Origin of the sequence: Klebsiella sp. K-Nf6, assembly GCF_002806655.1 — a bacterium.
Lineage (GTDB): Bacteria > Pseudomonadota > Gammaproteobacteria > Enterobacterales > Enterobacteriaceae > Klebsiella > Klebsiella variicola.
Genome location: NZ_PIBN01000017.1, coordinates 1 through 113,083, shown reverse-complemented (window position 1 = coordinate 113,083; position 113,083 = coordinate 1). Strand labels below are relative to the sequence as shown.

At 57.4% G+C, this 113,083-nt stretch carries 111 protein-coding genes, 3 tRNA genes, 1 pseudogene and 1 other annotated feature; of the genes and pseudogenes, 67 read left to right on the top strand and 48 right to left on the bottom strand.

What is annotated here, in order from left to right:
- Positions 1–220: 220 nt before the first annotated feature.
- The 12 genes and pseudogenes from CWM61_RS23180 to CWM61_RS29465 form a co-directional block, all read right to left on the bottom strand.
- Positions 221–733, bottom strand: coding sequence for a 4-hydroxyphenylacetate 3-monooxygenase reductase subunit (locus CWM61_RS23180; RefSeq protein WP_012542962.1), 513 nt, complete (start codon positions 731–733; stop codon positions 221–223).
- A gap of 19 nt (positions 734–752) precedes the next feature.
- The gene (gene hpaB, locus CWM61_RS23175) at positions 753–2,315 is read right to left on the bottom strand and encodes a 4-hydroxyphenylacetate 3-monooxygenase, oxygenase component (protein WP_002887473.1); all 1,563 of its coding nucleotides are present in this window, start codon (positions 2,313–2,315) and stop codon (positions 753–755) included.
- Between the two features lie 225 nt (positions 2,316–2,540).
- Complete coding sequence (hpaA, locus tag CWM61_RS23170; RefSeq protein WP_061155881.1) at positions 2,541–3,431, bottom strand: 4-hydroxyphenylacetate catabolism regulatory protein HpaA; 891 nt, start codon at positions 3,429–3,431, stop codon at positions 2,541–2,543.
- A 9-nt stretch (positions 3,432–3,440) separates the two neighbouring features.
- Positions 3,441–4,817 (bottom strand): 4-hydroxyphenylacetate permease, encoded by a 1,377-nt coding sequence (gene hpaX / locus CWM61_RS23165; protein ID WP_061155880.1) that lies wholly within the window; start codon positions 4,815–4,817, stop codon positions 3,441–3,443.
- Positions 4,818–4,935: 118 nt separating this feature from the next.
- Entirely contained in the window at positions 4,936–5,727 is a 792-nt protein-coding gene (gene hpaI / locus CWM61_RS23160) for a 4-hydroxy-2-oxoheptanedioate aldolase (RefSeq protein WP_074387158.1), read from the bottom strand.
- 10 nt (positions 5,728–5,737) lie between these two features.
- Positions 5,738–6,541: a 2-oxo-hept-4-ene-1,7-dioate hydratase gene (gene hpaH / locus CWM61_RS23155; RefSeq protein WP_002887487.1), complete on the bottom strand. Its 804-nt coding sequence runs from the start codon at positions 6,539–6,541 to the stop codon at positions 5,738–5,740.
- Between the two features lie 163 nt (positions 6,542–6,704).
- Positions 6,705–7,085 (bottom strand): 5-carboxymethyl-2-hydroxymuconate Delta-isomerase, encoded by a 381-nt coding sequence (locus CWM61_RS23150; RefSeq protein WP_100631993.1) that lies wholly within the window; start codon positions 7,083–7,085, stop codon positions 6,705–6,707.
- A gap of 9 nt (positions 7,086–7,094) precedes the next feature.
- Positions 7,095–7,952, bottom strand: a complete 858-nt coding sequence (hpaD, locus tag CWM61_RS23145) for a 3,4-dihydroxyphenylacetate 2,3-dioxygenase (protein ID WP_061155878.1) — start codon at positions 7,950–7,952, stop codon at positions 7,095–7,097.
- A 1-nt stretch (position 7,953) separates the two neighbouring features.
- Positions 7,954–9,420 (bottom strand): 5-carboxymethyl-2-hydroxymuconate semialdehyde dehydrogenase, encoded by a 1,467-nt coding sequence (gene hpaE, locus CWM61_RS23140; RefSeq protein WP_100631992.1) that lies wholly within the window; start codon positions 9,418–9,420, stop codon positions 7,954–7,956.
- Positions 9,417–10,181 (bottom strand): fumarylacetoacetate hydrolase family protein, encoded by a 765-nt coding sequence (locus CWM61_RS23135; RefSeq protein ID WP_008807571.1) that lies wholly within the window; start codon positions 10,179–10,181, stop codon positions 9,417–9,419. The genes hpaE and CWM61_RS23135 overlap by 4 nt, the downstream gene beginning before the upstream one ends.
- A complete protein-coding gene (locus tag CWM61_RS23130) occupies positions 10,178–10,810 on the bottom strand; it encodes a fumarylacetoacetate hydrolase family protein (protein WP_012969003.1) in 633 nt (210 codons plus the stop codon). Before CWM61_RS23130 ends, CWM61_RS23135 begins: the two co-directional genes overlap by 4 nt.
- Positions 10,811–10,868: 58 nt before the next feature.
- Positions 10,869–11,033, bottom strand: a pseudogene (locus CWM61_RS29465) (hypothetical protein).
- A 64-nt stretch (positions 11,034–11,097) separates the two neighbouring features.
- Here CWM61_RS29465 and hpaR point away from each other — a divergent pair.
- Positions 11,098–11,538 (top strand): homoprotocatechuate degradation operon regulator HpaR, encoded by a 441-nt coding sequence (gene hpaR / locus CWM61_RS23125; protein WP_002887503.1) that lies wholly within the window; start codon positions 11,098–11,100, stop codon positions 11,536–11,538.
- Between the two features lie 3 nt (positions 11,539–11,541).
- Here the strand turns inward: hpaR and CWM61_RS23120 are convergent, their stop codons facing one another.
- The 4 genes from CWM61_RS23120 to CWM61_RS23105 are packed head-to-tail and all read right to left on the bottom strand — an operon-like array spanning position 11,542 to position 15,098.
- The gene (locus CWM61_RS23120; protein WP_100631991.1) at positions 11,542–12,804 is read right to left on the bottom strand and encodes an FAD-dependent oxidoreductase; all 1,263 of its coding nucleotides are present in this window, start codon (positions 12,802–12,804) and stop codon (positions 11,542–11,544) included.
- A complete protein-coding gene (locus tag CWM61_RS23115) occupies positions 12,785–13,048 on the bottom strand; it encodes a (2Fe-2S)-binding protein (RefSeq protein ID WP_023322030.1) in 264 nt (87 codons plus the stop codon). Before CWM61_RS23115 ends, CWM61_RS23120 begins: the two co-directional genes overlap by 20 nt.
- The gene (locus CWM61_RS23110) at positions 13,045–14,154 is read right to left on the bottom strand and encodes an NAD(P)/FAD-dependent oxidoreductase (RefSeq protein ID WP_100631990.1); all 1,110 of its coding nucleotides are present in this window, start codon (positions 14,152–14,154) and stop codon (positions 13,045–13,047) included. The genes CWM61_RS23115 and CWM61_RS23110 overlap by 4 nt, the downstream gene beginning before the upstream one ends.
- The gene (locus CWM61_RS23105; RefSeq protein WP_100631989.1) at positions 14,151–15,098 is read right to left on the bottom strand and encodes a 4-hydroxyproline epimerase; all 948 of its coding nucleotides are present in this window, start codon (positions 15,096–15,098) and stop codon (positions 14,151–14,153) included. Before CWM61_RS23105 ends, CWM61_RS23110 begins: the two co-directional genes overlap by 4 nt.
- Before the next feature lie 309 nt (positions 15,099–15,407).
- On the opposite strand from CWM61_RS23105, the gene CWM61_RS23100 reads away from it, so the two are divergent.
- From CWM61_RS23100 to CWM61_RS23080, 5 genes are all read left to right on the top strand, one after another.
- Positions 15,408–16,232 (top strand): AraC family transcriptional regulator, encoded by an 825-nt coding sequence (locus CWM61_RS23100; RefSeq protein WP_074387152.1) that lies wholly within the window; start codon positions 15,408–15,410, stop codon positions 16,230–16,232.
- A 151-nt stretch (positions 16,233–16,383) separates the two neighbouring features.
- Positions 16,384–17,304: a dihydrodipicolinate synthase family protein gene (locus CWM61_RS23095; protein WP_074387151.1), complete on the top strand. Its 921-nt coding sequence runs from the start codon at positions 16,384–16,386 to the stop codon at positions 17,302–17,304.
- Positions 17,305–17,318: 14 nt separating this feature from the next.
- A complete protein-coding gene (locus CWM61_RS23090; protein WP_100631988.1) occupies positions 17,319–18,923 on the top strand; it encodes an aldehyde dehydrogenase (NADP(+)) in 1,605 nt (534 codons plus the stop codon).
- A 15-nt stretch (positions 18,924–18,938) separates the two neighbouring features.
- Positions 18,939–20,540: an APC family permease gene (locus CWM61_RS23085; protein WP_100631987.1), complete on the top strand. Its 1,602-nt coding sequence runs from the start codon at positions 18,939–18,941 to the stop codon at positions 20,538–20,540.
- An 11-nt stretch (positions 20,541–20,551) separates the two neighbouring features.
- Entirely contained in the window at positions 20,552–21,562 is a 1,011-nt protein-coding gene (locus tag CWM61_RS23080; protein ID WP_100631986.1) for an Ldh family oxidoreductase, read from the top strand.
- A 28-nt stretch (positions 21,563–21,590) separates the two neighbouring features.
- On the opposite strand, the gene CWM61_RS23075 is transcribed toward CWM61_RS23080, so the two are convergent.
- Positions 21,591–22,124 (bottom strand): GNAT family N-acetyltransferase, encoded by a 534-nt coding sequence (locus CWM61_RS23075; RefSeq protein WP_074387147.1) that lies wholly within the window; start codon positions 22,122–22,124, stop codon positions 21,591–21,593.
- Positions 22,125–22,156: 32 nt separating this feature from the next.
- On the opposite strand from CWM61_RS23075, the gene CWM61_RS23070 reads away from it, so the two are divergent.
- Complete coding sequence (locus CWM61_RS23070; protein ID WP_074387146.1) at positions 22,157–22,993, top strand: GNAT family N-acetyltransferase; 837 nt, start codon at positions 22,157–22,159, stop codon at positions 22,991–22,993.
- Positions 22,994–22,996: 3 nt separating this feature from the next.
- On the opposite strand, the gene CWM61_RS23065 is transcribed toward CWM61_RS23070, so the two are convergent.
- Both CWM61_RS23065 and CWM61_RS23060 read right to left on the bottom strand, forming a co-directional pair.
- Entirely contained in the window at positions 22,997–24,358 is a 1,362-nt protein-coding gene (locus tag CWM61_RS23065) for an MFS transporter (RefSeq protein WP_061155863.1), read from the bottom strand.
- Positions 24,359–24,537: 179 nt separating this feature from the next.
- Positions 24,538–25,452, bottom strand: a complete 915-nt coding sequence (locus CWM61_RS23060; RefSeq protein ID WP_008807558.1) for a GntR family transcriptional regulator — start codon at positions 25,450–25,452, stop codon at positions 24,538–24,540.
- 136 nt (positions 25,453–25,588) lie between these two features.
- Between CWM61_RS23060 and CWM61_RS23055 the strand changes: the two genes are divergently transcribed.
- The 10 genes from CWM61_RS23055 (at position 25,589) to CWM61_RS23010 (ending at position 36,786) form a co-directional block, all read left to right on the top strand.
- Entirely contained in the window at positions 25,589–26,611 is a 1,023-nt protein-coding gene (locus CWM61_RS23055) for a zinc-binding alcohol dehydrogenase family protein (RefSeq protein WP_100631985.1), read from the top strand.
- Between the two features lie 11 nt (positions 26,612–26,622).
- Complete coding sequence (locus tag CWM61_RS23050) at positions 26,623–28,068, top strand: tagaturonate reductase (RefSeq protein WP_074387144.1); 1,446 nt, start codon at positions 26,623–26,625, stop codon at positions 28,066–28,068.
- Positions 28,069–28,202: 134 nt separating this feature from the next.
- The gene (locus CWM61_RS23045; RefSeq protein WP_100631984.1) at positions 28,203–30,968 is read left to right on the top strand and encodes a sigma 54-interacting transcriptional regulator; all 2,766 of its coding nucleotides are present in this window, start codon (positions 28,203–28,205) and stop codon (positions 30,966–30,968) included.
- Positions 30,969–31,067: 99 nt separating this feature from the next.
- Positions 31,068–31,490: a PTS sugar transporter subunit IIA gene (locus CWM61_RS23040; RefSeq protein WP_074387142.1), complete on the top strand. Its 423-nt coding sequence runs from the start codon at positions 31,068–31,070 to the stop codon at positions 31,488–31,490.
- 14 nt (positions 31,491–31,504) lie between these two features.
- A complete protein-coding gene (locus CWM61_RS23035; RefSeq protein WP_074387141.1) occupies positions 31,505–31,975 on the top strand; it encodes a PTS sugar transporter subunit IIB in 471 nt (156 codons plus the stop codon).
- Between the two features lie 16 nt (positions 31,976–31,991).
- A complete protein-coding gene (locus CWM61_RS23030; RefSeq protein ID WP_074387140.1) occupies positions 31,992–32,771 on the top strand; it encodes a PTS mannose/fructose/sorbose/N-acetylgalactosamine transporter subunit IIC in 780 nt (259 codons plus the stop codon).
- A complete protein-coding gene (locus tag CWM61_RS23025; protein ID WP_074387139.1) occupies positions 32,749–33,600 on the top strand; it encodes a PTS system mannose/fructose/sorbose family transporter subunit IID in 852 nt (283 codons plus the stop codon). The genes CWM61_RS23030 and CWM61_RS23025 overlap by 23 nt, the downstream gene beginning before the upstream one ends.
- A 12-nt stretch (positions 33,601–33,612) precedes the next feature.
- Positions 33,613–34,674 carry an SIS domain-containing protein gene (locus CWM61_RS23020; RefSeq protein WP_074387138.1) on the top strand — a complete coding sequence of 354 codons (1,062 nt, stop codon included), beginning with the start codon at positions 33,613–33,615 and terminating at the stop codon, positions 34,672–34,674.
- Between the two features lie 17 nt (positions 34,675–34,691).
- Complete coding sequence (locus CWM61_RS23015) at positions 34,692–35,702, top strand: SIS domain-containing protein (RefSeq protein WP_074387137.1); 1,011 nt, start codon at positions 34,692–34,694, stop codon at positions 35,700–35,702.
- 133 nt (positions 35,703–35,835) lie between these two features.
- Positions 35,836–36,786, top strand: a complete 951-nt coding sequence (locus tag CWM61_RS23010) for an Rpn family recombination-promoting nuclease/putative transposase (RefSeq protein WP_165785039.1) — start codon at positions 35,836–35,838, stop codon at positions 36,784–36,786.
- Between the two features lie 60 nt (positions 36,787–36,846).
- Here CWM61_RS23010 and opgB read toward each other — a convergent pair whose 3' ends face one another.
- From opgB to CWM61_RS22980, 6 genes are all read right to left on the bottom strand, one after another.
- Positions 36,847–39,138 carry a phosphatidylglycerol--membrane-oligosaccharide glycerophosphotransferase gene (opgB, locus tag CWM61_RS23005; protein WP_074387136.1) on the bottom strand — a complete coding sequence of 764 codons (2,292 nt, stop codon included), beginning with the start codon at positions 39,136–39,138 and terminating at the stop codon, positions 36,847–36,849.
- Positions 39,139–39,394: 256 nt separating this feature from the next.
- On the bottom strand, positions 39,395–39,889 hold the full coding sequence (locus tag CWM61_RS23000; protein ID WP_100631982.1) for a DUF2501 domain-containing protein: 495 nt from the start codon (positions 39,887–39,889) through the stop codon (positions 39,395–39,397).
- Between the two features lie 65 nt (positions 39,890–39,954).
- Positions 39,955–40,692, bottom strand: a complete 738-nt coding sequence (gene dnaC, locus CWM61_RS22995) for a DNA replication protein DnaC (protein WP_008807545.1) — start codon at positions 40,690–40,692, stop codon at positions 39,955–39,957.
- Positions 40,693–40,694: 2 nt separating this feature from the next.
- The gene (gene dnaT / locus CWM61_RS22990) at positions 40,695–41,234 is read right to left on the bottom strand and encodes a primosomal protein DnaT (RefSeq protein ID WP_074387134.1); all 540 of its coding nucleotides are present in this window, start codon (positions 41,232–41,234) and stop codon (positions 40,695–40,697) included.
- Positions 41,235–41,336: 102 nt separating this feature from the next.
- Positions 41,337–41,810 carry a threonine/serine exporter gene (locus tag CWM61_RS22985; RefSeq protein WP_074387133.1) on the bottom strand — a complete coding sequence of 158 codons (474 nt, stop codon included), beginning with the start codon at positions 41,808–41,810 and terminating at the stop codon, positions 41,337–41,339.
- Positions 41,801–42,577, bottom strand: a complete 777-nt coding sequence (locus tag CWM61_RS22980; RefSeq protein ID WP_100631981.1) for a threonine/serine ThrE exporter family protein — start codon at positions 42,575–42,577, stop codon at positions 41,801–41,803. The genes CWM61_RS22985 and CWM61_RS22980 overlap by 10 nt, the downstream gene beginning before the upstream one ends.
- A gap of 281 nt (positions 42,578–42,858) precedes the next feature.
- On the opposite strand from CWM61_RS22980, the gene pobA reads away from it, so the two are divergent.
- The 4 genes from pobA (at position 42,859) to bglJ (ending at position 46,563) form a co-directional block, all read left to right on the top strand.
- Positions 42,859–44,043: a 4-hydroxybenzoate 3-monooxygenase gene (pobA, locus tag CWM61_RS22975; RefSeq protein WP_074387132.1), complete on the top strand. Its 1,185-nt coding sequence runs from the start codon at positions 42,859–42,861 to the stop codon at positions 44,041–44,043.
- Positions 44,044–44,059: 16 nt separating this feature from the next.
- Entirely contained in the window at positions 44,060–44,941 is an 882-nt protein-coding gene (locus CWM61_RS22970) for a helix-turn-helix domain-containing protein (protein WP_061155855.1), read from the top strand.
- A 264-nt stretch (positions 44,942–45,205) separates the two neighbouring features.
- Positions 45,206–45,928: a helix-turn-helix transcriptional regulator gene (locus CWM61_RS22965; RefSeq protein ID WP_008807539.1), complete on the top strand. Its 723-nt coding sequence runs from the start codon at positions 45,206–45,208 to the stop codon at positions 45,926–45,928.
- Positions 45,889–46,563, top strand: coding sequence for a DNA-binding transcriptional activator BglJ (gene bglJ, locus CWM61_RS22960; protein ID WP_077268428.1), 675 nt, complete (start codon positions 45,889–45,891; stop codon positions 46,561–46,563). Before CWM61_RS22965 ends, bglJ begins: the two co-directional genes overlap by 40 nt.
- Positions 46,564–46,568: 5 nt before the next feature.
- Here the strand turns inward: bglJ and CWM61_RS22955 are convergent, their stop codons facing one another.
- Positions 46,569–47,027, bottom strand: a complete 459-nt coding sequence (locus tag CWM61_RS22955; protein ID WP_004151383.1) for a YbaK/EbsC family protein — start codon at positions 47,025–47,027, stop codon at positions 46,569–46,571.
- Between the two features lie 332 nt (positions 47,028–47,359).
- Between CWM61_RS22955 and CWM61_RS22950 the strand changes: the two genes are divergently transcribed.
- Entirely contained in the window at positions 47,360–48,703 is a 1,344-nt protein-coding gene (locus CWM61_RS22950; RefSeq protein ID WP_061155853.1) for a PTS sugar transporter subunit IIC, read from the top strand.
- Positions 48,704–48,750: 47 nt separating this feature from the next.
- Here the strand turns inward: CWM61_RS22950 and fhuF are convergent, their stop codons facing one another.
- The 3 genes from fhuF to CWM61_RS29460 form a co-directional block, all read right to left on the bottom strand.
- Positions 48,751–49,539: a siderophore-iron reductase FhuF gene (gene fhuF / locus CWM61_RS22945; protein WP_100631980.1), complete on the bottom strand. Its 789-nt coding sequence runs from the start codon at positions 49,537–49,539 to the stop codon at positions 48,751–48,753.
- Positions 49,540–49,650: 111 nt separating this feature from the next.
- Positions 49,651–50,697, bottom strand: a complete 1,047-nt coding sequence (locus CWM61_RS22940) for a GGDEF domain-containing protein (protein ID WP_061155851.1) — start codon at positions 50,695–50,697, stop codon at positions 49,651–49,653.
- A 23-nt stretch (positions 50,698–50,720) separates the two neighbouring features.
- Positions 50,721–50,858, bottom strand: coding sequence for a hypothetical protein (locus tag CWM61_RS29460; RefSeq protein ID WP_226682212.1), 138 nt, complete (start codon positions 50,856–50,858; stop codon positions 50,721–50,723).
- 102 nt (positions 50,859–50,960) lie between these two features.
- Here CWM61_RS29460 and CWM61_RS22930 point away from each other — a divergent pair, with 102 nt between their 5' ends.
- On the top strand, positions 50,961–51,200 hold the full coding sequence (locus tag CWM61_RS22930; RefSeq protein WP_100632003.1) for a DUF1435 domain-containing protein: 240 nt from the start codon (positions 50,961–50,963) through the stop codon (positions 51,198–51,200).
- A gap of 21 nt (positions 51,201–51,221) precedes the next feature.
- Here CWM61_RS22930 and CWM61_RS22925 read toward each other — a convergent pair.
- The 4 genes from CWM61_RS22925 to rsmC form a co-directional block, all read right to left on the bottom strand.
- Positions 51,222–51,308 (bottom strand) — tRNA-Leu (locus CWM61_RS22925).
- A 31-nt stretch (positions 51,309–51,339) separates the two neighbouring features.
- Positions 51,340–51,426 (bottom strand) — tRNA-Leu (locus CWM61_RS22920).
- Between the two features lie 31 nt (positions 51,427–51,457).
- Positions 51,458–51,544, bottom strand: a tRNA-Leu gene (locus tag CWM61_RS22915).
- 170 nt (positions 51,545–51,714) lie between these two features.
- Positions 51,715–52,743: a 16S rRNA (guanine(1207)-N(2))-methyltransferase RsmC gene (gene rsmC, locus CWM61_RS22910; RefSeq protein ID WP_074387122.1), complete on the bottom strand. Its 1,029-nt coding sequence runs from the start codon at positions 52,741–52,743 to the stop codon at positions 51,715–51,717.
- Between the two features lie 102 nt (positions 52,744–52,845).
- Between rsmC and CWM61_RS22905 the strand changes: the two genes are divergently transcribed.
- The 12 genes from CWM61_RS22905 to deoD all read left to right on the top strand — a co-directional run bounded on the left by CWM61_RS22905 (position 52,846) and on the right by deoD (position 63,915).
- Positions 52,846–53,259: a DNA polymerase III subunit psi gene (locus tag CWM61_RS22905; protein ID WP_100631979.1), complete on the top strand. Its 414-nt coding sequence runs from the start codon at positions 52,846–52,848 to the stop codon at positions 53,257–53,259.
- Complete coding sequence (rimI, locus tag CWM61_RS22900) at positions 53,228–53,674, top strand: ribosomal protein S18-alanine N-acetyltransferase (RefSeq protein ID WP_074387120.1); 447 nt, start codon at positions 53,228–53,230, stop codon at positions 53,672–53,674. The genes CWM61_RS22905 and rimI overlap by 32 nt, the downstream gene beginning before the upstream one ends.
- A gap of 14 nt (positions 53,675–53,688) precedes the next feature.
- Entirely contained in the window at positions 53,689–54,366 is a 678-nt protein-coding gene (yjjG, locus tag CWM61_RS22895; protein WP_061155848.1) for a pyrimidine 5'-nucleotidase, read from the top strand.
- Between the two features lie 90 nt (positions 54,367–54,456).
- On the top strand, positions 54,457–56,046 hold the full coding sequence (gene prfC / locus CWM61_RS22890) for a peptide chain release factor 3 (RefSeq protein WP_074387119.1): 1,590 nt from the start codon (positions 54,457–54,459) through the stop codon (positions 56,044–56,046).
- Between the two features lie 219 nt (positions 56,047–56,265).
- Positions 56,266–56,886: a molecular chaperone OsmY gene (gene osmY / locus CWM61_RS22885; RefSeq protein WP_048267429.1), complete on the top strand. Its 621-nt coding sequence runs from the start codon at positions 56,266–56,268 to the stop codon at positions 56,884–56,886.
- 129 nt (positions 56,887–57,015) lie between these two features.
- The gene (locus tag CWM61_RS22880; protein WP_002887716.1) at positions 57,016–57,177 is read left to right on the top strand and encodes a DUF1328 domain-containing protein; all 162 of its coding nucleotides are present in this window, start codon (positions 57,016–57,018) and stop codon (positions 57,175–57,177) included.
- 153 nt (positions 57,178–57,330) lie between these two features.
- Complete coding sequence (locus CWM61_RS22875) at positions 57,331–58,404, top strand: patatin family protein (protein WP_074387118.1); 1,074 nt, start codon at positions 57,331–57,333, stop codon at positions 58,402–58,404.
- Positions 58,401–59,186, top strand: coding sequence for a TatD family hydrolase (locus tag CWM61_RS22870; protein WP_074387117.1), 786 nt, complete (start codon positions 58,401–58,403; stop codon positions 59,184–59,186). Before CWM61_RS22875 ends, CWM61_RS22870 begins: the two co-directional genes overlap by 4 nt.
- A gap of 415 nt (positions 59,187–59,601) precedes the next feature.
- Positions 59,602–60,381 (top strand): deoxyribose-phosphate aldolase, encoded by a 780-nt coding sequence (gene deoC, locus CWM61_RS22865; protein ID WP_015368381.1) that lies wholly within the window; start codon positions 59,602–59,604, stop codon positions 60,379–60,381.
- Between the two features lie 113 nt (positions 60,382–60,494).
- The gene (gene deoA, locus CWM61_RS22860) at positions 60,495–61,817 is read left to right on the top strand and encodes a thymidine phosphorylase (protein ID WP_074387116.1); all 1,323 of its coding nucleotides are present in this window, start codon (positions 60,495–60,497) and stop codon (positions 61,815–61,817) included.
- A gap of 52 nt (positions 61,818–61,869) precedes the next feature.
- Positions 61,870–63,093: a phosphopentomutase gene (gene deoB / locus CWM61_RS22855; protein ID WP_012542922.1), complete on the top strand. Its 1,224-nt coding sequence runs from the start codon at positions 61,870–61,872 to the stop codon at positions 63,091–63,093.
- A gap of 102 nt (positions 63,094–63,195) precedes the next feature.
- Complete coding sequence (gene deoD / locus CWM61_RS22850) at positions 63,196–63,915, top strand: purine-nucleoside phosphorylase (protein ID WP_002887789.1); 720 nt, start codon at positions 63,196–63,198, stop codon at positions 63,913–63,915.
- 78 nt (positions 63,916–63,993) lie between these two features.
- Here deoD and lplA read toward each other — a convergent pair whose 3' ends face one another.
- Positions 63,994–65,010, bottom strand: coding sequence for a lipoate--protein ligase LplA (gene lplA, locus CWM61_RS22845; RefSeq protein ID WP_100631978.1), 1,017 nt, complete (start codon positions 65,008–65,010; stop codon positions 63,994–63,996).
- Positions 65,010–65,657, bottom strand: a complete 648-nt coding sequence (locus CWM61_RS22840; RefSeq protein ID WP_012542920.1) for a YtjB family periplasmic protein — start codon at positions 65,655–65,657, stop codon at positions 65,010–65,012. The genes lplA and CWM61_RS22840 overlap by 1 nt, the downstream gene beginning before the upstream one ends.
- A gap of 104 nt (positions 65,658–65,761) precedes the next feature.
- On the opposite strand from CWM61_RS22840, the gene serB reads away from it, so the two are divergent.
- The 3 genes from serB to nadR are packed head-to-tail and all read left to right on the top strand — an operon-like array spanning position 65,762 to position 69,379.
- Positions 65,762–66,733: a phosphoserine phosphatase gene (gene serB, locus CWM61_RS22830; protein WP_016160266.1), complete on the top strand. Its 972-nt coding sequence runs from the start codon at positions 65,762–65,764 to the stop codon at positions 66,731–66,733.
- A 9-nt stretch (positions 66,734–66,742) separates the two neighbouring features.
- Positions 66,743–68,125 (top strand): DNA repair protein RadA, encoded by a 1,383-nt coding sequence (radA, locus tag CWM61_RS22825; RefSeq protein ID WP_002887800.1) that lies wholly within the window; start codon positions 66,743–66,745, stop codon positions 68,123–68,125.
- Between the two features lie 21 nt (positions 68,126–68,146).
- Entirely contained in the window at positions 68,147–69,379 is a 1,233-nt protein-coding gene (nadR, locus tag CWM61_RS22820) for a multifunctional transcriptional regulator/nicotinamide-nucleotide adenylyltransferase/ribosylnicotinamide kinase NadR (protein WP_002887802.1), read from the top strand.
- Positions 69,380–69,472: 93 nt separating this feature from the next.
- On the opposite strand, the gene ettA is transcribed toward nadR, so the two are convergent.
- Entirely contained in the window at positions 69,473–71,140 is a 1,668-nt protein-coding gene (ettA, locus tag CWM61_RS22815) for an energy-dependent translational throttle protein EttA (protein ID WP_061155838.1), read from the bottom strand.
- A 228-nt stretch (positions 71,141–71,368) separates the two neighbouring features.
- On the opposite strand from ettA, the gene sltY reads away from it, so the two are divergent.
- Both sltY and trpR read left to right on the top strand, forming a co-directional pair.
- Positions 71,369–73,306: a murein transglycosylase gene (gene sltY / locus CWM61_RS22805; protein WP_100632002.1), complete on the top strand. Its 1,938-nt coding sequence runs from the start codon at positions 71,369–71,371 to the stop codon at positions 73,304–73,306.
- A gap of 88 nt (positions 73,307–73,394) precedes the next feature.
- Positions 73,395–73,724: a trp operon repressor gene (trpR, locus tag CWM61_RS22800; protein WP_074387113.1), complete on the top strand. Its 330-nt coding sequence runs from the start codon at positions 73,395–73,397 to the stop codon at positions 73,722–73,724.
- Here trpR and yjjX read toward each other — a convergent pair.
- The gene (yjjX, locus tag CWM61_RS22795) at positions 73,711–74,226 is read right to left on the bottom strand and encodes an inosine/xanthosine triphosphatase (RefSeq protein ID WP_100631977.1); all 516 of its coding nucleotides are present in this window, start codon (positions 74,224–74,226) and stop codon (positions 73,711–73,713) included. The two genes, trpR and yjjX, sit on opposite strands and share 14 nt — an antisense overlap.
- Before the next feature lie 113 nt (positions 74,227–74,339).
- On the opposite strand from yjjX, the gene gpmB reads away from it, so the two are divergent.
- Complete coding sequence (gene gpmB, locus CWM61_RS22790) at positions 74,340–74,987, top strand: 2,3-diphosphoglycerate-dependent phosphoglycerate mutase GpmB (protein WP_074387112.1); 648 nt, start codon at positions 74,340–74,342, stop codon at positions 74,985–74,987.
- Here the strand turns inward: gpmB and robA are convergent.
- Complete coding sequence (robA, locus tag CWM61_RS22785; protein WP_008807515.1) at positions 74,984–75,853, bottom strand: MDR efflux pump AcrAB transcriptional activator RobA; 870 nt, start codon at positions 75,851–75,853, stop codon at positions 74,984–74,986. The genes gpmB and robA overlap by 4 nt on opposite strands.
- Positions 75,854–76,062: 209 nt before the next feature.
- Here robA and creA point away from each other — a divergent pair, with 209 nt between their 5' ends.
- From creA to creD, 4 genes are all read left to right on the top strand, one after another.
- Positions 76,063–76,536, top strand: coding sequence for a protein CreA (gene creA / locus CWM61_RS22780; RefSeq protein ID WP_100631976.1), 474 nt, complete (start codon positions 76,063–76,065; stop codon positions 76,534–76,536).
- Between the two features lie 12 nt (positions 76,537–76,548).
- Positions 76,549–77,238, top strand: coding sequence for a two-component system response regulator CreB (creB, locus tag CWM61_RS22775; RefSeq protein WP_012542916.1), 690 nt, complete (start codon positions 76,549–76,551; stop codon positions 77,236–77,238).
- On the top strand, positions 77,238–78,662 hold the full coding sequence (creC, locus tag CWM61_RS22770; protein WP_074387111.1) for a two-component system sensor histidine kinase CreC: 1,425 nt from the start codon (positions 77,238–77,240) through the stop codon (positions 78,660–78,662). The genes creB and creC overlap by 1 nt, the downstream gene beginning before the upstream one ends.
- Before the next feature lie 63 nt (positions 78,663–78,725).
- Positions 78,726–80,084, top strand: coding sequence for a cell envelope integrity protein CreD (gene creD, locus CWM61_RS22765; protein ID WP_165785297.1), 1,359 nt, complete (start codon positions 78,726–78,728; stop codon positions 80,082–80,084).
- Between the two features lie 62 nt (positions 80,085–80,146).
- Here the strand turns inward: creD and arcA are convergent, their stop codons facing one another.
- Positions 80,147–80,863: a two-component system response regulator ArcA gene (arcA, locus tag CWM61_RS22760; RefSeq protein WP_002887843.1), complete on the bottom strand. Its 717-nt coding sequence runs from the start codon at positions 80,861–80,863 to the stop codon at positions 80,147–80,149.
- A gap of 95 nt (positions 80,864–80,958) precedes the next feature.
- Here arcA and yjjY point away from each other — a divergent pair, with 95 nt between their 5' ends.
- From yjjY to CWM61_RS22720, 7 genes are all read left to right on the top strand, one after another.
- Positions 80,959–81,099 carry a protein YjjY gene (gene yjjY, locus CWM61_RS22755; protein ID WP_001541509.1) on the top strand — a complete coding sequence of 47 codons (141 nt, stop codon included), beginning with the start codon at positions 80,959–80,961 and terminating at the stop codon, positions 81,097–81,099.
- Positions 81,100–81,495: 396 nt separating this feature from the next.
- Positions 81,496–82,182, top strand: coding sequence for a tRNA/rRNA methyltransferase (locus CWM61_RS22745; protein WP_061155833.1), 687 nt, complete (start codon positions 81,496–81,498; stop codon positions 82,180–82,182).
- A 211-nt stretch (positions 82,183–82,393) separates the two neighbouring features.
- The gene (gene thrL, locus CWM61_RS22740) at positions 82,394–82,462 is read left to right on the top strand and encodes a thr operon leader peptide (protein WP_004222578.1); all 69 of its coding nucleotides are present in this window, start codon (positions 82,394–82,396) and stop codon (positions 82,460–82,462) included.
- Positions 82,401–82,518 (top strand) — a sequence feature (Thr leader region). It overlaps the preceding gene by 62 nt.
- Positions 82,519–82,543: 25 nt before the next feature.
- Positions 82,544–85,006, top strand: coding sequence for a bifunctional aspartate kinase/homoserine dehydrogenase I (thrA, locus tag CWM61_RS22735; protein WP_061155832.1), 2,463 nt, complete (start codon positions 82,544–82,546; stop codon positions 85,004–85,006).
- A 1-nt stretch (position 85,007) separates the two neighbouring features.
- On the top strand, positions 85,008–85,937 hold the full coding sequence (thrB, locus tag CWM61_RS22730) for a homoserine kinase (RefSeq protein WP_008807508.1): 930 nt from the start codon (positions 85,008–85,010) through the stop codon (positions 85,935–85,937).
- Between the two features lie 3 nt (positions 85,938–85,940).
- Positions 85,941–87,221, top strand: a complete 1,281-nt coding sequence (gene thrC, locus CWM61_RS22725) for a threonine synthase (protein ID WP_074387108.1) — start codon at positions 85,941–85,943, stop codon at positions 87,219–87,221.
- A gap of 195 nt (positions 87,222–87,416) precedes the next feature.
- Complete coding sequence (locus CWM61_RS22720) at positions 87,417–87,716, top strand: DUF2502 domain-containing protein (RefSeq protein ID WP_074387107.1); 300 nt, start codon at positions 87,417–87,419, stop codon at positions 87,714–87,716.
- 39 nt (positions 87,717–87,755) lie between these two features.
- On the opposite strand, the gene yaaA is transcribed toward CWM61_RS22720, so the two are convergent.
- Both yaaA and CWM61_RS22710 read right to left on the bottom strand, forming a co-directional pair.
- The gene (yaaA, locus tag CWM61_RS22715; RefSeq protein ID WP_074387106.1) at positions 87,756–88,529 is read right to left on the bottom strand and encodes a peroxide stress protein YaaA; all 774 of its coding nucleotides are present in this window, start codon (positions 88,527–88,529) and stop codon (positions 87,756–87,758) included.
- A gap of 77 nt (positions 88,530–88,606) precedes the next feature.
- Positions 88,607–90,037 (bottom strand): alanine/glycine:cation symporter family protein, encoded by a 1,431-nt coding sequence (locus CWM61_RS22710; RefSeq protein ID WP_100631975.1) that lies wholly within the window; start codon positions 90,035–90,037, stop codon positions 88,607–88,609.
- 202 nt (positions 90,038–90,239) lie between these two features.
- On the opposite strand from CWM61_RS22710, the gene tal reads away from it, so the two are divergent.
- The 3 genes from tal to CWM61_RS22695 all read left to right on the top strand — a co-directional run bounded on the left by tal (position 90,240) and on the right by CWM61_RS22695 (position 93,304).
- Positions 90,240–91,193 (top strand): transaldolase, encoded by a 954-nt coding sequence (gene tal, locus CWM61_RS22705; RefSeq protein ID WP_061155827.1) that lies wholly within the window; start codon positions 90,240–90,242, stop codon positions 91,191–91,193.
- Positions 91,194–91,292: 99 nt separating this feature from the next.
- A complete protein-coding gene (gene mog / locus CWM61_RS22700) occupies positions 91,293–91,880 on the top strand; it encodes a molybdopterin adenylyltransferase (RefSeq protein ID WP_008807503.1) in 588 nt (195 codons plus the stop codon).
- A gap of 119 nt (positions 91,881–91,999) precedes the next feature.
- Complete coding sequence (locus CWM61_RS22695) at positions 92,000–93,304, top strand: MFS transporter (protein WP_061155826.1); 1,305 nt, start codon at positions 92,000–92,002, stop codon at positions 93,302–93,304.
- A 56-nt stretch (positions 93,305–93,360) separates the two neighbouring features.
- Here the strand turns inward: CWM61_RS22695 and satP are convergent, their stop codons facing one another.
- From satP to CWM61_RS22680, 3 genes are all read right to left on the bottom strand, one after another.
- Complete coding sequence (gene satP, locus CWM61_RS22690; RefSeq protein ID WP_012542907.1) at positions 93,361–93,927, bottom strand: acetate uptake transporter; 567 nt, start codon at positions 93,925–93,927, stop codon at positions 93,361–93,363.
- 88 nt (positions 93,928–94,015) lie between these two features.
- Positions 94,016–94,765: an acidic protein MsyB gene (msyB, locus tag CWM61_RS22685; protein WP_100631974.1), complete on the bottom strand. Its 750-nt coding sequence runs from the start codon at positions 94,763–94,765 to the stop codon at positions 94,016–94,018.
- A gap of 27 nt (positions 94,766–94,792) precedes the next feature.
- Complete coding sequence (locus tag CWM61_RS22680) at positions 94,793–95,197, bottom strand: DUF2541 family protein (protein ID WP_100631973.1); 405 nt, start codon at positions 95,195–95,197, stop codon at positions 94,793–94,795.
- A gap of 386 nt (positions 95,198–95,583) precedes the next feature.
- Here CWM61_RS22680 and dnaK point away from each other — a divergent pair, with 386 nt between their 5' ends.
- From dnaK to nhaR, 4 genes are all read left to right on the top strand, one after another.
- Positions 95,584–97,500, top strand: a complete 1,917-nt coding sequence (gene dnaK / locus CWM61_RS22675; RefSeq protein WP_100631972.1) for a molecular chaperone DnaK — start codon at positions 95,584–95,586, stop codon at positions 97,498–97,500.
- Positions 97,501–97,587: 87 nt separating this feature from the next.
- A complete protein-coding gene (gene dnaJ / locus CWM61_RS22670) occupies positions 97,588–98,721 on the top strand; it encodes a molecular chaperone DnaJ (RefSeq protein WP_008807497.1) in 1,134 nt (377 codons plus the stop codon).
- A 175-nt stretch (positions 98,722–98,896) separates the two neighbouring features.
- Positions 98,897–100,072, top strand: coding sequence for a Na+/H+ antiporter NhaA (gene nhaA, locus CWM61_RS22665; protein ID WP_100632000.1), 1,176 nt, complete (start codon positions 98,897–98,899; stop codon positions 100,070–100,072).
- 54 nt (positions 100,073–100,126) lie between these two features.
- Positions 100,127–101,023, top strand: coding sequence for a transcriptional activator NhaR (gene nhaR, locus CWM61_RS22660; protein WP_061155822.1), 897 nt, complete (start codon positions 100,127–100,129; stop codon positions 101,021–101,023).
- A 118-nt stretch (positions 101,024–101,141) separates the two neighbouring features.
- Here nhaR and rpsT read toward each other — a convergent pair whose 3' ends face one another.
- Positions 101,142–101,405, bottom strand: a complete 264-nt coding sequence (gene rpsT, locus CWM61_RS22655; protein ID WP_003018940.1) for a 30S ribosomal protein S20 — start codon at positions 101,403–101,405, stop codon at positions 101,142–101,144.
- A gap of 329 nt (positions 101,406–101,734) precedes the next feature.
- Between rpsT and ribF the strand changes: the two genes are divergently transcribed.
- The 7 genes from ribF (at position 101,735) to CWM61_RS22610 (ending at position 108,930) form a co-directional block, all read left to right on the top strand.
- Entirely contained in the window at positions 101,735–102,673 is a 939-nt protein-coding gene (gene ribF, locus CWM61_RS22640) for a bifunctional riboflavin kinase/FAD synthetase (RefSeq protein WP_061155821.1), read from the top strand.
- 43 nt (positions 102,674–102,716) lie between these two features.
- On the top strand, positions 102,717–105,533 hold the full coding sequence (ileS, locus tag CWM61_RS22635) for an isoleucine--tRNA ligase (RefSeq protein ID WP_100631999.1): 2,817 nt from the start codon (positions 102,717–102,719) through the stop codon (positions 105,531–105,533).
- Positions 105,533–106,033 (top strand): signal peptidase II, encoded by a 501-nt coding sequence (gene lspA, locus CWM61_RS22630; protein WP_061155820.1) that lies wholly within the window; start codon positions 105,533–105,535, stop codon positions 106,031–106,033. The genes ileS and lspA overlap by 1 nt, the downstream gene beginning before the upstream one ends.
- Positions 106,034–106,150: 117 nt before the next feature.
- Positions 106,151–106,600 carry an FKBP-type peptidyl-prolyl cis-trans isomerase gene (gene fkpB / locus CWM61_RS22625; protein ID WP_061155819.1) on the top strand — a complete coding sequence of 150 codons (450 nt, stop codon included), beginning with the start codon at positions 106,151–106,153 and terminating at the stop codon, positions 106,598–106,600.
- 1 nt (position 106,601) lies between these two features.
- Positions 106,602–107,552, top strand: coding sequence for a 4-hydroxy-3-methylbut-2-enyl diphosphate reductase (ispH, locus tag CWM61_RS22620; RefSeq protein ID WP_074387103.1), 951 nt, complete (start codon positions 106,602–106,604; stop codon positions 107,550–107,552).
- 67 nt (positions 107,553–107,619) lie between these two features.
- Positions 107,620–108,534 (top strand): ribonucleoside hydrolase RihC, encoded by a 915-nt coding sequence (rihC, locus tag CWM61_RS22615; RefSeq protein WP_002887981.1) that lies wholly within the window; start codon positions 107,620–107,622, stop codon positions 108,532–108,534.
- A gap of 30 nt (positions 108,535–108,564) precedes the next feature.
- Positions 108,565–108,930 carry a DUF805 domain-containing protein gene (locus CWM61_RS22610; RefSeq protein ID WP_100631971.1) on the top strand — a complete coding sequence of 122 codons (366 nt, stop codon included), beginning with the start codon at positions 108,565–108,567 and terminating at the stop codon, positions 108,928–108,930.
- Here CWM61_RS22610 and CWM61_RS22605 read toward each other — a convergent pair.
- Positions 108,878–109,807 carry a LysR family transcriptional regulator gene (locus CWM61_RS22605; RefSeq protein WP_074387102.1) on the bottom strand — a complete coding sequence of 310 codons (930 nt, stop codon included), beginning with the start codon at positions 109,805–109,807 and terminating at the stop codon, positions 108,878–108,880. The genes CWM61_RS22610 and CWM61_RS22605 overlap by 53 nt on opposite strands.
- Positions 109,808–109,899: 92 nt before the next feature.
- Here CWM61_RS22605 and CWM61_RS22600 point away from each other — a divergent pair, with 92 nt between their 5' ends.
- Complete coding sequence (locus CWM61_RS22600; protein WP_074387101.1) at positions 109,900–110,529, top strand: hypothetical protein; 630 nt, start codon at positions 109,900–109,902, stop codon at positions 110,527–110,529.
- 5 nt (positions 110,530–110,534) lie between these two features.
- On the opposite strand, the gene CWM61_RS22595 is transcribed toward CWM61_RS22600, so the two are convergent.
- The gene (locus tag CWM61_RS22595; protein WP_074387100.1) at positions 110,535–111,239 is read right to left on the bottom strand and encodes a response regulator; all 705 of its coding nucleotides are present in this window, start codon (positions 111,237–111,239) and stop codon (positions 110,535–110,537) included.
- Positions 111,232–112,860 (bottom strand): sensor histidine kinase, encoded by a 1,629-nt coding sequence (locus tag CWM61_RS22590; protein ID WP_100631998.1) that lies wholly within the window; start codon positions 112,858–112,860, stop codon positions 111,232–111,234. The genes CWM61_RS22595 and CWM61_RS22590 overlap by 8 nt, the downstream gene beginning before the upstream one ends.
- Positions 112,861–113,083 lie beyond the last annotated feature (223 nt).

Genomic DNA, 113,083 nt, shown 5'->3' with positions numbered 1-113,083 from the left:
TTATTACCAGGGCTACAAGAAAAATCGTAATAGGTAGCGGGAGGGAATCCCCATCCGAGCGAGGAGCAAATCAGCGCGCAGGTGAGCCGGACGGCGACGACGGACTACGATACGGGCGGAAAGTACCAGAAGGCGGCGCTGACACAGTTTGCCCAGCAGGAACGCTAACGCGAATCTATGTAGCCCCTCCCCGTTATCCGGGGAGAGGCAGGCGAGGCCATTACACCGCGACTTCCATTTCCATCATCACCGGGTGGAAACGGCGTTTAAAGTAAATCAGACCGTGCCCTTGCGGGCTCAAGGTAATATTCCTGATCTCCACCAGATACACCAGGTGGGTACCAATGGTTTGTACCTGGCTAATCTCGCCTTCGAGACTGGCCAGTGAACCTTTCAGCACCGGCTGCCCGAGCGCGCCCTGCTGCCAGCCGCTGAGGGCAAATCGCTCTTCCATCGTCACCCCGGTCATCCCGGCGAAATGACGGGCCATGATTTCCTGTTCGTGGTTCAGCACGTTGATGCACAACTTGCCGTTACCCTGAAACACCGGGTTCATCGCGCTGTTGGCGTTGATACAAACCATCACCGATGGCGGCGTATCCGTCACCGAGCACACCGCCGTGGCGGTAATGCCGCAGCGACCGGCTTCGCCTTCGGTGGTGACAACGTTAACCGCCGCCGACAGGCTGGCCATGGCATCGCGAAAACGCAGGCGTTGTTCATCTAATTGCATTATGACCTCCCGCTGTGAATTACTTCAGCAGCTTATCCAACATGTTGATATCAGCGTTATTGTGCAGATGCGGCACCGTCCAGCCGTTCTGGTCGTACTCGGACAGGCAGCGGTCGACCATCGCCATCATTTTGTCCATATTGCCGGAGCTCTGCGCCTGGCGCAGACACTGCAGGCGAATTTCATCCTGGCTACCGGAGTAGTTGATCTCATACAGTTCATGGCGACCGCCGAATTCGCTGCCGATGGCGTCCCACATCAGTTTGAGGATCTTGATACGTTCAACGTGATCCATACCGTTGGAGCCGCGCACGTACTTCGCCAGATACTGGTCGATCTGCGGGTTGTTCAGATCGCGGGCGCTGGACGGCAGATAAATCAGGCCGCTGGTGACGTTGCGCTCGATGATGTTCTTGATCTTGGCGTAGGCCATCGGGGCCATCACGCGATAGGTCTGCAGCGCGGCGTGATCCGGCAGCCATGCGCCGTTGACCCACGGCGTCGCTTCCGAGCACATGGAATCGCTAAGCGCCCAGAACATGTTGCGCCAAGCGACTACTTCGCCGAGGTCGGCCTGTACGCCGCGGAACTCGAGGGTGCCGGTACATTCCAGAGAGCGTTTCAGCAGGGCAGTGATAAAGTCCAGTTTTACCGCCAGGCGTACGCAGGCCTGCAGGGGATACATGCGGGCGAAACCGCCCTCCATGGTCCAGCGACGGCAGCGGTCAAAGTCGCGGTAAATCAGCACGTTCTCCCAGGGGATCAGCACTTTATCCATTACCAGAATCGCGTCGTTCTCGTCGAAACGGCTGGAAAGCGGATAGTCGTACGGGGAGCCGGTCGCACCGGCGACCATCTCATAGGAGGCGCGGGAGATAAGCTTGACGCCTTCGGCATCCATCGGCGCGACGAACATCAGCGCGAAGTCCGGGTTCTCGCCCATCACCTGTGCGGAGCCGAAGCCGATCATGTTGTAGTGGGTCAGCGCTGAGTTGGTGGCGACCACTTTCGCGCCGCTGACGATGATCCCGGCATCGGTCTCTTTTTCCAGCTTGATGTAGACATCCTTCACTTCATCGGCCGGCTTGTGGCGGTCGATCGGCGGGTTGACGATCGCGTGGTTAAAGTACAGGCCGGTTTCCTGAATGCGGGTGTACCAGTTACGGGCGTTCTGCTCGAACTGGCCGTAAAACGCCGGGTTGGCGCCCAGTGCACAGCCGAAGGCGGCTTTATAGTCCGGTGTGCGGCCCATCCAGCCGTAGCTTAAGCGCGACCACTCGGCGATGGCGTCGCGCTGCTGGCGCAGATCGTCGGCGCTTTTCGCCACGCGGAAGAATTTGTGGGTGTAGCCACCGCTGCCGGTATCGGTGCCCCAGCACAGGGAATCCTGCATCTCCGGTTTGTGCAGCGCATCGTACAGCTGCGCGACGGAAGCGGCGGCGTTACGGAAGGCCGGGTGGGTGGTGACATCCTTCACGCGCTCGCCGTAGATATAAATTTCGCGGCCATCCTGCAGGCTTTTTAAATACTCTTCACCGGTTAATGGGCGTTTCGCGTCGGCGCGGAAATCTTCAGGTTTCATAGGGGCCTCTTCAGTATTTATCGGAAAAATAATGTTAAATATATGTTTTGTTTTTGTTGTTTAATTGAAGCGGTTATTGCGCTTGCCGTGAAGGGACGTTTGCGACAACGGCGGGTACTTTTCAGGCGGGATTAAATTTTGTGATCTCGGCAGCTTTTGGCGGGTGGCGCTGTGCTGACCCGTCCTGTGGACCGTAGCCCAGGTAAGCGCAGCGCTACCGGGGAATTACGACACCGGTACTTTTTGCGCCCGGTAGCTGCTGGGTGAACAGCCGACCTGGCGGCTAAAAAAGCGCGCAAAATAGGCGGGGTCTTTAAACCCCAGCTGCCAGGCAATCTCATTCACCGCGCTATCGGAGAACAGCAGCAGCCGCTTTGCCTCGCGTAGCTGGCGGTCGAATATCAGCCGCTTGGGCGGGCGATTGGCGAAGCGGCGGCAGATATCGGTCAACCGTGATTCGGTCAGATGCAGCTCCCTGGCGTAATCCGGTACCGTCCAGTGCTGATGAAAGTGGCTGTCGATCATCTGGTTAAAGCGCTGGAATAATTTCAGTTCGCCGCGCATGCCGCTGGCGGCATGATCGTCGAGCCTGGCGTTGCGCAGCAGCAGGGTAAATACCGCCTGCGCCAGCAGCGCCAGGGTGTGTTCCCGCCCGGGCAACTGGGCGGTGGACTCGCGGCGGATCAGCTGCCAGTAGTGGGCCAGCGCCGCCAGCTCGTCGGGTTTATCTGCCAGCGACAGACAGATCCCCGGCAGGCCGAAGGTCTCCCGTGTACCGGGATAGAGTACCTCCAGCAGCGGCCAGATCAGCTCCTCATGGACCGTCAAAACATGGCCATCGCTATCGGACTCGGTAATAAACGCGTGCGGCACCGAGGGCGGCGTTAACACAAACAGCGGCGCCTGCACCGAATAGCGATGGTCATCAAGCTGCAGCTCAATCTGCCCGGTATCAAGGTAGTGCATCTGGAAATAACGGTCGTGACGATGCGCCTGCATGTCGCGGCCAAAAAAGGCCGCCATGCGGGAAAACGACTGGTAGTGCACCTCTTCGGTGCCCAGACTCTCGTCGTAATCTTTATTGATATCGATATTGGCGATTGGGCTTTGGCACATAGCGGCTCCTTACGGTGTCGCGCGAGGGCGCGAGCCCTTCATCGGAATAGCCCAGATGATCACCGCGCCAATCACCAGCAGCGCGGCGACGAACCACAGCCCGCTGCTGAAGCTGCCGGTAATATCCTTCAGCCAGCCGATCATAAAGGGACTGAGCGCCGATCCGATATTGCCGGTGGCGTTGATCACCGCGATGCCGATCGCGCGGGCACGCAGGCTGATGGACTGATCCGGCGTGGTCCAGAAAATGGCCATGGCGCTAAACGATCCGGTGGAGGCCATTACGATCCCGAGCAACTGGATCAGGTTGTGATCGGTGGCCGACGCCAGCAGCCAGCCCGCAGCGGCGAACAGGAACGGCAGGGCAGTGTGATGCTTCCGCTCCTGGTATTTATCGGAGTGGCGGCTCCAGTAGATCATCCCGAGAATGGTACAAATTTGCGGGATCGCCGCCAGCAGACCGATGGTGATATTGCTGCTGCTTTCGTTAAAGCTTTTGAGGATCTGCGGCGTCCAGATGCTGATCGCGCTGAGCGTATTGGTCAGGCAGAAGTAGGCGAGGGTGTACATCAGCACGATCGGGGTGAAGACTTCGCGCCACAGGCTGCGTTGCTGCATGGCATGATGGCTGATGGCCCCTTCTGGCTGCACCAGGGTCAGGCGATCGTTATCCATCATCTCCTGCAGACATTTTTTGTCCTCCGCCGTCAGCCACCTGGCCTTCGACGGAGAATCATCCAGCCAGAACCAGACCATAATGCCGAGCAGCACCGACGGGAAGCCTTCCAGCAGGAACAGCCACTGCCAGCCGTGCAGGTTCAGTAGACCGTCGAGGGACAAGATATAGCCGGAGACGATCGACCCCAGCGCGGTGGTCACCGGCATCGCAATCATAAACAACGCGTTGGCGCGGGCGCGGAAAAAAGCCGGGAACCAGTAGGTCAGGTACAGCAGGATACCCGGCAGGAAACCGGCCTCGGTGATCCCTACCAGCATGCGCAGGATATAAAGACTGTTTGGTCCGGTGGCGAACATGGTGGCGGTAGAGGCGATGCCCCACAGCACCATGATGGTGGCGATCCAGCGTCGCGCGCCGACGATGCTGAGCATCACGTTGCTGGGAATGCCAAAAATGACGTAAGTGGCGTAAAACAGGGTGGTGGCCAGGCCAAACATGGTGGCGTTGAGGCCCAGATCCTGCCCCATGGTTAATCCGGCAAAGCCAATGTTGATCCTGTCTAAAAACGAAAAGATAAACAGGACGAATAAAAACACGATCAGACGGCGGAAGAGCTTGTTGATAACCGACTGCTGCTGCGCCGTCAGCTGTTTGTGCTGATTCGCCGGATCGAACTTTTCCGGGATGGCAGGTGATGTATCGCTCATTATTATTTTCCTCTAATGGGAATTTTGTAGGGTACTGCGGGTTGCCCGGTAGTGCTGCGCTTACCGGGCCTGCGATTCGCTGCTGCTCCGGGCCGGATGAGCGTAGCGTCACCCGGTGTTAGTAGACGCCTGACGAACCCAGGGCGGTTTTTTCCGCGCCAAACCGCGCCGCCAGGGCTTCTGCGCCGCGAGCCAGCAGCGTGGTATCGACGCCGACGGCGACGAACAGCGCGCCAAGCTCCAGATAGCGTTTCGCCAGCTGTTCATTGGCCATCAGGATCCCCGGCGCTTTACCGGCCTGACGGATTTGCTGGATGGCATCTTCAATGGCGGCCTGTACTTCCGGGTGCTGTGGATTGCCGCCGTGACCCATATCGGCGCTGAGATCCGCCGGGCCGATGAACACGCCATCCACCCCGTCGACATCAAGGATCTGCGGCAGATTTTTCAGCGCTTCGCGGGTCTCAATCTGTACCAGCACGCACATGGCGTCATTGGCCTGGTGGATATAATCCGGGACGCGATTCCAGCGCGAGGCGCGGGCCAACGCGCTGCCGACGCCGCGGATGCCGGCTGGTGGGTAGCGGGTGGCGCTTACCGCCAGCCGCGCTTCTTCGGCATTCTGCACCATCGGCACCAGCAGGGTTTGCGCGCCGACATCCAGCAGCTGTTTAATTTGCACCGGATCGTTCCACGACGGACGCACCACCGGCTGGCTGGGGTAGGGCGCAATGGCCTGGAGCTGGGTCAGCACCGTTTGTACATTGTTGGGCGCGTGTTCGCCGTCGATCAGCAGCCAGTCGAAGCCCGCGCCGGCCAGCAGTTCGGCGCTGTAGCTGCTGCACAGCCCAAGCCACAGGCCGATTTGCGGATGCCCGGCCTTGATTGCCGCTTTAAAAGCGTTGTTCATCTTGCTCTCCTCAAACAAAGCGGCAGCTGATGGCGCCCATGTTGCCGTAGTCGACGTGGAAGGTATCGCCCTTGCGCGCCGGAACCGGGCGGGTGAAGGAGCCGCCGAGGATGATTTGCCCGGCTTCGAGCTGGACATCGTACGGCGCCAGTTTGTTGGCCAGCCAGGCCACGCCGTTGGCCGGATGATTGAGTACGCCCGCGGCGACGCCGGTCTCTTCAATCACGCCGTTGCGATACAGCAGGGCGGAGATCCAACGCAGGTCGAGCTCGTCCGGTTTAATCGGCCGGCCGCCGAGGATCACCCCGGCGTTGGCGGCGTTGTCGGAGATGGTGTCGAACACTTTGCGCGGACGCTGGGTTTCCGGGTCGATGTTGTGGCAGCGCGCGTCGATAAGCTCCAGCGCCGGGATAACGTAGTCGGTGGCGTTGTAGACATCAAACAGCGTACAGTTCGGGCCGCGCAGCGGTTTGGCCAGCACGAAGGCCAGCTCGACTTCGATACGCGGAACGATAAAGCGGTCGGTGGGAATATCGCTGCCGTCGTGGAAGAACATATCGTCGAGCAGCGCGCCGTAGTCCGGCTCGCTGATCTGCGAGCTGGCCTGCATCGCTTTAGAGGTCAGGCCGATCTTGTGGCCTTTGAGCACGCGGCCTTCGGCGATCTTCATTTCGACCCACTCGCGCTGGACGGCGTAGGCGTCCTCAATGGTGATCGACGGATAATCCAGCGAGATCGCACGGATCTGTTCACGCTGTTTTTCGGCCTGGTTCAGCCGCTGGGCGATCAGGGTTCGGGTCTGTTTATCGAGCATAGTGATTCCTGTGGCATTACCGGAAATGTGCACAATCGAGTAGCCCGGGCGAGGCGTTTACGCCGACCCCGGGGCGCCCCGGAGCAAACCCCGGCGTCGCGTTGCTCGGCCGGGCTACCTGCTGTAGGCCCGGTAAGCGCAGCGCCACCGGGCAATTTGCACGTTATTTAAATAACGCGTGCACGTTGTTCTGTTTGTAGTTCAGCGTCGGGTCGAGCTCTTCCATGGCGAACGACAGCGCCAGATAGCGGCTCTCCATCAGCGCGGCAAAATGGGCTTTGATCAGCGCGAACAGCATATCTCCCACGTCCTGACGGCTCTCCAGACTGCGCCCGGCGCCGATTTTCAGGGTCATATGCACGAAGGCGTAATCCTGCTTGCCGTCGGCCATCTGCCAGGTATTCAGCCAGTGGGCGCGGCTGCGGATCCCGCCGATCGGGAAGATACCGGTGGCGGCCAGCGCCTCGTTGACTTTGGCAAACAGCCCAGGCAGATCGGCCTGCTCGCGGATGTTGTCGGTACACTCGGCGATAAAATGCGGCATGGGGCCTCCTTACGCCTGCGCCGGCAGCGGGAACACGGCGTTAACCTGGCCGGTGCCGGAGCTGGCGAATAGCTCGGTGATAAACTCCACCTTGCCGTCGTATTTATCCCAGCCCAGCAGGCCAAGCAGCATCACCGTGTCGTGCATGTTGCCTTCGCCATAGCAGTAGTCGGCGTACTCCGGCAGCATGGTGCAGAACTCTTTGAATTTGCCCTCCCGCCACAGCTTCACCACCCGCTCATCCATTTGATGGTCAAACTCGCGGGTATAGCTGTTCATGCCTTCTTCGGCACGCTGGTCGTCGATAAAGCGGTGCGACAGCGAACCGCTGGCCAGCACCGCCACGGTGCCATCATATTTCTCGATAGCGGTGAGAATGGCTTCGCCCAGCCTGCGGCTGTCGGCAAAATCGTGGACGGTACAGAAGGCGGAGATCGACACCACCTTGAAGTGCTTATCGCTGTTCATGTAGCGCATCGGCACCAGGGTGCCGTACTCCAGCTTCAGGCTCGGAATATTGTGCGCTTTGGCGCGCACCCCGAGCTTCACCGCCTCGTCGGCGATAAGCTGGCCCAGCTCCGGATTGCCGTCGTAGTCGTAGGTCATGTCGCGAATAAAATGCGGCAGTTCGTTACTGGTATAGACGCCCTGAAAATGGTCAGCGCAGTTGATGTGATAGGCGCTGTTGACCAGCCAGTGGGTGTCGAACACGATAATGGTATCAACGCCCATTTCACGACAGCGCTTGCCAATTTCTTTATGCCCATCGATCGCGCCCTGACGGCAGCCGTGGTTTTTCCCCGGCAGCTCAGACAGATACATCGACGGCACGTGAGTGATTTTTGCTGCTAACGCTAACTTACCCATATCAGACTCCCCATTTCGGGATCGGATGGTCGCCCATCGAGATGCAGACGTTTTTCATTTCGGCGAACACTTCAAAGCTGTACTCGCCGCCTTCGCGGCCGGTGCCGGAGGCCTTCACGCCGCCGAACGGCTGACGCAGGTCGCGCACGTTCTGGGTGTTGACGAACACCATCCCGGCTTCAATACCGCGGGCCAGACGCAGCACTTTGCTGACGTCCTGGGTCCAGATATACGACGCCAGGCCGTATTCCACATCGTTGGCCAGACGCAATCCTTCCGCTTCGTCTTTGAACGGCAGCAGGCAGGCGACCGGGCCAAATATTTCTTCCTGAGCGACGCGCATGCGGTTATCGACATCCGCCAGCACCGTCGGGCGCAGGAAGTTGCCGGATTTCAGATGCGCCGGCAGGTCGGACGGTTTATCCGGGCCACCGGCCAGCAGGGTGGCGCCCTCTTCGATACCGAGGCGAATGTAGCCGGACACTTTCTCCCAGTGCTGCTTGCTAATCAGCGCGCCGACCTGGGTATTCGGGTCGGTCGGATCGCCCACGTGCAGGCGGTTGGCGCGCTCAGCGAAGCGCTTGACGAACTCCGGATAAATACTCTGCTGAATGAAAATACGCGAACCGGCGGTGCAGCGTTCGCCGTTGATCGAGAAAATGGTGAACAGCGCGGCGTCGAGGGCGCGCTCAATATCGGCGTCTTCAAAAATCAGCACCGGCGACTTTCCGCCAAGCTCCATGGAGTACTTTTTCAGGCCGGCGTTTTTCATGATGTTGCGTCCGGTGGCGGTGCCGCCGGTAAAGGAAACGGCGCGAATATCATGATGGCGCACCAGCGCATCGCCCGCGGTAGCACCATAGCCTTGCACCACGTTGAGCACACCTGCCGGGATCCCAGCTTCCAGCGCCAGCTCGCCCAGGCGATCGGCGGTCAGCGGCGACAGTTCGGACATTTTCAGCACCGCGGTATTCCCCAGTGCAAGACACGGCGCGACCTTCCAGGTGGCGGTCATAAACGGCACGTTCCACGGCGACACCAGCGCGCACACGCCGACCGGCTGCACGAGGGTGTAATTGAGCATCTTGTCATCGACCGGATAGGTCTTGCCGTTCATCTGCTGACACACTTCGGCGAAAAATTCGAAGTTATGCGACGCCCGCGGGATCAACACGTTTTTGGTCTGGTGGATCGGCAGGCCGGTATCGGCGGTTTCCATCGCCGCGATCTCCGGGACGTTCTGATCGATCAGATCGCCCAGGCGGCGCATCAGGCGCGCGCGCTCTTTCATCGGCAGGTTAGCCCACTTCGGAAAGGCCTCTTTTGCCGCCGCGACTGCCTGGTGGACCTCGGCTTCACCGCCGGAGGCAACTTCAGCCAGTACCTCGCCGGTGGCCGGGTTGGTGGTATGAAAATAGTCTGCGCCGGCAACGTTTTTACCGTTGATCCAATGGTTAATCTTTTTCATGACAGTGTCTCCTCATACGCTTGCTGGCTGATGATATGGTTGACCAGGCGGCCCACGCCCTCGACTTCAACGATCACCTCATCGCCCGGCACCACATCGGATAGCCCTTTCGGCGTGCCGGTGGCGATCATGTCGCCCGGTTGCAGGGTCATAAATTCGCTTAAATAAGCGATGAGGAACGGGATGCTGAAGATCAGATCGGCGGTGGTGCCCTGCTGGCGCAGTTCGCCGTTGACCCAGGTGCGCAGGGCCAGATTATGCGGATCCGGGATCGCCTCTTTGGCGACGATCCACGGGCCAATCGGCGTCAGGGTATCGCGGCTTTTGACCCGCAGGTTCGGGCGGTAGTAGTTTTCCAGGTAGTCGCGGATCGCGTAGTCGTTGCACACGGTATAGCCAGCGACATAGTCCATGGCCTCGGCTTCGCTGACGCGGCGCGCGGTTTTCCCGATCACCACCACCAGTTCGGCTTCGTAGTGCATGTATTCGACGTTATCCGGGCGTACCGACTGCTGCTGGTGGCCAATAAAGGTGTTCGGCGCTTTGATGAACACCAAAGGCTCGGTTGGCGGCTTAAATTCCAGCTCGCTGGCGTGGTCGGCGTAGTTCAGCCCCAGCGCGAACAGCGTGCCGTCGGCGGGCGGCAACCAGCGGAATTCGCCTTCTTTCAATACCGTGCCATCGTTCAGGCGCACCTGGTCGCGTTCATCGACCAGCACGTCGCGTACCTGTCCCTGCCATTCAATGCGTGCCTGTTTCATGCCAGCTCTCCTTCTGCGACAACCGGGTTTTCCAGCGCCGGGAATCCGTCGGCGAGAATACGTACGCGGTCGCCGGGGCGCAGCGTGACGCGAGAGTGGGGCGTGCCGATAAGGATCGCGTCGCCGGGATTGAGGGTGGCGAACTCGCTTAAGGCGCTCAGCAGCTGCGCGGCGTTACGCTGCAGATCGCCGGTATGCCAGCTATCCGCCTCGCGGCCGTTGATTTCGGTGATGATGGTCAGGTTATCGACGTTACGCACCGCCGACAGCGCGCCGACGGGGCAGAAGCCATCGCGGCATTTCGCCTTGATCGCCGGGCGATAAAAACTCTCTTCCGGCAGACTCACATCGTTAGCCAGCGCGTAGCCGGCGATATAGTTCGCTGCCTCTGCCGCCGCCACTTTACGCGCGGTTTTGCCGACAATCAGCGCCACCGTCGCGCCGCTTTGTACGGTCTCGCCCTGCGGATAGGGGATCGCCTCGCCGTCGCCAATCACGGTATTGCGCGGCTTGATAAACCAGACCGCGGTTTTCGGCGGCGTCTTGTAGGGGGCCTGTTGAAACGCTTCGCGCCAGGCGTCGAGCTGGCTGCGATGATTGAGCGCAACGGCGAAGATGGTACCTTTCATTCACCACTCCTCTGGTACTGATTTCGGATTTAAATGCATTTCATTAATATGTTAATGATCATCTTTTATGCTTTGCGGCCAGGTTTAGCAACTGGAAGTGAATGTTTTGTGATCTGATTAACACAATATTTACACATCAATAACTTATTGGTTTTTAATCAATGAGTTGACTGTTTTTCAGGAAGAGGCTGGTACTTTTCAGGTGCAGAAACCGGTTGTACATGGCAGGATTAAAGCTAATTATTAAGTTGTTAATAAGTTTTGGATGAGGCTGTAGAGGGGATACTATGCATGATTCATTAACCATTGCCTTGTTGCAGGCGCGTGAGGCGGCGATGGCCTACTTTCGGCCGATCGTCAAACGGCACAATCTCACCGAACAGCAGTGGCGGATCGTGCGAATTCTCGCCGAACGTCCGTCGATGGATTTTCACGATCTGGCCTTTCGCGCCTGCATCCTGCGTCCCAGCCTGACCGGGATTTTGACGCGCATGGAGCGGGATGGGCTGGTGCTGCGCTTAAAGCCGGTTAACGATCAGCGCAAGCTGTACGTCTCGCTGACGCCTGCCGGAACCGCGCTGTATGAAAGCGCTCAGGCCGAGGTGGAAGAAACCTATCGTCTGCTGGAGGCCCAGTTCACCACGGAAAAACTGCAGCAACTGACCTCGCTGCTGGAGGAGTTTATTGCGCTTGGCGTCCCTGCCGGGCGCGGTGATGAAGAAGAGTAGCGGTTACGGCTCGGCGCTCGGCCGGGCGAGGGCAATAAGCGTTTCCGCGCGGGCGGGGGCCAGCGGTTCTCTTGGCTGCGGCAGCGGCCAGCCGTACAACCAGCGGGCGCTGGCGGCGCAGGTACGCCCCTGACAGGCGCCCATTCCGCAGCGCTGGGTCAGTTTGGCCTGCGGCCAGCCTCCGGCGGCCGCCACATCGCCGCAGCGTACATCCTCGCAGCGGCACAGCAGGCTCTCCGGCGTTGCGGCGTCTTTCAAGGATTCCGTCAGCCGGAAGGTACGGTTGATTGCTTCGGCGAAACGCTGCCAGCGGGCGCGGCGGGTAAATAACGCCTGCGCTTGCTGGCTGGCCCCGGCGGCGGCATACCCGGCGATTTCGCCCTCCGCCAGCGCCAGCTCGCTACCGCCGAAACCGGTGCACTCGCCGGCGGCATAGATATCCGCGACGCTGGTCTGCTGCCAGCGGTTAACCTGGATCGCCTCCTGTGCCGTGGCACAGCCAAACAGCAGCCCCGTCTCGATATTGGGTATCAGCCCGTAGCCGATAGCCAGCCGATCGCAGGCGATAGTCCGCTCGACGCCGCGCTGGCGAAGCGTAACGGCTTCCAGCCGCGTTGCGCCGTGAGCGCGGATCGCCTGCGCGCCGCTCAGATAGCCTTTCGGGGCCAGCGTCGCTAACTGGCGCAGCTTCTGCGGCCAGCGCCACAGCCCGCCGGCGAAGCGCAGCAGCGCCGGGAGCGGCGCTTGTTCAATGATATTCGTCACGTCGCCTCCAGCCTTGTTCACCGTATCCGCCACCGCCAGCAGTAGCGGACCGCTGCCGGCAATCACCACCTTTTCTCCTTTCAGCGACAGGCCCTGTTTGATTTGCGCCTGCAGGCCGCCCGCGCCGGTCACGCCGGGTAAGGTCCAGCCGGGAAAGGGCAGCGACAGCTCGCGCGCGCCGCAGCAGAGGATCAGTTTCTGCCAGCAAACCACGCCGCCGCCGTCGGCGGTTTCAAACAGCACGCTGTGCGCGGAGGGGCGGGCAATCAGCCGCGCGCCGTTCACTACCCGGATGGCGGCAGACGCGGCGATGGCGTCGCGGTAGCGCCGGGCCAGGGCGGGCTGCGTCGCCTGCGGACCCGCGCGCCAGATTTGTCCGCCAGGGGCGGGGTTATCGTCGAGAATAATCACCTGTTTATCGCAGGCGGCGGCGGAGAGCGCGGCCGCCATGCCGGCGGGGCCGGCGCCGAGGATTAAAATGTCACAGCGCAGCGTGTTCATCGTGGCTCCTTTCTATTTGCATACCGGCCCGGCACAGGGTCTGGCAGGCCAGCACCCGAAGGCCATCGACGGTGACCCGGCACTCCTGGCAGACGCCCATGCCGCAAAACGGCGCGCGGAGCTCGCCGTTAACCGCCTGGCGGGTGGTGGGGTCGCCGGTCAACGCCAGCGCCGCCGCCACGCTAATGCCTTCCGGCACCGTCAGCGCTTCGCCATCAATGGTGATAGTGAGCGTGGCCTTCATGCAATCGCCTCCTGTTGACACAAACGGGCCGGGAGCCAGGCGTCGGGCGCCAATGGGCAGCGTTCATCGAGGATCTGCGCCGCCAGCAGTTCAGCTGTGGCCGGAGCGGTGGTGACGCCCAGCCCTTCATGGCCCAGCGCCAGCCATACGCCACGGCGCGTGGGATGCGGGCCGATCAGCGGGTTGCCATCCTGCGAGGCGGCGCGCAGGCCGCTCCAGCAGCGGATGATATTCAACGTCGCCAGCGCCGGCACGAAATGGCGGGCGCGATCGAGCATCTGCGCCAGCAAGGGCAGATCCAACTCGCGCTCACGGTTATCAAACTGACGCGAAGAGCCAATCAGCAGCTGGCCGGTTGGCCGCGGCTGAAGGTTAAACGCCACCGAGGTGCCGCCGCCATGGGCGCTGGCGCCGTAACCCAGCTCAACCAGCTGGTGATGCACCCGCGGCCGGTAGCGATCGGTAATCGCCAGTTGGCCTTTTTTCGGTCGCAGCCAGTTTTCCGCTAACAGCGCGTTGGCTTCAAGTCCGCAGGCCACCACGATGGCCCGCGCCTGTAGCCGTTTGCCGCTGGCGAGCAGCACCTGCGGTTCGGTAATCGCCTGCGCGCTGTCGTGCAGGCAGGTAAGATGGTCTCCGGCATCGGCCATCAGCCAGCGGGCGACGTTTGGCGCGTAAAGGATGCCATCGCCTGGCACCCACAGGCCGCCCGCCAGCCCGCCGCGCAGCAGCGGTTCGCGCCCGGCGATCTGCTGCGGGGTCTGGAGTTCGCTGGGTACCTGATGGCCGGCCAGCCGCCGCAGTTTTTCGCCCGCGACGGCCATCTCTTCTTCGCTTTCCGCCAGCCACAGCGTGCCGCAGCCGCGCCAGGCGCAATGGTCGGGCATCCGTGGCGTGATAGCGCGCCAGCGTTCCAGCGACCATGCCGATAATGCAAGCTCGGCGGGGTCGTCATCCATGCACACCAGATGGCCCATACCGGCCGCCGTGGCACCGGGCTGACCGTCGTCGATAAGCGTCACGCTCTGCCCCCGCTTCGCCAACTGCCACGCGCAGGCGGCGCCGATGATCCCGGCGCCGATCACGATGACATCGCACTGCTTCACGGCGCGATCCCCCAGCAGAAGGGATCGTCAGGGTTGAGGATCAACTGGTTATCGCCGCACACCCAGGCTTCGCCACGGATCGTTGGGATGATGCCTTCAGCGGTGCGCTGGTAGCTGGCGGTAAACTGGCTGCCGATGATGCTGGCCTGACGCCAGATTTCTCCTGGCTGCAGCTTGCCCTCCTGCGCCAGGCAAGCCAGCTTGGCGCTGGTGCCGGTACCGCACGGCGAGCGATCCCAGGCCTTTCCCGGACAGAGTACGAAGCTGCGGCTGTCGGCGGTATCGTCAGCGGCGAAGAGTTCGATATGGTCGATAACGCCGCCGTCATCGCCGCGGATCCCCGCGGCTTCCAGCCCCTCGCGCACCGCCCAGGCGTAGTCGGTGAGCTGTGGAATCTGTTCGGGGGTAATGGCGAACGGGTGGTCGTTAATCAGAAAAAACCAGTTACCGCCCCAGGCAATATCGCCGATGACGGGACCCAGCGCGGTCTCAACGCGGATCTGTTTTTTCCAGCGGCGGGCCGGGACGTTTTGCACCGATACGCTGCCATCGTCGTGCAACGTGGCGCTTACGTCGCCGACCGGCGTTTCAATCAGATGCACGCCGGGCTGGATACGCCCAAGCCAGGCCAGCGAGGCGATAAGCCCGATGGTGCCGTGACCGCACATATTCAGAAAACCGGCGTTGTTGAAGAAAATCACGCCAGCGGTAGCCGCTGCCGAGACAGGTTTGCACAGCAGCGCGCCGACCAGTACGTCATTACCGCGCGGTTCGAGAATGGCCGCCTGACGCCACAGGTCGAAGTCGCGGGCAAAGCGGTCGCGGCGCTCCGCCATGTTGCCGCCGCCGAGGTCGGGGAAGCCGTCAATGATCAGGCGGGTCGGTTCGCCGCCGGTATGTGAATCAATAGCTCTCAGCGTAACAGGGGGGCGTGGCGCGGTCATCAGACTCTCCGGAAGTTAACAACATGTTTCATCATGCTGGCGCAACCTTTCCCGGCCTGCTTGAGCGCTTTCGTCAGAGAAAATGACGAAATCTGCATAGTCATCAGCACGGTATATTTCTATTTCACATAGTTATTTCTTATTAATCATCTGCTTAATGCTGTGGTAAACCGAAAGTGACCATTGCGCCAGTGGATAAATCAGGGGAAGGCGTAAAGCGGATCCAGGATCGCAAAACCGAGGGATGCTGCTTGAGGTGTTAACGGAAAGTGAATAAATATCCTTCGGTCACTTACATGAGGAGGCCTTATGATCGGTGTTTCTGATGCGCCGCCGCCCCGGGCGGTTAACCAACCTGAGCTGGCCGTCGATGAGCTGAGCCAGATCTGCGAAGGGCTGGCGCGCCAGCGGCCGGAAAATATGCCCGCGCTGCTGAATGCCCTGGCGCTGATTGCGCCCCTGCTCAATGCCATTCCTAATGTGGTCTTTTTTATCAAAGATCGGCAGGCGCGTTATTTGTTGGCGAACCTGACGCTGGCCCGCCGCTGCGGTTTTAAAACCGTCTCCTCGCTGCTGGGCAAAACCTCCGCCGATGTCTTTCCTTCCGCGCTGGGTCAGGGTTATACCGAACAGGATCTTCGGGTACTACGGGAAGGCGTGACCCTGCGCGATCAGCTGGAAATGCATCTCTACAATGGCCGCGAGCGCGGCTGGTGTCTGACGCAGAAACTGGCGCTGCGCGATATCAGCGGCCAGGTGATCGGCATGGCCGGGATCTCGCACGATCTGCAGGAGGCCCACGCCCGCCATCCGGCGTGGCAGCGGCTGGCGATCGTCGACGATCATATCCGCCGGCACTATCACCGGCCGATCGCCATGGAAGAGTTAACCGCCTTAAGCGGGATGTCGATTGCGCAGATCGAACGCTACTGCAAGCGGATCTTTCATCTCACCCCGCGGCAAATGATCCACAAAGTTCGCCTGGAAAAAGCCACCGAACTGCTGGCTGGCGATACGCCGATTACCGATATCGCCCTGCAGTGCGGGTATACCGATCACAGCGCCTTCAGCCGCCAGTTCAAGGCCATGACCGGCTCGACGCCGCGCGATTTTCGCCTCACGCTGCTCGGATAAACGCGGGCTCACACTTTTGTCGACTGTGCTAATTTCGTCATCGTATTGAGGGAAAACCGACAAGCCGCCGGTTCCGCGACACGTCAATCTGTCAGTGAATATTCACCATTCATTCACTTCTACTTAACAAAATGACGACAAGGAACCGAGCATGAGCAAAAAAGCGATTCACTGGAGCGGCGTATTCCCGGCGGTCAGCACGCAGTTTCGTAGCGATTACTCCCTCGATTTAGACGCCACTCACGCGGTGATGAAAAACCTGGTCAAAGATGGCGTTTCCGGGCTGGTGGTGTGCGGCAGCGTAGGGGAAAACACCTCGCTGAGCACCGATGAAAAACTGCAGATTATCGAGGTGGCGAAGGATGCCGCCGGCGGCAAAATTCCGGTCATCGCCGGGGTGGCCGAGTTCACCACCGCCTTCGCCCGGAAAATGGCAAAAGAGGCGGAGCGCGTCGGCGTCGACGGGATCATGGTGATGCCGGCGCTGGTCTACTCCTCGAAACCGCATGAAACCGCGGCCCACTTCCGCAGCGTGGCGAGCGCTACCGACCTGCCGATTATGGTCTACAACAACCCGCCGATTTACAAAAACGACGTGACGCCGGACATTCTCGCCACCCTGACCGACTGCGACAACATCGTCTGTTTTAAAGACTCCTCCGGTGATACCCGCCGCTTTATCGACCTGCGTAACACCGTTGGCGACCGCTTCGTGCTGTTTGCCGGGCTGGATGACGTGGTGGTGGAAAGCATCGCCGTCGGCGCGGAAGGCTGGATCTCCGGGATGTCCAATGCCTTCCCGCGCGAAGGGGAAACGTTATTCCGTCTCGCCCGCCAGCAGCGTTACGAAGAGGCGATGGCGCTGTACCGCTGGTTCATGCCGCTGCTGCATCTCGATGCGCGTCCGGATCTGGTGCAGTGCATCAAGCTGTGTGAAGAGTTGCTGGGTCGCGGTAGCGCCATTACCCGTCCGCCGCGTCTGGCGCTGGAAGGCGAAACGCGCCAGCAGGTGGTGGCGATCGTTGAACAGGCGCTGGCGACTCGTCCGACGCTGCCGGACGTCGGCCTCTGATCACAGGAGTCAATATGAATACATCTCAGACCACGGCGGGACGGCAGTTTATCGCCGGACGCCGCATTGCCAGCGGTGAGGCGACGCTATTGAGCCTGCGGGCGGTGGACGGCGAAGCCACCGGTCACCGCTTTTATCCGGCTTCACGCGAGGAAGCCGCACAGGCCGCAGAAGCCGCGCAGCAGGCCTTTGCTGTTTATTCACAAACCACGCCGCAGCAGCGGGCGCGCTTTCTCTGCGCGATTGCCGATGAACTGGATGCGCTGGGCGAGGCGTTTTTTGCACTCGCCGGTCAGGAGACCGCGCTGCCGCTGGCGCGGCTGCAGGGTGAACGGGCGCGTACCAGCGGCCAGCTGCGGATGTTTGCTGGCGTGATCCAGCGCGGCGATACCTTCGCCGCCCGTATTGATACCGCCTTAGCCGACCGTCAGCCGCTGCCGCGCCCGGATCTGCGCCAGTATCAGCAGGCGTTAGGGCCGGTGGCGGTGTTTGGCGCCAGCAACTTTCCGTTGGCCTTTTCCACCGCCGGCGGCGATACCGCCTCGGCGCTGGCGGCTGGCTGCCCGGTGGTGGTGAAGGCCCATCCGGGCCATATGGCGACCGCCGAGCTGACCGCTGAAGCGATCGTCCGGGCGGTGGTGCGGTGCGGGTTACCCGGCGGCGTATTCAATATGATTTTCGGGACCGATATCGGCGCCGAATTGGTCCGCCATCCGGCGATTCAGGCCGTTGGCTTTACCGGTTCACTGGCCGGCGGTAAGGCACTGTATCAGCTGGCGCAGCAGCGCCCGCAGCCGATCCCGCTGTTTGCTGAAATGTCGGCGATTAACCCATTGATTATTCTGCCGCAGGCGCTGCAGACGCGGGCCGAGGCGCTGGCAAACGAGCTGGTGGCGTCATTCACCCTCGGCGGTGGCCAGTTCTGTACCCGTCCGGGGCTGATTCTGGCGCTGCGCGGCGCCGGGCTGGAACGCTTTAAGTCGGCGCTGTGCGCGGCGGTAGCGGGCTCCCCGCCGCAGGTGTTGCTCAATGCGCCGACCCTTCAGCACTACCGCCAGGGGGTGGCGGCACTGGCGGCGCACCCGCGTATCGAGAAGCTGGCGAGTGGCCTCGCCGCCGGCGCCGGGCAGGCGCAGACCCTGCTGTGGCAGGCTCAGGCCGAGGATCTGCTGGCGCAGGATACGCTGCTGCAGACTGAGGTTTTCGGCCCGCTATCGCTGCTGGTGGAGGTGGAAGACGCGACCCAGCTGCAGGCGGTGGTGAAAGCGCTGCAGGGGCAGCTCACCGCGACGCTACACGCCGAGGCGGATGATGGCCCGCTGGCGGCAAGCCTGTTGCCGCTGCTTTGCGAAAAGGCCGGACGGGTGCTGTTTAACGGGTATCCCACCGGCGTGGAAGTGTGCGATGCGATGGTCCATGGCGGCCCGTGGCCAGCGACCACCGACGCGCGCGGGACCTCGGTCGGCAGCCGGGCGATTGAGCGTTTTCTGCGCCCGGTCTGTCTGCAGAACGCGCCGGCTGCCCTGTTACCGCCGGCGCTGCAGGATGCGAACCCTTTGAACCTGCTGCGCCTGGTCAACGGCCAGTGGACCCGGGAAGCGATTTCCTCCTCTCATTGACGCAAGGGCATCACCATGACCATTCACACTACGCATAACAGTCAAACCCGCGTTGCTGAGTCGGGTAAGTTTAAAAAACAGCTGACCCTGACCGATCTCACCTTTATCGGCCTGGGGGCAATTTTCGGCTCCGGATGGTTATTCGCCGCCAGCCACGTGGCCTCCATCGCCGGTCCGGCCGGGATCGCCTCGTGGATAATCGGCGGCTTTGCGGTATTGCTGCTGGGTATTGTCTACTGCGAGCTGGGGGCGGCGCTGCCGCGCGCCGGCGGCATTATTCGCTATCCGGTCTTTTCCCACGGCGAGCTGATGGGCTATCTGCTGGGGTTCATCACCCTGATCGCTTTCTCCAGCCTGATCTCGATTGAAATTGTCGCCGCCCGGCAATATGCCGCCGCCTGGTTTCCGGCGCTGACCCAACCGGGCTCCAGTTCGCCGACGCTGCTGGGGTGGGTGGTGCAGTTCTTGCTACTCTGTTTCTTCTTTGCGCTTAACTACTACAGCGTTAAGACCTTCGCCCGATCGAACAACTTCATCAGCGTGCTCAAGTTTCTGGTGCCGCTGCTGGTGGTGGTGACGCTGTTTGCCTTCTTTAAACCGGAGAATCTGCACGCTCAGGGGATTGCGCCGTTTGGCATGTCCGGGGTGGAAGCGGCGATCAGCGCGGGGGGAATTATCTTCGCTTATCTGGGATTGACGCCGATTATCTCGGTAGCCAGCGAAGTGCAAAAGCCGCAGCGGACTATCCCGATTGCGTTGATTTTATCGGTGGTGCTGTCGACAATTATCTATGTGCTGCTGCAGATTGCGTTTCTCGGCAGTATCCCCACCGAAATGCTGAACGGCGGTTGGGCCGAGGTGAGCAAACAGTTCTCGCTGCCGTATCGCGATATTGCCATTACCCTCGGCATGGGCTGGCTGGCCTTTATGGTGATAAGTGATGCGATCATCTCCCCGAGCGGCACCGGCAATATCTATATGAACGCGACGCCGCGGGTGATCTACGGCTGGGCGAAGGCGGGTACCTTCTTTAAAGCCTTTACCCATATTGATAAAGCGTCCGGGATTCCGCGCCCGGCGCTATGGCTGACTTTTGGACTGTCGATTTTCTGGACGCTGCCGTTCCCCTCCTGGGAACAGCTGATTAGCGTGGTGTCGGCTGCCCTGGTGCTGAGCTACGCCATCGCTCCGGTGACCGCCGCCGGGCTGCGCCGCAACGCGCCGGATCTGCCGCGGCCGTTCCGCGTGCGCGCCTTCGGTATCATCGGCCCGGTATCGTTTATGATCTCGGCGCTGATTGTCTACTGGTCAGGCTGGAATACGCTCTCGTGGCTGCTGGGGCTGCAAATCGTGATGTTTGTGGTCTACGTGATGTGCAAAGGTAAGGTGCCGGAACATACCGTGAGCCTGGCGCAGCAGGTGAAGTCTTCGCTGTGGCTGATCGTGTTTTATGCGTTGATTATCCTCTTTTCCTGGCTGGGCAGCTTCGGCGGGCTTAATGTTATCGGTCACCCCTGGGATACGGTGCTGGTGGCGGCGATGTCGTTGGGGATTTACTACTGGGGCGCGCGCAGCTGCCTGCCGCAGGCTAACTTTAGCGGAGACGAAGAAGAGTAAAGGAGAACAGTATGGAGTCGGTAACTCTATCGTTACCTGAAGCTTATGACCTGGCGCTGGAAATGCTCAGCGCCAATGGATTTAGCGCCGACCACGCGGCGGCGATTGCCCGCAATGTAACCGCCGGGGAGCGCGACGGCTGCGCTTCCCACGGCCTGTGGCGGCTGTTGGGCATTGTCGATACCTTGCGTAAAGGTAAGGTATCGCCTGATGCCGAGCCGCAGATCCACGACCAGGCGCCGGCGATTGTGCGGGTGGATGCCGGGGGCGCTTTTTCGCTGCTGGCCTACGAGCGCGCGCTGCCGCTGCTGCTGGAGAAAGCGCGGCACAGCGGTATTGCGGCGCTGGCAATTAACCGCTGCGTCCATTTTTCCGCGCTGTTTGCCGATATTGAGCCGTTGACCGAGGCAGGGCTGGTGGGGCTGGCCTGTACGCCAAGCCACGCCTGGGTCGCCCCGGCGGGCGGCACCCGTCCGCTGTTCGGCACCAATCCTATCGCTTTTGGCTGGCCGCGGCGGGACAAACCGCCGTTTATTGTTGATATGGCGACCAGCGCCGCGGCGCGCGGTGAGATCCAGCTGCATCAGCGTGCCGGCAAAGCGCTACCGGAAGGCTGGGGAATCGACAGTCATGGCCAGCCAACGACCGATGCCGCGGAGGTGCTGAACGGCGCGATGTTAACCTTTGGCGGGCATAAGGGCTCGGCGCTGGCGGCTATGGTTGAGCTGCTGGCCGGGCCGCTTATCGGCGATATGACCAGCGCCGAATCGCTGGCGTGGGATAACGGCGCGGGTGGGCTCCCCTACGGCGGCGAGCTGATCCTGGCGCTGGATCCGCAGCGCTTTCTCGGCGCGCAGGCACCAGAGCAGCTGGCGCGCGCCGAAACGCTGTTCAAGGGGATGCAGGAGCAGGGGGCGCGGCTGCCGGGCGAGCGACGTTTCGCCTGCCGTCAGCAGAGTGAGCGGCAGGGGGTTACCATCAGTCGTTCATTGCATGATGAGATTTGCGCCTTGCGGCCATAGTAAAGCGCGGAGCGCGGCGGGCCGACCATCAGAGCGACAAGCGCATGGCGCAGCGCGACTCGGGCGGTAGGCCGTGCCGGGTCTCCTGTTCCCTTTTTGCCGCCAGTCCGGCAGGCAGGGTCAGCTCATCGAGCATGGTGAATCCCAGACGGGTATAAAACGGCGCATTCCACGGTACCTCGCGGAAGGTGGTGAGGGTTACCGCTGGGTAGCCCATCTGCCGTGCGCCCTCGATAACCTGCTCCAGCAGCATCCGGCCGATGCCCTGATGCTGCCAGTCCTCGTGGACGGCGATTTCGACGATAAATAAGGCGTCGTCGAGCGGTTCGGTCAGAATAAAGCCAATCGGCTGCCCGGCGGCTACCGCCAGCAGGCTATGCTCTGTTTCCAGATAATCATGATGACGCGCAACGCTAATCACCTCGCTGTCCGCCAGCCAGGCGAGAGAGGGGATCTGGCGAAATGCCTGGGCTGCAGAACGTTCAATGGCGGGCAGAAGGGCGATATCGCTCTCCTGAGTCAGGCGTAATACGGCACCGGCAGTTATAGTGTTAGTTTTCATCACCTCAGCATAGCAGCCCTCGGGAGAAAAGTATGGAGCTGACCGCCGTTCCCGCCACGCAGTTCAGCAGCGTGCAGTTAACGGATATTCTCAACGCCTGTTTTGAAGCCTATCTGGTGCCTGTTACCCAGTCGGTGGCGGGATTTGTTCAGCGTTTTAGCGCCGAGGGGATGAGCCTGATCGATTCCCGCGTCTGGCTGGCCGGAGATGAACCGGCGGCGATCGCGATTGTCGCTCGCCGGGGAAGTGCCGCTCGCCTGGCCGCCTTTGCCCTGCGCCCGGCCTGGCGCGGCAAAGGCCTGGGCCGGGAATTGATGCAAGAGCTGCTAATGCTCCTGCAACAGCAGGGGATCGAGACGGTATCCCTGGAGGTGATCCGCGATAACCACGCGGCCGTCGCGCTATATCAGGCGCTGGGCTTTACGCGACGCTATGGGCTCTGCGGCTATCTGAGCAATGAACCTCTGGCTCCGGTATCGGGTGTATTACAGCTTTATCCCACCCTGGCCCTGCTACGGCGCGCCATTGACGAGAGTAACAGTCAGCTCCCCTGGCTGCTGGATCCGCTCACCTTCGCCACCCTGCCCTGTCAGGTCGTGACGCTGGAACAGCGCGCCTTCGCGGTACTAACGACGGCGGGCTCGCGGCCTGTATTGCAGTTTCTGTGGGTGGAGCCCGCCGCCCGCCGCCAGGGGCTGGCGCGTGAGCTGCTGGTGACGCTGGCGCAGCAGTTCCCGGGTGTGGGGACTTCGGTGACGGTCCCGGAAACGTTTACGCCGCTGTTTGCCGCGGCGGGATATGCGCCGCTATCGCTGCAGCAGTATGAAATGAGCGCAACGATGAATGCCCTGCGGTCAGCAGGGCGTTAAGATTCAGTCGTTACGCGGGTCACTAATCGGCTGGCGAACCAGGAAAATGTAGGCCAGTGCGCCGAGAGCGGTCACACAGCCGCATATAACCAGTGCCAGCTGGAAGGAATGGGTGGTATCGACAATAAATCCGGTCACCACCGGTGCGAATGAAGCGCAGATAAAGCTGGCGAAATTCTGAATACTGCCGACGGAAGCCGTCATTCTTGATGCTACGGCGACGTGGATCAATCCCCAGCAGGACGTTCCGGCAAAATGAATACAGAACAACGCCATACCGATTAACAGCACCGCCGCGATTGAGGTGGTGGCATGCGGCACGATCAGCGTAAACGCCGCGGAGCAGAACATCCCGGCAATAATGCAGATCTTGCGGCTTTTGATCGGGGCCATGCCGCCTTTGACCAGCCAGTCGGTGACGTAGCCATTGATCAGCATACCGGCGGCACCAAACAGGAAAGGAATGGCGGCCATAAACCCGGTACTTTTCAGATCGAGGTTATACGCCGTTTGCAGGTAGCCCGGCAGCCAGGCCAGATATAGCCACGCGGTATAGTTGATGCCGCTGAAGCCGAACATCATTCCCCACATGGTTTTGTTTTTAAACAGACTGCGCCATTCGGCAAAGCTCAGCGGGTCACGGCGCACGTTGACGCTTCCGGCATTAAGGTAGGCCTGCTCATCGGCGGTGAGGGGGATATCCTCCCGGTTGCGATAAAGCATATACCAGCCGATAGCGACAAAGATCCCCAGTACGCCGATGGTAATAAACATCCAGCGCCAACCCATCATCAGCATCATCGCGGCAAGGATCGGCGGGCTGATCGCCACGCCAATCGTCGAGGCGGCGTTAAAGAAGCCCATTGGGCGACCGCGCTCTTTAATATTAAACCAGTCGTTGATCACCTTGACGCCGCACGGGTTCATCGGCGCTTCGCCGATCCCCATGCCGATACGCACCAGGACAAACTGGGTAAAGCTGTGCACCATCCCGGAGACCGCCTGAAATAGCGACCAGAAAAACATGCCCAGCCCCAGCATGATGCGTGGACCTTTGCGATCCAGCAGCGGTCCGCAGGGCAGTTGCGCAATGCCATAGGCCAGAGAGAAAACCGATAACAGCGCCCCGATTTCAGTGGCGGTAAGCCCTAACTCCTCGCGAATCGTTAAGTTCGCAACGGACAATGAACTTCGGTCGAGGTAGTTAATCACCGCCGCCAGAAATAACAGAATCATTGCCGTTGTTTGAATCTTTTTAATACGAGAACTACGTTGTAGTGTATTTTCTAGGGGGGCTGAAAGGGTTTCCGCTTCCCCCTTTTTAAAGTCGGTCTGCGGGTCTATGGTTATATTTTGTGATTCCACGCCTGACTCCTGATTATTATGTTTGAATACCAAGTGACAACGAAGGGGGTAAACATCACCCACCTGTTTCACAGTAAAGTAAGTCGACTTGTTTTCAGCATAAATAACCTTTTTGAGGGCGCCGGATTACGTTTTTGGATTTGTGCTGTTGCTAATCATTTTCTGTTTTTAATCGGTACTTAATGTGCCAGCGATTCACTTTGCTTGAGAGAGTTAATCATGGATTGCTTCGCAGAGTTCAGGTGGTTACGTAGCGCTAGGTTGGCATCCAGATCGCTGCGACAGATGAGTGCGCTCAGGATCGTCATATGTTCATCAATGGCGATGATATTGCGCTGTTTAAGGTCACTTTCATCCCACTGATAGTGGAAGTGAAAGATCACGGAGATAATCTCAAGTGATTGATTAAAAAATATATTATCTGCAGCGGAAAGCAGCAGCGAATGAAAATCACGATCGAGCTGGGAGAACATACGAAAGCTGTTGCCGATGCTGTCCCGCAGGGTGCGGTGGCGCTCAAGCAGGGTTTTGGCCTGCAGCCAGCGGGCATCGCTGTCCGGCAGATTAAGAAAGTGTTGAAGTGCGTGGGTTTCCAGCATCTCCCGCAATTCGAACAGTTGCTCGGCCCAGGATTGCTCAAATTTTTTCATGTTCCACTGGCCGCGCTTTTCGCTTTCAATCAGGTTGTAGCGGCTGAATTTCAGTAAAAATTCTCTGACCACGACCGGGCTGACGCCCGCGGCACGCGCCAGTTGCAGTTCGGAGAACCGCTCCCCGGCGCGTAGCTGACGCTGGTTAATCATGGTGAAAAACGCTTGTTCAAAGAGACGGTTTTGTTCGGTCAGCGAGGCGCTGGAACCATCGAAGCCGTCCTGTACTTCCGGCTGACGAAGGATCTGGTAGTCGTGATTGACCTGGCTCAAGACGCCGCGCTCGCATAAGTGGCAAAGGATATGGCGCACCGTGGTGCGGCTGATGTTATACATCTCCGCCAGTGCGCTTTGCGAGGGTAGCGGCGAGGGGATAAAGCCGCGCGCCATATCGTTGATGACCTGGTTAATAACATTGTGACGTAGGTTTTGTGAGCGACTCATAACGTTTTCCTTTTTTATCCATTAAAGCCGGATTTAAAACAGTTTTGTGCGTGACATTTCACAGATTTTGCAATGAGTTTCACTCTATTTCTATTTTTCATCGATATCTAAGCCAACAAATACGGAGGCAATTATTATGACGTCGATGAATACTTTAGTGTGTCAGGAACCTAAAAAGCTACACTGGGAAAAACGCCAAATTCCCATTCCCGGCGATGATGAAGTTCTCATTAAAATAAAGGCAGTGGGGATTTGTGGGACAGACATTCATGCATGGGGCGGCAATCAGCCTTTTTTTAGTTATCCGCGTGTTCTTGGACATGAAATATGCGGTGAGATAATTGGGCTGGGTAAAAATATTCTTAATTTGAAGAGCGGCCAACAGGTTGCTGTGATTCCCTATGTCGCCTGCCGCCAGTGTCCGGCCTGCCTGAACGGCCGGACAAACTGCTGCGAGAAGATTTCGGTGATCGGCGTGCATCGGGACGGCGGGTTTAGCGAGTATCTCTGCGTGCCGGTAAACAATCTGCTGGTGGTGGATGACGTCGATCCTGAAGCCGTGGCGTTGATTGAGCCATTCGCCATTAGCGCCCACGCGGTGCGTCGCGCAGCGATCCAGCCGGGAGATCAGGTGCTGGTGGTTGGCGCGGGCCCCATTGGGCTCGGAGCCGCGGCGATCGCTAAGGCTGACGGTGCGCAGGTAGTAGTGGCGGATACCAGCCCAGCGCGGCGCGATCATGTGGCACAGCATCTCGGCCTGACCACCCTCGATCCCTCCGATCCGCTGTTTATCGAGCAACTGTCTGCCACGTTTGGCGGTTCTCTGGCGCAGAAAGTGATTGACGCGACGGGAAATCAGCAGGCGATGAATAACACCGTTAATTTAATCCGTCACGGCGGCAGCATCATTTTTGTTGGTCTGTTTAAGGGGGAACTGCAGTTCTCTGATCCGGAATTTCATAAGAAAGAGACGACGATGATGGGCAGTCGTAATGCGACGGAAGAGGATTTTGCCAAGGTCGGGCGGCTGATGGCCGAGGGGAAAATCACCGCCAGGATGATGCTAACCCACCGTTACGACTTCAAATCGCTGGCGGAAATTTACGAAAGCGACGTGATTAACAATCGTCAGCTGATCAAAGGCGTTATTCATTTTTAGCAGGTAAGCTTATGAAATCGTTAAACCGACAAGATTTTCCCGGGCCGCAGTACCCGACGCGCGCGATTCAGTTTGGCGAGGGCAACTTCCTGCGGGCATTTATTGACTGGCAGCTGGATCTGCTGAATGAGCAAACCGATCTGGCGGCGGGCGTGACCATTATTCGCCCGATCAACACCGCGTTTCCGCCGTCGCTCAATACCCAGGACGGGCTTTACACCACGGTGATCCGCGGACTGGACGAACGCGGCGAGGCGGTGAGCGAGGCGCGGATTATTCGATCGGTGAATAACGAGATCAATCCCTGGCAGGATTTTGCCGGCTATCTGGCGCTGGCTCGAAATCCGGCGATCGCGTTCGTATTTTCAAACACCACCGAAGCGGGCATCAGCTATCACGCCGGAGACCGGCCTGACGATAAGCCGCCGGTTAGCTTCCCGGCGAAACTGGCCCAGCTGCTGCTCGAACGGTTCCGCCATTTCAACGGCGCAGTGGATAAGGGTTGGACGATCATCCCCTGCGAGCTAATTGACTATAACGGCGAGGCGCTGAAGGCGCTGGTGCTGCGCTATGCCGAAGAGTGGCAATTACCCGCGGCTTTTCGCGACTGGGTTGAGACCGCCAATACGTTTTGTTCAACGCTGGTTGACCGCATCGTCACCGGCTACCCGCGTGATGAAGCAGAAAAGCTGGAAACGGAGCTGGGCTACCATGATGCTTTCCTTGATACCGCCGAATACTTTTGGTTATTCGTCATTCAGGGTCCGCAGGCGCTGGCGGAAACGCTGCGGCTGGATCGCTACCCGCTTAATATCCGCATCGTAGAGGATATCCGGCCCTATAAAGCGCGCAAGGTTGCCATTCTTAACGGTGCGCATACCGCGCTGGTGCCGGTAGCATGGCTGTGCGGGGTGGATACCGTTGGCGAAGCGATGCAGGACGAAGCCATTCGCCATTATGTACAGCAGACGATTGATGAAGAGATTATCCCGGCGCTCGATTTACCGGCCGAGGAGCTTCGTCAGTTTGCCGATGCGGTCACCGGGCGCTTTCTTAATCCCTATATTCGCCATCAATTGCTCGCCATCGCCCTGAACGGCATGACTAAGTTCCGCACCCGGATCCTGCCGCAGCTGCTGACGACAATCCGCCAGCACGGCGCGATCCCCCCGCGGCTAACGTTTGCCCTGGCGGCGCTTATCGCCTTCTATCGCGGCCAGCGCGACGGACAGGTGTATCCGCTGCAAGATGATGACGTCTGGTTAACCCGCTTCTCGCAAGGATGGAAGCAGGTGGCGAACGGGAGCCCGCTGCATGGACTGGTCACGGACGTCCTGCAGGATAACGCGCACTGGGGCGAGGATCTGACGGCTATTCCCGGCCTTTCCGACCAGGTCACGCGCTATCTGGAAATGATTTTGCGCTCAGGAATGCGGGAGGCCCTGGCGCGGCTGTAACGGTTTTGTTATGCGGCGTCCGCGGATTTGGGCGCCGTTTTTTTTGTGCTCCGAACCGCAAAAAGTGAATTTAGCGCCAACGCCTGGTGGATTTCCCGCATCATAAGCCTCTGTAAGGTGAAGAGGGGGATGTAATGCGTAAAACGGAACTGTTGGCTTTTCTGCAAAATCAGACCGATTTTTTCGATCCGGATAACCTGAGCGAGGTCTTCACCGCTGGCTACCTGGCCCGGCGTTTTGCGATGCAAAGAAATACCGCCAGCCACTATCTGAATCAGTTGGTGGCCCAGGATGTGCTGGTGAAGATCAATACTCGACCAGTCTATTTCCTGCATAAAGCCGCCTTCTGCCAGCAGTTTTTCCCTCTTTCCCGCAGCGAGTACGCCAGCATGGCGGAACTGCTCGCAGAGAGCGACCGGCAGCCGGAGCAGGCGGATCATTTCTCATTGCTGACCGGCCATGACGGTAGCCTGCGCAAGCCTATCGAACAGATGAAAACCGCGCTGTTTTATCCCAACGGTGGGCTTCCGCTGCTGATCGTTGGCGACAGCGGAACTGGCAAGAGCTATATGGCGGAGCTGATGCATGAGTTTGCTATCGCCCAGGGGCTGCTGCCGCCCGATGCGCCTTTTGTCAGCTTTAACTGCGCCCAGTATGCCAGCAACCCGGAGCTGTTGGCCGCCAACCTGTTTGGCTACGTTAAAGGCGCGTTTACCGGCGCGCAGAGCGATAAAGCCGGGGCGTTTGAGGCGGCAAATGGCGGCGTGCTGTTTCTTGATGAAGTCCATCGTCTGGATGCGCAGGGGCAGGAAAAGCTCTTCACCTGGCTGGACCGCAAGGAGATCTATCGGGTGGGGGAAACGGCGCAGGGGATGCCGATTTCGCTGCGGCTGGTGTTTGCCACCACCGAAGATATTCACAGCACTTTTCTGACCACCTTTATTCGCCGTATTCCGATCCTCGTTAGCCTGCCTGATTTACAGACCCGCAGCCGCCACGAAAAAGAAGCGTTAACGCTGCAGTTTTTCTGGCAGGAGGCGCGCACGTTGGCTGCCCGGCTGCAGCTGACGCCACGGCTGCTACAGGTGCTGACGCACTATGTTTATCGCGGTAACGTCGGTGAGCTGAAGAATGTGGTGAAATACGCCGTGGCGTCGGCCTGGGCCAGGTGTCCGGGCAGCGAGATGCTTACCGTGACGCTGCATGATCTGCCGGAAAATATCATGGCTGCGACGCCGGCCCTCAGTGAAGCGATGGGCCAGCAGGAGCCGCTGCTTATCGAGCCGCAGACCAGCCTGGTCTGGCTGCTACGCGCGCGCGACCCGATTCAGGGGCTGATTTATGATACTCAGTGCCGCGTTCTCGCGCTGTATGAGGCGGTGCAGAGTAAAAAAACGCTCTGGGAAGAGGCGCAAAAAAGCATGGGCGAGGAGATTGAAACCCTCTTTGATCGGCTGATTTTCGATAATCACGATGCCAATAGTTCGCATATGTTGCTGCTGATAACGCATCAGGTGCGGGAGGAGTTTTATCGCCTTGAAAAGCGCTTCAATATCCAGTTTAACGGCAACTGTATTTACGCTTTAAGTCACTACCTAATTCATCGTTCCCGGCAGGGGCCGTCCACGATGAGCAACGAGAAAAGCCGCCTGCTGGAGGATTTTCTGGCGCAGAAATATCCGCTGCTGTATCGCTTTTGCGAAGAGATCCTCGCTGCGCTGGCGCTGAAGCTGGACATTGAACCCCGGCGCATTGACCTGCTGCTGCTGGTGCTGTGGTTACAGAAAAATGGCGCCATCAGCCAGCAGCAGGTGACCCGGGCAATTATCCTCGCCCACGGTTACGCCACCGCCAGCAGCATCGCCAACGTGGCGAACCGGTTGCTGAAAAGCCAGCTGTTTGAGTCATTCGATATGCCGCTCGACGTGACGCCGGAGGCTATTGCTAACCAGGTGATGGCCTATATTGAGAGCCACGCCCTGGCGTCAGGATTGATCATTCTGGTCGATATGGGATCGCTGAACGCCATTCATCGCCATTTTAATCGTCGCCTGAGTACGCCGATGGCGATTATCAACAATGTCTCCACCGGTATGGCGATGTACGTCGGGGAGCGCATTTTGCAGGGCGTTATGCTGGAAGATATCGTCCGCGAGATCCGCGGCGATCTCGCGGTCGAGCATCAGCTCTATTACCCGCAAACCGATAAACCGCGGGCGATTCTTACGACCTGCGCCACCGGTCTGGGCGCGGCGGCGAATCTGTCGGCGCTGTTAAAAGCCAGCATTCCTGAGACGCTCGGCATTGATATTGTGGCCTGTGATGTGGAAACGCTCGCCGATCCCGCGCGGCGGCAACCGATGCTCAGCCGCTATGAGGTGCTGGCGATCGTTGGAACTCTGGACCCGCAGCTTGCCGATCTGCCGTGGATCTCGCTGGATTCGCTGATTTCCGGCCAGGGCAGCCGCCCGCTGATGCGTATCTTCGGCGAGCTGGCCTCCTCTGAACAAGTCAGCGAGATCAATAACCTGATCCTGAAAAATTTCTCGCTGCGCCGGGTGATCGAGTCGGTGACGATCCTCGATACCGCAAAGGTCATCAATCAGGTCGAGCAGTTTTTACTGCGCTATGAGCATCTGGCCGGCTACGACGTGCCCAACGATCGCAAGGTGGCGCTGTACGTGCATATCAGCTGTCTGATTGAGCGCCTGATCCGCAACGCGTCGCCATCCCATTATTCCGGAAGGCAGTGTCCGCAGAGCGAGCTGGCGACGCTTCGCGAGGCTTTTAGTGTCATTGAGAGCGGATATAGTGTCAAAATCCCCGCCATAGAGCTCTGCTACATTCACGATATCCTGACGCGGGAAACGGAATTTATTCAGGAAGATCAGGAGTTTTAGTTCCCTCAGTCTGTTCGTCCTTGCGCTAACCAGCGCGCCACTGTTTCTGGCACGCCGGTTGCTATTAAGAAAGCAGTGGAATGCGCTTTCGAGGTAAGGATGAAACGACACTATATTTTTGCCAGCCATGGCACCTTTGCTAACGGTTTGCTGAACTCCGTGGAGCTAATCCTCGGTAAACAGCCGGATATTCATACCCTGTGTGCCTACGTCGAGGAGGAGTCCGATCTCACGCAGCAGGTGGAGGCGCTACTGGCGCGTTTCCCGGCGCAGGATGAACTGATAGTGATTACGGATATTTTTGCCGGTAGCGTGAATAACGAGTTTGTTCGTTTTTTATCACGCCCACACTTCCATTTATTATCAGGTTTAAATCTGCCGCTGATTATTGATTTGCTTATTTCTGCAACGGAAGAAAATACCGAGAAATTAATTACTGAAGCATTAACCAGCGCCAAAGAGAGCATTCAGTACTGCAATCAAACGATTGCCAGTGCGATGACCACTGATAAAGACTTCTGAAATGAGGGAACACTATGATTACGCTTTTAAGGGTAGACCATCGATTACTTCACGGACAGGTAGCCTTTTCCTGGACGCAATATGTCGGTGCTGATTGTATTTTGATCGCTAACGATAATGTCCCTAACGATGAACTGCGTAAAACGACGATTAAGCTCGCTAAGCCGCCGTCGGTAAAACTGGTAATTAAAAATATTGATGACTCCATTGAGGCAATTAAAAGCGGCGTTACCGATAAATATAATTTATTTATTGTTGTTGAATCGGTGGACGATGCCTGGCGTATAGCCAATGCGGTGGGAAATATCAAGAGCATTAATCTTGGAGGGATTAAAGCGAAAGAGGGCAGCCAGAATATCTCTAAGGCAATTAATTTACTGCCAAAAGAAATAGAGCAGCTACAACAACTGGTGGGGAAGGGCGTCGAGGTGGAGATTCGCCAGGTCCCGAACGATCGCAAACAGCTTTTTACGGAATGCGTGTAATTCCGGAGGACAGATTATGGTAGAGGCTCTCTTACTGGGTCTGGTGGCGTTTATCGCGCAATCGGAATATGCCTTAGGGACGTCGCTGATTTCCCGGCCTATCGTCACCGGGCTACTGACCGGTTTGGTGCTGGGGGATGTGCAGACCGGCGTCATCATGGGCGCGACGCTGGAGCTGGCGTTTATCGGCTCGTTCTCCGTTGGCGCCTCGATCCCGCCCGACGTGGTGACCGGCGGTATTCTCGGCGTGGCGTTCGCCATTACCTCTGGCGCGGGCACAGAAACGGCGTTGCTGCTTGGCCTGCCTATCGCCACCCTGACCCTGATCCTGAAAAACGTTTATCTGGGGATGTTTATCCCGATGCTCAGCCAGAAGGCTGACGGCTACGCGGAACGGGCGGATACGCGGGGCATTGAGCGGATGCATCTGATTGCCGGCTTCGGGCTGTCGCTGATGCTGGCCACGGTGGTGACCGTTTCATTCCTGGTGGGCAGCAACGCGGTGAAATCCCTGCTCGATACCATCCCGGAATTTATCAAACACGGGCTCAGCGTCGCTACCGGCATCATTCCGGCCCTCGGCTTCGCGATGCTCGCCAGGCTGCTGATTAACAAGAAAGTCGCGCCGTACTTTTTCCTTGGCTTCGTGCTGATGGCCTACCTGAAAATCCCGGTGACCGGCATCGCCATTCTCGGCGCTATCGTGGCGGTGGTCATGGTTAACGTCACCGCGTTGAATTCACCTCGTACGACGACAGAACAAGGAGTCAGCGATGACGACGAAGATGATTTCTGAAGAGACCCTGCGCCCGCAGGAGCAAGAAGAGACTCGTATTACGCCACGAGATTTACGCCGGGTGTTCTGGCGATCCTTCCAGATGGAGTTCTCGTGGAACTATGAGCGGCAGATGAATCTCGCCTTTGTTTACGCGTTGATCCCGGTGCTGAAGAAGCTCTATCCGCGCAAAGAGGAGTTGGCCGGAGCGTTGAAACGGCATCTGGTGTTCTTCAATACCACGCCGCATATCGTCACATTGCTGCTGGGGATCACCACGGCGATGGAGGAAAAAAACAGCCAGCAGAAAAATATGGACGCCAACGCGATCGATAACGTTAAAGCGTCTCTGATGGGGCCGCTGGCCGGGCTGGGGGACTCCTTTTTCTGGGGTACGCTGCGGCTGATCGCCACCGGCATCGGCACCAGCCTGGCGCTCAAGGGCAACGTTCTCGGACCCATTCTGTTTCTGCTGGTGTTTAACGTGCCGCATATCCTGGTGCGCTGGTTTTTTACCCGTTGGGGCTATGTGCTGGGCACCGGGGTGCTGCAGCGGATCCAGAAGAGCGGAATGATGGAGAGCCTGACCTACGGGGCGTCGATTATCGGCCTGATGGTGGTCGGGGCGATGACCGCCTCAATGATCGATATCACCATCCCTCTCTCCTTTGGTGCCGGGGAAGCCAAAACTCAGGTGCAGGACATTATCAATGACATTCTGCCCTGCATGCTGCCGCTGGTGAGTTTTGGCATCGTCTACTGGCTGCTGGGGCGGAAAGTTAAACCGCTTTCTATTATTGGCGGGATGGCGCTGGTGGGCATTCTGGGTTCGTGGATTGGCTTGTTTTAACGGGAGTCGAAAATGGTACCAACGATGATGACGTATATCAGCGAAGAGTCAGCCTGTCTGGCGCAGATCCTGCGCGACTATCGGCAAAAGCTGGCATCGATTGAGGATTTCGCCCGCCAGCATCCGGTACGCCGTATTTTGCTGCTGGCAACCGGATCGTCGCTAAATGCCGCGCTGTGCGCGCGTTATTTCTTTGAACAGCGCTTCGGCGTGCTGGTTGACATTAAAGAGCCGTACAACTTTACGCATTACGAGGCTGTCGATCCGCATACCGATCTGGTGGTGGCGATTTCGCAGAGCGGAAAAAGCGCCTCGACGCTGGAGGCGATGCGCAAGGTTCAGGCGGCGAATCTGCCGGTTTTTGCCCTGACCTCCGACCCGCAAAGCCCGATCGCCCGGGCCTGCGATGGGATACTGGATATCAATACCGGTATCGAGAGCGTGGGGTTTGTCACCCGCGGGTTTAGCGCGACGGTGCTGAATTTGCTGCTGATGGCGCTGATGATTGCCCGTGCCCAGGGGAAAGCCAGCGAGGCCGAGGAGCAGCGCTATCTTGCCGAACTGCAGCGGCTGGCGGCGGCGATCCCGGATGTCATTGACCGCACCTCGCGGTTTATCGACAGGCATGGCGAAGCGCTGCGGGGCGGCGAGCGCTTTGTCGCCACCGGCTATGGCGCGCTGGTTGGCGTGGCGAAGGAATTTGAAACCAAATTTACCGAAACGGTACGCGTGCCTTCCAGCGGCTTTGAGCTGGAAGCCTATATGCACGGTCCCTATCTGGAAGCCAACGCCCGCCATGTGATGCTGTTTATTGAAGATGCGCCGGATGCGCGAACCCGGGCGCTGCGGGACTATATGGCGCCTTCCATTGCCCGCGCCTTTACACTGACGCTGAGCGACGAAGAGGATGCGCAGACGCTGGCGCTAAGCTGCCCGTGTGAACATCACCTGGCGCCGCTGCTGCTGATCGTTCCCGTCCAGATGCTGGCCTGGCATACCGCCGGCCTGAAAGGTATCGATCTGGCTAAACGTATTTTTGACGATTTTGACCGCGTATTAAAAAGTAAAATCTGAATATTCAGGAGAAAACTATGTTGGGTTTTAATCAGGACGAGTACCTGACCAGTGCTCGCGAGATCATCGCTGCGCGTAAACAGGCTGAAACCGTGGCCGACGATATTTATGACTGCGGCTGCAGCGCATTATTTTTTGCCTCGGTAGGCGGTTCTCTGGCGCCGATGATGGCCATTAATGAGTTTGCCAAAGAATTAACCAGCGTGCCGGTTTATCTTGAGCAGGCGGCAGAATTAATTCATCGCGGGCATAAAAAATTAAATAAAGATGCGGTAGTCGTTACCCTATCTAAATCTGGCGATACCAAAGAGTCGGTGGCTATTGCCGAGTGGTGCAAGGCGCAGGGGATCCGCGTGGTGGCTATTACCCGTCATGCCGACTCGCCATTGGCCGCCGCCGCCACCTGGCATATTCCGATGTGCCACAAGAACGGCGTGGAATATGAATATATGCTGCTGTACTGGTTATTCTTCCGCATCATTTATCGTCACGGCGAGTTTGAAAATTACGCGCGATTTGCCAGCCAGCTCGAGTTACTGCCGGAAAATCTCTTGCAGGCCAAACGCCAGTTCGATCTCCAGGCGGATAGCATTGCCGCGCAATACCATGGCAGCGACTATATGATGTGGATTGGCGGCGCGGAAATGTGGGGCGAGGTCTACCTGTTCTCAATGTGTATTCTCGAAGAAATGCAGTGGAAGCGGACGAAATCCGTTAGCTCGGCTGAATTTTTCCACGGCACCCTGGAGCTGCTGGAAAAAGAGGTCCCGCTGTTTCTGGTGAAAGGTGAGGGGAAATGCCGGGCGCTGGACGAGCGCGTCGAACGCTTTGCCGAAAAGATAACTGACCATCTGGTGGTGATCGACCCGCGCGACTATCCGCTGAACGGCATTGATGACGCTTTCCGCTGGATTATGGCGCCGTGCGTGGTGTCAACCCTGCTGGTGGACCGGCTGGCGGCTCACTTTGAACACCATACCGGCCACGACCTCAATATCCGTCGTTACTACCGTCAGTTTGATTACTAAGCCGTGTTGATGGCGGCCAGCCGGGCTGGCCGCTACGCTATTCTCCGAGGCGCTTCCCAGAAAATTATCGTCAAATCCATTCGGGTAAAAACCGGTGGTAGAGTCCGGCTTTCCTTCTCTTTCAGGCAAGCGGATGGCCATGAAAAAACGGATGACCTCGACGCCGCACGATGCGGTCTTTAAACGATTTCTTCGCCACCCGGAGACGGCGAATGATTTCCTCACCCTCTACCTTCCAGAAGCGATCCGCCAGCGGTGCGATTTCGCGACCCTGAGACTGCAATCGGCGAGCTTTATCGATGAGGATCTGCGCGCCTGGTATTCGGACGTCCTCTGGTCGGTACAAACCACCTGCGGTGCGGGGTATGTTTACGTGGTGATAGAGCATCAGAGCTCGCCGGATAACCATATGGCGTTTCGCCTGATGCGCTATGCGATTGCCGCGATGCAGCGCCACCTGGATGCCGGGCACAAAACGCTGCCGTTGGTGGTGCCGATGCTTTTTTATCACGGTGTGACCAGTCCATACCCCTTTTCCCTCAACTGGCTGGATGAGTTTGCCGACCCGCAGCTGGCGAAGACGCTGTATGGCTGTCCGTTTCCGTTGATCGACGTTACGGTGATGCCAGATGATGACATCGTGCAACATCGGCGAGTCGCCTTGCTGGAGCTGATGCAAAAACATATTCGCCAGCGCGATCTCAGCGGCTTAACGGAGTCGTTGGCGGCCGTTGTGATGCTGGGATACACTAACCGTCGGCAGTTGAGAATGCTGTTTCACTATATGCTGCAGTACGGTAATACGGCCGAGCCGGGCGTGTTTCTCCGCCGGCTGGCCCGCCGTCTGCCACAGTATGAGGAGACACTGATGTCTATCGCGCAAAAGCTTAAGCAGGAAGGTCGTCAAGAAGGTCGTCAAGAAGGTCGACTAGAAGGCCGGGAAGAAGGGCACCAGGAGGGCTTACAGGAAGGAAGCCGGCGTGAGGCGCTGCGCATTGCCGGCAGTATGTTACAAAATGGCCTCGACAAAGAGATGGTACAGAAAATCACCGGACTGTCGGCTGATGAACTACAGCCGCTGTAGGGTTAACGCCCTGCCACGGCAACCGTTGCCCGGCGTGTAAACCCGCCGGGCAGGATGGTTTTAGCCTTCGCTTTTCACCACTTTGATCTCCACCATGCCGATCCCCAACTGACGTGGGGAGTGACCAAGGATATTCCCCTCGTTGGTGGACTGCGGGTCCGGCGGAGTGATGGTCAGGGTGTTGCTGTGCGACGGGTTGTCGAAATGCAGCGTCGTAGTGGTTACGTCATTGGCCAGCGTAAGCACTTGCTCACTGTCTCCCACCCGCACCGGGATCGGCTTATTGGCGTTTGGGCCGTAGGCTTTGGCGGTGATCACCAGATCAAATTTTTCCGGTAGCGGCTCTTTATATTCAATCTTCACGTCGCTGCCCAGCTGGGCGTTGGACCACCGACCCCAGGACTCGGGACGCGAAATGCCGCTGAACTGCTTGACCTCTTCCGGGGCGCCGGCGACGTTAAACACGAAGCTGTCGGCCTTGTAGCGAATATCGTTGTCGACGACTTTTAGCGTATCGACGTTGCCCTTATAGCGCTCCATATCGATAAGGGTGTCCCTGAAAGCGGTTTTGCCTTGCCACTGCGGTTTATCGACGTGCTGGACCTTCTGCTCACCGCCCAACTGCCCCTGCGAGACGCACCAGTCGGTGGAGAGCGCCAGCTCAGGCGACCACAGTTGCCCCATTTTATAGCAGCGATCGACCCACACGAAATTGTCCCGCGGCGCGAAATCGGCCAGCTGGAAGCGCAACGGCGCGGAGTATTCGCTCTCCGGCAGCGGTTCAACGCGCTGGTCCGATACCCGCAGCAGCAGCGGCAAACGGAAATGGCTGCCGGAGAAAGCGATCATGTTCTTCTGCGAGTCGATGGTGAAGTTTTTCATCTCTTTCGGGAAGTTCCACAGGCGGATCACGTCCGGTTTCCAGGCCAGCACTTTCTCTTTCATATTCAAGAAAATACCGGAGAGCGACTGGCCGGAGAGGCTGCTGCGCCCGAGGCCGATAAAGTTATCGCCGCCGAGAATATCCAGCACCGTCGCGCCGTTATCCATGGTGTTGCGTTTCACCGCCAGCGTCTCCTGTTGCGGTTGATCACCGCGCAACACGAAGAACAGATTGCTGCGATCGTGCTTGTTGAGATAATCCCAGGCGCTGTTTTTCATGGCCAGGTGATCGGAAGAGACCACGATGACCGTGTTTTTGAAATAGGGTGAGGCTTTGATCTTCTCGATCAGCGCGGCGATATGTTCCTGGCTGCAGCTAACGGCGCTGAAGGAGAGGTTTTTCTTACCGTCCACGTCATAGCGTTTACGCTCGCAGGTGCGCGAGATAAAGCCATCCGGGTGGTGAGTATCCACCGTCAGGGCGAACAGCGAGAAGCGTTTACCGGACCGGGACAGCTCTTCAAATTTTTTCCACGTCTCGTCGAGCACGGTGTCGTCATAGAAGCCCCAGTCGTTGCGATAGGCGGGATCCGCTACCGTGGTTTTGAGCTCTTCCGCCCCGAACAGGTGATCGAAGCCGTGGGATTTGAGAAACACGTCTTTGCCGGCAAAGCGCAGGTTGGCTCCCTGCACAAAGTAGTTTTCATAGCCGGAGTTTTTCAGGATATCGCCAAGGCAGATATTCTGCGGAAAGAAGCTGGAGACCGATGCCGAGGCGTTGCCTTCAAACGGCGCGAACAGCGGAATGCCGCACTGCGAGGCGACCATACCGGCGATGGTGTAATCCGTCCCCGGGAGCTGCATGGTATTGCTGAAATCGAGGCCCTGATCTTTTATTTTGCCGAGCTCAGGGGTGAGGTTAGGAAAGGCGTCGTTATCAAAATAGGTACGCTCGAGGCTTTCGCCATAGATATAGACCAGGTTCAGCTGTGGATTGTCGATACGCTTCGACGGCTCTTTGTAGTATGCGGCAAAGTCCGGGTCACCTTCCCGTGACTGCGATTTCACCAGCTCGCTGATCTGATGGAAGGCCGGGCTGGCATCAACGGAGGCCAGCGCCAGCAGCAGCGCCGCCAGGCTGTAACCGACGTGATGAGGATGATGCCGACGGCGGCGCAGCACCCAGCCCAGCGCGCCAAAGACGGCAACCAGCGCGACGCCCACCCCGACGCCCGGCAGAATGTATTTGCCGATCCCTGCGCCGGTCAGGCTGTTGGTCAGGGTATAGAGCACCGCGTCGTTGATGCCGTCGCCGGTAAAATAGTCGCTGGCGTAGAGGGTGATGTTCAGCACCACGAACAGACCTAACACCGTGAGCGTGGCGGCAAACCACCAGGTGTTACGACCCGCTTTCCAGGCATAAAGCACCACCGAAGCTAAAAATAAGGCGATGGATAACAACTCTGACACAGCTCATCCTCATTAGCGCCAGTTGTCGGCTGGCAGAACAGATTACTTTTCACGCCACACTGTAATTGCAGCGCCATCTTGCTGCAATTCTAGCGTCATGAAACTGTGCAGTTATTCAGAATTGGTTTAGATGTTGCCTTTTTTGATCGGTGTCGCATCGGGTATGGCGGGGAAGCGGAGAGGGAAAAGGGTAAAAAAACCGTTTCAGGCCGCGCTGCCGTCGCGAAGGCGACAAACGCGGCATTAGCAGTACGTATCAGGAGAGGAAGTTAACGCCCTGTTTTAAGACCAGATCGCAGGCTTTGGTTTTCACCTGCTTCGCCAGCGAGCTGTTGCCAAGCGTATTCAGGTCCAGCTGCTGGCCGTTATTACTGTTGAGCAAGCCCTGCAGGCCATCGAGATAGTTGGTGTCTTGTTTCTGTTTTTCCGGCGTGCTGAGTCCCAGTTTATCCAGCACCTGGTTTTTGACGTTATCGGCGCTGGTCACGGAGGCCAGTTTCTGTTGCGCGCAATATGACAGGATCCCGGCCGCATTATTCATGCTGCTGGCGGTCAGAGACTGGTTGCTGCCGCTGAACAGGCTGGTTAGCGAGGAGACGGACATGCCGCCGCCGCCGGCCTGGGTGCTGCTGCCGCTAAGCTGGCTGGCGGCGCTGTTAAGAGAATCCTGCCAGGAGGCAGCATGGGCGCCGGCGAGGGTGAATGCACTGATGGCAAGCGCGGCAAGTAAGCCATTTTTAAACGATTTCATAGACGGACTCATAAGCGTGACTGAATAATCGCTTTAGTATAACGCCGTCGTCGTCCGGAAATCTCTTAATACTCCTTGCCAGTGACGCGGTGCCGGTAACTTTCCCAGTTGAAGATAACCCACAGGCTGTTCCCCAGTCGCATACGGTCCATTACCCGCTCGCCGAGCAGCTTGTTCATCTCTTCCATATTGCTGTTGGTGAGCATCCCGGTAGGCCGTTTGGATGAAGAACGACGGTCAACTATCTGATTGATAATGACCTTCTCATAGCGAGACTCCGTCTGCATACCAATTTCATCAATCACTAACAGGTCGACTTTGCTGAGGTCGCTCAGTAACTGTTCTTCGCTCGTTTCCCGGTTGCCAAAGGTATCTTTCATCGCCGACATAATATCGGCCACGGTGATGATTAAGACCGACTTCCCGCGCAGCAGCAGCTCGTTGCAGATGGCTGCCGCCAGGTGATTTTTGCCGGTCCCCGGTTTACCGGAGAAGATAAAGCTGGCGATATTGCCATCGAACTCTTCCACATACTGACGTGCGCGGGCGAGGGCGTTCATCTGTCCTTCGCACTCGACGCGGTAGTTATCAAAGGAACAGTTCTGATGCAGCGGGCGGATCCCTGAGCGGTTGAAGGTACGCTGCATTTTCATCGCGCGGTTCTCCCGCTCCAGCGCTTCGGAACGCAGCCGGCCTTGCTCTTTTTGCCAGGCCAACAGCTCTTCGCCGGTTTTAAACGCCGGTTCGATATGGGCCGGCATCATTTTCTGCAGACGCTTCATCAGGTCGCCCACGTTTTTCATGCTCATCCTCGGAAACCTCGCGGAATATGACTGTCGGGTTCGCTCACGCTGTTCACATCGCGCTTCGGCTGTCCGCCGTTGCTGGCGCGGCTGATTTGCACGCTGCGCGCCAGCTTCTGCTGCCACTGCACGTGGTGAAACACTTTACCTTCCGCCTGCCAGTAAGCGACGAAGGCGGCCAGCTCTTCCGGCGTGACTGGCTGGCTCAGGGCAATGCCCCACAGCGCGGCCAGGCGCTGAAAATCGGCGTCCGGCTGCCAGTCCGCGTACATGGCAAATTTGCCCATAGGCACCGCAACCGGCGCCGCGGCGGGCTCCTCGAAAAACTGCGGGTCAAGCGCGATGTCGCTGCCGGGGCGCGCCAGCCTGGCTTCCAGCTCCAGCAACTGCGCCAGCCGCGCTGGCGTCAGCGCATAGAATGCCGGCGCGTTATTGGCAAAAACGGCAACGGTGCCGTCAGTCGATTTCGCCAGCAGCGTCGCGTGCTGCTGGAGGAACTCTTCCAGGCCGCTAAAATGGGAGGTTAAAATTCGCGAAGACATAACTCTATCTCAACTCTGAACTGCAAAGAGTGGGGTGATCTGCACATAGTAGCACAGAGCCCATCGCGGAAGGAGCGTCGCGGCTGTACCGCGACGCCGGGGTCAGACGCGAGGGCGCTTACGATACAGCCACAGACCGGGTATCGACAGGCCAATAGAAAGGGCGCCCACAATAGACGACGCCTTTAAAAAATTGCTCAGCAGCAAAATCATCATCTCTTCAGAATAGCCAAAATGGCTGATCTTTACCGCGGAGATCATCGCGGTATAGGCCGAGATACCGGGAAACATCGGGATCACGGCGGCGACGGTAAAAATCTTCGGATGCGCCAGATACCAGCGTGACCACTGAATGCCGATGCTGCCCACCAGCAGCGCGGCGAGAAAGGTGGCCCATTCAATGTTAAAACCGGCGCTCATCATGACCATGCGCGAGCCGTGGCCGATCGCCCCCAGCAGCGCGCACCAGCGCAAGGCGCGCTGGGGGACATTAAAGACCATGGCAAAACCGACGGCGGGGATAGCCGCCAGCAGCATGTCTTCCGCCAGTGTGAAAATAAACGAGATTATGCCCATCCGCGCAGCCCCCATACGGTCATCGCCATCACCACGCCAATGCAGGTGGCAAGGGTTAACAGGCTGGCGATCGCCCAGCGGGCGAGCCCCGTATTAATATGCCCTTTAAACATATCGGCGACGGCGTTGATCAAAGGAAAACCCGGAACCAGCAACAGAACGCTGGCGGCCATGGCAATGGTTGGCGTGCTGGCAAAGGCCGGGAGGCGCAGCAGCAGCCCGGAGATGGTGGTGGCGACAAAGGCGGTGATGCAGAAGTTGATCTGCGGATGCATGGACCGGTGGGTCAGCACCTGACGAATGTACATGGCTACCGTACTGGCGCAGAAGCTGACCAGCGCGCCGTCCCAGCCGCCGTTATTCAGTTTGCAGAAACAGGCGCAGGAGAGCCCCACCATGATGACCAGCAGCCAGCGCGGATAGCGCAAGGGAACGATCTGCGCAAAGCGCTTCTCGACGTCGCGATAGTCCAGCAGCTTATGTTCGGCGAGGATCACAATATGCTGCACTTCCGTCACCACATGCATATTGATGCCGCGGTCGACATTTTTCCGCGTTGAGGTGAGACATTCGCCATCTCTAATGGTGGTCAGCACAATGGCATTAGACGAGATGGCGCTTTCGACGCTGTCCATTCCCAGCGCCCGTCCGAGGCGGGTGGAAAGCTCTTCCACCAGCGCACTTTCGGCGCCGTGCTGTAACAAAAAAAGACCACACTGGATGCACAATCGTGTGATTGCCCGCTGCTGTGACCGATCAACCTGCATAATTCCTCTGCTGTCCGCGACGTCTGGTTATCTGTCGATACTTTAACCTGAAGCGCCGTAGCGGCTGAGGGGGGCGGGATCAAATAATATGCAAAAATGTCCCGGCTGGCGGGGCGGCAGAATTTGAAGCGTCCCACACTTTTGCCAGTTTGGTGAAAAGTGCAATTTTTGTCGCCATTCATCCCTTCTTTTTCCCGTCTTACTTATCAAAAATGCAGGAAAGAACTTTTATTAAACAAAAATTATACAAATAATTAACCCTGCAAGAGTGAGACAACCCTATGAAAACACAGGTCGCGATTATTGGTGCAGGCCCCTCCGGGCTGCTGCTGGGGCAGTTGCTGCACAATGCCGGGATCCATACCGTGCTCCTCGAGCGTCAAACGCCACAGTATGTGCTGGGGCGCATCCGCGCGGGAATTCTGGAAAGCGGCACCGTCGATCTGCTACGCGAAGCGGGCGTGGCGCAGCGGATGGATGCCGAAGGCCTGGTGCATCATGGGGTGGAGTTTCTGTTTGACGGCCAGCGGGTACCTGTCGCACTGAGCGAGCTGACTGACGGCAAGAGCGTGATGGTTTATGGCCAGACGGAAGTGACACGCGATCTGATGGCGGCCCGGGCCGCCAGCGGCGCGCCGATCGTCTATGGCGTGAGCGAGGTGGCTATTCATGACGCGAAAAGCGACCGACCGACGGTCACCTACCTCAGCGAAGGTGAAACCTGCCGCCTGGAGTGCGACTTTATCGCCGGTTGCGACGGTTTTCACGGGGTGTCACGGCAAAGCATTCCCGCTGACATTCTCAAAACCTACGAGAGCGTGTGGCCGTTTGGTTGGTTAGGCCTGCTGGCGGATACGCCACCGGTCAATCCGGAGCTGATTTATGCACACCATCAGCGGGGGTTTGTATTGTGTAGTCAGCGCTCACTTACGCGCAGCCGCTATTATCTACAGGTTCCGCTGAGCGATAAGGTTGAAGCCTGGTCGGACGAGCGCTTCTGGCAGGAGCTGAAATGCCGCTTGCCGGAGGACCTGGCCTCCAGGTTAGTGACTGGTCACTCACTTGAGAAGAGCATTGCCCCTCTGCGTAGTTTCGTGGTGGAGCCGATGCAGTATGGGCGGCTGTTTCTGGTGGGAGATGCCGCGCATATCGTTCCGCCAACCGGCGCCAAAGGGTTAAACCTGGCGGCATCGGACGTTAACTACCTGTGGCGGATCCTGCGCGAATACTACCATCGTGGCCGCAGCGATCTGCTGGCGACCTACTCACAACTGGCGCTGGATCGGGTGTGGAAAGGGGAACGTTTTAGCTGGTTTATGACCCGCCTGCTGCACGATTTCCCGGACCAGAACGCGTTCGACGCCAAAATGCAGGCCGCCGACCGCCGCTACTATCTTGGCTCCCGTGCCGGGCTGACCACCATCGCGGAAAACTACGTGGGCTTGCCCATGGAACGCGTTACCTGACTAAAGAGGAGTGATTATGCCGCCCATGCAAGCCGTCCCCGTATTTAAGCTGTATGGCGAAGAGCGCGGCTGGCCAACGCCGGACCTGTTGCACTGTGAGTCAATTTTGCAGCGTAGCAGTCTGTACGAGTGGCATATTCGCGTTCATCAGCATGCGGAAATGGTCCAGCTCCTGTATCTGCATCAGGGCCGGGCAGAGATCGAAATTGAAGGTACCACCGCGGTGATGACGGCGTCCTGTATCCAGGTGGTTCCCGCCCTCTGTATTCATGGGTTTCATTTTTCGCCCGGGACGCAGGGGTATGTGCTCTCTCTGGCGCTGCCGCTGCTGAGCCGGTTTGAAAATCAGTTCGGTCGGCCGCTGGATGTGCTTAGCGTACCGCAGTGCGTGCCGGTAGGCCGTTCCCGGGGGCGTATGCATACATTATTTTCCGCGCTTCGCGAGGAGTATTGCGAAGAGCATGATGCGCGGGAGATGATGCTGTACTCGCTGCTGGGGACGCTGCTGGTCTGGCTGAACCGGCAGTGCCACCCCGCACCGCCCGCGGAAGATAAAGCGGAGCGGAAGCGCAGTATGATGCGTCACTTTTCCCGGCTTATTGAGAGTCACTACCGACAGCATCTCCCGCTGGCGGAGTATGCGAAGCTGATTGGGTTGTCGGTCACGCATTTAAATTATTTATGCCGCGAGTTCTATGGCTGTAGCGCTCTGGGGGTATTGCATCAACGCCTGATGCTTGAAGCGCGACGTAATCTGCAGTACACCCGCATGACGGTAACGCAACTCTCTGATTACTTGGGTTTTAGTGATGCCGCCTATTTTTCTCGCTTTTTCCGCCGCTATAGCGGCATGTCGCCTAAAGCATTTAGGGAAACAATCAAAGATAATGCTTTATAACGTTGGTGCCTGAAATTACTTTTGCTAAATGATAGTTTTATCTTTTCTAATTTATTAGCACAGGAGCGTCTGTGCTAATATTAATCGCAAGTATACACAGTAATAATATTTACACGGTATGACCACGGTTCGGTCGTTACGTATACCGTGTACGCAGGCCATGAATATAGTTTTTATATTCATTCAAAGAATGATATGGCGGTGATGTTAAGCGTCAATTGTTTTTCGGCAGGCGAAGGAACTTCGACAGGAAGCGGAGGTGTTATGTTACCAGGACAAGGTAAGTTTGGTGTCGTTATTAGTAAAATTCCCGTCATGCAGTCAGGGTTAAAGGTTATCTTCAATGAGAATCTCCCTGACTACGAACTCAGCTTTTGTCGTTCTCATGATGAGCTCACCCTTTTGCAACTGCGGCGGGCGGTGCTGGTCGTCGCGGATATCTCCGGCGAGATTGCGCATCCCCGGGCCGTTTGCGAGCGTTATTACTCCCTGATGACTCAGTATCGCGATATTCACTGGGTTTTTATGGTCAGCGACAGCCTCTATCCATTGGCCGTTGAGCTATTAATTCGTCCTGAAAGCTCGCTGATCTCCGAGAGCGAGCCGGTTAACCGGCTGATTGAGGTGATTTGCGCCGGCAGTCGTGCTGCCGAGCAAATTAGCCGGACGTTGTTCACCGGAGACGAGGATAGTGATTTCGCAAGCTACCACTCTGCGGCGATGCTGACCCTTTCGGAACGCAAGGTCTTGCGTCTTCTGGCAAAGGGATGGGGAATTAATCAGATCGCCGCGCTGTTGAAAAAGAGTAATAAAACCATCAGTGCGCAGAAAAATAGCGCAATGCGACGCTTATCACTGCGAAGTAATGCTGAAATGTATGCCTGGATCAACAGCGTGCAGGGAATGCAAGAGCTGAATATCAATTCAGCTTACGGGGAGCAAATGGAATGGAAAAAAATAGCACAACCCGCCATGTCGCCATCGTAGAAAAATGTGTGATGACGGAAATGGCCTGGCGCTATATCTTTAGTCGTGAAGATAATAGCCGATACCATATTCATTTTTTTAAAAATGTCAGTACGCTCAGGGCAGTGGAAACATCATTTCCCTGGTCAGCAATTATCTTTTCCCTTTCGGGAAGCCGGTCTTCACGAGCTGAGAGCCTGCTTTTTGTTCATGAAATGGCGCGAGGCCGACCGGAAGTACAAACGATTATTCTCGCTAATAATGAAAGTGAAATGCACCTGATCGGCCATCTTATGCCGGCCTGCCTGCATGGCATATTGAATAAATCCGCACCGCGACGCGGATTACAGGAGAGTTTGTTACAGCTGCTGGACAATCATCATCTCAGCGGCAGCGAGCAATTTTGCGACAGAGAGGCGTGCAACGATCCGTTAAGCCCAACGGAGCACGCCATTCTTCGCTATATGTCCTGGGGATATTCACTTTCTGAAATTGCGATACAGCTGAACCGGAACATTAAAACTATCCGCGCGCATAAATTTAACGCCATGACCAAGCTCGGCGTTCGCTCAGACATTGGTTTATTAAACGCGGCGGATATCTTGCTGCATTTACCGGTGAACGGTGCGAACAACGCCGTTAAACAGGTGGCGTAACGCGGCTATAAACACACATCTACCCATGTCGCATCGGTGAGCTGCGCCATTCGTTCTGGTTCAATACGAACGGCGCTGTGAATGGCTCCCGCTGCGGGTAGCACCTCCTGATAGTGCCTGAGCGAGACGTCGCAATAGACGGCCAGCGGGTTTTCCAGACCAAAAGGGCACACGCCGCCTACCGGATGACCGGTCCAGGTCACTACCTCATCGCTGCTTAACATTCTGGCTTTCGCACCAAAGGTCTCTTTCAGCTTTTTGTTATCGAGCCGCGCATCGCCCCTGGCGACGATCAGTACAATCTTATCCTTGATCTTGAGCGACAGCGTTTTGGCGATTTGTCCCGGCTCAACATTGTGCGCGGCAGCGGCGAGCGCGACGGTAGCGGTACTCTGATTTAACTCAATAATTTCGATATCGGGGGCGTGTTCGGCAAAAAACTGCCGTACAGACTGCAGACTCATTGGATTCTCCTGATTTAAGCCTGGTTAAATCTGTCACAAGCCTGGCGGAGTGTAAATAACAGCGCGGACAATCCAGATTCTTTCTATTTTGTCGATCTCCTTCACATTCACCGTAACCGGTTACTGTAACCGGTTGCGGTTGGGCGCGTAGAGATGAATACTGGAACAGTCACTTCTCACTTTATTTATAACATAAGAGCCGTGTATGAATCGTTGCGTCATGAGCAGTATAGCCGGTAATCCATCAACGGCCTGCTGCATCAAAAACGGTCATCGTAACGGCAGGGTAATCGTTGTTGGGCCAGTATCAATAGCCTGTCAGGAGGGCTACTATGTCTGCTAACCATGCTGCGTTTAATTTGATATTTCGCTTTGTAGAAAATTACATAAGCCCCATAGCAGGGCGGATCTCATCGCAGCGTCACGTCATGGCTATCCGTGACGGTTTTATCTCAGCGATGCCATTTATGATCGTCGGATCGTTCCTGCTGGTGTTTGCTTATCCACCTTTCTCACCGGATACCACCTGGGGTTTTGCCCGCGCCTGGCTGGATCTGGCAAAAGAGTTTGAGGGACGAATTCTGACCCCCTTTGATATGACGATGGGGATCATGTCGATCTACATCTGCGCGGCGATCTCCTATAACCTCGGTAAACACTACGAGAAATCCAATCAGCTTGATCCCTTTATGTGCGCAATGTTGTCGATCATGGCCTTTTTACTGGTTGCCGCGCCGAAGACGCAGGGTACGCTACCGGTGGATAGCCTCGGCGGGACGGGGATCTTTACCGCCATTCTGGTGGCGATCTACTGCGTGGAGATGATGCGTTTTCTCAAGGCGCATAACATCGGCATTCGCTTGCCGGATCAGGTTCCGCCGATGATCAAAAACTCGTTTGATCTGTTGATCCCGGTGCTGGTGGTCGTGCTGACGCTCTATCCGCTGAGTCTGTTTATCCAGCACCATTTTGATATGCTGATCCCACAGGCCATTATGGCCATCTTCAAACCGCTGGTTTCGGCAGCCGACTCTCTACCGGCAATTCTGCTGGCGGTGCTTATTGGCCACCTGCTGTGGTTTGCCGGGATCCACGGCGCCGCGATTGTCTCCGGGATGCTGCAGATGTTCTGGCTGACCAACCTTGGTATGAACCAGCAGGCGCTGGCCCAGGGGGCACCTCTGCCGCATATCTTCATGGAGGCGTTCTGGACATTCTTCATTGTGGTTGGTGGGTCCGGGGCGACCATGGGGCTGGTGTTCTGTTATCTGCGCAGCCGCTCAGCGCATTTGCGATCCATTGGCCGTCTGAGCGTGGTGCCAAGCCTGTTTAACATTAACGAGCCGGTTATCTTTGGGACGCCTATCGTCATGAATCCGGTGTTCTTTATTCCGTTCCTGCTGGCGCCAATGGTGAACGCGGTGCTGGCCTGGGCCGCAATGAAGCTGGATCTGATTGGCCGCGTTATCTCGGTGGTACCGTGGACGGCGCCAGCACCGATTGGCGGCGCCTGGGCGCTGGGCTGGGATTTCCGGGCGGCGGTTCTGGTGATTGTTCTGGCCTGCGTGTCGGCGATTATCTACTTCCCGTTCTTTAAGGTGTATGAGAAACAACTGCTTGCTCAGGAAGCGGAAGAGGCCGAACGGGCGGAGCAGGAGAGTCAGCAAACCGCATAACTCGTGAGCGGGCGGCGGTGGCCGCCCGTTTTATGACGGGCAGGGGGTTATTTCAGCGTGCAGTCGCCGCACTGTTGGACATCCGGCAGGCGATAGCGCTGGCAGCAGGTGCGTCGGACTAACTGCCCTTCACGCAGCACCACCGTTCGCCACAGCGGGTTATCCTGACCATCGGCGAGCTGTTTTTCAAAGAAGCAGTGCTGACGCAGAGCGGCGACCTGCGCATCGCCCAGCAGCGTGCGCATTTCACCTAAATACCAGTTGATCAGATAGCCGGTATTACTCCAGATAAGTTTGCCATTGATCTCGCCCGTCGCTTCCAGCGTCTCAACCACCGGCTGCAGGGTACGAATCACAAGGGCTTCCATCCGCGCCGGCGATGAAAGCGCTGCTATCCTGGCATCGCTATGCACGTCAATCCAGAAGCAGGCAGCCCGGCCGCTCTCGTGAAATTCGACATGGAAATGTTCTGGCGCCAGGCTGAGTCCCTGCGGTTCATTAAGCAGCGCCAGCATCAGCGGCGGCACCAGCAGACCAATATACCACTGGGCCCAGAGTGAGAGCAGGGGCTTCGGTTCACGCGGCTGCGTGGGTTGATGACGGTAGATGTGATCGGACCAGGTGGCCAGCAGGGAGCGTAACGCGGTGGGTTGCGACCACTCGGCGAGCGTTAACGCATGCGGCGGGGCAGGTTCATCCAGACGCAGGAAATCCAGCAGATGAGGGCGCAGGGCAGTGATTTTTTCCCGAATACTCTCCGCCAGCGCACGTTCAGCCGTCGGGAAGGGAGCCCGCCAGATAAGTTCATCGCTAAGAGAAAGGGAGCGCCAGGCCATTTGATTTCCAGATACAAATCTAAATGATAATGATTCCCGATATTAGTTGTTTGCAGGCGGCATGGCAAGGGGTTTGTCGGCGCCGCGATACCGCGGCGCGCGAAGGTAAAGCTAACTGGCAAGAATAATATTGCGTCCTTTATTTTTGGCCTCATACAGTGCGCCGTCAGCTCGTTCCAGCGCTTGCTCAATATTGTCATCAATTAACGGCGTCAGACCAATGCTGATGGTGACGTTGGTGGCGACACTTTCATTAAACATATGCGGGATCTTCAGATCATAGACCCGCTGACGAATGCGTTCGGCAGCCTGCCAGGCGGTTTCCTCGCTGCTGTTGGTCAGCAGCACCATAAACTCTTCCCCACCAAAGCGAGCGACAATATCGCGCGAGCGCACGGCGTTGCGGATCGCGGCAGAGACGCGAATCAGCGCCTGGTCGCCCATCATATGGCCATAGTGGTCGTTATAAGCTTTAAAGTGATCGATATCGAGGAGCAGCACAAAGTGGTTGTCGCCGTCCAGCGCCAGCAGGGTGTCGAGGCGGTTCTGCAGCCCGCGGCGATTATATAAACCGGTCAGGGGGTCCAGCATACTGAGATCGTTGAGCGTGTTGCGTTCCTGCATCAGTTTATCCATTAATCCTTGTGTGAAGGCATCGTTGCGCTTCTGGATAATATTTTGCAGGGTAATACCGGCAATAGGCAGCACAAAACAGTAGGTCATGCGCAACCATTGTTCCCCCTCTGACATTATCAGGCAGACAAGGAAAGTCGGTAAAGAGTGAAGGGTAAAGGCAGTGATATTATTGGAAAAAGCGATGGTGCCGATAAACAGAATGCTTAATAGGGCGATCACCAGATAGTTAAAATGTGGCGGTGTCAATAGCATCGCTTTTGCCACCACGTGCCATGCCCAGAGCATACCAAATAACAATGAGATAGCCGGAATATTTATTTTCGCTTGCGGCCATTTCCAGTGCCAGAGCAGCAACAGCCCGCTGCAGGCCACGATCAGGGCACAGGGCAGCGTAAAACGAACTACCGTAAATAGTGGGCTGACCAGCGACAGAGTGGAGGAAATGAAATTAAGCAGTAAAAAAAGCCGTAAAGAATATTGATATTTTTGTGCGTAGTGTGCTCGCCAGGTTTGTGCAGTCATATCGGAAGAATCATTATTAGTCGTTAAATTTCAAAATGATGAAAGCCAAAAATGAAGAGTCTGATAACAATGTGCAAAAAAAGGTTATTTGCAAAATAAGCAAAATATTTAATATATATCGGTAATCCGCTTAATTTATCACCTTCATGAATGTATGTCATTACCGCGAACGTAAAGAATAAGCTGCGGGCGCAGGGTAAATGACAAATGATAAAAATTATCATATGATATTGGTTATCATTATCGATATGAGAGGTGAAGCCATGTTGCAGCGAGCATTAGGGAGTGGTTGGGGGGTGGTGGTTCCCGGCGGGCTGATTGCCGCTCTCGGGTATGCCGGGGTATCGGCCGATGTGTGGCGAACGCTGGTCGCGGTGGGCATGCTGATGTCCGCGGCGATGATATGGCATCGCCAACTGCGCCATTTTATCCTGTTGCCATCTTGCGTTGCATTGATTGGTGGAATAATGCTGATGATTCTGGATGTCAAACTGAGGGGATAATGCCAGAAGAGAGAAGAATATTGGTGCGAGGGGGGGGACTTGAACCCCCACGTCCGTAAGGACACTAACACCTGAAGCTAGCGCGTCTACCAATTCCGCCACCTTCGCACAGTATTCTTTCTTTAGGATATTGCCTCGTTGGTGCGAGGGGGGGGACTTGAACCCCCACGTCCGTAAGGACACTAACACCTGAAGCTAGCGCGTCTACCAATTCCGCCACCTTCGCACAGTATTTTTTTTTTAGGATATTGCCTCGTTGGTGCGAGGGGGGGGACTTGAACCCCCACGTCCGTAAGGACACTAACACCTGAAGCTAGCGCGTCTACCAATTCCGCCACCTTCGCATACCATCGACACTATGAAAGTATCGTTACCACGGAGGCGCATTCTAGTGGTTTTCGGCGGCACGTCAATAGTTAATTATGCAGGTTGTATCGATTGCTGCAAAAATGGGCGGGTTTGCCTGGAGGAAGCGCCAGCGGTACCCGAATGGGTCGCTGGCGCGAGAAGGCGATTATTTTTTCGCCTGGCGGGTCATGATGGTGCGATAGACCTTAAAGCGTCCTGTCTGGGCGATCACCTCATGGAAGCCGAACATCTCATCCAGCACCTGGGGATATGGCAGGAAGGCGTTAGCGACAATGCGCAGTTCGCCGCCGCTGTTCAGATGGCGAACTGCGCCGCGGATCAGCGCCTGGGCCGCTTCGAGGCTGGTCTGCAGTCCGTCATGGAATGGCGGGTTGGAGATAATCATATCGAACCGGCCATTGACCTCGGAGAAGACGTTGCTGGCAAACACATCGCCTGCAAAACCATTAGCGGCAAGTGTCGCGCGGCTGGCTTCAACTGCCGGGGCGCTGACGTCGCACAGGGTCAGACGCACCTTCGGCGAATGGCTGGCCAACACCGCGGCCAGTACGCCAGCGCCGCAGCCGACGTCCAGCACTTTCCCTTTGGTATGCGGCTCGAGAGTGGACAGCAGCAGCTGACTGCCGACGTCCAGACCGTCGCGACTAAACACGCCAGGCAGCGTTTTAATTGTCAGATTATCCAGCGCATACTCGCCCCAGAATGCTTCGGCGTCGAAGGTTGGCTGCTTTTCCAGACGGCCATGATAGAGACCACAGCGACGGGCGCTGTCGATTTTATTCAGCGGGGCATACTCGGCCAGCATTTGCTCTGCGCTGCGAACGCCGCTACGGTTTTCCCCAACGACGAAAATATCGATTCCCACTGGCAGCAGAGAGAGCAGGTTCATCAGCTGGAACTGCGCCTCGGGTTTGTTCTTCGGCCAGTAGTAGATCAGGGTGTCGCAATCGGCGACGTCGGTGGCCTCGGCCACTAAGCTAAAACGGACGTTGTCACCCATCTGACGGTTCAGGACCTGCCAGTGGTGGAACTGTTGGGTATGAGCGCGGCTGGCCGCGGTATCCAGACGCGCAGGCAGGTCATCCTGCAGGTCACCGGCAAACAGAACGCGGGCGGACTCGAAATCATCACTGTGGCGCAGCAAGACTTCACTTGCCGGGGTAAAAGCGGACATGAAACACTCCTTCATTAAGACTGGCGCCGATTATAGTAGTTTGTTGGCGCAGATACGACGGATTTGCTATATTGCGCGCTTGTTTACCAGGAGTGTTTCGCTATGACATCCCGACGAGACTGGCAATTACAGCAGCTGGGCATTACCCAGTGGGCGCTGCGCCGACCGGGGGCGTTGCAGGGCGAAATCGCTATCTCGCTTCCTGAACATATTCGTCTGGTGATGGTGGCAGAAACCCCGCCGTCGCTGACAGAGCCGCTGATTGGCGACATATTACGCGCGCTGGCCGTGACGCCAGATCAGGTCCTGCAGCTTACCCCCGAGCGGGTGGCGATGCTGCCGCAAGACAGCCGTTGCAACAGCTGGCGGTTGGGCACAGAGGCGTCGCTGCCGCTGGCGGGCGCCCAGGTGTCCACCCCCGCTTTTGATGAACTTCAGACCAGCGCGCCCGCTCGCAGGACGCTCTGGCAACAAATCTGCGCACATGAACACGATTTCTACCCTCAGCACGGCTGATTTATCCCACGCCTGGCAAATCGAAAAACGCGCCCACGCTTTCCCGTGGAGCGAACAGACCTTTGCCAGCAATCAGGGTGAACGTTATCTGAATTACCAACTGGCAGTGGATGGGGAAATGGCGGCGTTCGCCATTACTCAGATAGTCCTCGATGAAGCGACGCTGTTTAACATCGCGGTCGACCCGGCATACCAGCGCCGTGGCCTGGGACGGGAACTGCTGGAACATGTTATTGATGAAGTTGAAAAACGCGGCGTCGTCACGCTGTGGCTGGAGGTGCGCGCTTCCAACGCTGCCGCCATTGCGCTCTATGAAAGCGTGGGCTTTAACGAAGCGACCATCCGCCGCAACTACTATCCGACGGTCGACGGGCGCGAAGACGCCATTATTATGGCTCTGCCAATCAGTATGTAAGACAAGGTGATACGATGAAATGGGACTGGATTTTCTTTGATGCCGATGAAACGTTGTTTTCGTTTGATTCTTTCAGCGGCTTACAGCGGATGTTTCTCGACTACAGCGTGACATTTACCGCCGAAGATTTTCAGGACTATCAGGCCGTGAATAAGCCGCTGTGGGTGGATTATCAAAACGGCGTCATCACCTCGCTGCAGCTGCAGCACCAGCGCTTTGACAGCTGGGCGGAACGTTTGAACGTTAAGCCGGGTGAGCTCAACGACGCGTTTATGAATGCGATGGCGGAAATCTGTGCCCCGCTGCCGGGGGCGGTCTCGCTGCTCAACGCGCTGCAGGGCAAGGTCAGGATGGGCATCATCACCAACGGTTTTACCTCGCTGCAGCAGACTCGTCTGGAACGCACAGGTTTACGCGATCACTTTGATTTACTGATTATTTCTGAAGAAGTCGGCGTCGCCAAGCCGGATGCGCGCATCTTCGATTACGCGCTGGCGCAGGCGGGTAACCCGTCGCGCGACAGGGTATTGATGGTCGGCGATACCGCCGAGTCGGATATCCGCGGCGGCGTCAATGCCGGACTGGCCACCTGCTGGTTGAATGCGCATCAGCAAACGCTGCCGGCAGACCTGCGGCCCGACTGGACGGTGACCTCGTTAAGCGAACTGGAGCAGCTCCTGTGTAAACACTGATTGCCTCCCCCCCATTGATGGGTAAAATAGCCGCAATTTTTCGTATTCCACATGCGCAGCCCGTTGCTGCGTTTACTTAGAAGATTAATTATGACGTTGTCTCCTTATCTGCAAGAGGTGGCCAAACGCCGCACTTTTGCCATTATTTCTCACCCGGATGCCGGTAAGACCACCATCACCGAAAAGGTGCTGCTGTTCGGACAGGCGATTCAGACCGCCGGTACCGTAAAAGGCCGTGGCTCCAGCCAGCATGCAAAGTCCGACTGGATGGAGATGGAAAAGCAGCGTGGGATCTCAATCACCACCTCGGTGATGCAGTTCCCGTATCACGACTGCCTGGTGAACCTGCTGGATACGCCGGGGCACGAAGACTTCTCCGAAGATACCTACCGTACTCTGACGGCGGTTGACTGCTGTCTGATGGTGATCGACGCGGCGAAAGGCGTTGAAGACCGGACCCGTAAGCTGATGGAAGTTACCCGTCTGCGCGACACGCCGATCCTCACCTTTATGAACAAACTCGACCGTGATATCCGCGATCCGATGGAGTTGCTGGATGAAGTTGAGAATGAGCTGAAAATCGGCTGCGCGCCGATTACCTGGCCTATCGGCTGCGGCAAGCTGTTCAAAGGCGTTTATCATCTCTACAAAGACGAAACCTACCTGTATCAGACCGGTAAAGGCCACACCATTCAGGAAGTGCGCATCGTGAAAGGGCTCAACAACCCGGAACTCGACGCGGCGGTGGGGGAAGACCTGGCGCAGCAGTTGCGCGACGAGCTGGAGTTGGTGCAGGGCGCGTCAAACGAGTTCGATAAAGATCTGTTCCTGGCGGGCGAAATCACCCCGGTGTTCTTCGGGACCGCGTTAGGTAACTTCGGCGTTGACCATATGCTGGATGGCCTGGTGGAGTGGGCGCCGGCGCCGATGCCGCGTAACACCGATACGCGTGAAGTGACGGCCGCAGAAGAGAAATTCACCGGTTTCGTGTTTAAAATTCAGGCCAACATGGACCCGAAACACCGCGACCGCGTGGCCTTTATGCGTGTGGTGTCCGGCAAATATGAGAAAGGCATGAAGCTGCGTCAGGTGCGTATTGGCAAGGATGTGGTGATTTCCGACGCACTGACCTTTATGGCTGGCGACCGTTCTCACGTTGAAGAAGCGTATCCGGGCGATATCATCGGCCTGCATAACCACGGCACCATTCAGATTGGCGATACCTTCACCCAGGGCGAGATGATGAAGTTCACCGGTATTCCGAACTTCGCACCGGAACTGTTCCGTCGTATTCGCCTGAAGGATCCGCTGAAGCAGAAACAGCTGCTGAAAGGGCTGGTTCAGCTCTCTGAAGAGGGTGCGGTACAGGTCTTCCGTCCGATCGCCAATAACGATCTGATCGTCGGCGCCGTTGGTGTGCTGCAGTTTGACGTGGTGGTAGCGCGTCTGAAAAGCGAATACAACGTGGAAGCGATTTACGAATCGGTCAACGTGGCCACCGCGCGCTGGGTTGAATCCACGGATGTGAAGAAATTCGAAGAGTTTAAACGTAAAAACGAAGTTCAGCTGGCGCTGGATGGCGGCGATAACCTGACCTATATCGCCCCGACGATGGTCAACCTGAACCTGACGCAGGAGCGTTATCCTGACGTGGTGTTCCGCAAAACGCGCGAACACTAATCCCTGATGAAGCGCGGCATAGCCCGCGCTTTTTTCTTCCCAGGCCCGCGTTTCCCTCCTTCTGGAAAGTTCTTAAAACACCGCTAATTCGTCTGTTTTTTGTCCATATCATCCGCAACCCCTTCGTCTGTCTACTATATTTAATTCGTGATTTTAAAAATGCTGGCGTAATTCACTGCTTTCAAACGCCAGCGCTGGTGAAAAAACGAGGACATCACGATGACCAGACTAAAGAATGCCAATATGTTGCTGGCGCTCTTCTTAGGCTTAGCCGCGTTGAACGCCTCGGCAGAGACGGAAAAAACAACGGTAGACAGTGCGAAGTCGGCTGCCAGCAATGCGGGAGAGGCGGTAGACAATTCGATTAACAAAGTCGGCGATTTTATGGATGACAGCACCATTACCGCGCGGGTAAAAGCGGCGCTGATCGACCATAAAGATATTAACTCCGGCGATATCTCGGTGAAAACGGAAAACAAAGTGGTCACCCTCAGTGGCAACGTCAACAGCGCTGAGCAGAAAAGCCAGGCACTGAGCGTAGCGAAAGGGGTCGAAGGCGTCTCTCGCGTCGACGATAAGCTGAAGGTCCATCACACCTCATCGAGTGAGACAGCGACGCTGAAAGGGTATGCCGGGGATACCGCCATTACCAGTGAAGTGAAAGCCAAGCTGCTGGCGGATGATATTGTTCCTTCACGCAATGTGAAAGTTGAAACCAACGCCGGCGCGGTGCATCTGACCGGTACGGTGGCTTCCGCGGCGCAGGCGGAGCGTGCGGCAGAGATTGCGAAAGCGGTCTCCGGCGTGAAAAGTGTCCGCAACGATCTTAGCGTTAAGTAAATCGAGTTATTAACAAAAGTGTTGTCTGGCCAAGGTTGCCGAACGAATAGCAGCATCCACTGAGCGATGAGCTATACAGAAAGGGTGCGAAAACCGCTGTTCACCGTCCATTATGGTAAGGAGAAAAGTATGTTTCGATGGGGAATTATTTTTCTGGTCATTGCATTAATTGCTGCGGCCCTGGGCTTTGGTGGTCTGGCGGGTACTGCCGCTGGCGCCGCGAAAATCGTCTTTGTCGTCGGGATTATCCTGTTCCTGGTGAGCCTGTTTACAGGACGCAGACGTCCTTAGGCGGCCCACAATCCGGGCGATGCTGAAGCCTGAGCGTTTTTACTGACACGTCATCTTACACAAAGCCAGTCCTCCGGACTGGCTTTCGCGGTTTAAGCGACAGACAAATTGCGTTACTTTGTCAGGAGAAGACCAATCGAACAGGAAAGCAGGGTGGGGCAACGCATTCCCGTCACGCTGGGCAATATCGCCCCGCTGGCGGTTAAACCCTTTCGACCGGGCAAGCTGGCGCTGGTGTGCGAAGGGGGTGGTCAACGAGGGATTTTCACCGCCGGGGTGCTGGACGAATTCATGCGCGCCGGATTTAACCCCTTCGACATAATGCTGGGCACCTCCGCCGGCGCGCAAAATCTCTCTGCCTATATGTGTAATCAACAAGGGTATGCCCGTAAAGTCATTACCCGCTACACCACCTCACGCCAGTTTTTCGATCCGATGCGCTTTGTCCGCGGCGGCAACCTTATCGACCTCGACTGGCTGGTGGAGGCCACCTCACAGCAAATGCCGCTGGCCATGAACTACGCCGAAGCGCAGTTCGCGTTGGGGAAAGAGCTGTGGATGTGTGCCTGCCGCGGTGACGATTACTCTGCCAGCTATTTTTCGCCGACGCCGCAAACATGGCTGGACCTGATCCGCGCCTCCAGCGCCATCCCCGGCTTTTATCGCAGCGGCGTGTTGCTTGACGGCGTCAGCTACCTTGACGGCGGTATTAGCGATGCCGTCCCGGTGCAGGAGGCGGCCCGCCGTGGTGCGCAGACCATCGTGGTGATCCGTACCGTCCCCTCGCAGATGTTTTATACCCCGCAGTGGTTTAAGCGGATGGAGCGCTGGCTGGGGGAGAGCAGCCTACAGCCGCTGGTCAATCTGGTGCACCACCACGAAAACACTTACCGCGCTATCCAGCAGTTCATCGAGAAGCCGCCCGGTAAGCTGCGGATCTTCGAAATCTACCCGCAGCGGCCATTGCGCAGTATGGCACTTGGCAGTCGGCTGCCGGCGCTGCTGGAGGACTACAAAACCGGCCGTCAGTGTGGCCGCTATTTCCTGGCGACGGTAGGTAAACTGCTGGCTGATCGGCCGCCGCTGCTGCGCCATGCGCCGCGTATTGCCCGGCCTGCGCCGGTGGTGGTGCCGCCCGTACCGGTGGCCAATGAAGCGCCTCAGGCGACCATCATTCCTGCACCGCAGGCGAATGACGCCAGCTTTGATCATGAGGATCTGGCATGAGCCACCGTTTTATCGATACCCACTGCCACTTTGATTTTCCTCCCTTCGCCGAGGATGAAACCGCCAGCCTGGCGCGAGCGGCGCAGGCTGGTGTCGGGCAGATCATTGTCCCGGCTATCTCCGCTGCGCGTTTTAACCGGGTGCTGGCGCTGGCGGCGCAGCATGAGGCGCTGTACGCCGCGCTGGGCATGCATCCGATCGTCATTGAGCAGCATGCCGATGAGGGGCTGGCGCAGCTGGAGAAGTGTCTGTCCCTGCGCCCGCCAAAACTGGTGGCGGTGGGGGAGATTGGCCTCGATCTCTATCGCGACGATCCGCAGTTTGACCGTCAGCAAGCGCTGCTGGAGGAGCAACTGAGGCTGGCGAAGCGTTACGATCTGCCGGTTATCCTCCACTCCCGACGCACCCACGATAAGCTGGCGATGCTGCTGAAAAAACATGCCCTGCCGCGCACCGGCGTGGTACATGGCTTCGCCGGCAGCCTGCAGCAGGCCGAGCGCTTCGTTCAGCTCGGCTATAAGATTGGCGTTGGCGGCACCATTACCTATCCGCGCGCCAGCAAAACCCGTGAAGTGATGGCGCGTCTGCCACTTTCCGCGCTGCTGCTGGAGACCGATGCGCCGGATATGCCGCTGAATGGTTTTCAGGGCCAGCCGAACCGCCCTGAACAGGTGGCGCGCGTATTTGACGCGCTATGTGAACTGCGCGCGGAACCCGCACCGACGATTGAAGCCGCGATGATGGCGAATACAAAAAGCCTCTTTTCCGCGCTGACGGCCTAAGTTCCTCCTTTTCCGTCCGAGGCGAAGCAGGCTTCGGGTTGCGCCTGTTGTGATAATTCCATCATTTTTTATCCATCTAAAATTCTTTATATCTCAACAATAAAGTGTTTTTTATGGCGACGGCATGCACAAATTGTGCGCCGTGGCGTCGAGAAACTTCAGTGGAATATGTTAGAATAATAACATCATCACTCACTGCGCTTTGCCGGTTATGCTTAAACAGGACGTAAAGGTAAGCGTCGCGATAACTGATGATTAATTGTGACTTATATCACATTACAGTAATGCAAATTAGTAAGTGGTTTTCATTAACTGTGATGAATGTCGAAGTGTGGTGGCGAGTGGATGTTACAATAGTAACAGACTCGCAAGGTGAACAAACTATTGATCCGGCCTGACGCCGGCGGAGTATGAAATGACTGATTTAAAAGCAAGCAGCCTGCGCGCGTTAAAACTGATGGATCTGACCACTCTGAATGACGACGACACCAATGAGAAAGTCATTGCCCTGTGTCATCAGGCGAAAACCCCGGTGGGTAACACTGCGGCGGTGTGCATCTACCCGCGCTTCATCCCGATTGCCCGTAAAACGCTGAATGAGCAAGGGACGCCGGATATTCGCATCGCTACGGTCACCAACTTCCCACACGGTAATGACGATATCGACATTGCGCTGGCGGAAACCCGCGCAGCGATCGCTTACGGTGCCGATGAAGTGGACGTGGTCTTCCCGTACCGCGCGCTGATCGCCGGCAACGAGCAGGTTGGTTTCGACCTGGTGAAAGCCTGTAAAGAGGCTTGTGCGGCGGCCAACGTGCTGCTGAAAGTGATCATCGAAACCGGTGAGCTGAAAGAAGAAGCGCTGATCCGCAAAGCGTCTGAAATCTCTATCAAGGCAGGCGCTGACTTTATCAAAACTTCGACCGGTAAAGTGCCGGTGAATGCGACGCCGGAAAGTGCGCGCATCATGATGGAAGTGATCCGCGATATGGGCGTTGAGAAAACCGTTGGCTTCAAGCCTGCCGGCGGCGTACGCAGCGCGGAAGATGCGCAGCAGTTCCTGGCGATCGCAGATGAACTGTTCGGTGCCGACTGGGCCGATTCTCGTCACTATCGTTTTGGCGCATCCAGCCTGCTGGCTAGCCTGCTGAAAGCGCTCGGCCACGGCGACGGCAAGAGCGCCAGCAGCTACTAATCCCTTGATTTGCCGGATGGCGCTGCGCTTATCCGGCCTACGAATGGATGCCTGTAGGCCGGATAAGGCGTTCGAGCCATCATCCGGCAATTTATTCTCTTTGGGAGGTTACCGTGTTTCTCGCACAAGAAATTATTCGTAAAAAACGTGATGGTCATGCATTAAGCGATGAAGAGATCCGCTTTTTCATCAACGGCATCCGCGACAATACTATCTCAGAAGGACAGATCGCCGCGCTGGCGATGACCATTTTCTTCCACGATATGTCTATGCCGGAGCGTGTTTCGCTGACCATGGCGATGCGGGATTCCGGCACCGTTCTCAACTGGAAAAGCCTTAACCTCAACGGCCCGATCGTCGATAAACATTCCACCGGCGGCGTGGGTGACGTGACCTCGCTGATGCTGGGACCAATGGTGGCCGCCTGCGGCGGTTATGTACCGATGATCTCCGGGCGTGGTCTCGGCCATACCGGCGGTACGCTGGATAAACTGGAAGCGATCCCGGGCTTCGATATCTTCCCGGACGACAACCGCTTCCGCGAGATTATTAAAGATGTCGGCGTGGCGATTATCGGGCAGACCAGCTCGCTTGCTCCGGCCGACAAACGTTTCTACGCCACCCGCGATATTACCGCGACGGTGGACTCCATCCCGTTGATTACCGCCTCGATTCTGGCCAAGAAACTGGCGGAAGGGCTGGACGCGCTGGTGATGGACGTCAAAGTCGGCAGTGGTGCCTTTATGCCGACTTATGAACTCTCTGCCGCGCTGGCCGAAGCGATCGTGGGTGTTGCCAACGGCGCTGGCGTGCGTACCACAGCGCTGCTGACCGATATGAATCAGGTGCTGGCATCCAGCGCCGGCAACGCCGTTGAAGTTCGCGAAGCGGTGCAGTTCCTGACCGGCGAATATCGCAACCCACGCCTGTTCGACGTGACGATGGCGCTGTGTGTGGAAATGCTGATCTCCGGCAAGCTGGCGGCGGATGACGCCGAGGCGCGCGCGAAGCTGCAGGCGGTGCTGGATAACGGTAAAGCGGCGGAAGTCTTTGGCCGCATGGTCGCGGCGCAGAAAGGGCCGACCGACTTTGTCGAGAATTATGATCATTATCTGCCGACGGCGATGCTGAGCAAAGCGGTCTATGCTGATACCGAAGGTTTTATTAGCGCGATGGATACTCGCGCGCTGGGAATGGCAGTGGTTTCTATGGGTGGCGGCCGCCGCCAGGCATCAGACACCATTGACTATAGCGTTGGCTTTACCGATATGGCGCGTCTGGGTGACCGCGTCGACGGACAGCGTCCGCTGGCGGTGATCCATGCCAAAGACGAGAACAGCTGGCAGGAGGCCGCGAAAGCGGTCAACGCGGCCATTAAACTGGACGATAAAGCCCCGGAAATTACACCGACAGTCTATCGCCGCATCACTGAATAGCGATATACTGATCTGATCGCTTTTTTGCAGCGCAAGATGTATGGAGAACAAGATGAAACGTGCATTTATCATGGTGCTGGACTCCTTTGGGATTGGTGCAACGGAAGACGCTGACCGCTTTGGCGACGTCGGCGCCGATACGATGGGCCACATTGCGGAAGCCTGCGCCAAAGGCGAGGCTGACAATGGCCGCAAAGGCCCGCTGAATTTACCGAATCTGACCCGTCTGGGTCTGGTGAAAGCGCATGAAGGTTCTACCGGTAAAATTGCCGCCGGAATGGATGGCAATGCCGAAGTGATTGGTGCCTATGCCTGGGCGCATGAACTCTCTTCTGGTAAAGATACGCCGTCCGGTCACTGGGAAATCGCCGGTGTGCCGGTGCTGTTTGACTGGGGCTACTTCAGCGATCATGAAAACAGCTTCCCGCAGGAGCTGCTGGATAAGCTGGTGAAGCGTGCGAACCTGCCGGGCTACCTCGGCAACTGCCACTCTTCCGGGACGGTGATCCTCGATCAACTGGGCGAAGAGCACATGAAAACCGGGAAACCGATTTTCTATACCTCTGCTGACTCGGTGTTCCAGATCGCCTGTCACGAAGAGACCTTTGGCCTCGACAAGCTGTATGAGCTGTGCGAAATCGCCCGCGAAGAGCTGACCGAAGGCGGCTACAACATTGGCCGCGTCATCGCCCGTCCGTTTATCGGCGATAAAGCCGGTAACTTCCAGCGTACCGGCAACCGTCACGACCTGGCGGTCGAGCCGCCGGCGCCGACCGTGCTGCAGAAGCTGGTTGACGAGAAAAACGGCCACGTGGTGTCCGTCGGTAAAATCGCCGACATCTACGCCAACTGCGGCATCACTAAGAAAGTGAAAGCCACCGGACTGGACGCGCTGTTCGACGCGACCATCAAAGAGATGAAGGAAGCCGGCGACGAGACCATCGTCTTCACTAACTTCGTCGACTTTGACTCCTCCTGGGGCCACCGTCGCGATGTCGCCGGCTACGCAGCGGGTCTGGAGCTGTTCGACCGCCGTCTGCCGGAGCTGATGGAGCTGGTAGGGGAAGACGACATTCTGATCCTCACCGCCGACCACGGCTGCGACCCGACCTGGACCGGTACCGACCACACTCGCGAGCATATCCCGGTGCTGGTGTACGGCCCGAAAGTCAAACCGGGTTCGCTCGGTCACCGTGAAACCTTCGCGGACATCGGCCAGACTATTGCGAAATACTTTGGTACGTCTGACATGGAATATGGCAAAGCCATGTTCTGAGGTCATTGCCCGGTGGCGCACAGCGATCCGGGTCTACGATTTGTAGGCCGGGTAAGGCGTAGCCGCCACCCGGCAAAAACAACAATATAAAAGGAACTGAAGATGGCAACTCCTCACATTAACGCAGAAATGGGCGATTTCGCTGACGTAGTTTTGATGCCGGGCGACCCGCTGCGCGCGAAGCACATTGCAGAAACCTTCCTTGAAGACGTGCGTGAAGTGAACAACGTACGCGGCATGCTGGGCTTCACCGGCACCTATAAAGGCCGCAAAATCTCCGTGATGGGCCATGGGATGGGTATCCCGTCCTGCTCAATCTACACCAAAGAGCTGATCACCGATTTCGGCGTGAAGAAAATCATCCGCGTCGGATCCTGCGGCGCGGTGCGTGAAGATGTCAAACTGCGTGACGTGGTGATCGGCATGGGCGCGTGCACCGACTCTAAAGTGAACCGTCTGCGTTTCAAAGACCACGACTTCGCGGCGATTGCCGATTTCGGCATGGTGCGTAACGCGGTAGACGCGGCGAAAGCGCTGGGCGTTGACGCGCGCGTGGGCAACATCTTCTCCGCTGACCTGTTCTATACGCCGGACCCGTCCATGTTTGACGTGATGGAAAAATACGGCATCCTGGGCGTGGAAATGGAAGCGGCCGGGATCTATGGCGTCGCGGCGGAGTTCGGCGCGAAAGCGCTGACCATCTGTACCGTTTCCGACCACATCCGTACTCACGAGCAGACCACTGCCGCTGAGCGTCAGACGACCTTCAACGATATGATCAAAATCGCGCTGGAATCGGTACTGCTGGGCGATAAAGAATAAAACCTGTTGTGCCGGGTGGCGGCTTCACCTGACCCTGCCTACGGTTTTCCAGGCCCGCTAAGCGCAGCGGGCTTTTTATTAGCGCACCGCGCCGGCCATCCACGCCGACAGTTCTTTGAGTTCCGCTTCCTGCTCCGGGAAATCGCCGACCAGCGCCTCACACTGCTGCTGCAAGACTTCCGCCCGATACTGACAGCCAACTAAGCGTGCCGCCAGGGCCTCCAGCGGCGCCGGGTTCAGGCTATCGGTAAAGGCTTGCGCGCGGGTGATATGGCCTTTCTCGACATCAAAATGCAGCTCAACGCCGCCCCAGCGAAAGCGCTCGTCCAACAGGTGGGAGAAAGCGGGTGCCTGACCGAAGTTCCACTCCCAGCTGCTCTGGCGGGCGAAGGTCTCGGCAAAATTCGGCAGGTCCGGCGTGTTGTCCGGGGAGATCACTTCGGCGTCCACCCGTTCGCCGTAATGGCTGAAGAACGCCTCCTGAATCGCCTCGCAAACTTGCTGATGGGTAATGCCCGGCAGCAGATCAACCAGGTTCGCCACGCGACCGCGCACCGAGGTAATGCCTTTAGCCTGTAACTTTTTCTGGTCCGGGTTAAGGTAGTTAGCGAGGCGACTTAAATCGGCATTCAGCAGCAGGGTACCGTGATGAAAACCGCGGTCCATGGTTTCGCGATAGGCGGAGCCCGAGACTTTGCGGTCGCCGTTGTCAGTTTTGACAACCAGATCGTTGCGCCCGGAGGCTTCGGCGGTTACGCCGAGCGAATTCAGCGCCGCCAGCACGATAGCGGTGGAGACGGTTTTGTCGTACTCCGGTTTGCCTGCCATAAAGGTAAAGCAGGTATTGCCGAGGTCATGGAACACCGCGCCGCCGCCGCTGCTGCGACGGGCCAGCCGCACGTGGTCCTCTTCCATGCGTCGGGTATTACACTCCTTCCACGGGTTCTGGGCGCGGCCGATGACCACGGTATCGGCATTGCGCCACAGGAACAGCACCCGCTGGGTGGCGGGCATCTGGCGGAAAATACACTCCTCGACCGCCAGGTTGAACCACGGGTCGTAAGAGTCAGAGAGCAGGAGGCGCAATGTGGACATTATAGATTTCCTTTCTTTTCATCGTCTTCATCCTCAACCGGCTTGTTGGCGGTGAGCAGGAAGGGCGATTGCTGCCAGCGGGTGCGTTTGCCCTGTAGCAGCGTGCGGGTCAGCACCACGCCGATAGCCAATGACAGCAACAGCATCAGGCGTAATATATTGGTGGTATTATCCACCTGCTTCGCCTCGGTTGCCAGGGTATGGGTATCGAGGGTCAGACGCAGGTAGCCCAGCGGACCGTTTTTTCCCGGAACCGGCTCGACAATCTGCTGGTTGAAGTAGCCGCCGGCTTTTTTGCCATCCAGCGCCAGCCGGTCGCGAACCTCGACGCTTTCGCCAGAGCGTGCCACCAGGTCGCCCTGTTCGTCATACACGCCGGCGTCCAGTACGCGGCTGTTATGGGTCAGTTGCGTCAACAGTTGATTAATGCGCTTCTCGTCCGGTGTTTCGCTGCGCATCAGCGGTACGAGATTCAGTACCACCTGCTGCGCCAGCGTGCGGGCCAGCTCTTCCAGCTGCGGATTGCGTTGTTTCTGACTGTTCTGACTGAACCACGAAGCGCCCTGCATCAATGCGACGAGCAGGGCGAGACAGATAAGGACAATGACCGCACGATGCAGCCGGAATTTCAGTTTTGCGCGAACCATATTCCACCTTTGAAAATTTGCAGCTTAATGTTGCCAGAAGCGCTGGTTACAAGGTAGCCTCATGCGTTATTTTCCTCGCCTGAATGAAGAGATGTGGAGCCGTAATGCCTAACAGTTTGACCTGGTGCGACCTGCCTGAAGACGTTTCCCTGTGGCCAGGGTTGCCGCTTTCCCTGAGCGGCGATGAGGTCATGCCGCTGGATTATCACGCCGGGCGCAGCGGCTGGCTGCTGTACGGGCGTGGGCTGAATAAGCGCCGTCTGACGGACTGGCAGCGCGAGCTGGGCGCCGCGTTAGTGATCGTTGCTTCCTGGGTGGTCGAGGATTACCAGGTGATCCGCCTGGCCGGTTCGCTGACTCCCCGTGCGACGCGACTGGCGCATGAGGCGGGGCTGGACGTCGCGCCATTGGGTAAAATCCCCCATCTGCGCACCCCAGGGCTACTGGTGATGGACATGGACTCCACGGCGATCCAGATCGAATGCATTGATGAGATTGCGAAACTGGCCGGCACCGGCGAGCTGGTCTCGGAAGTGACCGAGCGGGCGATGCGCGGGGAGCTGGACTTCACCGCCAGCCTGCGCCAGCGCGTAGCGACGCTGAAAGATGCGGATGCCAGTATTTTGCTGCAGGTTCGCGACGCGCTGCCGCTGATGCCGGGCCTGGCACAGCTGGTGCTCAAGCTGGAAACGTTGGGCTGGAAAGTGGCGATCGCCTCCGGCGGCTTCACCTTCTTTGCGGAGTACCTGCGCGACAAGCTACATCTCGACGCGGTGTTCGCCAATGAACTGGAGATCCGCGACGGCAAGCTCACCGGCAACGTGCTCGGCGATATCGTCGATGCGAAATATAAAGCCAATACGTTGCGCAAGCTGGCGGAAAAGTATGAGATCCCAACGGCGCAAACTGTGGCTATCGGTGATGGCGCCAACGACCTGCCGATGATTAAGGCGGCAGGCCTCGGCATCGCCTATCACGCGAAGCCTAAAGTGAATGAACAGGCGGAAGTGACTATCCGCCACGCTGACCTGATGGGGGTATTCTGTATTCTCTCGGGCAGCATGAACCAAAAGTAAGAGGTAAACGTGGCGAAAGCTCCAAAACGCGCATTTGTCTGTAATGAATGTGGTGCGGATTATCCGCGCTGGCAGGGGCAGTGCAGCGCCTGCCATGCCTGGAATACCATCACCGAGATGCGCATCGCCGCGTCGCCGCAGGTGGCGAGAAACGAGCGTCTGTCAGGCTATGCCGGTAACGCCGGCGTGTCGAAGGTACAGAAGCTGTCGGACATCAGCCTGGAAGCGCTGCCGCGTTTCTCCACCGGCTTTAAAGAATTTGACCGCGTGCTGGGCGGCGGCGTAGTGCCGGGAAGCGCTATCCTGATTGGCGGCAACCCAGGAGCTGGGAAATCGACGCTGCTGCTGCAAACCCTCTGCAAACTGGCGGAGGGGATGAAAACCCTGTACGTCACCGGGGAGGAGTCCCTGCAGCAGGTGGCGATGCGCGCGCATCGTCTCGGATTGCCAACGGCGAACCTGAACATGCTCTCGGAAACCAGCATTGAGCAGATCTGTCAGATTGCCGATGAAGAAAAGCCGCAACTGATGGTGATCGACTCCATTCAGGTGATGCATATGGCTGACGTGCAGTCGTCGCCGGGCAGTGTCGCCCAGGTACGTGAAACCGCGGCCTATTTGACGCGCTTTGCCAAAACTCGCGGCGTGGCGATTGTGATGGTCGGCCACGTTACCAAAGACGGCTCGCTGGCCGGTCCGAAGGTGCTGGAACACTGTATCGACTGCTCGGTACTGCTGGACGGCGATGCCGATTCTCGTTTCCGCACCCTGCGCAGCCACAAAAACCGTTTTGGCGCGGTCAATGAACTCGGCGTTTTCGCCATGACCGAGCAGGGCCTGCGCGAAGTCAGCAACCCATCCGCTATCTTCCTCAGCCGGGGAGATGAAATCACCTCCGGCAGTTCGGTGATGGTGGTCTGGGAAGGGACTCGTCCGCTGCTGGTGGAGATCCAGGCGCTGGTGGATCACTCGATGATGTCCAACCCGCGCCGCGTGGCGGTGGGGCTGGAACAGAACCGTCTGGCGATCCTGCTGGCGGTGCTGCACCGCCACGGCGGCCTGCAGATGGCCGATCAGGACGTCTTCGTCAACGTGGTTGGCGGGGTCAAAGTCACAGAAACCAGCGCCGACCTGGCGCTGCTGCTGGCGATGGTTTCCAGCCTGCGTGACCGCCCGCTGCCGCAGGATCTGGTCGTCTTTGGCGAAGTCGGGCTAGCCGGCGAGATCCGCCCGGTGCCGAGCGGTCAGGAGCGTATCTCCGAAGCGGCGAAGCATGGTTTCCGCCGCGCCATCGTCCCGGCGGCCAATGTGCCGAAAAAAGTGCCGGAAGGCATGCAAATCTTTGGTGTGAAAAAGCTTTCAGACGCGCTAAGCGTTTTTGACGACTTATAATAAGTTAAAAGGAGATTAGCGATGTCGTCATTTGACTATTTAAAAAGCGCCATTAAGCAGAAAGGCTGTACGCTGCAGCAGGTGGCGGAAGCCAGCGGAATGACCAAAGGGTATCTCAGCCAGCTGTTGAACGCCAAAATCAAAAGCCCGAGCGCGCAGAAGCTTGAAGCACTGCATCGTTTTCTCGGGCTGGAGTTTCCCCGCCGACAGAAAAGCGTCGGTGTGGTGTTTGGTAAGTTTTACCCGCTGCATACCGGGCATATTTACCTGATACAGCGCGCCTGTAGTCAGGTCGATGAGCTGCATATCATCATGGGCTATGATGACACCCGCGACCGCGAGCTGTTTGAAGAGAGCGCCATGTCGCAACAGCCGACGGTGCCTGACCGCCTGCGCTGGCTGCTGCAGACCTTTAAATATCAGAAGAATATTCGCATCCACGCCTTCAATGAAGAGGGAATGGAGCCCTATCCGCACGGCTGGGACGTCTGGAGTCATGGGATCCGCGCTTTTATGAGCGAAAAAGGGATCGAGCCGAACCGGATCTATACCTCGGAAGAGGCCGATGCGCCGCAGTACCTTGAGCATCTGGGGATCGAGACGGTGCTTATCGATCCTAAGCGGACCTTTATGAATATTAGCGGCGGGCAGATCCGTGAGAACCCGTTCCGCTACTGGGAATATATTCCGACGGAAGTGAAACCGTTCTTTGTGCGGACGGTGGCGATCCTCGGCGGCGAGTCGAGCGGTAAATCGACGCTGGTCAATAAGCTCGCCAATATCTTCAATACCACCAGCGCCTGGGAGTATGGCAGGGATTATGTCTTTTCGCATCTCGGCGGCGATGAGATGGCGCTCCAGTATTCGGATTACGATAAAATTGCCCTCGGGCATGCGCAGTATATTGATTTCGCAGTGAAATATGCCAACAAAGTGGCATTTATCGATACCGATTTCGTCAGCACTCAGGCCTTCTGCCTGAAGTACGAAGGGCGTGAGCACCCGTTCGTGCAGGCGCTGATTGATGAATACCGTTTCGACCTGGTGATCCTGCTGGAGAACAATACCCCGTGGGTGGCCGATGGACTGCGCAGTCTTGGGAGCTCAGTGGATCGCAAGGAGTTTCAGTCGCTGCTGGTGTCGCTGCTGAAAGAGAACGAGATCGAGTTTGTCCATGTTAAGGAGTCAGACTACGATGCGCGCTTCCTGCGCTGCGTCGAGCTGGTGAAGCAGCTGATGGGGGAGCAGGGGTAGGTCCTCTGCGGGCTGTAGCCCTCACCCCAACCCTCTCCCGGTGGGAGAGGGAGCAAACATTAAAAAAGGCAACCGAAGTTGCCTTTTTGCGTTTTATTTCGCGATACGCTTGTACTTGATTCGCTTCGGCTCCAGCGCGTCGGCGCCGAGGGTGCGTTTCTTGTACTCTTCGTATTCAGTAAAGTTACCTTCGAAGAACTCAACTTTACCTTCATCCTGGTAATCCAGAATGTGGGTGGCGATACGGTCAAGGAACCAGCGGTCGTGCGAGATAACCATCGCGCAGCCCGGGAACTCCAGCAGGGCGTTTTCCAGCGCGCGCAGGGTTTCGATATCCAGGTCGTTGGTGGGTTCATCGAGCAGCAGGACGTTACCGCCCACCTGCAGCAGCTTCGCCAGGTGCAGACGACCGCGTTCACCGCCGGACAGTTCGCCAACGCGTTTACCCTGGTCGACGCCTTTGAAGTTAAAGCGGCCCACGTAGGCGCGGCTCGGCATCTCGGTGTTGCCGATCTTCATGATATCCAGGCCGCCGGACACTTCTTCCCACACGGTCTTGCTGTTGTCCATCGCGTCGCGGAACTGATCGACGGAGGCCAGCTTAACGGTTTCACCCAGGGTGATGGTGCCGGAATCTGGCTGCTCCTGGCCGGACATCATACGGAACAGGGTGGATTTACCCGCGCCGTTCGGACCGATGATACCGACGATAGCGCCTTTCGGTACCGAGAAGCTCAGATCGTCGATCAGCAGACGGTCGCCGTAGGATTTACGCAGGTTGCTGACTTCCAGAACTTTATCGCCCAGACGCGCGCCTGGCGGAATGAACAGTTCGTTGGTTTCGTTACGTTTCTGGTATTCGACGTTGTTAAGCTCTTCAAAGCGTGCCAGACGGGCTTTGCCCTTGGACTGACGGCCTTTGGCGCCCTGGCGAACCCACTCGAGTTCTTTCTCGATAGATTTGCGACGCGCCGCTTCCTGAGACGCTTCCTGTGCCAGGCGCTGATCTTTCTGCTCCAGCCAGGAGGAGTAGTTACCTTCCCACGGAATACCTTCGCCGCGGTCAAGCTCGAGGATCCAGCCGGCGACGTTGTCGAGGAAGTAACGGTCGTGGGTAATCGCTACGACGGTACCTTCAAAGTCGTGCAGGAAGCGTTCCAGCCAGGCGACGGACTCGGCATCCAGGTGGTTAGTCGGCTCGTCGAGCAGCAGCATGTCTGGTTTTTCCAGCAGCAGGCGGCACAGCGCGACGCGGCGGCGTTCACCACCGGAAAGATTAGCGATTTTCGCATCCCAGTCCGGCAGGCGCAGGGCATCGGCCGCGCGCTCAAGCTGCACGTTCAGGTTGTGACCGTCGTGCGCCTGGATAATCTCTTCGAACTTGCCTTGCTGAGCGGCAAGCTTATCGAAATCCGCATCCGGCTCGGCGTATTTGGCATAGACTTCGTCCAGACCCTTCAGCGCGTTAACCACTTCGGCGACCGCTTCTTCAACGGACTCGCGCACAGTGTGCTCCGGGTTGAGCTGCGGCTCCTGCGGCAGGTAGCCGATTTTGAGGCCAGGCTGCGGACGCGCTTCACCTTCGATCTCGGTGTCGATACCGGCCATGATGCGCAGCAGGGTAGACTTACCGGCGCCGTTCAGACCGAGCACACCGATTTTCGCGCCAGGGAAGAAGCTGAGGGAGATATTTTTCAAAATATGACGTTTCGGCGGGACCACTTTGCCGACACGATGCATGGTATAAACGAATTGAGCCACGTTGGACTTCGCCTCTTTCTATTTTGATAGATAGTTCAAAGCCGAAGTGTAGCCTTTTTCGCGCGCTAATCCCAGCGAGGCGACAGGATTCACAGAAGCGTAAAAAAATGTCCAGGACATGGCGCGTTTAGCGTTGTCTGATTAGCATAAGTAAAGCTGCCTGCCGAACCGGCAGGGGCTTTTAAGCGGCACGATGCTGCGAAAATGCACCGGAAAGAGGAAGAGCTTGTGGTAAAAGCCAAAAAAATAGCGTGGCATCTTTTGGCTGCCAGCGTTGGTCTGTTGACGTTGAGTCAGCTGGCGCATGCGGATTCACTGGATGAACAACGCAGTCGCTACGCACAAATTAAGCAGGCGTGGGATAGCCGGCAGATGGATGTGGTCGATCAGCTGATGCCCACGTTAAGCACTTATCCCCTGTATCCCTATTTGCAGTACCGGCAGATCACCGACGATCTGATGAACCAGCCGGCGCTGGTAGTGAAAAACTTTATTGACGCCAATCCGACGCTGCCCCCGGCGCGTTCATTACGTTCGCGCTTTGTGAATGAACTGGCCCGGCGCAGCGACTGGCGCGGCCTACTGGCGTTTAGTCCCGATAAGCCGACCAGCACCGAGGCGCAGTGCAACTATTACTACGCCAAGCTGAGCGTAGGGCAGTCGCAGGAAGCCTGGAGCGGGGCGAAAGAGCTGTGGCTGACGGGCAAGAACCAGCCTGGCGCCTGTGAGCCGCTGTTCAGCGCCTGGCGCGACTCCGGACAGCAGGATCCGCTGGCCTATCTCGAACGGATCCGCCTGGCGATGAAGGCCGGCAATATCGGGCTGGTCAGATCGCTGGCTCAGCAGATGCCCGCCAACTATCAGAGCATCGCTTCCGCCGTCGTCGCGCTGGCTAACGATCCAAACAGCGTCCTGACCTTCGCCCGCACCACCGGAGAGACCGACTTTACCCGCCAGATGGCCGCCGTCGCCTTCGCCAGCGTCGCCCGTCAGGATGTGGAAAATGCCCGCCTGATGATCCCTTCGCTGGTGCAGGCTCAGCAGCTCAATGAGGATCAGACTCAGGAGTTACGTGATATTGTCGCCTGGCGCCTGATGGGTACCGATGTGACCGAAGAGCAGGCTATCTGGCGCGATGACGCGATCATGCGCTCACAGTCCACGCCGCTGGTGGAGCGGCGCGTGCGGATGGCGCTGGGAACGGGCGATCGCCATGGCCTGAACACCTGGCTGGCGCGCCTGCCAATGGAGGCGAAAGAGAAAGACGAATGGCGCTACTGGCAAGCGGATCTGCTGCTGGAGCGCGGCAGGGACGAGGAGGCGCAGGCGATCCTTCGCTCGTTGATGCAACAGCGAGGATTCTACCCGATGGTCGCTGCGCAGCGACTTGGCGAGGAGTATACCTTCCGCATCGATAAAGCCTCGGGAACGATCGATCCAGCGCTGGCTTCCGGTCCGGAGATGGCTCGGGTACGCGAACTGATGTACTGGAATATGGATAACACCGCGCGCACCGAATGGGCGAATCTGGTCACCAGCCGTACCAAATCCCAGCAGGCGCAGCTGGCGCGCTACGCTTTTGATCAGCACTGGTGGGATCTGAGCGTGCAGGCGACGATAGCCGGCAAACTGTGGGATCAGCTGGAGGAGCGCTTCCCGCTGGCGTATAACGATCTGTTCGCGCGTTACATCAGTGGCAAAGATATCCCGCAGAGCTATGCGATGGCGATTGCCCGCCAGGAGAGTGCCTGGAACCCGAAAGTGCGCTCGCCGGTTGGCGCCAGTGGACTGATGCAGATTATGCCGGGCACCGCGACGCATACCGTCAGCATGTTCAGCATTCCCGGCTACAGCGGCCCGTCGCAGCTGCTGGATCCGGAAACCAATATCAATATCGGCACCAGCTATCTGCAGTATGTCTACCAGCAGTTCGGCAATAACCGTATCTATGCCTCGGCGGCCTATAACGCCGGGCCGGGCCGGGTTCGTACCTGGCAGGGGAACAGCGCCGGACGGATCGATGCGGTGGCGTTTATCGAGAGTATTCCGTTCTCGGAAACCCGCGGCTACGTGAAGAATGTCCTCTCCTATGACGCCTACTATCGCTACTTTATGGGCCAGCAGGATAAGCTGTTCAGCGATGCGGAGTGGCGGCAGCGTTACTGATCGCCGGGAAGTATGTTATGCTTTGTACTCGTTGAAGAGTACATTCGACGGGCAGCGTAAGCTGCCCGTCTCAATATGGTGGCGCGATATGACCCAACAATCTCCTTATTCCGCGGCCGTTGCCGAACAACGTCATCAGGAGTGGCTGCGCTTCGTGGCGCTGCTGCAGCAGGCCTATGCTGAGGAGCTGCATCTGCCATTGCTGCAGCTGATGCTGACACCCGACGAGCGCGAAGCGCTGGGCACCCGGGTGCGCATTATTGAAGAGCTGCTGCGTGGTGAGATGAGCCAGCGCGAGCTGAAAAATGAGCTCGGCGCCGGGATTGCGACCATTACCCGCGGGTCGAACAGCCTGAAATCAGCGCCGGCCGAACTGCGTCAGTGGCTGGAACAGACGCTGCTGGCTAGCGATAAATAGCGTTATGGAACGGGCTCAACGCCAGCACGACCGCCTGATGGTAAACGCTGCTGCGGGTTAATTTTCCACCGGTGAAAACCCCAATCGCTCCCTCTTTACGACCGATCTGGTCGATGCCGGTATACTGCGACATGACCGGTCCCAGGGCTTCACCAGCGCGAACCTGCTCAAGAATAACCTCAGGTAACGGCAGCGTGGCTGAGCGCGCTTCTCCGCGCCGATCAGCGCTTTCAATGACCACCCAGCTAAAGGTGCTGCCATCGTCGATACCGGCCTCAATGGCCACCCAGAAATCGGCATCGGGCTGGGCGAGGCGCGCATTGGCGACACGATTTCGTGCGCCAGCGCGCGTTTCCTCGCTGCCGAAGGGCTGTTCCGGCACGCCGCTCTCGACGGAGACGGACTCAATATGGCAGGATCCTTCGCCGAAAATCTCGTTAAAAGCCTGCAGAATTGCCTGAATTTTGGCGGGATTAGTGGTCGCTGAGACAACATGGTGCATAATCAAAACAACTCAGAATAAACTAACGTCATCGCAGTATACTCTAAATCACCCTCAGGGCAGGCGGTAATGCCCTAAGCTGGTTGATGACGAGTTCAGAACGGAATAAAAGCATGTTACAGGTATACCTTGTTCGCCACGGTGAAACGCAGTGGAACGCCGAGCGACGTATTCAGGGTCAGTCCGATAGCCCGCTGACCGCACACGGTGAGCGCCAGGCCTGGCAGGTTGGCGAGCGCGCCAGAACGCTGGGGATCACCCATATCATTACCAGCGATCTGGGGCGAACCCGCCGTACAGCAGAGATTATCGCCGAAGCCTGTGGTTGCAGCGTGATCGCCGATGCGCGTCTGCGCGAGCTGGATATGGGGGTGCTGGAGAAGCGCCATATCGACTCGCTCAGCGAAGAGGAAGAGGGCTGGCGTCGCCAGCTGGTCAACGGCACGCCGGATGGTCGTATTCCGCAGGGCGAATCGATGCAGGAGCTCAGCGAGCGAATGCATGCGGCGCTGGCATCCTGTCTGGAGTTACCGGCCGGTAGCCGACCGCTGCTGGTGAGTCATGGTATGGCGCTGGGCTGCCTGGTGAGCACGATTTTAGGGCTGCCGGCATACGCTGAGCGTCGTCTGCGACTGCGCAACTGCTCTATCTCGCGCGTTGACTATCAGCAAAGCCCGTGGCTGGCTTCCGGCTGGGTGGTGGAAACGGCGGGCGACGTCTCGCATCTTGACGCCCCCGCGATGGACGAGCTGCAGCGTTAACGACGAATCGGGATCAGATACTCGCAGCGTAACTGAATCGGCGTAGCCTGATCCCGGTTTTCATCCTCAGGGTAGAAGCGTTCAATATCCAGCCCCTTGCGACGGGTCAGGTTTAGCATCGGCATGCAGGTGCCGTAGACCGTCAGGATGAATTCCTGCAGGCCGGTGCCCAGCCCTTCATACGTAAACATGACATACTCGCCGCCCTCCAGGGTGACCGGGTGGGCGTTCTGCAGATGGCCATTAGCCATCTCCGGCGTCAGCGCGGTGGTATAGAACACTTCCTGCTCATCGTCTTTCTCCAGGCTCGGACGCGGCTCATGCAGCCCGTAGAGCACCGGAGGGATCGACGGCGAATTACCGAGGAAGTCCCGCCAGAACTGGACGCGCATCTGATTGCGGAAATCGGAGATTTCCTCGAGCTTACAGGTATAGCTCTGGGTGACGCCGAGCAACTGAGTGGTAGGCAGGGCGACAAATTCATGTTTTGGCAGCGTGAATTCGCCAAGACGCAGCGGCGGACGCATACCGAACGAGCTCCAGTCCGGTGAGCGGCGGTAGAGCGCCGGCGTCAGCGAGAACTGCTTTTTAAATGCCCGGGTGAAGGTCTGCTGTGAGTCGAAACGGTACTGAAGCGCAATATCAAGGATTGGACGGGCGGTAAGACGTAATGCGACAGCAGATTTCGATAACCGGCGCGCGCGAATATAGGCACCGATGGCATGGCCGGTGACATCCTTAAACATTCGCTGTAAATGCCACTTGGAATAACCTGCCTTCGCCGCCACATTGTCCAGAGAAAGCGGCTGATCCAGGTGACCTTCCAGCCAGCTAAGGAGATCGCGAATAATCCCTGCTTGATCCATAAAATGTCCCCATCCTTAAACACAGGTGCCTGATATTAAAGTAGCGGATAATAGCATTTTTTGATGTTTTAGCATTCAGTGTTTTTTTTGCTTTTAAATGCGGAAGGTCAGTGGAGCTGAACGATAATTTTGTAAAGCTGTGATCTATAAACCTTTTCTGCTAAGTGCGTGATAATCACTCAGCTATATTTTTTAATAATGGTAACAATATGAAATACAAGAAGTTTGCGATGGGCCTGCTGCTGCTGGCCGGCTGCCAGATGGTTCAGGCGGAGCAGATTGGTTCCGTGGATACGGTCTTCAAATGGTTAGGGCCGGATCACAAAATTGTCGTCGAAGCCTTTGACGATCCGGATGTGCAGAACGTGACCTGCTATATCAGCCGGGCGAAAACCGGCGGGATCAAGGGCGGGTTGGGGCTGGCGGAAGATACCTCCGACGCGGCCATCTCCTGCCAGCAGGTTGGGCCGATTGAGCTGACGGACAAAATCAAAAACGGCAAAAGCCAGGGCGACGTGGTGTTCCAGAAGCGCACCTCGCTGGTGTTTAAAAAACTGCAGGTCGTTCGCTTCTATGATGCCAAGCGCAATGCGCTGGTCTATCTGACCTACTCGGATAAAGTGGTTGATGGCTCGCCGAAGAACGCCATCAGCGCCGTGCCGATCATGCCATGGAATAAATAAACGGGAGCGCGCATGCAGCAGCCACGGATTTGGTTAGTTGAGGATGAACAGAGTATCGCTGATACCCTGGTTTATATGCTGCAGCAGGAGGGCTTCCAGGTCACCGTCTTTGGCCGCGGATTGCCCGCGCTGGAGGCGGCGGCGCATCAGGCCCCCGATGTCGCCATCCTCGACGTCGGCTTGCCGGATATCAGCGGCTTTGAGCTCTGTCGGCGCCTGCTGACGCGTTATCCGGCGCTGCCGGTGTTGTTTCTGACGGCGCGGAGCGACGAGGTCGATAAGCTGCTTGGGCTGGAAATCGGCGCAGACGATTATATCGCCAAGCCGTTTTCGCCGCGCGAAGTCTGCGCGCGGGTGCGAACCGTGCTGCGGCGACTGCAGAAATTTGCCGCGCCTTCACCGGTGGTACGCGTCGGCGAGTTTGTGCTCGATGAGCAGGCGGCGTCGATAAGCTGGTTCGGCCAGCCGCTGAACCTGACGCGCTACGAATTCCTGCTGTTGAAAACCCTGCTGCATGCGCCCGGTCGCGTCTTCTCCCGTCAGCAACTGATGGAGTTGGTGTGGAGCGATGCCTGGGAAAGCCTCGACCGTACCGTCGATACCCATATCAAAACCCTGCGCGCCAAGCTGCGGGCAGTGAATCCTGAGGTTACGCCGATCAATACCCATCGCGGCATGGGCTACAGCCTGGGGCGTGGCTGATGCGCATTGGCATGCGCCTGCTGCTGGGCTATTTTCTTATCGTCGCTATCGCCGCGTGGTTTGTGCTGTCGATCTTTGTCCAGGAAGTGAAGCCGGGCGTGCGCCGGGCGACGGAGGGGACACTCAACGATACCGCCACCCTGCTGGCGGCGCTGGCGCGTGAAGACCTGCTGGCGGCAAACCCGCAGCAGGGCAGGCTGGCCCAGGCCTTTCAACAGCTCAACCAGCAGCCTCTCAACGCTCATATTGGCGGAATTAAAAAGGTGCGTAATGAGTACCGTGTCTATCTGACTGATGCCAGGGGCAAAGTGGTGTTTGACTCCAGCGGGCAGGCGACAGGGCAGGACTATTCGCGCTGGAACGACGTCTGGCTCACCTTGCGCGGCCAGTACGGCGCGCGCAGTACACGCAGCGATCCGCATGATGAAACCAGCTCAGTCATGTATATCGCCGCGCCAGTGATGGATGAGGGGCGGATTATCGGCGTGCTGAGCGTCGGTAAACCCAACCTGGCGATGACGCCGGTCATTAAGCGCAGCGAGCGGCGGATCCTCTGGGCCGGTGGCGCCCTGCTGGGCATTGCGCTGTTGATTGGCTGCGGCGTCGTCTGGTGGATCAATTTTTCTATCGGCAAGCTGGTGCGCTATGCGGATTCGGTGACCGCGGAGCGTCCGCTGCCGCTGCCTGAGGTGGGTAGCAGCGAACTGCGCAAGCTGGCGCAGGCCCTGGAGAGCATGCGGGTGAAGCTCGAGGGCAAAAATGCCATCGAAAACTATGTCTATGACCTGACTCACGAGCTGAAGAGCCCGCTGGCGGCCATCCGCGGTGCGGCGGAGATCCTGCGTGAAGGGCCTCCGCCTGAGGTAGCGGCGCGGTTTACCGCCAATATCCTTGCGCAGAACACCCGGATGCAGCTGCTGGTAGAGCGATTGCTCCAGCAGGCACGACTGGAAAACCAGCTGGAGATAAGGCGGCAGCCGGTATCGGTTGACGTGCTATTCCAACGCCTTACGGAGGAGCGCGACATCGCCCTGGCGACGAAAGCCATCACTCTGCGCTGGCAGAAGGGCGGGATAACGGTCAATGGTGATGGCGAACTGCTGGCCCAGGCGCTGGGCAATCTGCTCGACAACGCGATTGATTTTACCCCCCAGGGCGGTGAGATCGTCCTGGCCGTGGAGAAGCGAAATGAAGAGGTGCAATTGAGCGTTACCGATACCGGGTGCGGTATTCCGGACTATGCGCAGGCGCGTATTTTTGAACGCTTCTACTCGCTGCCGCGCGAAGATGGTCATAAGAGCAGCGGCCTTGGGCTGGCGTTCGTTCGTGAAGTGGCGCGCCTGCATCAGGGCGATATTCGTCTACACAATCGCCCCGAAGGCGGTGCGGTCGCCACGCTGCGACTTCACCGTCCCTTCACATAGCTTCAAATTCCCCCCACATAGCCGCCCTACAGTGAGGAGGCCATCACGATAGGGAGAAAGGCTATGTTGAAATCACCGTTATTCTGGAAAATCACCACGTTAATCGGTTGTGTTGTGCTGTTATCTTTGCCGCTAATGATGGTCAGGGAGCTTATTAATGAGCGGGCGGATTATCGCAGCGAGGTGGTGGACGCCATTGAGCAGAGCACCAGTGGCTCGCAAAAACTCGCCGGGCCGCTGATCGCCATTCCGGTGACCGAGACCCTGACCCGCATGGAGAACCAAAAAGAGGTCGAATATCAGCGGCGCTGGGAGTACTACTGGCTACCGGAGTCGCTGGCGGTCAACGGCAAACAGACCGTGGAGTCGCGGAGAGTAGGCATCTACAGCGGCCAGGTCTGGCATAACGCCCTGCAGATTAAGGCCTCATTTGATCCACTGCGTCTGGCGGCGTTGAGAAAATCGAATATTGTCCTGGGCAAGCCGCGGCTGGTGGTGAGCGTCGGCGATGCCCGCGGCATTGGCGCCATCCATGCCCCGGAGGTCAATGGTAACGTATTAAGCGTGGAGCCGGGGCTGGGGATAAGTGGCGATGGCGCAGGTATTCATATGCCGATGCCTGCGCTGGCGGAGGACAACAAGCCGCTTGAGATAGCCTTTTCTCTCGATCTGAACGGGACGGGAGAATTTTCACTGGTGCCGATCGGGCGTAACAGCGAGCTGCAGTTGACCAGTAACTGGCCGCATCCCGGCTTTCTCGGCAGCTTCCTGCCAACGCAACGGGAAGTGAGTGCTGCCGGCTATCGCGCCCACTGGCAAAGCAGCTGGTTCGCTAACGATATGGGGAGCTATTTTAAGGATGATATGGAGATCCCGTGGTCGCGGCTGCCAGCGTTCAGTGCCGATGTGATGACGCTTGCCGACCAGTACCAGCTAACCGACCGGGCAACAAAATACGCCATCCTGTTAATCGGGCTGACCTTTATGGCCTTTTTCGTGTTCGAGAGCCTGACTCATCGTCCCCTGCATCCAATGCAGTATCTGCTGGTGGGCCTGTCGCTGGTGCTGTTTTACCTGGTGCTGCTGGCGCTCTCGGAGCACGTTGGGTTTACCGCCGCCTGGCTGGCGGCCAGCCTGTCCGGCGCGGTGATGAACGGGGTCTATTTACAGGCAGTGCTCAGGGGATGGCGTAACAGCCTGCTGTTTGTCGCCGCGCTGCTACTGCTGGATGGGGTGATGTGGTTGCTGCTGCATTCCGAGGACAGCGCGCTGCTGCTGGGTACCGGGGTACTGGCGCTGGCGCTGAGCGTCCTGATGTTTTTGACCCGCCGGGTGGACTGGTATGCGTTATCGTTACCGAAAGGCAGTGCGCCTCCGCCGCCGACTGCCGATGATGACAAGCTGCGCCTCTGGAAAGAGTGACGGCATAAAAAACGGCGCCCTTGGGGCGCCGTTTTCACATCATGGCTGCGGAATAAAACGCATTATTCCTGCAGATCGCCACAGAAACGGTAGCCTTCACCGTGAATAGTGGCGATGATTTCCGGGGTATCCGGAGTAGACTCGAAGTGTTTACGAATCCGACGAATGGTCACATCAACGGTACGGTCATGCGGCTTCAGCTCACGACCGGTCATTTTCTTCAGCAGCTCGGCGCGAGACTGAATTTTGCCCGGGTTTTCGCAGAAGTGCAGCATCGCGCGGAATTCACTGCGCGGCAGCTTGTACTGCTCGCCGTTCGGGCTCACCAGTGAGCGGCTGTTGATATCGAGTTCCCAACCATTGAACTTGTAGCTCTCCACGCTGCGGCGCTCTTCGCTCACGGTACCGAGATTCATGGTACGGGAGAGCAGGTTGCGCGCGCGGATAGTCAGTTCACGCGGGTTAAACGGTTTAGTGATATAGTCGTCAGCGCCGATTTCGAGGCCAAGGATCTTATCCACTTCGTTGTCGCGGCCGGTTAAAAACATCAGCGCGACGTCAGCCTGCTCACGCAACTCGCGCGCCAGCAGAAGACCATTTTTACCCGGCAGGTTGATATCCATGATCACCAGGTTGATATCATTTTCAGACAGGATCTGATGCATTTCCGCGCCATCGGTCGCTTCGAATACATCGTAACCTTCTGCTTCGAAAATACTTTTTAACGTGTTGCGTGTTACCAACTCGTCTTCAACGATAAGAATGTGCGGGGTCTGCATGTTTGCTACCTAAATTGCCAACTAAATCGAAACAGGAAGTACCAAAGTCCCTGACCTGCCTGCTGCATGTCGCAAATTAACATGCGCGGCGTAACATGACTAAAGTACGTAATTGCGTTCTTGATGCACTTTCCATCAACGTCAACAACATCATTAGCTTGGTCGTGGGTACTTTCCCTCTGGACCCGACGGTGTCAAAAACGGCTGTCATCCTAACCATTTTAACAGCAACATAACAGGCTAAGAGAGGCCGAACACCCAATAAAACTACGCTTCGTTGACATATATCAAGTTCAATTGTAGCACGTTAACAGTCTTGTGAAATCATTGCATCGTCATGCTCTTTATAGTCACAATCCTTACACAGCTCAACTAGTTGCGTGGATAAATTAATAAATACAGTGAATCCAATGCGTGGAACGATGCCTCAGATGAAATTTCATTGCCCATCATATGGATAAATGGGTTCTGTTAACATACTTCTTGTCATGGCCTCCTGAGAACAGTTTAGATTTTTTTATGGGTAAGCAAACGCAATTTTAGTGATTTTTGTTGCAAATTTGTAAATTTTCACCGCGTAAAATGGTGCGGCCAGCGCTTCGCCAACGCCTGAGAGAGAGAAAGAAACTGCAATGCGTTTAACGATCATTTTAGTGGCCCCAGCCCGGGCAGAAAACGTCGGCGCCGCCGCCAGAGCGATGAAAACCATGGGATTTCGCGATCTACGGATCGTGGACAGTGAAGCCCACCTGGCGCCGGCGGCACGCTGGGTGGCGCATGGCTCAGGCGACATCCTCGATGGCATCACCACCTATCCAACCCTTGCCGAAGCGCTGCACGACGTCGATTTTACCGTCGCCACCACCGCCCGTAGTCGCGCGCGGTTTCACTATTACGCCACGCCGCAGCAGCTGTTACCTCTGCTGGAGGAGAAGGCGCAGTGGATGACGCATGCGGCGCTGGTATTTGGCCGTGAAGACTCCGGGTTGAGCAACGAGGAGCTGGCCCTGGCCGATGTGCTCACCGGCGTGCCGATGGTGGCGGATTATCCGTCGCTGAATCTCGGCCAGTCGGTGATGGTCTACTGTTATCAATTAGCATCGCTTATGCAACAAACGGCGCCCACCGCCGCCGCCGCAGACCATCATCAGCTGCAGGCGTTACGCGTCCGCACCGAGGCATTACTTTCGCGTTTAGGCGTGGAGGAGGATGCCAAACTGGTCGACTGGCTGGCGCAACGAATGGGGCTGCTGCAGCAGCGTGACACGGCAATGTTGCATCGATTGCTGCATGATATTGAAAAAAACCTCCCAGAATAAAGCTCTGTAATATTTTTTAATTATGGTTATCTGTGCTGTTTTTGAGGGTCGGGTTCCGCCGATCTGGATGTTTTTTCTTGCCGTGACGGCGCAATACGCAAGCTGGCTGAAATAGGGTTAATTGAGAAATTCATTGACTTAAGAAGGCAGATACTTTAACCAATATAGGCAGGACACACAGACAGATAAAAATACAGAGTACACAACATCCATGAATCGCATCGGCATGATTACCACCATTATCACCACCACCATTACCACAGGTAACGGTGCGGGCTGACGCGTACAGGAAACACAGAAAAAAGCCCGCACCTGAACAGTGCGGGCTTTTTTTTTGACAAGAGATCAAGGGGTAAGAACCATGCGAGTGTTGAAGTTCGGCGGTACATCAGTGGCAAATGCGGAACGTTTTCTGCGGGTTGCCGATATTCTGGAGAGTAATGCCAGGCAGGGGCAGGTAGCGACCGTACTGTCTGCCCCGGCGAAGATCACCAACCATCTGGTGGCGATGATTGAAAAAACGATCGGTGGCCAGGATGCCCTCCCGAATATTACCGACGCTGAACGCATTTTTGCCGAACTTCTTCAGGGCCTTGCCGATGCCCAGCCCGCTTTCCCGCTTGCCCAGCTGAAAGCCTTCGTTGAGCAGGAATTTGCTCAGATTAAGCATGTCCTGCACGGCATCAGCCTGCTGGGCCAGTGCCCGGACGGAGTGAACGCCGCGCTGATCTGCCGTGGCGAAAAGCTCTCCATCGCCATCATGGCGGGTCTGCTGGAAGCCCGTGGTCATAAAGTCAGTGTGATTAACCCGGTCGAAAAACTGCTCGCGGTGGGCCACTATCTGGAATCCACGGTCGATATCGCCGAATCCACCCGCCGCATTGCCGCCAGCCAGATCCCAGCAGACCATATGATCCTGATGGCCGGATTTACCGCTGGCAATGAGAAGGGCGAACTGGTGGTGCTGGGGCGTAACGGCTCCGACTATTCGGCTGCGGTACTGGCCGCCTGCCTGCGCGCGGACTGTTGCGAAATCTGGACCGATGTCGACGGGGTGTATACCTGCGATCCGCGCCAGGTGCCAGATGCGCGTCTGCTGAAATCAATGTCTTATCAGGAGGCGATGGAGCTCTCCTACTTTGGCGCGAAAGTGCTGCATCCGCGCACCATTGCCCCTATCGCTCAGTTTCAGATCCCATGCCTGATCAAAAATACCGGCAACCCGCAGGCGCCGGGAACGCTCATTGGCGCCAGTCGCGATGAAGACGATCTGCCGGTGAAAGGCATCTCTAACCTCAACAATATGGCGATGTTCAACGTCTCCGGTCCGGGGATGAAAGGGATGGTCGGTATGGCGGCCCGCGTCTTCGCCACCATGTCCCGCGCTGGCATCTCGGTGGTATTGATCACCCAATCCTCTTCGGAGTACAGCATCAGTTTCTGCGTGCCGCAGAGCGATTGCGCTCGTGCCAAACGGGCGATGGAAGATGAGTTTTATCTCGAGCTGAAAGAGGGGCTGCTGGAGCCGCTGGCCATTATGGAGCGTCTGGCCATCATCTCCGTGGTGGGCGACGGGATGCGTACCTTGCGCGGTATCTCGGCGAAATTTTTTGCAGCGCTGGCCCGCGCCAATATCAATATCGTGGCGATTGCCCAGGGCTCTTCCGAGCGCTCTATTTCGGTGGTAGTCAGCAATGACGACGCCACCACCGGCGTGCGCGTGACCCATCAGATGCTGTTCAACACCGACCAGGTGATTGAAGTATTCGTCATCGGCGTCGGCGGCGTCGGCGGCGCGCTGCTGGAGCAGATCAAGCGCCAGCAGGGGTGGCTGAAGAACAAACATATCGATCTGCGCGTTTGCGGTGTAGCCAATTCTCAGGCGCTGCTGACCAGCGTTCATGGCCTGAATCTGGAGAACTGGAGTGAAGCGCTGGCGGAGGCGAAAGAGCCGTTTAATCTTGGCCGCCTGATCCGTCTGGTGAAAGAGTACCACCTGCTCAATCCGGTGATCGTCGACTGTACCTCCAGCCAGGCGGTCGCCGATCAGTACGCCGACTTCCTGCGCGAAGGTTTCCATGTGGTGACGCCGAACAAAAAGGCCAATACCTCTTCGCTGGATTACTATCACCAGTTGCGCCATGCGGCCAGCAGCTCGCGCCGCAAGTTCCTCTATGACACTAACGTTGGCGCTGGCCTGCCGGTGATTGAGAACCTGCAGAACCTGCTCAACGCCGGCGATGAGCTGCGCCACTTCTCCGGGATCCTTTCCGGCTCTCTGTCCTTTATCTTCGGCAAGCTGGACGAGGGGGTGAGTTTCTCAGCCGCGACGGCGCTGGCCCGTGAGATGGGGTATACCGAGCCGGATCCGCGCGACGATTTATCCGGGGTGGATGTCGCGCGTAAGCTGTTGATTCTGGCCCGTGAGACCGGGCGTGAACTGGAGCTGTCGGACATTATCGTGGAGTCGGCGCTGCCGGCGGACTTCGACGCCAGCGGCGACGTCGACACCTTTATGGCCCGTCTGCCCTCGCTGGACGATGGGTTTGCCTCGCGGGTTGCTAAGGCACGTGATGAAGGTAAAGTCTTGCGCTACGTCGGTAACATCGAAGAGGATGGTACCTGCCGCGTGAAAATTGCCGCCGTTGACGGCAACGATCCGTTATTCAAAGTCAAAAATGGTGAGAACGCGCTGGCCTTTTACAGCCACTATTATCAGCCACTGCCGCTGGTGCTGCGCGGCTATGGTGCCGGGAACGACGTCACGGCGGCCGGCGTATTTGCCGACCTGCTGCGCACCTTGTCCTGGAAGTTAGGAGTTTAAGATGGTCAAAGTATATGCCCCGGCTTCCAGTGCCAATATGAGCGTCGGGTTTGATGTGTTGGGCGCGGCGGTCACGCCGGTGGATGGCACGCTGCTGGGCGATAACGTCACAGTTGAAGCGGCGGAGCAATTCAGTCTGCACAATCTGGGACGCTTCGCCAGTAAGCTGCCGACGGCGCCGCAGGAAAACATTGTTTATCAGTGCTGGGAAAGCTTTTGCCGGGAGATCGGTAAGACGGTACCGGTGACGATGACCCTGGAAAAAAACATGCCGATCGGCTCCGGGCTCGGCTCCAGCGCCTGCTCGGTGGTCGCCGCGCTGGTGGCCATGAACGAGTTCTGCGGTAAGCCGCTCAACGAGACGCGGATGCTGGCGCTGATGGGGGAGATGGAAGGGCGTATCTCCGGCAGCATTCACTACGATAACGTGGCGCCGTGCTATCTTGGCGGCATGCAGTTGATGATCGAAGAGAACGGGATTATCAGCCAGCAGGTGCCGGGGTTTGATGAGTGGCTGTGGGTGTTGGCCTATCCGGGGATTAAAGTATCCACCGCCGAAGCGCGGGCGATTCTGCCGGCACAATACCGCCGCCAGGATTGTATCGCCCATGGTCGCCACCTCGCGGGCTTTATTCATGCCTGCTACACCCGCCAGCCGCAGCTGGCGGCAAAATTGATGAAAGATGTCATTGCCGAACCGTACCGTACCAAACTGTTGCCGGGCTTTAGCGAAGCGCGCCAGGCGACAATGGAGATCGGTGCGCAGGCTTGCGGCATCTCCGGCTCTGGCCCGACGCTGTTTGCGTTGTGTGATAAACCGGACACCGCACAGCGCGTCGCCGACTGGCTTGGCGCGCACTATCTGCAGAATCAGGAAGGCTTTGTTCATATTTGCCGGCTGGACACGGCGGGCGCACGCGTAGTGGGATAACCAATGAAACTGTATAACTTAAAAGATCATAACGAGCAGGTCAGCTTTGCGCAGGCCGTCACCCAGGGACTTGGCAAACATCAGGGCCTGTTCTTTCCGCACGATCTGCCGGAATTCAGCCTGACAGAAATCGACGACATGCTGGCGCAGGATTTTGTCACCCGCAGCGCCAAAATTTTATCGGCCTTTATCGGCGATGAGATCCCACAAGATGTTCTGCAGCAACGGGTCGGCGCGGCGTTTGCGTTTCCGGCACCGGTAAGCAAGGTTCAGGATGATGTCGGCTGTCTGGAGCTGTTCCATGGCCCCACGCTGGCGTTCAAGGATTTCGGCGGCCGCTTTATGGCGCAAATGCTGACCCATATAGCCGGTGATAAGCCGGTCACCATACTGACTGCAACCTCTGGCGACACCGGGGCGGCGGTGGCGCATGCCTTCTACGGTCTGCCGAACGTTAAGGTCGTGATCCTCTATCCGCGCGGTAAGATCAGTCCGCTGCAGGAGAAACTGTTCTGTACTCTCGGCGGCAACATTGAAACCGTGGCGATTGACGGCGACTTCGATGCCTGCCAGGCGCTGGTGAAGCAGGCGTTTGACGATGAAGAGCTGAAGGTCGCGCTGGGGCTCAACTCGGCTAACTCCATCAATATCAGCCGCCTGCTGGCGCAGATCTGCTACTACTTCGAAGCGGCGGCGCAGCTGCCGCAGGAAGCCCGCAATCAACTGGTAATTTCCGTACCAAGCGGTAACTTCGGCGATCTAACCGCCGGTCTGCTGGCCAAGTCGCTGGGGCTGCCGATTAAGCGCTTTATTGCCGCTACCAACGCGAACGACACCGTTCCCCGTTATCTGCAGGGCGGTGAGTGGGCGCCAAAAGCCACCCAGGCGACGCTGTCCAACGCCATGGATGTCAGCCAGCCGAACAACTGGCCACGCGTCGAAGAGCTGTTCCGCCGTAAAATCTGGCAACTGAGCGAGCTGGGGTATGCTGCGGTCGATGATGAGACCACCAAAGCAGCGATGCGTGAGCTGAAGGCCATCGGCTACATCTCTGAGCCGCACGCGGCGATTGCCTGGCGCGCGCTGCGCGATCAGCTGCAGCCGGGAGAGTACGGCCTGTTCCTCGGCACCGCGCATCCGGCGAAATTCAAAGAGAGCGTGGAAGAGATCCTGCAGGAGACCCTGCCGCTGCCGAAAGAGCTGGCCGACCGCGCCGATCTGCCGCTGCTGTCCCACAATCTGCCGGCGGATTTCGCCGCGCTGCGTAAGCTGATGATGGGCTAGTATTGTCGTTCAGCTCTCTGCTAAACCGGGCCTCGTGCCCGGTTTTTTTTTCGCTCGAAAATGGAGATATTGTGTACAGACGAGCAATAAATGCGGCGGACTCTAGATTCAGATTGCAGAGAATAAACAGAATAGTTTTGTAGCGTTAATATTTTGTTATCGACCCATAATGGGGACGGAGAGAAGAGGTAACTTATGACAACGCTGAAACCTGTTTTGCTGGCACTTTCTATGCTGCTGGTCGCTCCTGCGTTGGTTCATGCTGACGAAATCACCCTGATCCCGGCGGTGAAACTGCAAATCGGCGATCGCGATGATTATGGGCATTACTGGGATGGCGATCATTGGCGCGATCGTGACTGGTGGGCTCAACATTACGACTGGCGCGATGATCGCTGGCGTCCGCATGATGATTATCGCCACCACGATCGTGACGACGATGACGATCAAGGTCATCATGGCCATGGGCACGAGCGGCATCACCACGACGACTGATTATTCTTGCCCCCGGCCCGAGGCTGGGGGCATTCAGGCTTACTGCTCGTGGCGTTTAAACACCATTTCACCTTTCTCCGACGCGTCCGCATCAAAGAAATAGCCTTCGCTACTAAATGCCTTGAGCTGCTCCGGCTGGGTTAAGCGATTTTCGATAATGTAGCGACTCATCAGACCGCGCGCTTTTTTTGCATAGAAGCTGATCACTTTGAATTTACCGTTTTTCTCATCGAGGAACACCGGCTTGATCAGCTGGCCCTGCAGTTTTTGCGTTTTCACCGATTTAAAATACTCATCGGAAGCCAGGTTGATGACGATATCGTCACCCTGGGCCTGCAGTGCCTGATTCAGCTTCTCGGTAATGGTATCGCCCCAGAACTGGTACAGATCTTTGCCGCGCGGGTTTTCCAGACGGATCCCCATCTCCAGGCGGTAGGGCTGCATCAGGTCCAGCGGGCGCAGCACGCCATACAGGCCGGAGAGCATGCGCAGGTGTCGCTGGGCGAAGTCAAAGTCGTCCTCGGTGAGCGTTTCTGCCTGTAGGCCGGTGTAGACATCGCCCTTGAACGCGAGGATCGCCTGACGGGCATTTTGCGGCGTAAAGTCAGGATGCCAGTCGTGGAAGCGGGTGGCGTTAAGATCCGCTAGCTTGTCGCTTATACTCATCAGCTTACCGATTTGTGGCGCGGTCAGATGACGGGCGATGCCGATAAGCTGTTGAGAATACTCGAGGAGTTCGGGCTGGGTATAGCGAGTCGTTGCCAGCGGGCTTTGATAATCGAGCGTTTTAGCAGGTGAAATCAGAATCAGCATATCCAGTCCTTGCAGGTAATTTCGACGAATTTTAACAAAAAAAGTGCATGGTGGGATCGATAGCTGCGATTGCCGCGCTATTCGCGCGGCAGTTCATTCCAGGCGCCCGGGGCCAGCTGCTGGTGAATATCCGGGTAGCGGGCCGCATCGAAAGTGGGCTGGATGCCCAGCCGCCGCTGGCGCAGATAATCGCTGGCGATAATCCGCACCGTCGGGGAGAGCAGCAGGATGGCTGTCAGGTTGGTCATCGCCATCATCGCCATGATGATATCCGCACTCTGCCAGACGACGGGCAGGCTAACCAGGGTTCCCAGCAGCACCATCAGGACGGTGAGTATACGCAGCGCCCAGATATAGCGCGGCTTGTCCAGACGCAGAAAGACCAGATTATTTTCTGCATACACGTAGTTGGCCACGATAGAGCTAAAGGCGAACAGCAGCACGATGAGGGCGATAAAATCCGCTCCCCAGCCGCCGATCAGCACGCTCATTGCGTGTTGCAAGTCCTGAATACCATTGAGCGTATATTCATTGTCGGGGCGCGGCGCCAGCATGACGATAATCGCGCTGGCAGTACAGATCACGATGGTATCGATAAACACGCCAATCATCTGTACGATCCCCTGCGCTGCCGGATGCGGCGGCCAGGAGGCGGCGGCCGCGGCGGCGTTAGGCGAAGAACCCATCCCTGCTTCATTGGAGAACATGCCGCGCTGGAAGCCGCTGGTCAGCGCCTGGCTGATGGAGTAGCCCACCGCGCCGGCGGCAGCTTCCTGCCAGCCGAAGGCGCAGCGAAAGATGGTGGCAAAAATGGTCGGCAGGGCGGTGATGTGCCACAGGCCGATGAGCAAGCTGGTGGCGATCCACAGCAGCGCCATGACGGGCACCAGCCACTGCATCAGGCGCGCCACGCCGCGCAGGCCACGGAGAATGGCCAGGAAAACGAAAATGGCCAGCACGCCGCCGCTGACTGCCGCCGGCAGATCGAACGCATAGTGCAGGGCATGGGCCACCGAGTTAGCCTGCACGGTGTTGAAGATAAATCCATAGGCCAGCAGCAGGAGGATCGAAAACAGAACGCCCATCCAGCGCATGCCGAGGCCGCGCGCCATATACCACGCCGGGCCACCGCGAAACTGCCCCTGGCTGTCGCGCTCTTTGTATAGCTGGGCAAGGGAACACTCAGCGAAGCTGCTGGCCATGCCGAGCAGGGCGGAAACCCACATCCAGAATACGGCTCCAGGCCCGCCGGCGGCGATCGCCAGCGTCACCCCGGCAAGGTTGCCGCTGCCGACCCGGGCGGCAAGACTGGTACAGAGCGCCTGGAAGGACGTTAAACCACCCGGCTGCGGTTGCAGGCTTTTTTTCAGACTGCGGCCGAATTTGCGCACGTAGCGGAACTGAATACCCCGGGTTTGCCAGCTAAACCAGATACCCGCGCCCAGTAACAGATAAATCATCACTGAGCCCCAGAGTATTTCATTGATAAATGAGAGAAAATCAGGCATTAAACATCCTCTTGTCCATGCCGGTACGCTTGTGTAAGCGTTACCAATTAAGTGACAATCCTTTCGCTTTCAGCAAATTAAGCGGCGCAGTTTATCACACTCTGCGCTCTTCTCTCGTCGGCGGTTGCGCTGACCCGGCAGCGTGTTATCATCTGGGCAGACCGGTTACATCCCCTTAACTGCTGTTTAAGAGAAATATATCATGACGGATAAATTAACTTCTCTGCGTCAGTACACCACTGTCGTCGCTGACACCGGAGATATTGCGGCAATGAAGCTGTATCAGCCTCAGGATGCCACCACTAACCCTTCCCTGATTCTCGGCGCGGCTCAGATCCCTGAGTACCGTAAGCTGATTGACGACGCTGTGGCCTGGGCACGTAGCCAGAGCAGCGATCGCGCGCAGCAGATCCTCGATGCTTCCGACAAGCTGGCGGTGAACATCGGTCTCGAAATCCTGAAGCTGATCCCGGGCCGCATTTCTACCGAAGTGGATGCACGCCTCTCCTATGACACTGAAGCGTCTATCGCGAAAGCCAAGCGCATCATCAAGCTGTATAACGACGCGGGCATCAGCAACGATCGTATTCTTATCAAGCTGGCTTCCACCTGGCAGGGCATTCGCGCTGCTGAACAGCTGGAAAAAGAAGGCATCAACTGTAACCTGACGCTGCTGTTCTCCTTCGCTCAGGCTCGCGCTTGCGCCGAAGCGGGCGTCTTCCTGATTTCGCCGTTTGTGGGCCGTATCCTCGACTGGTACAAAGCGAACACCGACAAGAAAGAGTACGCGCCGGCAGAAGATCCGGGCGTGGTTTCCGTTAGCGAAATCTACGAATACTACAAGCAGCACGGCTATGAAACCGTAGTGATGGGCGCCAGCTTCCGTAACGTTGGCGAAATCCTGGAACTGGCCGGCTGTGACCGCCTGACCATCGCTCCGGCGCTGCTGAAAGAGCTGTCTGAAAGCGAAGGCGCGATTGAGCGTAAACTGGTTTATACCGGTGAAGTGAAAGCGCGTCCGGAACGTATTACCGAATCTGAATTCCTGTGGCAGCATAACCAGGATCCGATGGCGGTAGACAAACTGGCGGAAGGTATCCGTAAGTTTGCGATCGACCAGGAAAAACTGGAAAAAATGATCGGCGAACTGCTGTAATCCCGCAGGTGGCCGACGCCCGTCGGCCACATTACACTGTCTGTCCCGTCTCCGGCAGTGTATCATTTCGTTTAACGCCACAGTTTGAACGGAATAACCATGAATACCTTACGAATCGGCTTAGTTTCCATCTCCGATCGCGCCTCCAGCGGCGTCTATCAGGATAAAGGCATCCCGGCACTGGAAGAGTGGCTGGCGCGTGCCCTCACCACCCCTTTCGAACTGCAAACCCGCCTGATTCCGGATGAGCAGGTGATCATTGAGCAAACGCTGTGCGAACTGGTTGACGAGATGGGGTGCCATCTGGTGCTGACCACCGGCGGAACCGGCCCTGCGCGTCGCGATGTGACGCCTGACGCAACGCTGGCGATTGCCGATCGCGAGATGCCGGGCTTCGGCGAGCAAATGCGCCAGGTTAGCCTACACTTTGTGCCGACGGCTATCCTTTCCCGGCAGGTCGGGGTGATCCGCAAGCAGGCGCTGATCCTTAACCTTCCCGGACAACCGAAAGCGATTCAGGAAACCCTCGAAGGGGTAAAAGATGCTGACGGCAAGGTTCTGGTGCACGGTATTTTTGCAAGTGTACCTTATTGTGTACAGTTGCTCGAGGGCCCTTATGTCGAAACTGATGGCCGTGTGGTAGAAGCATTTCGTCCAAAGAGCGCCAGGCGCGAAACTTTATCCTGAATTTGATGCATTTGTGACATAACCTGCATCGCTGATGGTGTGCCGTTTTATTTACGATATAGTGCTGTTTACTTTACACGCTATAAAACACGCTGCACACCTCAGGATGAAATCGCGTTATGTCATATGCAAACCGACCGCTCAACCGCCAGGATTATAAAACGCTGACGCTGGCCGCCCTTGGCGGCGCGCTGGAGTTTTATGACTTTATCATCTTCGTTTTCTTCGCCGCCGTCGTCGGCGAACTCTTCTTCCCCGCTGATATTCCGGAATGGCTGCGCCAGGTGCAGACCTTTGGCATTTTCGCCGCTGGTTATCTGGCGCGCCCGCTGGGAGGGATCATCATGGCCCACTTTGGCGATCTGGTGGGACGCAAGAAAATGTTCACCCTCAGCATCCTGCTGATGGCGTTGCCGACCCTGGCGATTGGCCTGCTGCCGACCTATAGCTCGGTGGGCATTGCTGCGCCGTTGCTGTTGCTGCTGATGCGTATTCTGCAGGGGGCGGCAATCGGCGGCGAGGTTCCTGGCGCCTGGGTGTTTGTCGCTGAGCATGTCCCGGAAAAACGCATTGGTATCGCCTGCGGTACGCTGACGGCCGGCCTGACGGTTGGCATTCTGTTGGGGTCGGTGGTGGCGACGCTTATCAACACCAGCCTGACGCCGCAGGGGATCCACGACGGCGGCTGGCGGATCCCCTTTCTGCTGGGCGGTGTATTTGGTCTGATTGCGATGTATCTGCGTCGCTGGCTGCAGGAGACGCCGATTTTTCTTGAGATGCAGCAGCGTAAAGCGCTGGCGCAGGAGCTGCCGGTAAAAGCGGTGGCGCTCAAGCACCAGAAGGCGGTGGTGGTCTCTATGCTGCTGACCTGGCTGCTGTCGGCGGGCGTGGTGGTGGTGATCCTGATGTCGCCGGTCTGGTTGCAGAAACACTATGGCTTTGCGCCGGCGATTACCCTGCAGGCTAATAGCATCGCCACGATTATGTTGTGCATCGGCTGTCTGCTCGCCGGGCTGGCGGCGGACCGCTTTGGCGCCAGCCGGACTTTCATCGTCGGCAGCCTGCTGCTGGCGGTTGCCAGCTGGGCATTTTACCACCTTTCCGGCGCCAGCCCGCAGCGGCTGTTTCTGCTCTACGGCACGGTGGGGCTCTGCGTCGGGGTGGTAGGGGCGGTGCCTTATGTCATGGTGCGGGCCTTCCCGGCTGAAGTGCGCTTCACCGGCATCTCATTTTCCTACAACCTGTCGTACGCGATCTTTGGCGGCCTGACGCCGATTGCGGTCACCATGCTGATGGGCGTGTCGCCGATGGCGCCAGCCTGGTATGTGCTGGCCCTCTCGCTGATGGGGTTAGGATTAGGTATCTGGCTGCGTCAGGGGCTGACGGCGTCGGCGGGATTGCCGGAAGGGGAACTGCAGCGTTGAGTCTGGTCTACCGATGATGACCTGCCGCCGCCCTGTGACAGGACGGCGGCGGACGATTAACGTGGTTCGCCGATCGGCAGCACGGTGCGGCCGAACTGCTCGTTCAGCACTTCACCCATCGCCAGGTAAATAGCGCTGGCGCCACAAACCAGGCCGACCCAGCCAGCGACTTTCACAATGCCTTCGTTATCCACCAGATGACCAATCGCCAGCAGCGCGAACAACACGGTCAGGCTCAGGAAGACAAACTGCAGCATGCGGGCTGCTTTCAGGGTGCCAAAGAACATAAACAGGGTAAAGACGCCCCACAGGCCGAGGTACATGCCGAGGAAGTGCGCGTTAGGCGCTTCCGCCAGACCCATTTTCGGCATCAGGAGGATAGCCACCAGCGTCAGCCAGAAGCTGCCGTAGGAGGTAAAAGCGGTTAAGCCAAAGGTGTTGCCTTTCTTGTATTCAAGCAGGCCGGCAAAAATTTGCGCAATGCCGCCGTAAAAAATGCCCATCGCCAGGATAGCTACATCGAATGCGAACAGGCCGCTATTCGCCAGGTTAAGCAGAATAGTGGTCATGCCGAAGCCCATAAGGCCCAGCGGTGCCGGATTAGCCAACTTAGTGTTGCCCATAATTCCTCAAAATTATCATTAAAAGGGAAGCATTACCCCGCGACTTGGCGGCGGGGCGCGGCATAATAATGAGGCGCTGAAGGGCTGTCTATGATCTGGCGGGGTATTTTTCACCAATTTCTGTTGCGCCCGGCGGCGGCTGGATCATTTGCCGTAAACAGGCAATATGCAGGACCGCAGGGATGGTGACCCGGTAAGCGCTGCCGCTCACCGCTTTGACGCTGTTCAGCGCGGCGCCGAGCGGCCCGCCCAGCCCGGCGCCGCGCACCAGACCATGACCAATAACGCTTACGGCGGCATGGGTGCGCAGAATGGCGGTTAAGCGCTCGTCCAGCAACAGGGCGACCCCTTCGCTTAGCTTGCGGTGCCTCAGCAGATGGGGCAACAGATTTTCCAGCTCATGGCTCCGGCAATCCACCGCGGCAAGAAATTGTGCCTTTTGCTCCGCATCCAGCTTATTCCAGCTGTGCTGCAGGAAATGTTCCAGTAACTGCTGTTCGATCTGCGGCGTCGTCATCTGTTTGTCGACCTTCGCCTTCAGCCGTTTACACACATCCAGCAGGATCGCGCGATAAAATTTGCCGTGGCGGCGTAGGGTGTTGGCGATGCTGTCGCCGCCAAAATGCTGTAGCTCTCCGGCAATCAGCTGCCAGTTGCGGCGATAGCGTTCAGGGTGGCCCTCCATTGCTAAAAAGGTCTCGTTGCGCAGCAGCGTGCTGGAGAGGCGGGGTTTGCCGTTATCGCCGTGGGTCAGAATACGGGTAAAAGCTTCCAGATGCGCCTCGCTGCACTCAGGAAGAAAGGCCAGATCGTCATCTGCCAGATAGTTAATATGCATAAATCATCCCTCCTCAGGATAACGAGGTTAGTCGTCGCCGATAATTTTTAATGAGGCCATATCTGAGGAGTGGACCGTGTGGCCGGAGAAGGCGATTTTCTTCACACAGCGTTTGCTGTCGTTATCGCTATTGATGTTGATCCAGCCGGAGGTGCTGCCCTCGTTGATCCCGGCTGGCACGCTCAGACTGTGGCTGGCGCCGCGGCTGGCCTTAAAGTAGACCGTCGCCCCGGAGAGCTGTACATCGCCGCGTTCGGCGCTGAGCTGAATGCGTTTGACGACCCGACAGACCGGGAGTTTCAGCGTCAGGTCGTTGGTTTCATTGCGCGGCATGGCTACCACACCGAGGATTTTATGGTCGTTGGCGGCCGCCGAGGTGATAAACGATAAGCCGAGGATAAGCCCCGCGGAAATCCGGAATAGTGGTTTCATCAATATGTCCCCTGAATAAGTAAAGTGCGACGGCGAGGGATATTATCACCAGGGGCGTGGGGCCATTAGCGCGCAAGTATTGCGGGTTATGTCAATGATATTATGAATATATTTTGTTTTTACATTCATCATTTATATATGCATTTCGCTGCCTCTTTTGGCGCCTGACAATGTCGATCGGGACGCTTTTCACGACTCAAGTCGGGGCCCGGTGCAAAAAATTTTTAGGCTTGCCCCTTGATGCCGGGGTGGGCGACCCCATCTTGTAGTCAACCGCAGTGAAGAACCTGAAAAAAAATGATGTCTGGGCAGTTGAAACCGCACGTTTCGCCCTTATTACAGGTTCACAACCACATGTTGATCGAATTTTTAGTGGAGACGTTTAGATGGGTAAAATTATTGGTATCGACCTGGGTACTACCAACTCTTGTGTAGCGATTATGGATGGCACTACTGCACGCGTGCTGGAGAACGCCGAAGGCGATCGCACCACGCCTTCTATCATTGCCTATACCCAGGATGGTGAAACTCTGGTTGGTCAGCCGGCTAAACGTCAGGCAGTGACAAACCCGCAAAACACCCTGTTTGCGATTAAACGCCTGATTGGCCGCCGCTTCCAGGACGAAGAAGTTCAGCGTGACGTTTCTATCATGCCATACAAAATTGTTGCCGCAGACAATGGCGACGCATGGCTGGATGTGAAAGGCACCAAAACTGCACCGCCGCAGATCTCTGCTGAAGTGCTGAAAAAAATGAAGAAAACGGCTGAAGATTACCTGGGTGAACCGGTAACTGAAGCGGTTATCACCGTACCGGCTTACTTCAACGATGCGCAGCGTCAGGCAACCAAAGATGCCGGCCGTATCGCCGGTCTGGAAGTCAAACGTATCATCAACGAACCGACCGCGGCTGCGCTGGCTTACGGTCTGGATAAAGAAGTCGGTAACCGCACTATCGCGGTATACGACCTCGGCGGTGGTACTTTCGATATCTCTATTATCGAAATCGACGAAGTTGACGGCGAAAAAACCTTCGAAGTACTGGCGACCAATGGTGATACCCACCTGGGCGGTGAAGACTTCGATACGCGTCTGATCAACTACCTCGTTGATGAGTTCAAGAAAGATCAGGGCATTGACCTGCGTAACGACCCGCTGGCCATGCAGCGCCTGAAAGAAGCCGCTGAGAAAGCGAAGATCGAACTGTCTTCTGCTCAGCAGACCGACGTTAACCTGCCGTATATCACTGCAGATGCGACCGGTCCGAAACACATGAACATCAAAGTGACTCGCGCGAAACTGGAAAGCCTGGTAGAAGATCTGGTTAACCGTTCCATCGAACCGCTGAAAGTGGCCCTGCAGGATGCCGGTCTGTCCGTTTCCGATATCAACGACGTTATCCTCGTTGGTGGTCAGACTCGTATGCCGATGGTGCAGAAGAAAGTGGCTGAGTTCTTCGGTAAAGAGCCGCGTAAAGACGTTAACCCGGATGAAGCTGTGGCGATCGGCGCAGCGGTTCAGGGTGGTGTACTGACGGGTGAAGTTAAAGACGTTCTGCTGCTGGACGTTACCCCGCTGTCGCTGGGTATCGAAACCATGGGCGGCGTGATGACAGCGCTTATCAACAAAAACACCACTATCCCGACCAAGCACAGCCAGGTGTTCTCTACCGCAGAAGACAACCAGTCTGCGGTAACCATCCATGTGCTGCAGGGTGAGCGTAAACGCGCGTCTGATAACAAATCACTGGGTCAGTTCAACCTGGATGGTATTAACCCGGCGCCGCGCGGTATGCCGCAGATCGAAGTCACCTTCGACATCGATGCTGACGGTATCCTGCACGTTTCCGCGAAAGACAAAAACAGCGGTAAAGAGCAGAAGATCACCATCAAGGCGTCTTCCGGTCTGAATGAAGAAGAAATTCAGAAAATGGTTCGCGAAGCAGAAGCTAACGCCGAATCTGACCGTAAGTTCGAAGAGCTGGTACAGACCCGTAACCAGGGCGACCATCTGCTGCACAGCACTCGCAAGCAGGTTGAAGAAGCAGGCGACAAACTGCCGGCTGATGACAAAACGGCTATCGAGTCTGCGCTGACTGCGCTGGAAACTTCCCTGAAAGGCGAAGACAAAGCGGACATCGAAGCGAAAATGCAGGCGCTGGCGCAGGCTTCTCAGAAGCTGATGGAAATTGCTCAGCAGCAGCACGCTCAGCAGCAGGCGGGTTCCGCTGACGCTCAGGCGAGCAACGCGAAAGACGACGATGTTGTCGACGCTGAGTTCGAAGAAGTGAAAGATAAAAAATAATCGCCCTTTGAACGGGTAAAACACTGGCACGGGCGAAGAGGTTTCCTCTCCGCCCGTGCACGCATGTTAAGGGGCTGAAAAACACCGATGGCAAAGCAAGATTACTACGAGATTTTAGGCGTCTCCAAAACAGCGGAAGAGCGTGAAATCAAAAAGGCTTACAAGCGCCTGGCCATGAAGTATCACCCGGACCGCAATCAGGGTGATAAAGAGGCCGAAGCAAAGTTTAAAGAAATCAAAGAAGCGTATGAAATCCTGACTGATGCCCAGAAGCGTGCGGCCTACGATCAGTATGGCCATGCGGCCTTTGAGCAGGGCGGCATGGGCGGCGGCGGCGGTTTTGGCGGCGGTGCGGATTTCAGCGATATCTTTGGTGATGTCTTCGGCGATATCTTTGGCGGCGGACGTGGCCGTCAGCGCGCGGCGCGCGGCGCCGATCTCCGTTACAACATGGAGCTGACGCTGGAAGAAGCGGTGCGTGGCGTCACCAAAGAGATCCGTATTCCAACGCTGGAAGAGTGCGACGTCTGTCACGGCAGCGGCGCCAAGGCCGGCAGCAAGCCGCAGACCTGTCCGACCTGTCATGGCGCAGGCCAGGTGCAGATGCGTCAGGGCTTCTTTGCGGTACAGCAGACCTGCCCGCACTGTCAGGGACGCGGTACGCTGATTAAAGATCCATGCAACAAATGCCATGGCCACGGGCGCGTAGAGAAAACGAAAACCCTGTCGGTTAAAATTCCGGCAGGTGTGGATACCGGCGATCGGATCCGTCTGGCGGGCGAAGGCGAAGCCGGTGAGCATGGCGCCCCGGCAGGGGATCTGTACGTTCAGGTCCAGGTGAAGCAGCACGCTATCTTTGAGCGTGAAGGCAATAACCTGTACTGCGAAGTCCCGATCAACTTCACGATGGCGGCGCTGGGTGGTGAGATTGAAGTGCCGACGCTCGATGGCCGCGTTAGCCTGAAAGTGCCGGGTGAAACCCAGACCGGCAAGCTGTTCCGCATGCGTGGCAAAGGCGTAAAATCCGTTCGCGGCGGCGCCCAGGGCGATCTGCTGTGCCGCGTGGTGGTGGAGACGCCGGTAGGGCTGAACGAGAAGCAGAAGCAGCTGCTGAAAGAGCTGCAGGAGAGCTTCGGCGGTCCGACCGGGGAAAACAACAGCCCGCGTTCGAAAAGCTTCTTTGACGGTGTGAAGAAATTCTTCGACGACCTGACCCGCTAATTGCGCTTTTACTGATATCCGGCCCGGGCCTTGCTGCCCGGGTTTTTTTTGCCTTATGCCTCCTCTTTTATTCGTAAAAAACGAATGTTAAAGCAATTTAAATCTGATTTTTTCGAATTATCAGTGTGTGTATTATGCTTTTATCGAGTTATTCACCAACAGGATGAAAGTAAAAGTGAAACATCTGCAACGATTCTTTAGTAGCGATGCTTCCGGCGGCATTGTCTTAATCATTGCCGCCGTGCTGGCGATGGTGATGGCCAATACCAGCGTGACCAGCGGTCTGTATCACTCCTTCCTTGATACGCCAGTCCAGCTGCGTGTAGGGACGCTGGAGATCAATAAGAACATGCTGTTATGGATCAATGATGCCCTGATGGCGGTGTTCTTTTTACTGATTGGCCTGGAGGTCAAACGTGAGCTGATTCAGGGCTCGCTGGCAAGCCGCCGTCAGGCGGTGTTTCCGGTGATTGCCGCCCTCGGCGGGATGGTTGTGCCAGCGCTGGTCTATCTGGCTTTTAACGCTCAGGATCCTGTCGCCAGAGAGGGGTGGGCGATCCCGGCGGCGACGGATATTGCCTTTGCCCTCGGTGTGCTGGCGCTGTTAGGGAGCCGGGTACCGACGGCGCTGAAGATTTTCCTGATGGCGCTGGCGATTATTGATGACCTCGGGGCTATCGTGATTATCGCGCTGTTTTATACCCACGACCTGTCCATGCTCTCGCTGGGCGTGGCGGCGGCGGCGATCGCGGTGCTGGTGGCCCTGAACCTCAGTGGCGTGCGGCGTACCGGGATCTATATTCTGGTTGGCGCGGTGCTGTGGACGGCGGTGCTGAAGTCTGGCGTTCATGCGACCCTTGCCGGGGTGATCGTCGGCTTTATGATCCCGCTCGAGGAAAAGCATGGCAAGTCACCAGCCAAAGCGCTTGAGCATGTTCTGCACCCGTGGGTCGCGTTTATGATCCTGCCGCTGTTCGCCTTCGCTAACGCTGGGGTTTCGCTGCAGGGGGTCACCCTTGCCGGACTGACGTCACTTCTGCCGCTGGGCATCATGGCTGGGCTGTTTATCGGCAAGCCGCTGGGGATCAGCCTGTTCTGCTGGCTGGCGCTGAAGCTGAAGTGGGCATCGCTGCCGGAGGGGACCACCTGCAAGCAGATCATGGCGGTGGGTATTCTGTGTGGGATTGGCTTTACGATGTCGATTTTCATTGCCACCCTGGCCTTTGGCAGCGTCGACCCCGCGTTGATCAACTGGGCCAAGCTTGGCATCCTGATCGGCTCAGTGCTATCAGCGGTCGTCGGATACCTCATACTGCGTCAGCGCGTGACGGATACTCGCCTCGCGGTATAACCTTTCTGCAGGAGAGCCTGCGTGGCTCTCCTGGACATTATCAGGGAGAGAAGCATGTCACATATCAACTACAACCATCTGTACTACTTCTGGCACGTGTATAAAGAAGGATCCGTCGTTGGCGCGGCGGAGGCGTTGTTTCTGACGCCGCAGACGATTACCGGGCAGATCAAAGCCCTGGAAGAGCGCCTGCAGGGTAAGTTGTTTAAGCGAAAAGGAAGGGGACTGGAGCCGAGCGAACTGGGCGAACTGGTCTTCCGCTATGCCGACCGCATGTTTACCCTGAGCCAGGAGATGCTCGACATCGTCAACTACCGCAAAGAGTCGAATCTGCTGTTTGATGTTGGCGTCGCTGATGCCTTATCCAAGCGGCTGGTCAGCGGCGTGCTGGATGCCGCTGTCGTCGAGAGTGAGCAGATCCATCTGCGCTGTTTTGAATCCACCCATGAACTGCTGCTGGAGCAACTGAGCCAGCATAAGCTCGATATGATTATCTCTGACTGTCCGATCGACTCGACGCAGCAGGAAGGGCTATTTTCGGTGAAGATTGGCGAGTGCAGCGTCAGCTTCTGGTGCATGAACCCGGCGCCGACGAAGCCGTTTCCGGCCTGTCTGGAGGAGCGACGGCTGCTGATCCCCGGTCGGCGTTCGATGCTGGGACGTAAACTGCTGAACTGGATTAACGTACAGGGCCTGAAGGTGGAGATCCTCGGTGAGTTTGACGATGCGGCGCTCATGAAAGCCTTCGGTGCCGCACATAATGCGATATTTGTCGCGCCGACGCTCTACGCGCATGATTTCTACCACGATGAATCGATTATCGAGATTGGCCGCATGGATAGCGTGATGGAGGAGTATCACGCCATCTTTGCCGAACGGATGATTCAGCATCCGGCGGTACAGCGCATTTGTAATCGCGATTATTCGTCACTGTTTACCGAACCCCGATAGCCTGCAGGCGTGGGCTGGCGTAGCTCGGGTCGCGCCAGTGCGCGCTACCGGGGAAGATGACAGGCATAAAAAAACCCGCTTTCGCGGGTTTCTTTAACAAAGTTCAGCAAGCAGGCGATTAAGCCAGTTTGTTGATCTGTGCAGTCAGGTTTGCTTTATGACGCGCAGCTTTGTTTTTGTGGATCAGACCTTTAGCAGCCTGACGGTCCACGATTGGTTGCATTTCGTTAAATGCTTTCAGTGCAGTAGCTTTGTCGCCAGCTTCGATCGCTGCGTATACTTTCTTGATGAAAGTACGCATCATAGAGCGACGGCTTGCGTTGTGCTTGCGAGCCTTTTCAGACTGAACGGCGCGCTTCTTAGCTGATTTGATATTAGCCAAGGTCCAACTCCCAAATGTGTTCTATATGGACAATTCAAAGGCCGAGGAATATGCCCGTTTAGCCTTCTTTTGTCAATGGATTTGTGCAAATAAGCGCCGTTTAACACCACAGCGCTTCATTACGTAGTGATGGCGCAAGATTCTACCAGCTTGTTGCAGGCGAATACAGCTTTTCCACCATAAAAATCGCGGGGCAGGGGCAGTTTTCCGGCTTTCTCTCGCTGAGTGAATGAATTCCTGAGAACTTTCTTTGCCGAGGCGCAATCGTTGGTTAACGTTGACAGTTGTACAAGGTATACTCGGACGATTTTCACTGTTTTGAGCCAGACATGAAGCTGATACGCGGCATACATAATCTCAGTCAGGCGCCGCACGGGTGCGTGCTGACCATTGGCAATTTTGACGGCGTGCATCGCGGGCATCAGGCACTGTTGCAGCGGTTGCGCGAAGAGGGCCGCCAGCGCGGTTTACCGGTGGTGGTGATGATTTTCGAACCCCAGCCGCTGGAGCTATTTGCCGCCGATAAAGCCCCGGCGCGGTTAACCCGACTGCGTGAGAAGCTGAGCTATCTGGCAGAAAGCGGGGTCGACTATGTGCTGTGCGTGCGGTTTGACCGCCGTTTCGCCGCGCTGACCGCGCAGGATTTTATCAGTGAACTGCTGGTGCGCCGCCTGGGTGTGCAGTTCCTTGCCGTCGGTGATGATTTCCGCTTTGGCGCTGGTCGCCAGGGGGATTTCTTGTTATTGCAAAAGGCCGGAGCGGAATACGGCTTCGACGTGACCAGCACCCAGACCTTCTGCGAGGGTGGGGTGCGTATCAGCAGTACGGCGGTGCGCCAGGCGCTGGCCGATGACGATCTCCTGCTGGCGGAGACGCTGCTGGGCCATCCGTTTAGCATCTCCGGACGCGTCGTTCATGGTGATGAACTGGGCCGTACCATAGGTTTTCCGACGGCGAACTTACCGCTGCGTCGTCAGGTTTCCCCGGTTAAAGGGGTCTATGCGGTAGAAGTAACAGGGCTGGGCGACAAACCGATAGCGGGCGTCGCCAATATTGGCACCCGTCCAACGGTATCGGGGGTGCGTCAGCAGCTTGAAGTACATTTGTTGGACGTTGTAATGGACCTCTACGGTCGCCATATCAATGTAGTACTGCGTAAAAAAATACGTAATGAGCAGCGGTTTGCGTCGCTGGACGAGCTGAAGGCGCAAATCGCACGTGATGAGTTAACGGCCCGCGAATTATTTGGGCTCACCAGGCTGGCCTGAGCCACTGGTGTTTATCAAACCGAAATACGGAACCGAGAATCTGATGAGTGACTATAAATCGACCCTGAATTTGCCGGAAACAGGGTTCCCTATGCGTGGCGACCTCGCCAAACGCGAACCGGGAATGCTGGCGCGTTGGACCGATGATGACCTGTACGGCATCATTCGTGCAGCCAAAAAAGGCAAAAAAACCTTCATTCTGCATGATGGCCCTCCTTATGCGAATGGCAGCATTCATATTGGTCACTCGGTTAACAAGATTCTGAAAGACATTATCGTTAAGTCCAAAGGACTGACGGGCTATGACTCGCCGTACGTTCCGGGCTGGGACTGTCACGGTCTGCCGATCGAACTGAAAGTCGAGCAGCAATACGGTAAGCCGGGTGAGAAATTCACCGCCGCTGAATTCCGCGCCAAGTGCCGTGAATATGCCGCTGAGCAGATCGACGGTCAGCGTAAAGACTTTATCCGCCTGGGCGTGCTGGGCGACTGGTCGCGTCCGTACCTGACCATGGACTTCAAAACCGAAGCCAACATCATCCGTGCGCTGGGTAAAATCATCGGCAACGGTCACCTGCATAAAGGCGCTAAGCCGGTGCACTGGTGCGTTGACTGCCGTTCCGCGCTGGCGGAAGCGGAAGTGGAGTATTACGACAAAACGTCTCCGTCTATCGACGTGGCGTTCCACGCGGTAGATAAAGCCGCGGTACTGGCGAAATTCGGCGTGGCCGACGTCAACGGCCCGGTGTCGCTGGTTATCTGGACCACCACGCCGTGGACCCTGCCGGCTAACCGCGCCATCTCTCTGTCGCCGGAATTCGACTATGCGCTGGTGCAGGTTGACGGTCAGGCGCTGATCCTGGCGAAAGATCTGGTTGAGAGCGTGATGAAGCGCATCGGCGCGACGGATTACCGCATCCTGGCGGCGGTACAAGGCGCTGAGCTTGAACTGATGCGCTTTAAGCATCCGTTCCTCGATTTCGAAGTGCCGGCGATCCTTGGCGACCACGTGACGCTGGACGCGGGTACCGGTGCGGTGCATACCGCCGGCGGCCACGGTCCGGACGACTACACCATCAGCCAGAAATACGGTCTGGAAATCGCCAACCCGGTTGGCCCGGACGGTGCTTACCTGCCTGGTACCTATCCGTCTCTGGATGGCATCAATGTCTTCAAAGCCAACGACATCATCGTTGAGATGCTGCGTGACAGCGGCGCGCTGCTGCACGTGGAAAAAATGCAGCACAGCTATCCGTGCTGCTGGCGCCACAAATCACCGATCATCTTCCGCGCCACCCCGCAGTGGTTCGTGAGCATGGATCAGAAAGGTCTGCGCGCGCAGTCGCTGAAAGAGATCAAAGGCGTGCAGTGGATCCCGGACTGGGGCCAGGCGCGTATCGAATCGATGGTCGCTAACCGTCCTGACTGGTGTATCTCCCGTCAGCGTACCTGGGGCGTGCCGATGTCGCTGTTCGTGCACAAAGAAACCCACGAACTGCACCCGCGTACCCTCGAACTGATGGAAGAAGTGGCGAAACGCGTTGAAGTTGACGGCATCCAGGCGTGGTGGGATCTCGATTCCCGCGACATCCTTGGCGCTGACGCCGACAGCTACGAGAAAGTGCCGGATACCCTCGACGTCTGGTTTGACTCCGGGTCGACCCACTCTTCCGTGGTTGATGTGCGTCCGGAATTCGCCGGTCACGCCGCGGACATGTATCTGGAAGGCTCTGACCAGCATCGCGGCTGGTTCATGTCTTCACTGATGATCTCCACGGCGATGAAAGGCAAAGCGCCATATCGCCAGGTACTGACCCACGGCTTCACCGTCGACGGCCAGGGCCGCAAAATGTCCAAGTCTATCGGTAACACCGTTAGCCCGCAGGACGTGATGAACAAGCTGGGCGCCGATATCCTGCGTCTGTGGGTGGCCTCCACCGACTACACCGGCGAAATGGCGGTCTCCGATGAGATCCTCAAACGCGCCGCGGACAGCTATCGTCGTATCCGTAACACCGCGCGCTTCCTGCTGGCGAACCTGAACGGTTTCGATCCAGCGAAAGACATGGTTAAACCGGAAGAGATGGTGGTGCTGGACCGCTGGGCGGTCGGCTGTGCGCAGGCGGCACAGGAAGATATCCTGAAAGCCTACGAATCCTACGACTTCCATGAAGTGGTACAGCGCCTGATGCGCTTCTGCTCCATCGAGATGGGCTCGTTCTACCTCGACATCATCAAAGACCGCCAGTACACCGCGAAAGCGGACAGCGTGGCGCGTCGCAGCTGCCAGACTGCGCTGTTCCACATCGTGGAAGCGCTGGTGCGCTGGATGGCGCCGATCATGTCCTTCACCGCGGACGAAATCTGGGGCTATCTGCCGGGCGATCGTGAGAAATATGTCTTCACCGGCGAGTGGTATGAAGGTCTGTTCGGCCTGGCCGACGACGAAGCGATGAACGACGGTTTCTGGGATGAGCTGCTGAAGGTGCGCGGCGAAGTCAACAAGGTGATCGAGCAGGCGCGTGCGGATAAGAAAGTCGGCGGCTCTCTGGAAGCGGCGGTCACGCTGTATGCCGATGCCGACCTGGCGGCCAAGCTCAACGCGCTGGGCGATGAATTACGATTTGTCCTGTTGACCTCCGGCGCCAACGTTGCCGATTATGCCCAGGCGCCGGCTGATGCCTGGCAGAGCGATCTGCTGAAAGGGCTGAAAGTGGTCCTGAGCAAAGCCGAGGGCGAGAAGTGCCCACGCTGCTGGCATTACACCAGCGACGTCGGCAAGGTAGCGGAACACGCAGAAATCTGCGGTCGCTGTGTCAGTAACGTCGCCGGTGACGGCGAGCAACGTAAATTCGCCTGATGAGTAAATCGATCTGTTCAACGGGGCTACGCTGGCTGTGGGTCGTCGTAGCCGTGCTGATTATCGATCTGGGTAGCAAATTCCTGATCCTCCAGAACTTCGCTCTGGGGGAGACGGTTCCGCTGTTCCCGTCGCTTAATCTGCATTATGCCCGCAACTATGGCGCGGCGTTTAGTTTCCTCGCCGACAGCGGCGGCTGGCAGCGCTGGTTCTTTTCCGGGATCGCGCTCGGCATTTGTGTGGTACTGACGGTACTGATGTACCGTTCGAAGGCGACGCAAAAGCTGAACAATATTGCCTACGCCCTGATTATCGGTGGTGCGTTGGGTAACTTGTTCGATCGCCTGTGGCACGGCTTCGTGGTCGATATGATCGACTTCTACGTCGGCGACTGGCATTTCGCCACCTTCAACCTCGCCGATAGTGCGATCTGCATCGGCGCAGCGCTGATTGTGCTGGAAGGTTTCTTGCCGAAACCGGCCGCGAAAGAGCAGGCGTAAATGTCAATGCCGGGTGGCGCTACGCTTACCCGGCCTACAGAATTTGTGGCCGCCCGTCGGCCCGGTTAGCATAGCGCCACCGGGCAACCGGTGACCTAAAACAAGCGAGCAATTTGCATGTCTAAATCCGTACAGAGCAACAGCGCGGTACTGGTGCACTTCACACTGAAACTGGACGACGGCTCCACCGCCGAGTCCACGCGCAGCAACGGCAAACCGGCGCTGTTTCGCCTCGGCGACACCTCTCTGTCTGAAGGGCTGGAGCAACAGCTTCTCGGTCTGAAAGAGGGGGAGAAAAAAGCCTTTTCGCTGGAGCCTGACGCCGCCTTCGGCGTAACGAGCCCGGACCTGATTCAGTATTTCTCTCGCCGTGAGTTTATCGACGCTGGCGAGCCGGAAATCGGCGCGATTATGCTCTTTACCGCAATGGATGGCAGCGAAATGCCTGGCGTGATCCGCGAAGTCAACGGCGATTCCATCACCGTCGACTTCAACCATCCGCTGGCCGGGCGCACCGTTCATTTTGATATTGAAGTGCTGGAGATCGATCCGGCGCTGGAGGAGTAACATGCAGATCCTGTTGGCTAACCCGCGCGGTTTTTGCGCTGGCGTTGACCGCGCTATCAGCATTGTAGAAAACGCGCTGACGCTGTATGGCGCACCGATTTATGTTCGCCATGAAGTGGTGCACAACCGCTATGTCGTGGATAGCCTGCGCAAGCGCGGCGCCATTTTTATCGAACAGATCAGCGAAGTGCCGGACGGCGCGATCCTGATTTTCTCCGCCCATGGCGTTTCGCAGGCGGTACGCAACGAAGCGAAGAGCCGCGACCTGACGGTGTTCGATGCCACCTGTCCGCTGGTGACGAAAGTCCATATGGAAGTCGCCCGCGCCAGCCGCCGCGGCGAAGAGTCGATTCTGATTGGCCACGCCGGCCACCCGGAAGTCGAAGGCACTATGGGGCAGTATAATAACCCGGAAGGGGGCATGTACCTGGTCGAGTCGCCGGAAGACGTGTTGACGCTGGAAGTCAAAAATGACGCCCGGCTGTCGTTTATGACCCAGACCACGCTCTCCGTCGACGATACGTCTGACGTTATTGACGCCCTGCGCGCGCGTTTTCCGAAAATCGTCGGTCCGCGCAAAGATGACATTTGCTATGCCACCACCAATCGCCAGGAAGCCGTGCGCGCGCTGGCGGAGCAGGCTGACGTGGTGCTGGTGGTCGGGTCGAAAAACTCCTCAAACTCTAACCGCCTCGCCGAGCTGGCGCAGCGAATGGGCAAAGCGGCTTACCTGATTGACGACGCCTCTGATATTCAGGAAGCGTGGGTCAAGGATGCGGCCTGCGTCGGCGTGACAGCGGGCGCATCGGCGCCGGATATTCTGGTGCAGAACGTCATTACCCGCCTGCAGGAGCTGGGCGGCGGCGAAGCCGTGCCACTGGAAGGCCGGGAAGAGAATATCGTCTTTGAAGTGCCGAAAGAGCTGCGTGTGGATGTCCGTGAAGTAGAGTAAGTTCTTTCCTCCAGCAGTATGAGAAGATGCCAGACTTAACGTCTGGCATTTTTTTTAGGGAGAAACCATGCGCTTACCGATCATTCTTGATACTGACCCGGGCATCGACGATGCTGCCGCCATTGCCGCGGCGCTGTTCGCGCCCGAGCTGGACCTGCAACTGATGACCACCGTGGCGGGCAATGTCTCGGTGGAGAAGACGACTCGTAACGCGCTGCAGCTGCTGCACTTCTGGAATGCCGATGTGCCGCTGGCGCAGGGAGCGTCGATGCCGCTGGTACGTCCGTTACGCGACGCCGCCTCGGTGCATGGCGAATCCGGCATGGAGGGGTATGACTTTGTTGAGCATCAACGTCAACCGCTGGCGAAGCCGGCCTTCCAGGCGATCCGCGATGCGCTGATGCACGCTGCCGAGCCGATCACCCTGGTGGCGATTGGTCCGCTGACTAATATTGCGCTGCTGCTGACCCAGTATCCGGAATGTGTGTTCAATATTCGCCGACTGGTGATCATGGGCGGTTCCGCGGGGCGGGGCAATTTCACGCCGAATGCGGAATTCAATATCGCTATCGACCCGGAAGCCGCTGCGAAAGTATTCCACAGCGGGCTGGAGATTGTGATGTGCGGGCTGGACGTCACCAACCGGGCGCTGCTGGCGGCAGATTACCTGGCGACGCTACCGACGCTGAACCAGACCGGTAAAATGCTTCATGCCCTGTTTAGTCACTATCGCAGCGGCAGCATGAGCAGTGGTTTGCGAATGCACGATCTCTGCGCTATTGCGTGGCTGGCGCGCCCGGAACTGTTCACTCTCCAGCCGTGCTTTGTGGCGGTGGAGACGCAGGGGACCTGGACCGCGGGCACCACGGTGGTGGATATCGAAGGACGACTGGGTCAGCCGGCGAACGCCCAGGTGGCGCTCGATATCGACGTGGAAGGGTTTCAGCGCTGGGCAGCGGAGGTGATTGCCCTGGCGCCGTGATAAATCACTCGATTTTCAAGGAAAGAAGCAATGACCTGTGGACAGGCGTATTTGAGCGGCTGGAAAGAGACCTTTAATTTTAGCGGCCGCGCCAGCCGGCAGCAGTTCTGGACGTTTTTTCTCATCAATGTATTGATCGCCACTACGCCGCTGGCGGCCTGGTGTCTGGCCACCCTTGTTGACCCTCACTACGGCATCCTCAGCTTTGTTGTCATTCCCTTTGCCGCGCTCTGGCTGCTGTTGATGGCGATCCCCCTGCTGGCGATCGGTTGTCGGCGGATGCATGATATCGGCCGCTCCGGGATCTGGTTTGTGTTGGGGGTTATCATTCCGTGGTTTGCAATTATTTCGCTGGCTCTGTGCTGCCTGCGTTCAGCGCCGGCACCGTCTCGCTGAGATAATCAATCATCGCCCGCATCCTGGCGGGCATATGTTTATCTCCCGCCCACAGCAGCCACAGGTCGCCGGAGTAGCTGCTGATGAATTCCCACTCGGGCAGCACCTGCACGATATCGCCCTTTGCCAGCGCCTCACGGGCGGTGAACAGCGGCAGACTGCCAATGCCCAGATGCTGCTTAACCGCGTCGAGGCGTACGGCGGTATGGTTGGCGGCGTACCGCCCGTAGGTTTGCACGGTTTCGCTTTTCCCTTCCCGGCGGAACTTCCAGCGCGCATCGGCGGGCGTTTCGCCAAGGCTGATGCAGCTATGCGCGCGCAGATCCTGCGGCGTGTGCGGCATACCGTGCCGTTGTAAATACGCCTCAGTGGCGCAGATAACGTGCCTGATTGGCATCAGCGGTTTGCCATGCAGACCAGGGGAAGGGGTATCGGTGATGCGCAGCGCCAAATCAATACCGTCATCGATAAAATCCAGAGGGCGATCTTCCAGCCGCAGGCAGACGTCAACCTGCGGGTAGCGGTGGAAAAACGCCATCATCAGCGGGTGGATCACAAAGCGGCCGACGGCTTTCGGTACGCTGAGCGTCAGCTTTCCCTGAGCGACCGTTTGGCGACTGCTGGCGGAATCTATCGCCTGCCGCGCCGCTTCCAGCATCTGCTGGGCATGCTGATACACCGTTTCCCCGGCATTGCTCAGTCGCAGTTTGCGGGTGGTTCGATGCAGCAGCTTGCTGCCCATCTCCCGCTCCAGTCGCGACACGCTGCGGCTCACGGCGGAGGGCGTCAGGCCGCTCTGGCGGGCGACGGCGGAAAAGCTGCCCTGGTCGACTATCTGGACGAAGAGGGCGAGGTCCGGCAGGAGGTTCAGATTCATTTGTGCTCCTGGAGCAAAAGTGCATTGGCGGGTGGTGGGATTATCGCTGTCGATATTATCAATATACTGGTCGGACAGAGAGGAGAATCACCATGACTGAACGAGTTTATTACACCAGCGATGCTACCGACGGGCGCGCCCAGATCATCGCCTGCACTGCAGAAGCGGATGGCCGTTACGCCATCGAACTGGATCGGACGTTGTTTCACCCGCAAGGAGGCGGTCAACCGGCAGACCGCGGCTGGATCGCCGGGCAGGTGGTTGAGACGGTTATTGTGCGCGGCGACAGCGTGCTGCATATCCTGTCGCAACCGCTTCCCCTCGGTGACGTGGAGATGAAAATTGATGCCTCCGCGAGACAGCTGCATGCCCGTCTGCATTCTGCCGGCCACCTGCTTGGCCTGGCGGGCGAACAGCTTGGCTGGCAACCGGTGAAAGCGCACCACTGGCCCGGCGAAGGGCGGATAACCTTCACCAGCAGGAACAATGCCGCGCTGCCGGACGCCAGCGCGCTGTTGACGCCGGTGAAGGCCTGGCAGGCGCAGGACTTACCGCGTCAGGTGACGTTCGCTGATGGCCTACGCCAGGTGGGATTTGGCGAAATGCCCGCTTATCCCTGCGGTGGCACCCACGTCGCCCGTCTGGCGGAGCTGGGCGACGTCGTCGTCAGCCAGCTTAAAATGAAGAAGGGGCAACTGGTGGTCAGCTATACCCTGGCGTAAGCGTTTTATCTCTGCTCAGGATGGGTCTGCTTGCCGTGGTAGATGCGCTCAGGTCGGCCAACCTTGCCGTAGCTGATTTCCGCTTCCAGAAAGTCGTTCTTCACGCCTTGCTCCAGATAACGGCGGGCGGTGGTTTTGCTGCTGCCGAGGATACGGGCCAGCGAGTCGGCGGTATGTACCACCGACGGGTCGGCAAACAGCTGGAGTACGCGCTGAAAGGTGCTTTCATCGATCCCGCGCAGCGGTGCGCTGGTGGGTTCCGTTTGCTCCCGAGCCTGAATATTAAACAGCGCGTCGACATGGATCTGGCTGGCCTGTTCGCTGGAGCGCAGCGAGCTACGATAGCGGGCAAAGCGCTCCAGCGTGTGCTGCAGGCGCTGATAGTGCACCGGCTTAATCAGGTAATCGAACACCCCAAGACGCAGCGCTTCGCTGATGGTATCCATGTGATTATCTGCGGTAATAAAGATAATCCGTCCCTTGTAATGCGTACTGACAGCATGGCGGATCAGATCGATACCTTTGCCGTCGGGTAAAAAATTATCCAGCAGGATCAGCTGCGGTTGATACAGCCTGAGCTGTTTCCTGGCGCTCTCAAGCTTATCCGCAATGCCAATGACGTCGAACTGGGGAAACTGTTTAATGTTATCCACCAGGATCTCCGCCAGCATAGGTTCGTCTTCAACGATAAGAGTAGTGATGCTATCCATGATGTTCATCTCGGGTCAGGGGGATATAAAGCGTAAAGATGGTGCCAAAGGGAATATTATTTTCGACGACAATGTTGCCGCCGGCCTGTTCCACATAGCTGCGTACCAGCCAGAGTCCGATACCATGATCTTTGCTGGTGCTGCTGGTAACGCCGCGCTCGAAGATCCTGTCGCGCAGCGCCTCGTCAATGCCGCATCCCTGGTCGGCGATCTCAATGATCACTTCGTGACCGTCGCTGTTGATCAGGCATTCTATCTGCCTTGACCCCTGCGGCTGACGCAGGCTGGCATTGTAGGCGTTATCAAGCAGATTCCCCACGATCGAGATCCATTCATTGTGAGAAAGGGCGGTGGGTAATCTGTCAACGAAGCAGGCCGGATCGAAAACCAGCTCCAGACCGAGCTCTTTGGCCCGGTAATACTTGCCGATCAACAGTCCGGCCAGATGGTTATCCTGGAAATTCCGCGCGATAAAATCGATCACCTTCTGGTGACTTTCCGACTGCTGTTGGATCAGGTCCAGCGCATGATCGTAGCGTTTAAGAAACAGCAGGCCAGCGATAGTGGAGATCAGATTGCGATGCTCATGCTGCACGGCGCGCAGGTTATCGGCGTACTGTTGCACCTGGCTGAGCTGCAGGCTAAGGGTGTTGATATCGTCTTTGCTGCGAAAGCTGATCACCCAACCCTGTGGCTCATTGTTTAAGATCACCGCCATCCGGCTGGCGATCACTTTGATCTGATTGAAGGTGACGATTTCGTCTTTTTTATTGGCCTGTGGCGCATCGTAGAAAAAGGTCTCCTGCGAGATAACGCTGTTGATCCCTTTGCCGATAAGCGTGGTTTCCGGTTGGCTCAAATTGAGCAGGCGGCGGGCAGTCTGATTAATTGCAGTGATTTTATAACCGGAGTCGATGGCGATCAGCCCTTCGAATACCGATTCAAACAACACGCTTTGCTGGATCAACAGCTGTGACAGCTGTTGGGGTTCCATATTGAGCATCTGCTTTTTGATATGCAGTGAGAAGCGGCGGGCGCAATAGAGCAGGAGCAGTAACATGATGGCCATCGGGATCAGCAGCGAGCTTATCTGCAGGCTGAGCCAGTTCTCCAGTTGCTCGATGGTATAGCCTACCGACACAATGCCGATCACCTTGCCGGTCTCGTCCTGAATCGGCGATTTACCGCGCAACGAGGATCCCAGCGAGCCTTTGCGCACTGACACGTAGCTTTTGGCGTTTATCAACGCCTCATCGCTATCGCCGCCTTCCATCGATTTGCCGATTTCATCAGGATTGACGTGATAGAGGCGCTGGCCGCTGGCATCACCGACGGTGATGTAGGTGGCGTCGGAGAACGAACGCATGGGGTCGATAAGGGCTTTGATTCTGGCGAGATCGCGTTTCTGTACCGCCTCCACCAGCTCCGGCATCGCCGAAATCTGCATCGCCTGAATCAGCGCCCGTTGTCCGACCTGATAATGCAGACGCTCCTCGGTAATGTCTGTCAGATACCATGACATCGCCAGCATGACGATCGTCGAGGTGAATAAGATCAGCAGGAAGATGCGATTCTGAAACGATCGCCTGGCAAACCAGAGGGTGATTTTTCGGGTGTACATTGGGTAGATAGACATTAAATTGTTATTCTCCCCGTTTTGCGCCCCCGGCGCCGACAGGTGGAGCACAGAACAGAAAATTTCAGACATGTGCCCGGCCCCGTCATGCCAGGTGTGGGTATCAAATCAGCCCGGAGGCGGGGCGACAGCCACACCTCCGGGAAGGATGCCGGCCTACATCGCCAGCACGTACTTGAGCATCACCCCGGCGGCGATCGCCGAGCCG

What these genes read in the sequence shown, in the direction of transcription:
- CWM61_RS22745 (WP_061155833.1), top strand. Translation starts at nt 81,496, where the DNA reads ATGCGTTTAACGATCATTTTAGTGGCCCCAGCCCGGGCAGAAAACGTC.
- rimI (WP_074387120.1), top strand. Translation starts at nt 53,228, where the DNA reads ATGAACACGATTTCTACCCTCAGCACGGCTGATTTATCCCACGCCTGG.
- CWM61_RS23135 (WP_008807571.1), bottom strand. Translation starts at nt 10,181, where the DNA reads ATGAAACAGGCACGCATTGAATGGCAGGGACAGGTACGCGACGTGCTG.
- CWM61_RS22985 (WP_074387133.1), bottom strand. Translation starts at nt 41,810, where the DNA reads ATGGGCATAATCTCGTTTATTTTCACACTGGCGGAAGACATGCTGCTG.
- thrA (WP_061155832.1), top strand. Translation starts at nt 82,544, where the DNA reads ATGCGAGTGTTGAAGTTCGGCGGTACATCAGTGGCAAATGCGGAACGT.
- hpaD (WP_061155878.1), bottom strand. Translation starts at nt 7,952, where the DNA reads ATGGGTAAGTTAGCGTTAGCAGCAAAAATCACTCACGTGCCGTCGATG.
- dnaK (WP_100631972.1), top strand. Translation starts at nt 95,584, where the DNA reads ATGGGTAAAATTATTGGTATCGACCTGGGTACTACCAACTCTTGTGTA.
- CWM61_RS23045 (WP_100631984.1), top strand. Translation starts at nt 28,203, where the DNA reads ATGCGTAAAACGGAACTGTTGGCTTTTCTGCAAAATCAGACCGATTTT.
- prfC (WP_074387119.1), top strand. Translation starts at nt 54,457, where the DNA reads ATGACGTTGTCTCCTTATCTGCAAGAGGTGGCCAAACGCCGCACTTTT.
- pobA (WP_074387132.1), top strand. Translation starts at nt 42,859, where the DNA reads ATGAAAACACAGGTCGCGATTATTGGTGCAGGCCCCTCCGGGCTGCTG.
- CWM61_RS23180 (WP_012542962.1), bottom strand. Translation starts at nt 733, where the DNA reads ATGCAATTAGATGAACAACGCCTGCGTTTTCGCGATGCCATGGCCAGC.
- CWM61_RS23070 (WP_074387146.1), top strand. Translation starts at nt 22,157, where the DNA reads ATGGAGCTGACCGCCGTTCCCGCCACGCAGTTCAGCAGCGTGCAGTTA.
- CWM61_RS23010 (WP_165785039.1), top strand. Translation starts at nt 35,836, where the DNA reads ATGGCCATGAAAAAACGGATGACCTCGACGCCGCACGATGCGGTCTTT.
- CWM61_RS23115 (WP_023322030.1), bottom strand. Translation starts at nt 13,048, where the DNA reads ATGAAGGCCACGCTCACTATCACCATTGATGGCGAAGCGCTGACGGTG.
- deoD (WP_002887789.1), top strand. Translation starts at nt 63,196, where the DNA reads ATGGCAACTCCTCACATTAACGCAGAAATGGGCGATTTCGCTGACGTA.
- yjjX (WP_100631977.1), bottom strand. Translation starts at nt 74,226, where the DNA reads ATGCACCATGTTGTCTCAGCGACCACTAATCCCGCCAAAATTCAGGCA.
- CWM61_RS23030 (WP_074387140.1), top strand. Translation starts at nt 31,992, where the DNA reads ATGGTAGAGGCTCTCTTACTGGGTCTGGTGGCGTTTATCGCGCAATCG.
- CWM61_RS22710 (WP_100631975.1), bottom strand. Translation starts at nt 90,037, where the DNA reads ATGCCTGATTTTCTCTCATTTATCAATGAAATACTCTGGGGCTCAGTG.
- nadR (WP_002887802.1), top strand. Translation starts at nt 68,147, where the DNA reads ATGTCGTCATTTGACTATTTAAAAAGCGCCATTAAGCAGAAAGGCTGT.
- dnaJ (WP_008807497.1), top strand. Translation starts at nt 97,588, where the DNA reads ATGGCAAAGCAAGATTACTACGAGATTTTAGGCGTCTCCAAAACAGCG.
- CWM61_RS23055 (WP_100631985.1), top strand. Translation starts at nt 25,589, where the DNA reads ATGACGTCGATGAATACTTTAGTGTGTCAGGAACCTAAAAAGCTACAC.
- CWM61_RS22840 (WP_012542920.1), bottom strand. Translation starts at nt 65,657, where the DNA reads ATGGTTCGCGCAAAACTGAAATTCCGGCTGCATCGTGCGGTCATTGTC.
- deoC (WP_015368381.1), top strand. Translation starts at nt 59,602, where the DNA reads ATGACTGATTTAAAAGCAAGCAGCCTGCGCGCGTTAAAACTGATGGAT.
- CWM61_RS23120 (WP_100631991.1), bottom strand. Translation starts at nt 12,804, where the DNA reads ATGAACACGCTGCGCTGTGACATTTTAATCCTCGGCGCCGGCCCCGCC.
- hpaH (WP_002887487.1), bottom strand. Translation starts at nt 6,541, where the DNA reads ATGCTCGATAAACAGACCCGAACCCTGATCGCCCAGCGGCTGAACCAG.
- CWM61_RS23150 (WP_100631993.1), bottom strand. Translation starts at nt 7,085, where the DNA reads ATGCCGCATTTTATCGCCGAGTGTACCGACAACATCCGCGAGCAGGCC.
- creA (WP_100631976.1), top strand. Translation starts at nt 76,063, where the DNA reads ATGAAATACAAGAAGTTTGCGATGGGCCTGCTGCTGCTGGCCGGCTGC.
- CWM61_RS23040 (WP_074387142.1), top strand. Translation starts at nt 31,068, where the DNA reads ATGAAACGACACTATATTTTTGCCAGCCATGGCACCTTTGCTAACGGT.
- CWM61_RS22595 (WP_074387100.1), bottom strand. Translation starts at nt 111,239, where the DNA reads ATGGATAGCATCACTACTCTTATCGTTGAAGACGAACCTATGCTGGCG.
- CWM61_RS23090 (WP_100631988.1), top strand. Translation starts at nt 17,319, where the DNA reads ATGAATACATCTCAGACCACGGCGGGACGGCAGTTTATCGCCGGACGC.
- fkpB (WP_061155819.1), top strand. Translation starts at nt 106,151, where the DNA reads ATGTCTAAATCCGTACAGAGCAACAGCGCGGTACTGGTGCACTTCACA.
- tal (WP_061155827.1), top strand. Translation starts at nt 90,240, where the DNA reads ATGACGGATAAATTAACTTCTCTGCGTCAGTACACCACTGTCGTCGCT.
- yjjY (WP_001541509.1), top strand. Translation starts at nt 80,959, where the DNA reads ATGACTAAAGTACGTAATTGCGTTCTTGATGCACTTTCCATCAACGTC.
- mog (WP_008807503.1), top strand. Translation starts at nt 91,293, where the DNA reads ATGAATACCTTACGAATCGGCTTAGTTTCCATCTCCGATCGCGCCTCC.
- CWM61_RS22970 (WP_061155855.1), top strand. Translation starts at nt 44,060, where the DNA reads ATGCCGCCCATGCAAGCCGTCCCCGTATTTAAGCTGTATGGCGAAGAG.
- hpaA (WP_061155881.1), bottom strand. Translation starts at nt 3,431, where the DNA reads ATGTGCCAAAGCCCAATCGCCAATATCGATATCAATAAAGATTACGAC.
- ribF (WP_061155821.1), top strand. Translation starts at nt 101,735, where the DNA reads ATGAAGCTGATACGCGGCATACATAATCTCAGTCAGGCGCCGCACGGG.
- CWM61_RS23000 (WP_100631982.1), bottom strand. Translation starts at nt 39,889, where the DNA reads ATGAAATCGTTTAAAAATGGCTTACTTGCCGCGCTTGCCATCAGTGCA.
- CWM61_RS23025 (WP_074387139.1), top strand. Translation starts at nt 32,749, where the DNA reads ATGACGACGAAGATGATTTCTGAAGAGACCCTGCGCCCGCAGGAGCAA.
- CWM61_RS29460 (WP_226682212.1), bottom strand. Translation starts at nt 50,858, where the DNA reads ATGACATACATTCATGAAGGTGATAAATTAAGCGGATTACCGATATAT.
- CWM61_RS23020 (WP_074387138.1), top strand. Translation starts at nt 33,613, where the DNA reads ATGGTACCAACGATGATGACGTATATCAGCGAAGAGTCAGCCTGTCTG.
- CWM61_RS22720 (WP_074387107.1), top strand. Translation starts at nt 87,417, where the DNA reads ATGACAACGCTGAAACCTGTTTTGCTGGCACTTTCTATGCTGCTGGTC.
- hpaE (WP_100631992.1), bottom strand. Translation starts at nt 9,420, where the DNA reads ATGAAAAAGATTAACCATTGGATCAACGGTAAAAACGTTGCCGGCGCA.
- hpaB (WP_002887473.1), bottom strand. Translation starts at nt 2,315, where the DNA reads ATGAAACCTGAAGATTTCCGCGCCGACGCGAAACGCCCATTAACCGGT.
- dnaT (WP_074387134.1), bottom strand. Translation starts at nt 41,234, where the DNA reads ATGTCTTCGCGAATTTTAACCTCCCATTTTAGCGGCCTGGAAGAGTTC.
- yaaA (WP_074387106.1), bottom strand. Translation starts at nt 88,529, where the DNA reads ATGCTGATTCTGATTTCACCTGCTAAAACGCTCGATTATCAAAGCCCG.
- ileS (WP_100631999.1), top strand. Translation starts at nt 102,717, where the DNA reads ATGAGTGACTATAAATCGACCCTGAATTTGCCGGAAACAGGGTTCCCT.
- CWM61_RS23085 (WP_100631987.1), top strand. Translation starts at nt 18,939, where the DNA reads ATGACCATTCACACTACGCATAACAGTCAAACCCGCGTTGCTGAGTCG.
- CWM61_RS23105 (WP_100631989.1), bottom strand. Translation starts at nt 15,098, where the DNA reads ATGACCGCGCCACGCCCCCCTGTTACGCTGAGAGCTATTGATTCACAT.
- fhuF (WP_100631980.1), bottom strand. Translation starts at nt 49,539, where the DNA reads ATGGCCTGGCGCTCCCTTTCTCTTAGCGATGAACTTATCTGGCGGGCT.
- thrB (WP_008807508.1), top strand. Translation starts at nt 85,008, where the DNA reads ATGGTCAAAGTATATGCCCCGGCTTCCAGTGCCAATATGAGCGTCGGG.
- ispH (WP_074387103.1), top strand. Translation starts at nt 106,602, where the DNA reads ATGCAGATCCTGTTGGCTAACCCGCGCGGTTTTTGCGCTGGCGTTGAC.
- CWM61_RS23130 (WP_012969003.1), bottom strand. Translation starts at nt 10,810, where the DNA reads ATGAAAGGTACCATCTTCGCCGTTGCGCTCAATCATCGCAGCCAGCTC.
- CWM61_RS22930 (WP_100632003.1), top strand. Translation starts at nt 50,961, where the DNA reads ATGTTGCAGCGAGCATTAGGGAGTGGTTGGGGGGTGGTGGTTCCCGGC.
- CWM61_RS22695 (WP_061155826.1), top strand. Translation starts at nt 92,000, where the DNA reads ATGTCATATGCAAACCGACCGCTCAACCGCCAGGATTATAAAACGCTG.
- hpaR (WP_002887503.1), top strand. Translation starts at nt 11,098, where the DNA reads ATGCATGATTCATTAACCATTGCCTTGTTGCAGGCGCGTGAGGCGGCG.
- rihC (WP_002887981.1), top strand. Translation starts at nt 107,620, where the DNA reads ATGCGCTTACCGATCATTCTTGATACTGACCCGGGCATCGACGATGCT.
- satP (WP_012542907.1), bottom strand. Translation starts at nt 93,927, where the DNA reads ATGGGCAACACTAAGTTGGCTAATCCGGCACCGCTGGGCCTTATGGGC.
- CWM61_RS22965 (WP_008807539.1), top strand. Translation starts at nt 45,206, where the DNA reads ATGTTACCAGGACAAGGTAAGTTTGGTGTCGTTATTAGTAAAATTCCC.
- creD (WP_165785297.1), top strand. Translation starts at nt 78,726, where the DNA reads ATGTTGAAATCACCGTTATTCTGGAAAATCACCACGTTAATCGGTTGT.
- lplA (WP_100631978.1), bottom strand. Translation starts at nt 65,010, where the DNA reads ATGTCCACATTGCGCCTCCTGCTCTCTGACTCTTACGACCCGTGGTTC.
- trpR (WP_074387113.1), top strand. Translation starts at nt 73,395, where the DNA reads ATGACCCAACAATCTCCTTATTCCGCGGCCGTTGCCGAACAACGTCAT.
- creB (WP_012542916.1), top strand. Translation starts at nt 76,549, where the DNA reads ATGCAGCAGCCACGGATTTGGTTAGTTGAGGATGAACAGAGTATCGCT.
- lspA (WP_061155820.1), top strand. Translation starts at nt 105,533, where the DNA reads ATGAGTAAATCGATCTGTTCAACGGGGCTACGCTGGCTGTGGGTCGTC.
- CWM61_RS23050 (WP_074387144.1), top strand. Translation starts at nt 26,623, where the DNA reads ATGAAATCGTTAAACCGACAAGATTTTCCCGGGCCGCAGTACCCGACG.
- CWM61_RS23015 (WP_074387137.1), top strand. Translation starts at nt 34,692, where the DNA reads ATGTTGGGTTTTAATCAGGACGAGTACCTGACCAGTGCTCGCGAGATC.
- robA (WP_008807515.1), bottom strand. Translation starts at nt 75,853, where the DNA reads ATGGATCAAGCAGGGATTATTCGCGATCTCCTTAGCTGGCTGGAAGGT.
- thrC (WP_074387108.1), top strand. Translation starts at nt 85,941, where the DNA reads ATGAAACTGTATAACTTAAAAGATCATAACGAGCAGGTCAGCTTTGCG.
- rsmC (WP_074387122.1), bottom strand. Translation starts at nt 52,743, where the DNA reads ATGTCCGCTTTTACCCCGGCAAGTGAAGTCTTGCTGCGCCACAGTGAT.
- yjjG (WP_061155848.1), top strand. Translation starts at nt 53,689, where the DNA reads ATGAAATGGGACTGGATTTTCTTTGATGCCGATGAAACGTTGTTTTCG.
- CWM61_RS22870 (WP_074387117.1), top strand. Translation starts at nt 58,401, where the DNA reads ATGAGCCACCGTTTTATCGATACCCACTGCCACTTTGATTTTCCTCCC.
- CWM61_RS22880 (WP_002887716.1), top strand. Translation starts at nt 57,016, where the DNA reads ATGTTTCGATGGGGAATTATTTTTCTGGTCATTGCATTAATTGCTGCG.
- CWM61_RS22980 (WP_100631981.1), bottom strand. Translation starts at nt 42,577, where the DNA reads ATGCAGGTTGATCGGTCACAGCAGCGGGCAATCACACGATTGTGCATC.
- CWM61_RS23080 (WP_100631986.1), top strand. Translation starts at nt 20,552, where the DNA reads ATGGAGTCGGTAACTCTATCGTTACCTGAAGCTTATGACCTGGCGCTG.
- CWM61_RS23095 (WP_074387151.1), top strand. Translation starts at nt 16,384, where the DNA reads ATGAGCAAAAAAGCGATTCACTGGAGCGGCGTATTCCCGGCGGTCAGC.
- CWM61_RS23035 (WP_074387141.1), top strand. Translation starts at nt 31,505, where the DNA reads ATGATTACGCTTTTAAGGGTAGACCATCGATTACTTCACGGACAGGTA.
- CWM61_RS22605 (WP_074387102.1), bottom strand. Translation starts at nt 109,807, where the DNA reads ATGAATCTGAACCTCCTGCCGGACCTCGCCCTCTTCGTCCAGATAGTC.
- CWM61_RS22600 (WP_074387101.1), top strand. Translation starts at nt 109,900, where the DNA reads ATGACTGAACGAGTTTATTACACCAGCGATGCTACCGACGGGCGCGCC.
- arcA (WP_002887843.1), bottom strand. Translation starts at nt 80,863, where the DNA reads ATGCAGACCCCGCACATTCTTATCGTTGAAGACGAGTTGGTAACACGC.
- CWM61_RS22590 (WP_100631998.1), bottom strand. Translation starts at nt 112,860, where the DNA reads ATGTACACCCGAAAAATCACCCTCTGGTTTGCCAGGCGATCGTTTCAG.
- CWM61_RS23075 (WP_074387147.1), bottom strand. Translation starts at nt 22,124, where the DNA reads ATGAAAACTAACACTATAACTGCCGGTGCCGTATTACGCCTGACTCAG.
- CWM61_RS23060 (WP_008807558.1), bottom strand. Translation starts at nt 25,452, where the DNA reads ATGAGTCGCTCACAAAACCTACGTCACAATGTTATTAACCAGGTCATC.
- CWM61_RS22940 (WP_061155851.1), bottom strand. Translation starts at nt 50,697, where the DNA reads ATGACTGCACAAACCTGGCGAGCACACTACGCACAAAAATATCAATAT.
- CWM61_RS22905 (WP_100631979.1), top strand. Translation starts at nt 52,846, where the DNA reads ATGACATCCCGACGAGACTGGCAATTACAGCAGCTGGGCATTACCCAG.
- nhaR (WP_061155822.1), top strand. Translation starts at nt 100,127, where the DNA reads ATGTCACATATCAACTACAACCATCTGTACTACTTCTGGCACGTGTAT.
- creC (WP_074387111.1), top strand. Translation starts at nt 77,238, where the DNA reads ATGCGCATTGGCATGCGCCTGCTGCTGGGCTATTTTCTTATCGTCGCT.
- dnaC (WP_008807545.1), bottom strand. Translation starts at nt 40,692, where the DNA reads ATGAAAAACGTGGGCGACCTGATGAAGCGTCTGCAGAAAATGATGCCG.
- bglJ (WP_077268428.1), top strand. Translation starts at nt 45,889, where the DNA reads ATGGAAAAAAATAGCACAACCCGCCATGTCGCCATCGTAGAAAAATGT.
- serB (WP_016160266.1), top strand. Translation starts at nt 65,762, where the DNA reads ATGCCTAACAGTTTGACCTGGTGCGACCTGCCTGAAGACGTTTCCCTG.
- hpaI (WP_074387158.1), bottom strand. Translation starts at nt 5,727, where the DNA reads ATGAACAACGCTTTTAAAGCGGCAATCAAGGCCGGGCATCCGCAAATC.
- gpmB (WP_074387112.1), top strand. Translation starts at nt 74,340, where the DNA reads ATGTTACAGGTATACCTTGTTCGCCACGGTGAAACGCAGTGGAACGCC.
- osmY (WP_048267429.1), top strand. Translation starts at nt 56,266, where the DNA reads ATGACCAGACTAAAGAATGCCAATATGTTGCTGGCGCTCTTCTTAGGC.
- CWM61_RS23100 (WP_074387152.1), top strand. Translation starts at nt 15,408, where the DNA reads ATGATCGGTGTTTCTGATGCGCCGCCGCCCCGGGCGGTTAACCAACCT.
- msyB (WP_100631974.1), bottom strand. Translation starts at nt 94,765, where the DNA reads ATGCATATTAACTATCTGGCAGATGACGATCTGGCCTTTCTTCCTGAG.
- hpaX (WP_061155880.1), bottom strand. Translation starts at nt 4,817, where the DNA reads ATGAGCGATACATCACCTGCCATCCCGGAAAAGTTCGATCCGGCGAAT.
- CWM61_RS22950 (WP_061155853.1), top strand. Translation starts at nt 47,360, where the DNA reads ATGTCTGCTAACCATGCTGCGTTTAATTTGATATTTCGCTTTGTAGAA.
- CWM61_RS22680 (WP_100631973.1), bottom strand. Translation starts at nt 95,197, where the DNA reads ATGAAACCACTATTCCGGATTTCCGCGGGGCTTATCCTCGGCTTATCG.
- CWM61_RS22955 (WP_004151383.1), bottom strand. Translation starts at nt 47,027, where the DNA reads ATGAGTCTGCAGTCTGTACGGCAGTTTTTTGCCGAACACGCCCCCGAT.
- deoB (WP_012542922.1), top strand. Translation starts at nt 61,870, where the DNA reads ATGAAACGTGCATTTATCATGGTGCTGGACTCCTTTGGGATTGGTGCA.
- CWM61_RS22610 (WP_100631971.1), top strand. Translation starts at nt 108,565, where the DNA reads ATGACCTGTGGACAGGCGTATTTGAGCGGCTGGAAAGAGACCTTTAAT.